The 112,195-nt window shown below is 61.6% G+C and carries 112 protein-coding genes and 4 tRNA genes; 45 read left to right on the top strand and 71 right to left on the bottom strand.

Features of this window, described 5'->3' with window-relative positions:
* Positions 1–219 precede the first annotated feature (219 nt).
* Positions 220–295, bottom strand: a tRNA-Trp gene (locus tag HB676_RS13255).
* Between the two features lie 175 nt (positions 296–470).
* Here HB676_RS13255 and HB676_RS13260 point away from each other — a divergent pair.
* Positions 471–1,694, top strand: a complete 1,224-nt coding sequence (locus HB676_RS13260) for a serine hydrolase domain-containing protein (RefSeq protein ID WP_213738271.1) — start codon at positions 471–473, stop codon at positions 1,692–1,694.
* 63 nt (positions 1,695–1,757) lie between these two features.
* On the opposite strand, the gene HB676_RS13265 is transcribed toward HB676_RS13260, so the two are convergent.
* Entirely contained in the window at positions 1,758–2,525 is a 768-nt protein-coding gene (locus HB676_RS13265) for a glucose 1-dehydrogenase (protein WP_213738272.1), read from the bottom strand.
* A 79-nt stretch (positions 2,526–2,604) separates the two neighbouring features.
* Positions 2,605–3,345, bottom strand: coding sequence for a histidine phosphatase family protein (locus HB676_RS13270; RefSeq protein WP_213738273.1), 741 nt, complete (start codon positions 3,343–3,345; stop codon positions 2,605–2,607).
* Positions 3,346–3,557: 212 nt separating this feature from the next.
* Here HB676_RS13270 and HB676_RS13275 point away from each other — a divergent pair, with 212 nt between their 5' ends.
* Both HB676_RS13275 and HB676_RS13280 read left to right on the top strand, forming a co-directional pair.
* Positions 3,558–4,343 carry an SDR family oxidoreductase gene (locus HB676_RS13275; RefSeq protein ID WP_213738274.1) on the top strand — a complete coding sequence of 262 codons (786 nt, stop codon included), beginning with the start codon at positions 3,558–3,560 and terminating at the stop codon, positions 4,341–4,343.
* A 936-nt stretch (positions 4,344–5,279) separates the two neighbouring features.
* The gene (locus HB676_RS13280) at positions 5,280–6,251 is read left to right on the top strand and encodes a tripartite tricarboxylate transporter substrate binding protein (protein ID WP_213738275.1); all 972 of its coding nucleotides are present in this window, start codon (positions 5,280–5,282) and stop codon (positions 6,249–6,251) included.
* A 236-nt stretch (positions 6,252–6,487) separates the two neighbouring features.
* On the opposite strand, the gene HB676_RS13285 is transcribed toward HB676_RS13280, so the two are convergent.
* Positions 6,488–7,078 (bottom strand): DUF308 domain-containing protein, encoded by a 591-nt coding sequence (locus HB676_RS13285; RefSeq protein WP_213738586.1) that lies wholly within the window; start codon positions 7,076–7,078, stop codon positions 6,488–6,490.
* 163 nt (positions 7,079–7,241) lie between these two features.
* Here HB676_RS13285 and HB676_RS13290 point away from each other — a divergent pair, with 163 nt between their 5' ends.
* Positions 7,242–8,141, top strand: coding sequence for an AraC family transcriptional regulator (locus HB676_RS13290; RefSeq protein ID WP_213738587.1), 900 nt, complete (start codon positions 7,242–7,244; stop codon positions 8,139–8,141).
* Between the two features lie 290 nt (positions 8,142–8,431).
* Positions 8,432–9,361 (top strand): hypothetical protein, encoded by a 930-nt coding sequence (locus HB676_RS13295; RefSeq protein WP_213738276.1) that lies wholly within the window; start codon positions 8,432–8,434, stop codon positions 9,359–9,361.
* 54 nt (positions 9,362–9,415) lie between these two features.
* Here HB676_RS13295 and HB676_RS13300 read toward each other — a convergent pair whose 3' ends face one another.
* The 7 genes from HB676_RS13300 to HB676_RS13330 all read right to left on the bottom strand — a co-directional run bounded on the left by HB676_RS13300 (position 9,416) and on the right by HB676_RS13330 (position 15,778).
* Positions 9,416–10,546 carry a hypothetical protein gene (locus HB676_RS13300; RefSeq protein WP_213738277.1) on the bottom strand — a complete coding sequence of 377 codons (1,131 nt, stop codon included), beginning with the start codon at positions 10,544–10,546 and terminating at the stop codon, positions 9,416–9,418.
* A 64-nt stretch (positions 10,547–10,610) separates the two neighbouring features.
* Entirely contained in the window at positions 10,611–11,750 is a 1,140-nt protein-coding gene (locus HB676_RS13305; protein WP_213738278.1) for a peptidyl-alpha-hydroxyglycine alpha-amidating lyase family protein, read from the bottom strand.
* 53 nt (positions 11,751–11,803) lie between these two features.
* On the bottom strand, positions 11,804–12,601 hold the full coding sequence (locus HB676_RS13310; protein WP_346347335.1) for a substrate-binding domain-containing protein: 798 nt from the start codon (positions 12,599–12,601) through the stop codon (positions 11,804–11,806).
* Positions 12,602–12,681: 80 nt separating this feature from the next.
* The gene (locus tag HB676_RS13315; RefSeq protein ID WP_346347336.1) at positions 12,682–13,479 is read right to left on the bottom strand and encodes an ABC transporter ATP-binding protein; all 798 of its coding nucleotides are present in this window, start codon (positions 13,477–13,479) and stop codon (positions 12,682–12,684) included.
* A 13-nt stretch (positions 13,480–13,492) separates the two neighbouring features.
* Entirely contained in the window at positions 13,493–14,329 is an 837-nt protein-coding gene (locus HB676_RS13320) for an ABC transporter permease (protein WP_213738279.1), read from the bottom strand.
* On the bottom strand, positions 14,329–14,727 hold the full coding sequence (locus tag HB676_RS13325) for a RidA family protein (RefSeq protein WP_213738280.1): 399 nt from the start codon (positions 14,725–14,727) through the stop codon (positions 14,329–14,331). The genes HB676_RS13320 and HB676_RS13325 overlap by 1 nt, the downstream gene beginning before the upstream one ends.
* A complete protein-coding gene (locus tag HB676_RS13330) occupies positions 14,720–15,778 on the bottom strand; it encodes an ABC transporter substrate-binding protein (protein WP_213738281.1) in 1,059 nt (352 codons plus the stop codon). Before HB676_RS13330 ends, HB676_RS13325 begins: the two co-directional genes overlap by 8 nt.
* A gap of 221 nt (positions 15,779–15,999) precedes the next feature.
* Here HB676_RS13330 and HB676_RS13335 point away from each other — a divergent pair, with 221 nt between their 5' ends.
* Positions 16,000–19,164: an EAL domain-containing protein gene (locus HB676_RS13335; protein WP_213738282.1), complete on the top strand. Its 3,165-nt coding sequence runs from the start codon at positions 16,000–16,002 to the stop codon at positions 19,162–19,164.
* Positions 19,165–19,186: 22 nt separating this feature from the next.
* Here HB676_RS13335 and HB676_RS13340 read toward each other — a convergent pair whose 3' ends face one another.
* The 4 genes from HB676_RS13340 to HB676_RS13355 all read right to left on the bottom strand — a co-directional run bounded on the left by HB676_RS13340 (position 19,187) and on the right by HB676_RS13355 (position 23,195).
* On the bottom strand, positions 19,187–20,230 hold the full coding sequence (locus HB676_RS13340) for a hypothetical protein (RefSeq protein WP_213738283.1): 1,044 nt from the start codon (positions 20,228–20,230) through the stop codon (positions 19,187–19,189).
* 102 nt (positions 20,231–20,332) lie between these two features.
* Positions 20,333–20,785: a cupin domain-containing protein gene (locus tag HB676_RS13345; RefSeq protein ID WP_213738284.1), complete on the bottom strand. Its 453-nt coding sequence runs from the start codon at positions 20,783–20,785 to the stop codon at positions 20,333–20,335.
* 36 nt (positions 20,786–20,821) lie between these two features.
* Positions 20,822–21,880 (bottom strand): phosphotransferase, encoded by a 1,059-nt coding sequence (locus tag HB676_RS13350; RefSeq protein ID WP_213738285.1) that lies wholly within the window; start codon positions 21,878–21,880, stop codon positions 20,822–20,824.
* Positions 21,881–21,956: 76 nt separating this feature from the next.
* The gene (locus HB676_RS13355) at positions 21,957–23,195 is read right to left on the bottom strand and encodes an acyl-CoA dehydrogenase family protein (RefSeq protein WP_213738286.1); all 1,239 of its coding nucleotides are present in this window, start codon (positions 23,193–23,195) and stop codon (positions 21,957–21,959) included.
* Positions 23,196–23,394: 199 nt separating this feature from the next.
* On the opposite strand from HB676_RS13355, the gene HB676_RS13360 reads away from it, so the two are divergent.
* A complete protein-coding gene (locus tag HB676_RS13360; protein WP_213738287.1) occupies positions 23,395–24,066 on the top strand; it encodes a TetR/AcrR family transcriptional regulator in 672 nt (223 codons plus the stop codon).
* 1 nt (position 24,067) lies between these two features.
* On the opposite strand, the gene HB676_RS13365 is transcribed toward HB676_RS13360, so the two are convergent.
* On the bottom strand, positions 24,068–24,613 hold the full coding sequence (locus HB676_RS13365) for a lipocalin-like domain-containing protein (RefSeq protein ID WP_213738288.1): 546 nt from the start codon (positions 24,611–24,613) through the stop codon (positions 24,068–24,070).
* Positions 24,614–24,751: 138 nt separating this feature from the next.
* Here HB676_RS13365 and HB676_RS13370 point away from each other — a divergent pair, with 138 nt between their 5' ends.
* On the top strand, positions 24,752–25,690 hold the full coding sequence (locus tag HB676_RS13370) for a LysR substrate-binding domain-containing protein (protein ID WP_213738289.1): 939 nt from the start codon (positions 24,752–24,754) through the stop codon (positions 25,688–25,690).
* A 79-nt stretch (positions 25,691–25,769) separates the two neighbouring features.
* On the top strand, positions 25,770–26,039 hold the full coding sequence (locus HB676_RS13375; RefSeq protein ID WP_213738290.1) for a hypothetical protein: 270 nt from the start codon (positions 25,770–25,772) through the stop codon (positions 26,037–26,039).
* 29 nt (positions 26,040–26,068) lie between these two features.
* Here HB676_RS13375 and HB676_RS13380 read toward each other — a convergent pair whose 3' ends face one another.
* From HB676_RS13380 to HB676_RS13440, 13 genes are all read right to left on the bottom strand, one after another.
* Positions 26,069–26,956 (bottom strand): 3-keto-5-aminohexanoate cleavage protein, encoded by an 888-nt coding sequence (locus tag HB676_RS13380; RefSeq protein ID WP_213738291.1) that lies wholly within the window; start codon positions 26,954–26,956, stop codon positions 26,069–26,071.
* A 123-nt stretch (positions 26,957–27,079) separates the two neighbouring features.
* Positions 27,080–27,490 carry a hypothetical protein gene (locus HB676_RS13385; protein WP_213738292.1) on the bottom strand — a complete coding sequence of 137 codons (411 nt, stop codon included), beginning with the start codon at positions 27,488–27,490 and terminating at the stop codon, positions 27,080–27,082.
* A 114-nt stretch (positions 27,491–27,604) separates the two neighbouring features.
* On the bottom strand, positions 27,605–28,603 hold the full coding sequence (locus tag HB676_RS13390; RefSeq protein ID WP_213738293.1) for a GTP-binding protein: 999 nt from the start codon (positions 28,601–28,603) through the stop codon (positions 27,605–27,607).
* Entirely contained in the window at positions 28,596–28,925 is a 330-nt protein-coding gene (locus HB676_RS13395) for a hypothetical protein (RefSeq protein WP_213738294.1), read from the bottom strand. Before HB676_RS13395 ends, HB676_RS13390 begins: the two co-directional genes overlap by 8 nt.
* Before the next feature lie 27 nt (positions 28,926–28,952).
* Positions 28,953–29,834 carry a polysaccharide deacetylase gene (locus tag HB676_RS13400; protein WP_213738295.1) on the bottom strand — a complete coding sequence of 294 codons (882 nt, stop codon included), beginning with the start codon at positions 29,832–29,834 and terminating at the stop codon, positions 28,953–28,955.
* 234 nt (positions 29,835–30,068) lie between these two features.
* Positions 30,069–31,643 (bottom strand): GMC family oxidoreductase, encoded by a 1,575-nt coding sequence (locus HB676_RS13405; RefSeq protein WP_213738296.1) that lies wholly within the window; start codon positions 31,641–31,643, stop codon positions 30,069–30,071.
* Positions 31,644–31,648: 5 nt separating this feature from the next.
* A complete protein-coding gene (locus tag HB676_RS13410; protein ID WP_213738297.1) occupies positions 31,649–32,182 on the bottom strand; it encodes a gluconate 2-dehydrogenase subunit 3 family protein in 534 nt (177 codons plus the stop codon).
* A gap of 155 nt (positions 32,183–32,337) precedes the next feature.
* Complete coding sequence (locus tag HB676_RS13415) at positions 32,338–33,672, bottom strand: MFS transporter (protein ID WP_213738298.1); 1,335 nt, start codon at positions 33,670–33,672, stop codon at positions 32,338–32,340.
* 35 nt (positions 33,673–33,707) lie between these two features.
* Positions 33,708–34,187 (bottom strand): (2Fe-2S)-binding protein, encoded by a 480-nt coding sequence (locus HB676_RS13420; protein WP_213738299.1) that lies wholly within the window; start codon positions 34,185–34,187, stop codon positions 33,708–33,710.
* 1 nt (position 34,188) lies between these two features.
* A complete protein-coding gene (locus HB676_RS13425; RefSeq protein WP_213738300.1) occupies positions 34,189–36,480 on the bottom strand; it encodes a xanthine dehydrogenase family protein molybdopterin-binding subunit in 2,292 nt (763 codons plus the stop codon).
* A complete protein-coding gene (locus HB676_RS13430) occupies positions 36,477–37,346 on the bottom strand; it encodes a xanthine dehydrogenase family protein subunit M (protein WP_213738301.1) in 870 nt (289 codons plus the stop codon). The genes HB676_RS13425 and HB676_RS13430 overlap by 4 nt, the downstream gene beginning before the upstream one ends.
* Positions 37,343–37,807: an SRPBCC domain-containing protein gene (locus HB676_RS13435; RefSeq protein WP_213738302.1), complete on the bottom strand. Its 465-nt coding sequence runs from the start codon at positions 37,805–37,807 to the stop codon at positions 37,343–37,345. The genes HB676_RS13430 and HB676_RS13435 overlap by 4 nt, the downstream gene beginning before the upstream one ends.
* Entirely contained in the window at positions 37,804–38,607 is an 804-nt protein-coding gene (locus tag HB676_RS13440; protein ID WP_213738303.1) for an alpha/beta hydrolase, read from the bottom strand. The genes HB676_RS13435 and HB676_RS13440 overlap by 4 nt, the downstream gene beginning before the upstream one ends.
* 157 nt (positions 38,608–38,764) lie before the next feature.
* Here HB676_RS13440 and gcvA point away from each other — a divergent pair, with 157 nt between their 5' ends.
* On the top strand, positions 38,765–39,694 hold the full coding sequence (gene gcvA / locus HB676_RS13445) for a transcriptional regulator GcvA (protein WP_213738304.1): 930 nt from the start codon (positions 38,765–38,767) through the stop codon (positions 39,692–39,694).
* Between the two features lie 49 nt (positions 39,695–39,743).
* Here the strand turns inward: gcvA and HB676_RS13450 are convergent, their stop codons facing one another.
* From HB676_RS13450 to HB676_RS13470, 5 genes are all read right to left on the bottom strand, one after another.
* Positions 39,744–40,394, bottom strand: a complete 651-nt coding sequence (locus HB676_RS13450; protein ID WP_213738305.1) for a hypothetical protein — start codon at positions 40,392–40,394, stop codon at positions 39,744–39,746.
* Positions 40,395–40,557: 163 nt separating this feature from the next.
* A tRNA-Gly gene (locus HB676_RS13455) sits at positions 40,558–40,631 on the bottom strand.
* A gap of 335 nt (positions 40,632–40,966) precedes the next feature.
* Positions 40,967–41,155: a hypothetical protein gene (locus tag HB676_RS13460; protein WP_249780234.1), complete on the bottom strand. Its 189-nt coding sequence runs from the start codon at positions 41,153–41,155 to the stop codon at positions 40,967–40,969.
* 175 nt (positions 41,156–41,330) lie between these two features.
* A complete protein-coding gene (locus HB676_RS13465) occupies positions 41,331–41,573 on the bottom strand; it encodes a GIY-YIG nuclease family protein (RefSeq protein WP_213738307.1) in 243 nt (80 codons plus the stop codon).
* 93 nt (positions 41,574–41,666) lie between these two features.
* Positions 41,667–41,752 (bottom strand) — tRNA-Tyr (locus HB676_RS13470).
* 238 nt (positions 41,753–41,990) lie between these two features.
* On the opposite strand from HB676_RS13470, the gene rlmB reads away from it, so the two are divergent.
* The gene (gene rlmB / locus HB676_RS13475) at positions 41,991–42,827 is read left to right on the top strand and encodes a 23S rRNA (guanosine(2251)-2'-O)-methyltransferase RlmB (RefSeq protein WP_213738308.1); all 837 of its coding nucleotides are present in this window, start codon (positions 41,991–41,993) and stop codon (positions 42,825–42,827) included.
* Positions 42,828–42,895: 68 nt separating this feature from the next.
* Here the strand turns inward: rlmB and HB676_RS13480 are convergent, their stop codons facing one another.
* From HB676_RS13480 to HB676_RS13490, 3 genes are all read right to left on the bottom strand, one after another.
* Positions 42,896–43,393, bottom strand: a complete 498-nt coding sequence (locus tag HB676_RS13480) for a hypothetical protein (RefSeq protein WP_213738309.1) — start codon at positions 43,391–43,393, stop codon at positions 42,896–42,898.
* Between the two features lie 52 nt (positions 43,394–43,445).
* Entirely contained in the window at positions 43,446–43,916 is a 471-nt protein-coding gene (locus HB676_RS13485; protein WP_213738310.1) for a hypothetical protein, read from the bottom strand.
* Between the two features lie 159 nt (positions 43,917–44,075).
* Complete coding sequence (locus HB676_RS13490; RefSeq protein WP_213738311.1) at positions 44,076–44,771, bottom strand: urease accessory protein; 696 nt, start codon at positions 44,769–44,771, stop codon at positions 44,076–44,078.
* A gap of 288 nt (positions 44,772–45,059) precedes the next feature.
* Here HB676_RS13490 and HB676_RS13495 point away from each other — a divergent pair, with 288 nt between their 5' ends.
* The 5 genes from HB676_RS13495 to HB676_RS13515 all read left to right on the top strand — a co-directional run bounded on the left by HB676_RS13495 (position 45,060) and on the right by HB676_RS13515 (position 50,481).
* Positions 45,060–45,320, top strand: a complete 261-nt coding sequence (locus HB676_RS13495) for a hypothetical protein (RefSeq protein WP_213738312.1) — start codon at positions 45,060–45,062, stop codon at positions 45,318–45,320.
* Between the two features lie 1,249 nt (positions 45,321–46,569).
* Positions 46,570–47,247, top strand: a complete 678-nt coding sequence (locus HB676_RS13500; RefSeq protein ID WP_213738313.1) for a response regulator transcription factor — start codon at positions 46,570–46,572, stop codon at positions 47,245–47,247.
* Positions 47,248–47,257: 10 nt separating this feature from the next.
* Entirely contained in the window at positions 47,258–48,703 is a 1,446-nt protein-coding gene (locus HB676_RS13505) for an ATP-binding protein (protein WP_213738590.1), read from the top strand.
* A gap of 285 nt (positions 48,704–48,988) precedes the next feature.
* Positions 48,989–49,255: a hypothetical protein gene (locus HB676_RS13510; protein WP_213738314.1), complete on the top strand. Its 267-nt coding sequence runs from the start codon at positions 48,989–48,991 to the stop codon at positions 49,253–49,255.
* Positions 49,256–50,406: 1,151 nt separating this feature from the next.
* Positions 50,407–50,481: transfer RNA gene (locus HB676_RS13515), tRNA-Thr, on the top strand.
* A gap of 733 nt (positions 50,482–51,214) precedes the next feature.
* On the opposite strand, the gene HB676_RS13520 is transcribed toward HB676_RS13515, so the two are convergent.
* Together HB676_RS13520 and HB676_RS13525 are read right to left on the bottom strand one after the other, a co-directional pair.
* Entirely contained in the window at positions 51,215–51,400 is a 186-nt protein-coding gene (locus HB676_RS13520) for a hypothetical protein (protein WP_213738315.1), read from the bottom strand.
* A gap of 382 nt (positions 51,401–51,782) precedes the next feature.
* Positions 51,783–52,004 carry a hypothetical protein gene (locus HB676_RS13525; protein ID WP_213738316.1) on the bottom strand — a complete coding sequence of 74 codons (222 nt, stop codon included), beginning with the start codon at positions 52,002–52,004 and terminating at the stop codon, positions 51,783–51,785.
* Positions 52,005–52,089: 85 nt separating this feature from the next.
* Between HB676_RS13525 and HB676_RS13530 the strand changes: the two genes are divergently transcribed.
* From HB676_RS13530 to HB676_RS13540, 3 genes are all read left to right on the top strand, one after another.
* Positions 52,090–52,281, top strand: a complete 192-nt coding sequence (locus tag HB676_RS13530; RefSeq protein WP_213738614.1) for a hypothetical protein — start codon at positions 52,090–52,092, stop codon at positions 52,279–52,281.
* Positions 52,282–52,501: 220 nt separating this feature from the next.
* Positions 52,502–52,675, top strand: coding sequence for a hypothetical protein (locus tag HB676_RS13535; RefSeq protein WP_213738317.1), 174 nt, complete (start codon positions 52,502–52,504; stop codon positions 52,673–52,675).
* A 181-nt stretch (positions 52,676–52,856) separates the two neighbouring features.
* Positions 52,857–53,030: a DUF3606 domain-containing protein gene (locus tag HB676_RS13540; RefSeq protein WP_213738318.1), complete on the top strand. Its 174-nt coding sequence runs from the start codon at positions 52,857–52,859 to the stop codon at positions 53,028–53,030.
* Positions 53,031–53,126: 96 nt separating this feature from the next.
* On the opposite strand, the gene HB676_RS13545 is transcribed toward HB676_RS13540, so the two are convergent.
* Genes HB676_RS13545 through HB676_RS13560 form a run of 4 tightly spaced genes read right to left on the bottom strand, consistent with a single transcriptional unit; the run spans position 53,127 to position 56,230 of the window.
* Entirely contained in the window at positions 53,127–54,017 is an 891-nt protein-coding gene (locus HB676_RS13545; RefSeq protein WP_213738319.1) for a VOC family protein, read from the bottom strand.
* The gene (locus tag HB676_RS13550; protein WP_213738320.1) at positions 54,014–54,898 is read right to left on the bottom strand and encodes an NAD(P)-dependent oxidoreductase; all 885 of its coding nucleotides are present in this window, start codon (positions 54,896–54,898) and stop codon (positions 54,014–54,016) included. Before HB676_RS13550 ends, HB676_RS13545 begins: the two co-directional genes overlap by 4 nt.
* A 17-nt stretch (positions 54,899–54,915) precedes the next feature.
* On the bottom strand, positions 54,916–55,281 hold the full coding sequence (locus HB676_RS13555; protein WP_213738321.1) for a YciI family protein: 366 nt from the start codon (positions 55,279–55,281) through the stop codon (positions 54,916–54,918).
* A gap of 22 nt (positions 55,282–55,303) precedes the next feature.
* Complete coding sequence (locus HB676_RS13560) at positions 55,304–56,230, bottom strand: fumarylacetoacetate hydrolase family protein (RefSeq protein ID WP_213738322.1); 927 nt, start codon at positions 56,228–56,230, stop codon at positions 55,304–55,306.
* A 134-nt stretch (positions 56,231–56,364) separates the two neighbouring features.
* On the opposite strand from HB676_RS13560, the gene HB676_RS13565 reads away from it, so the two are divergent.
* The 3 genes from HB676_RS13565 to HB676_RS34075 all read left to right on the top strand — a co-directional run bounded on the left by HB676_RS13565 (position 56,365) and on the right by HB676_RS34075 (position 57,653).
* The gene (locus HB676_RS13565; RefSeq protein ID WP_213738323.1) at positions 56,365–57,120 is read left to right on the top strand and encodes a TetR/AcrR family transcriptional regulator; all 756 of its coding nucleotides are present in this window, start codon (positions 56,365–56,367) and stop codon (positions 57,118–57,120) included.
* Between the two features lie 137 nt (positions 57,121–57,257).
* Positions 57,258–57,443 carry a hypothetical protein gene (locus tag HB676_RS13570; RefSeq protein ID WP_213738615.1) on the top strand — a complete coding sequence of 62 codons (186 nt, stop codon included), beginning with the start codon at positions 57,258–57,260 and terminating at the stop codon, positions 57,441–57,443.
* Positions 57,444–57,524: 81 nt separating this feature from the next.
* A complete protein-coding gene (locus HB676_RS34075) occupies positions 57,525–57,653 on the top strand; it encodes a hypothetical protein (RefSeq protein ID WP_275944940.1) in 129 nt (42 codons plus the stop codon).
* Positions 57,654–57,706: 53 nt separating this feature from the next.
* Here the strand turns inward: HB676_RS34075 and HB676_RS13575 are convergent, their stop codons facing one another.
* Complete coding sequence (locus tag HB676_RS13575) at positions 57,707–58,612, bottom strand: LysR family transcriptional regulator (protein ID WP_213738324.1); 906 nt, start codon at positions 58,610–58,612, stop codon at positions 57,707–57,709.
* Positions 58,613–58,706: 94 nt separating this feature from the next.
* Between HB676_RS13575 and HB676_RS13580 the strand changes: the two genes are divergently transcribed.
* Positions 58,707–59,585, top strand: a complete 879-nt coding sequence (locus HB676_RS13580) for an aldo/keto reductase family oxidoreductase (RefSeq protein WP_213738325.1) — start codon at positions 58,707–58,709, stop codon at positions 59,583–59,585.
* Between the two features lie 5 nt (positions 59,586–59,590).
* Here HB676_RS13580 and HB676_RS13585 read toward each other — a convergent pair whose 3' ends face one another.
* On the bottom strand, positions 59,591–60,499 hold the full coding sequence (locus HB676_RS13585) for a LysR family transcriptional regulator (protein ID WP_213738326.1): 909 nt from the start codon (positions 60,497–60,499) through the stop codon (positions 59,591–59,593).
* A 167-nt stretch (positions 60,500–60,666) separates the two neighbouring features.
* Between HB676_RS13585 and HB676_RS13590 the strand changes: the two genes are divergently transcribed.
* From HB676_RS13590 to HB676_RS13615, 6 genes are all read left to right on the top strand, one after another.
* A complete protein-coding gene (locus HB676_RS13590) occupies positions 60,667–61,713 on the top strand; it encodes an ABC transporter substrate-binding protein (RefSeq protein ID WP_213738327.1) in 1,047 nt (348 codons plus the stop codon).
* A gap of 50 nt (positions 61,714–61,763) precedes the next feature.
* On the top strand, positions 61,764–62,558 hold the full coding sequence (locus tag HB676_RS13595; RefSeq protein WP_213738328.1) for an SDR family NAD(P)-dependent oxidoreductase: 795 nt from the start codon (positions 61,764–61,766) through the stop codon (positions 62,556–62,558).
* 14 nt (positions 62,559–62,572) lie between these two features.
* On the top strand, positions 62,573–64,000 hold the full coding sequence (gene allB, locus HB676_RS13600; RefSeq protein WP_213738329.1) for an allantoinase AllB: 1,428 nt from the start codon (positions 62,573–62,575) through the stop codon (positions 63,998–64,000).
* 4 nt (positions 64,001–64,004) lie between these two features.
* Positions 64,005–64,844, top strand: coding sequence for an ABC transporter ATP-binding protein (locus tag HB676_RS13605; RefSeq protein WP_213738330.1), 840 nt, complete (start codon positions 64,005–64,007; stop codon positions 64,842–64,844).
* Complete coding sequence (locus HB676_RS13610; RefSeq protein ID WP_213738331.1) at positions 64,841–65,617, top strand: ABC transporter permease; 777 nt, start codon at positions 64,841–64,843, stop codon at positions 65,615–65,617. Before HB676_RS13605 ends, HB676_RS13610 begins: the two co-directional genes overlap by 4 nt.
* Before the next feature lie 336 nt (positions 65,618–65,953).
* Positions 65,954–66,208: a hypothetical protein gene (locus HB676_RS13615; RefSeq protein ID WP_213738332.1), complete on the top strand. Its 255-nt coding sequence runs from the start codon at positions 65,954–65,956 to the stop codon at positions 66,206–66,208.
* A 93-nt stretch (positions 66,209–66,301) separates the two neighbouring features.
* Here HB676_RS13615 and HB676_RS13620 read toward each other — a convergent pair whose 3' ends face one another.
* From HB676_RS13620 to HB676_RS13635, 4 genes are all read right to left on the bottom strand, one after another.
* Positions 66,302–66,490, bottom strand: coding sequence for a hypothetical protein (locus tag HB676_RS13620; RefSeq protein ID WP_213738333.1), 189 nt, complete (start codon positions 66,488–66,490; stop codon positions 66,302–66,304).
* A 268-nt stretch (positions 66,491–66,758) separates the two neighbouring features.
* Positions 66,759–67,475: an outer membrane beta-barrel protein gene (locus tag HB676_RS13625; protein WP_213738334.1), complete on the bottom strand. Its 717-nt coding sequence runs from the start codon at positions 67,473–67,475 to the stop codon at positions 66,759–66,761.
* A gap of 329 nt (positions 67,476–67,804) precedes the next feature.
* Complete coding sequence (locus tag HB676_RS13630) at positions 67,805–68,260, bottom strand: hypothetical protein (RefSeq protein ID WP_249780235.1); 456 nt, start codon at positions 68,258–68,260, stop codon at positions 67,805–67,807.
* 240 nt (positions 68,261–68,500) lie between these two features.
* Positions 68,501–68,767 (bottom strand): hypothetical protein, encoded by a 267-nt coding sequence (locus HB676_RS13635; RefSeq protein WP_249780236.1) that lies wholly within the window; start codon positions 68,765–68,767, stop codon positions 68,501–68,503.
* Positions 68,768–69,067: 300 nt separating this feature from the next.
* Here HB676_RS13635 and HB676_RS13640 point away from each other — a divergent pair, with 300 nt between their 5' ends.
* Positions 69,068–69,613: a tetratricopeptide repeat protein gene (locus tag HB676_RS13640; protein WP_213738335.1), complete on the top strand. Its 546-nt coding sequence runs from the start codon at positions 69,068–69,070 to the stop codon at positions 69,611–69,613.
* 132 nt (positions 69,614–69,745) lie between these two features.
* On the opposite strand, the gene HB676_RS13645 is transcribed toward HB676_RS13640, so the two are convergent.
* Positions 69,746–71,320, bottom strand: a complete 1,575-nt coding sequence (locus HB676_RS13645) for a peptidase S10 (RefSeq protein ID WP_213738336.1) — start codon at positions 71,318–71,320, stop codon at positions 69,746–69,748.
* Between the two features lie 212 nt (positions 71,321–71,532).
* Here HB676_RS13645 and HB676_RS13650 point away from each other — a divergent pair, with 212 nt between their 5' ends.
* The 3 genes from HB676_RS13650 to HB676_RS13660 all read left to right on the top strand — a co-directional run bounded on the left by HB676_RS13650 (position 71,533) and on the right by HB676_RS13660 (position 73,600).
* Positions 71,533–72,312, top strand: coding sequence for an NAD kinase (locus HB676_RS13650; RefSeq protein WP_213738337.1), 780 nt, complete (start codon positions 71,533–71,535; stop codon positions 72,310–72,312).
* Between the two features lie 139 nt (positions 72,313–72,451).
* Entirely contained in the window at positions 72,452–72,997 is a 546-nt protein-coding gene (locus HB676_RS13655; RefSeq protein WP_213738338.1) for a response regulator, read from the top strand.
* Positions 72,998–73,021: 24 nt separating this feature from the next.
* Positions 73,022–73,600 (top strand): Hpt domain-containing protein, encoded by a 579-nt coding sequence (locus HB676_RS13660; RefSeq protein WP_213738339.1) that lies wholly within the window; start codon positions 73,022–73,024, stop codon positions 73,598–73,600.
* Positions 73,601–73,731: 131 nt separating this feature from the next.
* Here the strand turns inward: HB676_RS13660 and HB676_RS13665 are convergent, their stop codons facing one another.
* The 4 genes from HB676_RS13665 to folE form a co-directional block, all read right to left on the bottom strand.
* Positions 73,732–74,907 (bottom strand): DUF2336 domain-containing protein, encoded by a 1,176-nt coding sequence (locus HB676_RS13665; RefSeq protein WP_213738340.1) that lies wholly within the window; start codon positions 74,905–74,907, stop codon positions 73,732–73,734.
* Between the two features lie 170 nt (positions 74,908–75,077).
* On the bottom strand, positions 75,078–76,160 hold the full coding sequence (locus HB676_RS13670) for a transglycosylase SLT domain-containing protein (protein WP_213738341.1): 1,083 nt from the start codon (positions 76,158–76,160) through the stop codon (positions 75,078–75,080).
* A 178-nt stretch (positions 76,161–76,338) separates the two neighbouring features.
* Positions 76,339–76,767, bottom strand: coding sequence for a phosphoribosyl-AMP cyclohydrolase (gene hisI, locus HB676_RS13675; protein ID WP_213738342.1), 429 nt, complete (start codon positions 76,765–76,767; stop codon positions 76,339–76,341).
* Positions 76,768–76,894: 127 nt separating this feature from the next.
* The gene (folE, locus tag HB676_RS13680; RefSeq protein ID WP_213738343.1) at positions 76,895–77,578 is read right to left on the bottom strand and encodes a GTP cyclohydrolase I FolE; all 684 of its coding nucleotides are present in this window, start codon (positions 77,576–77,578) and stop codon (positions 76,895–76,897) included.
* 222 nt (positions 77,579–77,800) lie between these two features.
* Here folE and HB676_RS13685 point away from each other — a divergent pair, with 222 nt between their 5' ends.
* Complete coding sequence (locus tag HB676_RS13685) at positions 77,801–78,256, top strand: iron-sulfur cluster assembly scaffold protein (RefSeq protein ID WP_213738344.1); 456 nt, start codon at positions 77,801–77,803, stop codon at positions 78,254–78,256.
* A 130-nt stretch (positions 78,257–78,386) separates the two neighbouring features.
* Here HB676_RS13685 and HB676_RS13690 read toward each other — a convergent pair whose 3' ends face one another.
* Positions 78,387–79,301 (bottom strand): hypothetical protein, encoded by a 915-nt coding sequence (locus tag HB676_RS13690; protein ID WP_213738345.1) that lies wholly within the window; start codon positions 79,299–79,301, stop codon positions 78,387–78,389.
* Between the two features lie 244 nt (positions 79,302–79,545).
* Here HB676_RS13690 and yidD point away from each other — a divergent pair, with 244 nt between their 5' ends.
* Together yidD and HB676_RS13700 are read left to right on the top strand one after the other, a co-directional pair.
* Positions 79,546–79,875: a membrane protein insertion efficiency factor YidD gene (yidD, locus tag HB676_RS13695; protein ID WP_213738592.1), complete on the top strand. Its 330-nt coding sequence runs from the start codon at positions 79,546–79,548 to the stop codon at positions 79,873–79,875.
* A gap of 106 nt (positions 79,876–79,981) precedes the next feature.
* A complete protein-coding gene (locus HB676_RS13700) occupies positions 79,982–80,152 on the top strand; it encodes a hypothetical protein (RefSeq protein ID WP_213738346.1) in 171 nt (56 codons plus the stop codon).
* A 29-nt stretch (positions 80,153–80,181) separates the two neighbouring features.
* Here HB676_RS13700 and HB676_RS13705 read toward each other — a convergent pair whose 3' ends face one another.
* Together HB676_RS13705 and HB676_RS13710 are read right to left on the bottom strand one after the other, a co-directional pair.
* Positions 80,182–81,414 (bottom strand): hypothetical protein, encoded by a 1,233-nt coding sequence (locus HB676_RS13705; RefSeq protein WP_213738347.1) that lies wholly within the window; start codon positions 81,412–81,414, stop codon positions 80,182–80,184.
* Between the two features lie 2 nt (positions 81,415–81,416).
* Positions 81,417–82,799: an APC family permease gene (locus HB676_RS13710; RefSeq protein ID WP_213738348.1), complete on the bottom strand. Its 1,383-nt coding sequence runs from the start codon at positions 82,797–82,799 to the stop codon at positions 81,417–81,419.
* A gap of 314 nt (positions 82,800–83,113) precedes the next feature.
* On the opposite strand from HB676_RS13710, the gene HB676_RS13715 reads away from it, so the two are divergent.
* Positions 83,114–84,436, top strand: coding sequence for an alpha/beta hydrolase (locus tag HB676_RS13715; protein ID WP_249780237.1), 1,323 nt, complete (start codon positions 83,114–83,116; stop codon positions 84,434–84,436).
* Between the two features lie 20 nt (positions 84,437–84,456).
* Here HB676_RS13715 and HB676_RS13720 read toward each other — a convergent pair whose 3' ends face one another.
* Positions 84,457–85,638: an MFS transporter gene (locus HB676_RS13720; RefSeq protein ID WP_213738349.1), complete on the bottom strand. Its 1,182-nt coding sequence runs from the start codon at positions 85,636–85,638 to the stop codon at positions 84,457–84,459.
* A 205-nt stretch (positions 85,639–85,843) separates the two neighbouring features.
* Here HB676_RS13720 and thrS point away from each other — a divergent pair, with 205 nt between their 5' ends.
* Positions 85,844–87,889 (top strand): threonine--tRNA ligase, encoded by a 2,046-nt coding sequence (thrS, locus tag HB676_RS13725; RefSeq protein ID WP_213738350.1) that lies wholly within the window; start codon positions 85,844–85,846, stop codon positions 87,887–87,889.
* Positions 87,890–87,981: 92 nt separating this feature from the next.
* Positions 87,982–88,545 (top strand): nitroreductase, encoded by a 564-nt coding sequence (locus HB676_RS13730; RefSeq protein ID WP_213738351.1) that lies wholly within the window; start codon positions 87,982–87,984, stop codon positions 88,543–88,545.
* Between the two features lie 324 nt (positions 88,546–88,869).
* On the opposite strand, the gene HB676_RS13735 is transcribed toward HB676_RS13730, so the two are convergent.
* The gene (locus HB676_RS13735) at positions 88,870–91,299 is read right to left on the bottom strand and encodes an EAL domain-containing protein (RefSeq protein WP_249780238.1); all 2,430 of its coding nucleotides are present in this window, start codon (positions 91,297–91,299) and stop codon (positions 88,870–88,872) included.
* A 529-nt stretch (positions 91,300–91,828) separates the two neighbouring features.
* Positions 91,829–92,905, bottom strand: a complete 1,077-nt coding sequence (locus HB676_RS13740) for a hypothetical protein (RefSeq protein WP_213738353.1) — start codon at positions 92,903–92,905, stop codon at positions 91,829–91,831.
* Between the two features lie 230 nt (positions 92,906–93,135).
* Here HB676_RS13740 and HB676_RS13745 point away from each other — a divergent pair, with 230 nt between their 5' ends.
* The gene (locus tag HB676_RS13745) at positions 93,136–94,170 is read left to right on the top strand and encodes a patatin-like phospholipase family protein (protein WP_213738354.1); all 1,035 of its coding nucleotides are present in this window, start codon (positions 93,136–93,138) and stop codon (positions 94,168–94,170) included.
* Between the two features lie 46 nt (positions 94,171–94,216).
* Here the strand turns inward: HB676_RS13745 and HB676_RS13750 are convergent, their stop codons facing one another.
* Both HB676_RS13750 and HB676_RS13755 read right to left on the bottom strand, forming a co-directional pair.
* Complete coding sequence (locus tag HB676_RS13750) at positions 94,217–94,645, bottom strand: CBS domain-containing protein (RefSeq protein ID WP_213738355.1); 429 nt, start codon at positions 94,643–94,645, stop codon at positions 94,217–94,219.
* A 217-nt stretch (positions 94,646–94,862) separates the two neighbouring features.
* Positions 94,863–95,672, bottom strand: coding sequence for a rhomboid family intramembrane serine protease (locus HB676_RS13755; protein ID WP_213738356.1), 810 nt, complete (start codon positions 95,670–95,672; stop codon positions 94,863–94,865).
* Positions 95,673–96,146: 474 nt separating this feature from the next.
* Between HB676_RS13755 and HB676_RS13760 the strand changes: the two genes are divergently transcribed.
* Positions 96,147–96,701, top strand: a complete 555-nt coding sequence (locus HB676_RS13760) for a PAS domain-containing protein (RefSeq protein ID WP_213738357.1) — start codon at positions 96,147–96,149, stop codon at positions 96,699–96,701.
* A gap of 13 nt (positions 96,702–96,714) precedes the next feature.
* Here HB676_RS13760 and HB676_RS13765 read toward each other — a convergent pair whose 3' ends face one another.
* The 4 genes from HB676_RS13765 to HB676_RS13780 form a co-directional block, all read right to left on the bottom strand.
* Complete coding sequence (locus HB676_RS13765) at positions 96,715–97,575, bottom strand: EamA family transporter (protein ID WP_213738594.1); 861 nt, start codon at positions 97,573–97,575, stop codon at positions 96,715–96,717.
* 71 nt (positions 97,576–97,646) lie between these two features.
* Positions 97,647–98,183, bottom strand: a complete 537-nt coding sequence (locus HB676_RS13770; RefSeq protein ID WP_213738358.1) for a TetR/AcrR family transcriptional regulator — start codon at positions 98,181–98,183, stop codon at positions 97,647–97,649.
* Positions 98,184–98,332: 149 nt separating this feature from the next.
* A complete protein-coding gene (locus tag HB676_RS13775) occupies positions 98,333–100,621 on the bottom strand; it encodes a fused MFS/spermidine synthase (protein ID WP_213738359.1) in 2,289 nt (762 codons plus the stop codon).
* A gap of 242 nt (positions 100,622–100,863) precedes the next feature.
* On the bottom strand, positions 100,864–101,964 hold the full coding sequence (locus tag HB676_RS13780) for an amidohydrolase family protein (RefSeq protein WP_213738360.1): 1,101 nt from the start codon (positions 101,962–101,964) through the stop codon (positions 100,864–100,866).
* A gap of 367 nt (positions 101,965–102,331) precedes the next feature.
* Here HB676_RS13780 and HB676_RS13785 point away from each other — a divergent pair, with 367 nt between their 5' ends.
* Positions 102,332–102,946: a PilZ domain-containing protein gene (locus HB676_RS13785; RefSeq protein ID WP_213738361.1), complete on the top strand. Its 615-nt coding sequence runs from the start codon at positions 102,332–102,334 to the stop codon at positions 102,944–102,946.
* A gap of 29 nt (positions 102,947–102,975) precedes the next feature.
* Here the strand turns inward: HB676_RS13785 and HB676_RS13790 are convergent, their stop codons facing one another.
* Positions 102,976–103,347 carry a hypothetical protein gene (locus HB676_RS13790; protein WP_213738362.1) on the bottom strand — a complete coding sequence of 124 codons (372 nt, stop codon included), beginning with the start codon at positions 103,345–103,347 and terminating at the stop codon, positions 102,976–102,978.
* Positions 103,348–103,386: 39 nt separating this feature from the next.
* On the bottom strand, positions 103,387–104,970 hold the full coding sequence (locus tag HB676_RS13795) for a tetratricopeptide repeat protein (RefSeq protein WP_213738363.1): 1,584 nt from the start codon (positions 104,968–104,970) through the stop codon (positions 103,387–103,389).
* A gap of 47 nt (positions 104,971–105,017) precedes the next feature.
* On the opposite strand from HB676_RS13795, the gene HB676_RS13800 reads away from it, so the two are divergent.
* A complete protein-coding gene (locus HB676_RS13800) occupies positions 105,018–106,295 on the top strand; it encodes a helix-turn-helix domain-containing protein (RefSeq protein ID WP_213738364.1) in 1,278 nt (425 codons plus the stop codon).
* Between the two features lie 17 nt (positions 106,296–106,312).
* Here the strand turns inward: HB676_RS13800 and HB676_RS13805 are convergent, their stop codons facing one another.
* Entirely contained in the window at positions 106,313–106,975 is a 663-nt protein-coding gene (locus tag HB676_RS13805; RefSeq protein WP_213738365.1) for a hypothetical protein, read from the bottom strand.
* A 423-nt stretch (positions 106,976–107,398) separates the two neighbouring features.
* Between HB676_RS13805 and HB676_RS13810 the strand changes: the two genes are divergently transcribed.
* Entirely contained in the window at positions 107,399–108,019 is a 621-nt protein-coding gene (locus HB676_RS13810; RefSeq protein WP_213738366.1) for a transglutaminase-like cysteine peptidase, read from the top strand.
* Positions 108,020–108,177: 158 nt separating this feature from the next.
* Here HB676_RS13810 and HB676_RS13815 read toward each other — a convergent pair whose 3' ends face one another.
* On the bottom strand, positions 108,178–109,104 hold the full coding sequence (locus HB676_RS13815; protein WP_213738367.1) for a hypothetical protein: 927 nt from the start codon (positions 109,102–109,104) through the stop codon (positions 108,178–108,180).
* 203 nt (positions 109,105–109,307) lie between these two features.
* Here HB676_RS13815 and HB676_RS13820 point away from each other — a divergent pair, with 203 nt between their 5' ends.
* The gene (locus HB676_RS13820; protein WP_249780239.1) at positions 109,308–111,041 is read left to right on the top strand and encodes a winged helix-turn-helix domain-containing protein; all 1,734 of its coding nucleotides are present in this window, start codon (positions 109,308–109,310) and stop codon (positions 111,039–111,041) included.
* A 72-nt stretch (positions 111,042–111,113) separates the two neighbouring features.
* Here the strand turns inward: HB676_RS13820 and HB676_RS13825 are convergent, their stop codons facing one another.
* Positions 111,114–112,079: an MBL fold metallo-hydrolase gene (locus HB676_RS13825; protein WP_213738368.1), complete on the bottom strand. Its 966-nt coding sequence runs from the start codon at positions 112,077–112,079 to the stop codon at positions 111,114–111,116.
* Positions 112,080–112,195: the final 116 nt, after the last annotated feature.

The raw sequence follows: 112,195 nt of genomic DNA on the forward strand, positions 1-112,195 counted from the left end.
GCTAAGCGGCCATCTGCTCGGACTTCCGCTTTCTCGGGCCCCGTTTGTAGACGCAAGGCTTTCGTGGCGATCGCAGCCCGCTGGGGGCTCGCCTTTCGGTTAGCACTGGCGGTCTTCTGGCAGGTTTGGCAGCCGGATTTTTGGGGAAGTAGACCGTCCAAGTTGGGTCCACGTTCCCAATGCGTTCGACTGAACTGATGGCTAAGTAATTGATTTGATTGGCAGGGGCGGCAGGGCTCGAACCTGCGACAACCGGTTTTGGAGACCGGTACTCTACCAACTGAGCTACACCCCTGTGGGAACCAAGCGTCGCCGCTGATCCGTGCCGTTTCAAGCATAGGCGATGGCCGGATTGCAAGCCGGATTACATGAGGCAACCGGTTAACGCCCTGTTCAATCCCGGTCTCCTCAGTCAAACTCGACGCCGTCCGGCCGACAACAAAATAATGCTCAAGAAAATGGGAGAGACCATGACCGCGCAAACTGCCGCGAAGCCCCTCGCCGCCCCGCGGACCCCGCCGCTGCCCCAGGCCAGGCCGGAATCGCTCGGGCTGTCGTCGAGCCGGTTGCAGCGCGTCTCGGACGCGTTCAAGCGCGACATCGACAAGGGAACCATTCCGGGCGTGACCATCCTGGTGGCGCGCCGCGGCCAGATCGGCTGGTTCGATGCGCTGGGCAAGCAAAATCCCGCAGCCACCGCGCCGATGGCGCGCGACACGCTGTTCCGGATCTTCTCGATGACCAAGCCGATCGTCTCGATCGGGGTCATGACGCTGCTCGAAGAAGGTCATCTGCTGCTGACCGACCCGATCGCCAAATACATTCCGGAGTTTTCCAACCAGAAGGTCGCCGTCGAACATAACGGCAAGCTCGATCTGGTGCCGCTGGCGCGGCCGATCACGATTCAGGATCTCCTGCGGCACACGTCGGGCATCACCTACGAGCACAGCGGCAACGGCCCGGTGCATCAGATGTACCAGCAGTCGAAAGTTCGCAGCCGCAAGATCAGCAATGCCGAACACGCCGCATTGGTCGCGAGCATGCCGCTGGTGTGCCAGCCGGGCAGCGAATGGAATTACAGCCGCTCCACCGACATTCTCGGCCGTCTTCTCGAGGTCGTCTCCGGCAAAACGCTCGGCGCGTTCCTGACCGAACGGATTCTCGCCCCGCTGCAAATGACGGAGACCGCGTTTCACACCGGCGAAGAAAATGCGCCGCGTCTGGCCGAGGCCTTTGCGGCCGATCCCTGGACCGGCGAAAAAATTCAGCTCTTCAACATGCTCGACAGACCGGTAATGGAATCCGGCGGCGGCGGACTTGTCTCCACCACCATGGATTATGCGCGGTTCTGCCAGTTGCTGCTCAACGGCGGAACGCTTGAGGGCACCAGAATTATCGGACGCAAGACGCTGGAATTGATGGCATCCAATCATCTCAGCTCCGCCGTCAAAGTCGACTCGCCGTTGATGCCCGCCGGCCACGGTTTCGGCCTCGGCTTTGCCGTCCGCACCGATCAGGGCATGGCGCCATTTCCTGGCACCGTTGGCCAGTTCTTCTGGAGCGGCATCGCCGGCACGTTCTTCTGGATCGATCCGAAGGAAGAGCTGTTCGCCGTGTTCATGTCGCAGGGTCCCGGCCAGCGCGAATATTTCCGCACGCTGGTGCGAAGCCTTGTCTACGCCGCGGTGGAGTGAGGAATTCCACGCACCGCATACAATACGTCGTCGTCCCGGCGCAGGCCGGGACGACGAGAAGTCTCAACTGATCGTCGCCCCACCGTCGATCACGATGGTTTGCCCGGTCATGAACGTGCCCGCCGGTGCAGCAAGAAACACGGCGGCGCCGGCGATTTCGTCGGGCTCGCCTATCCGCAGCAGCGGCGAGCGCGCGGTGGAGGCCTTCAAAGTCTCTGGATTGTCCCACAGCGCCTTGGCGAAATCGGTCTTGATCAGGCCCGGCGCGATACAGTTCACGCGGATATTGTGCCGGCCGTATTCGCAGGCGAGATTGCGCGCGAGCTGCATGTCGGCGGCTTTCGAAATCGCATAGGCACCGAGCACGGTCGAGCCTTTGATTCCGCCGATCGACGAGATGATGGTGATCGAACCATCCTTGCGCTCGATCATCTGCGGCACCACCAGCGAGATCAGCCAGTGATTGGCGACGATGTTGTTGTCGAGGATCTTGCGGAACTGGTCGTCGGAAATGCCGGCCTGCGGCCCGTAATAGGGATTTGAGGCGGCGTTGCAGACCAGCGTGTCGATCTTGCCGAACACGCGGTTGGTTTCCTCGACCAGATGCTTGAGATCGTCCTTGGTCGAGATGTTCGCGGCCACCGCGAGCGCGACCTGCTTGCCGGCTTTGTCATTGATCGCCTTGGCGACCTCGTCACAGACCTGCTGCTTGCGCGAGGAGATCACGACTTTCGCGCCGTGTTCGGCCATCCGCTCGGCGATGGCGCGGCCGATTCCGCGCGAGGAGCCGGTGATGACGGCGACTTTTCCCGACATATCGAACAACGTCATGTCTCTCTCCCCTTGATGAATCCGGCTGGTTGCCGGTTTTCGATTTTTTTAGCGCGTGGTCTTTTTCTAGTGAATGGTCCTAGGCAAGCTTGGTCCCGCTGGCGACTTCCGGCCCGGCCGGCTGATGCATTGCGTTGTGCGACGCATCCGCCATCCATGGCTGCTGGTTGACCATCGGAATCCGCCAGCCGCTATGGTGCGCGCTGGCGAGATGATCGAGCCGCGTCACCGAGCAATTGTCGATGGTGAAGGCCAATCCCTTCTCCGGCTGATTTCCGAGTGCGAGGCCGACCGCGGCCTTGATGGTGCCGCCATGCGCGACCGCGATCACATCCCTGCCGGCGTGTTCGATAGTGATCCGCTCGATCGCGCCGCGCACGCGATTGTAGATATCCATAAAACTCTCGCCGTTGGGCGCGCGTTCGTCGATCGGCGCAAACCAGTAGCTGCCGACCTCGATCGGGCGACTGGCGAAGAATTCAGCGCGATTCAATCCCTGCCAATCGCCGAGATCCTGTTCGGCAAACGCCTTCTCGTGAGGCATCGACAAAGGCTCGGGAAATCCCGCCGCCCAGATCGCCTCGGCCGTCTGATGCGTGCGCTTGAGGCTGCTCGCATACCACAGAGCACCCCGCGGCAAAATTTTTCCGACCGCCTCGAACACCTCGCGGTCGCTGGTATCGCAGCCGATGTCCTTCTGGCCGTAGATGCAGCCGCCGTCTTCGCGCACCGGCGCGTGACGCACCCACCACCATCTGGTCGCAACGACGCCCGTGGGAACGGAATGCTGCGCGACGAATGGAGCGGCTGGATTGGACATCGCGAGAACCCTTCAATAATGTTGCGTGTCCTACGTCAGAGCACACATGATCTCAAGCAACTTGGGCGACTTGACGATCTGCTTCGGTGTTTGAAATCTTGTTTGAAATTCCGCAGGGCGGCAAGCATCGTTTTTGTGCGCGATTTCCAGACGAAAACTGGTAACACGCAGAAAACGTAAAAGGTGAACATAAAATTACACGGGAGAGACTCATGGGCCGCCTCGAAGGCAAATCCGTCATCATCACTGGCGCAGGAAGCGGCATCGGACGCGCGGCCTCGTTGCTGTTCACCAGGGAAGGCGCGAAGTTGATCGCGGTCGACCGCAGCGACAGCGTCAGGGAAACCGCCAAACTCGTCAGCGATGCCGGCGGAACCGTCGAGGCTGTTACCGCCGATGCCGGTTCGGAGAATGACGTGAAGGCCTTCATCGCCAGGGCCGTATCGACATACGGCAAGCTCGATGTAATCTGGGCCAATGCCGGCATCGGCGGCGGGTTGGTTCCGCTCGCCGACCAGACCGTCGATCACTGGCAGGAAATCCTGCGCATCAATCTGATCGGTCCGTTCCTCGCGATCAAATATGCGATGCCGCACATGATCGCGCAGAAACATGGCGCGATTGTTTGTACGGCCTCGGTTGCGGGCCTCAAATCCGGCGCCAGCGGACATCCCTACGCGGCAAGCAAGGCCGGCGTCATCAGTCTCGTGCAGACCACTGCCTATTCGCTGTCCGGCACCGGCGTGCGGATCAATGCGGTATGTCCCGGCCTGATCGAAACCGGCATGACCAAGCCGATCTTCGACAATGCGCGCGAGCGCGGCACCGACGGCAAGATCGGCCAGCTCAATCCGCTCAAGCGCGCCGGCCAGCCGCACGAACTGGCGGCGATGGGATTGTTCCTGGCCAGCGATGAAGCGTCTTACGTCAATGGCCAGGCGTTTCCGGTCGATGGTGGTCTCACGGCGTCGATGCCATATGCGGGGAAACCGATTTAACGGACGCGATCCATCAGTGTCGGCCCTGCGAACGCAGGGACCCATACGCCGCGGCCCATCGTTGAAGAATATTGTTCGACGACTTTCGCGCAACACAACGTCCTGTGGTTATGGGTCCCGGCCCAAGGCCGGGACGACACCTGTTATGTGGCGCGACTGCCAATTCCGTCATCGCGAGCCAACGGATCGCGCGAATGCGCGCCCGATGACAGGGCTCCGCGAAACAATCCATAGGGCAACAAGGAAGTTGTGGATTGCTTCGCTTCGCTCGCAATGACGACAAACATATCTTCGCATTCCCGCGACGCGTTTCGCCCGAGTTGTGCCAGAAATCTTCGCCCCCTCTCCAAACAGAGGGCGCAGGGAATGCCGGGCGCCTGGTGCGCCCGCTGCTGCGTGTGCGAAGGTCGTAGGTAAAAAAGCACACGCGTTAGTCAGGTCACACCGAGAACACCCGGCATTCCCCGCGCAATGGTTTACGGCTTACTTCGCGCTCTCCCCGGTGATCGGGCTTTTTTGCCACCGTCGCCTCGCGCAGTCTCCTGCGCGGGACTTGACGCCAGCGTCGAGGCGTCAGGACCACACGACTTCGCCGTCCGCGGCCATGTCATTCGTCACGTGACATTGCCGCGTCCATCGCATCCCGCGCTCAACGTCCGTGACGACCGCGAAGCGCCCCTCTTGTGAGCGCGGGATGACCATGGATATAGACTGATTTGCAATTTCTGAAAATCAGAATATTTTTACGAGGGGGGACTGGACAAATGAGCCAGTGCCGGGCGCATTGATTTGCCCGTCGGGTAGATCGCTTGAAGATCAAATCAAAGCGGACACCGCTTCGAAAGTCCAGCATCCATTATCGTTCAATTGCCTATGGCATCGCGCATTTCGCAGTATGATGGGCTGCTGCCCTCGGGCATCACAGAGGAGACGATGATGAGGTCGCTGATGGCCGCGGTCGCGGCTGTTCTCTTGTCCGCGCACGCCGCAGCGGCGCAGAACTTCCCGAACCGGTCGCTTACACTAGTCGTCGCGGCAGCCGCTGGGGGCACGACAGACGTGCTGGCTCGGATCGTGGCAAGGCGCATGGGAGAAGACCTCGGCCAGTCAGTCGTCGTCGAGAACGTAGCCGGCGGCGGCGCCACGGTCGGAACCCGCCGCGTGGTTCGCTCGGATGCCGACGGCTACACGCTGATCTTCGGCAACATGGGCTCACTGGCCGCGAACGTCTGGCTTTTTCCCCAACTCGGCTTCGATCCGCGCCAGGATCTCGCGCCGGTCGGTCTTGTCGCGATCGTGCCCATGGTTCTCTCCGTGAGCAAGAAAAGCGGCATACGCGACCTCGCCGGCTTTCTCGCGACGCTTAGGGCGAGGCCGGGTGCTCTCAATTTCGGCCATGCGGGCCCGGGCACGACCGGGCACCTGGCCGCCATCACCTTCCTGTATGTGACCGGCACGCAGGCCCACGACATCCCCTATCGAGGGGCCGGTCCCGCGATCAACGATCTTGTCGCCGGCACGATCGACGCCGTGATCGACCAGACTGTCACCATGATTCCGATGCATACCGGCGGCAACGTCACCGCGATTGCGACCACAAGCTCCAGCCGCCTTGCCCAAATCCCGGACGTGCCGACCTTCGTCGAGGCCGGCGTACCCGCTTTCGACCTGACGGTCTGGAACGCGATCGCTGCACCCGCAGCTACCCCGCGGCCGGTCCTCGAACGCCTTGAATCCTCGCTCAAGACCGCACTCGCCGATCCTGACCTGCGGCGCCGCTTCGCGGAACTCGCGGCGGATATACCCCAACCCGACCAAATCGGAGCGGAGCCGCTGCGGCGGCTGATCGCGTCCGATATCGAACGCTTCGGCCCAATCATCCACGCCGTCGGAGTAAAGGTGGAGTAGCGGCTTGCCGCAGGGACGACACTCGTTGCGTGGTAAGTTCGCAGATTCAAATTTCAAACGGCAAGAACGCAGGAATCCTGACCGTCATTGCGAGCCAACGGGTCGCGCGAACGCGCGGGTGCTGACCGGCTCCACGAAGCAATCCATTTCTGCGATACAAATAAAGAATGGATTGCTTCGTCGCAGGGAATGCCGTGCGCCCGCAGCCGCGCGCTCGCAGCTTCCAAAGGGCGGGCTCACGCAGACAACAGGGACTTTTTGGCTCGGGCTTCGCTGACCGTCAGCCAGATGGCGGAGACGAGAAAGTAAAAAGCGCCAAATGCGGCATAAGGAGCGATATCGGTGATGCTGGGGACGGCTGGAGCGGTCGCCTGTTTGATGAACACGACGCCGACGATGGCGGACTGACCACCAGCCAGGATCATCGCCCATTGAGCGCCGTAGGTCCGCCAGCGGCGAACGCCAGTGATTAACTGGAACAAGCCTGCCAACACGGCCCACGCACCGAACACACCGAGGACCGCATTCATGCTTGTACCGATCGTCAGCGCGACAGCGACGCCGGCGATCACACTGATAACGACGTTAAGCGCCTGGCTGGAGTTGTTGATCAGGCCACCGTTGCGCTGGGCGTCGACAAAATTCGCGGCCGCGTCCAACAACGGATAGGCAACCAGGAGTGCGGTGGCGATCGGCGGGACTGCTTTGCCAACGGTAAAGGCGCCCGCGACCCACGCCAGGGCTACCCCGGCACGCACGAAATAATACGATTTCAGCCAATGCGAAGCGACCCGCTGGCTGGATTGCTGGATGATTGAATCACTCATGTTCATTTTCCTTGTTGGTGATTAAGTCCGGAAGATCGGCATATTCCGATCCAGGTCGGATTCGGGTCGAAGCAGCTTTCGCGTTTAATCAAAACCTGCGATTTTCACTGTTTATTCTCGCATCAACGCGCTAGAATGATGCGTTCTAATATGAGATTTGGCCATGACTGAATTACTTGAAAATTTGACCAATCGTCCGGCGCCGGGTGAAGGCGGCGACACCTCGACCGACCTCCTGTCTCATGTGCTGTCGCAAATTCAGCTCACGGGAGACCGGGTTTATTCAACCGCGCTCAAAAAGAAGGGCCGGCTGGGGCTGCAAAGCGATGCGGCGTATGTGTGCGTCGTCACCAAGGGCGTTCTTCGCCTGGAGCAAGACGGCCGCACGCCGGTCGTCATCGATACGGGCGACCTTGTCCTGCTGCCGCGCGGCGCAGGCGGCTTGCGCTTGACGGCCTCGGATACCTCAACGACCGTTATCCTTTGTCGTTTCAGGTTCGATCCTGACAGCCTTCGGGGCATGATTTTCGCCATGCCTCAATACATCCAGATTCGGAAGAATGAGAGCGCGAACTGGCTCGAAGGCATCGTACATTTCATGATGGTCGAGGCTGTCGACGTCCAGCCAGGGGCTGCCTTGATGATTTCCCGGCTCATCGACCTCGTCGTCATCCGGGCGTTGCGCACCTGGGTTCATCACGGAAATAGGTCGGGATGGCTTGGAGGACTTTCGGACCCGAGGATCGCGACGACGCTGAAAGCCATTCATGAGCGCCCGATGCAACGCTGGAGCATCGAGGCCCTTGCTGGCATCGCAGGAATGTCCCGTTCGAGCTTTTGTGAGCGTTTCACCGCCTTGGTCGGCCGTTCCCCGCTGCGCTACCACAATGAATGGCGCCTGGCGCTGGCGCGGGGCCTTCTGGCCAGACACGGCGCGCGGGTCGGCGAGGTCGGCCTGAGTATCGGTTACGAGTCGGAGGCGGCTTTCAGCCGGGCCTACAAGAGTCTATTCGGCCACTCACCGCGTGATGAATTCAAGCTGCGCAACGGTACAGCCGTTTAGGCGCAAATAGACGTCGCACATGATGCTGCTCTCCCAAGCTTGAAGTACGACGCAGCGGCATCGACCACGTCACACTCGCGCTCACCGCGCCTTCTCCCCACGCCAACAAAATTCAATTGTGACTTTAAATTGAGTCGTGACTCGCGACGATCTATGACAGAATTACTACAGCGAGATTTATGACAGATTTATTACAGCCGAATATCAGTTCGGTTACATGTGTGGAGCGGTCAATGAGTCTGGAATGGCGTGAGCAATCAGGTTCCTTGTCGAGGTCCTTGTCGCGATCAATGACGCGTTCAGTGTCGCGTTCCCTTGCCTGGTCGAATCCGCTGGCCTGGTGGTGGAGCATGCTGACGCTGGTCAGCGGCGTGAACATCGCGGTCTGGTTCCTGCTCTATCGCGAGCTGCGCGAACAGACGGCAGGCAGTCTCGTCAGCACATCCGGCATCGAGATCATGCTGCTGCTCTGCGCGGCCTATGTGTTCGGCTGCGCCTTCAGGTCGTTCCTGCCGCGCGCCGATGTGCAGCGGATTTGCCTGTTCGACACCTGGCTGTCGAGCGTGGTGGTCGGCCGCTCGGTCGCGACCGTGGCGGAAGTCGCGTTCGCGGTGCAGTGGGCGATGATGCTGCATCAATTGGGCACCGTCACGGGCGCCGACACCGTCGTGAATATCGCGTGGGTGATCGTGCCGTTGATCCTGATCGCCGAATGCTTCTCGTGGTACGCGGTGCTGACCACCCATTATCTCGGCAACGCGATCGAAAATTCGATCTGGGCGGTAGCGTTCTTCCTCGCGGGCATCGGGCTGTGCAGACTGCTGCCGGAATTCGACGGCGCGGTTCGCGCGATCCTTGTCGTCAACATTGTTGGGATCGCCGCCTATCTGGCGTTCCTGATGACCATCGACGTCCCGATGTACCTGAACCGATGGCGCACCGAAGTCGCTGATGGCGGCAAGTTGCTGCTGCGGCCGATCGAGGGTTTGCGTGACGTCAGCACACGCTGGGTCGTGACCCACGATATCGCGGAGTGGAAGGGCGAACTCACCTGGATGGCGCTGTATTTCAGCATGGCGGTGTGGGCCAGCCTCGCGCTGTGCGTGTTCTACGCCTCAGCGGATCAGCTTCCGCGCTATCGCACCCATGCGGTGGTGGTGAGCCAGTCACTTGATGTGCCGGCACAGCCTAACCTCTCTCATCCGTCGTCCCGGCCTTGAGCCGGGACGACGTGGAGAGAGTTGTGGCCGACACTATCAAAATGCTGACCCCACTCACTCCACGCGCCGAAACTTCTGCGCGCGATGTCCGTATCCGACTTCCGCGGTATAGAGGTTGCCCTTGGAGTCGATCGCGATGTTGTGGACCCATTTGAACTGGCCGGGCTGGCGGCCATGGCGGCCCCATTGGGTCAGCACCTTGCCGTCCTCACGGTTGATCGTGATGATCTGGCCGTTGGCGCCATCCGCAATGAAAATGTATTTTTGCGCCGGGTCTTCCGACAGCACGAGATCCCAGACCGAACCGTTTTGAAGCGTGTCAGGCTCGATCCGGAATTCCTTCACGAAAGTGCCGTCCTTGCGGAAAATCTGGATGCGATCGTTGGCGCGGTCGCACACATACACCAGGCCGTCATTGGCGATCCGCACGCAATGCACCGGATTTGAGAATTGCTCGGACAGCGGCGCATCGGGCTTGTAGGCCGCCATCTTCTCATCACTCGGCTTGTGTCCATACGCACCCCACAGACGCTTGAAGGCGCCGGTCTTGGCATCGAACACGATGATGCGGCGATTCCTGTAGCCGTCGGCGACGTATAATTCGCCTGCCGGCTCGTCGAGTATCATATGCGCGGGACGTCCGAGACTATCGGGGCTGTTGGAGTCGCCGGTGGTGCCGGCCTTGCCGATCTGATGCAGGAATTTTCCGTCACCCGTGAAGGTGAGGATCTGTGAATCCGCATTGTCATTGCCGGCGAGCCAGACATTGCCCTGGCTGACGACGTGAATCCCGTGCTCGTTCCTGGGCCAATCGTAACCCGGCCCGGGACCGCCCCAGGCCTTGAGCAGATTGCCTTCCTGATCGAACTCAAGCACCGGCGGCGCCGCGGTACAGCACTTGGTCTCCGGCGGATTCTTGGTCGCGCCTTTTTCATCGTCAAATACGGTGGCGGGGCGATGGATGATCCAGACGTGATCGTTGCGGTCGACCGCGATGCCCGAGACCTGCCCGAGCACCCAATTGCCGGGCAATGGTTTGGGCCAAAACGGCTCCGGCTGAAATTTCGGCACACCCGGCGCATTGGAGGGTTGGCCCATCGGCGGCGGGAATGTCTGCGCGAAAGCCGGACCTGCGAAACCGGCGATAATGACGGCCAACCGCAGCGCCTTGAACGATCCGATCATTATCATTTCCTCCCCTGCCCAATTATCGTTTGTTGTTGCCGTTCATCGTTCGCGCGGCTGGCGTCTACCTCACCTTGACATATTTCCGCAGCACGCGCGGCCGCGGTTCGCCCGCAAACACATTGCCGAATTTATCCACAGTGCCGAACTCCGCGCCGCTTCCGGTTGTCGTGGCCGGATTGCCGCCGGGATCGAGAATGAAATATTTCACCCAGCCGCTCTGCGCATCACCGATCCGGATGCCCTGTTCGAAACCAGGATTTTCGACATTGTCCGACTCGGAATCGTAGACATAGATCAGGTCTTCGTCGTTGTAGGAAAATGCGATCCCGCTCGGCATGCCGAACTGGTGCCATGAGGTGAGATATTTGCCGTCCTGATCGAAAATCTGGATCCGCGTATTGACGCGGTCGCACACGAACAGGCGGCCTCGTTTGTCCATCGCGATGCAATGCGGCGTGAGAAACTCGCCCGGCGCGTATCCCGTTTTGCCCCAGGCCTTGATGAACTTTCCGTCCTTTGAATATTTCACGATGCGGTTGTTCGAGCCGTGCCCGTCCGCCACGAAGATATCGCCATTGGGCGCGGTCACCACCGCAGCCGGCGACCTGAAATGATAGTCGTCATTCCCGGCCACACCGGGCTCGCCCAGCGTCATCAGCACCTGCCCATCGGGGCTGAACTTGCGCACGAAGTGCCCGGCCTTGACGCCGGCCTTGGCGGCGATGTTCACCGCCTCCTCGCTCGCCGCATCGGTCGCCCAGACATTGCCCTCGCGGTCGACATGCAGCCCATGCGGCCAGATGAACATGCCGGCGCCGAAACTTTTGACGACGTTACCCTTGGGATCGAACTTGTAGATCGTGTCGTGCGGCTTGAGCTTGCCGTCGGGCAACATGCAATCCACGCCAAAACGCCCGCCTTTGGCAAACACCAGCGGACTGGTCTCGTCGCATCGGATAAAGGCCCACACGCTTTCGCCGTCGGTGTCGATATACATCGACGCCGGCGGCCCCATCTCCCGGCCGCCGGGAAGCTTGGCCCATTCGCCACCGGGAACGCTGGGGCCGCCTCCGTCCGCCAATCCCCGGACCGGACGGTACGGATTATAGCTCGGCGCCTGGGCGAAGCCCGCTGCGTCCATCGCGAGCCATGCAGCAAGGCCCCACAGGGCTATCGATCCGGCTCGCAGGATTGTCGACATCAAAGGCCTCGCGTTCGGAATAAGGGATGTGAAAGCTGCCATGGCTGAAGCTGTCAGCGTGCCGCCGGTGGCGCCAGCCCGGCCTTCACGATAACCGGCACGGCCTCGGGCGATGTCAGAAACCGCAGCAGCGCCTGCGCCGCTTCGGGCTCGTGGACCGAATTGGTCAGCGCGCCCGCAAAGGAAAACATCGGCTGGACCTCGGCCGGAAGTGCACCGACGAAGCTGATGCCGGGCACCCGGATCAATTCGCTGACCTGCTGGAAGCCGATTTCCGCCTCGCCGCGCGCAACCAACGCGGCGACCGGTTCGCCGGACGGCGGTCCGCGGATCTTCCGGCTCTTGCCCGCGATCTCCTGGGCGACGCCGAGTTTGGCAAACAGGGTGGTCGACAAATACGTCCCGCTGCCGCTGTCGGAATAGGCGATCGACTTCGCCGCCAGCAGCGTCTTGCGCAGCGCTTCGACGCTGCCGATGTCGGGTTTTGGGGCGCCTTCGCGCACCACCATGCCGATCAGCGAACGCGCCAGTTCGGCCTTGCTGTCGGGCCGCGTCAATCCGCGCTTGCCGAGTTCGTCCGCCGCGCCGCCGTCGAGGATCACGACGTCGGCGGCCTCGCCGCGCAAAAGCCGCGCCGGAATGGCCTCCGGCGAATCGCCCATCGAGGGGCCGCGCATCGTCACCAGATGATGGCCGCTGGCGCGCTCGAATGCCGGACCCAATTGCTCATAGACGCTGTAAAAGCCGGACGAAATCAGCACATGCACGTCTGCCGCAGAGGCCGCCTGCCCCATCCAGAGCACGGCCGCACCGATCGCGAACAGCCATCTTGCCAGTGGCCTTGATTTCACAGCTTCCTCCCACACGGTTCTTGTTGGTTGTTGCCGGCATCGTACCCGGTCAACCGAACTTTGGAAGGGCTCTTGATGCGTTAGAGAACGCCGGCATCCCGGAACAGCGCGCGGATATCGTCGACGATCCCGTGAAAGCGCGGATCGCGCCGGATCGCCGGTTCACGCGGTTGCGGCAAGTCGACCCGGAAACGCCTGAGGATTCGGCCCGGGCGCGGACTCATGACCACGACCTCATCCGACAGCAGGACCGCTTCCTCGATATCGTGGGTGATCAAAAGCACGGTCTTGCGATGCTCGGCCCAGAGACGGTTGATATCGGCCTGCATCCGTTCGCGCGTCAGCGCATCCAGCGCGCCGAACGGCTCATCCATGAAAAGCACCGACGGCTCGCACAACAGCGCCCGGCAGATCGCCGCGCGCTGGCGCATGCCGCCGGACAGCTCACTCGGATAATTAGCCTCGAACCCGCCCAGGCCCACCTGCGCCAGCAAGGCGCGGCCCTGTTTGGTTGCGGCCTCGAGATCCAGGCGCTTGATCCGCGCGGGCATGACGACGTTATCCAGGATCGAAAGCCACGGCAGCAGGACGTCGGTCTGGAACACGATGCCTGCATCCGTGAAGCAATCCTCGAGCAGCTTGCCGTCAATGCGCAACTCGCCTGAACTTGGCCGGTAAAGCCCGGCCGCGAGCATCATCAGCGTGCTCTTGCCGCAGCCGCTCGGTCCGAGAATCGAAACGAAAGAGCCCGCCGCGATATCGAGGCTGACATCGGTCAATGCATCTACGCGCGCACCGCGGCGCTGATAGGTCATGCCGACATGCGAGATGGAGATCGACGCACCGCCGCCGGGCGGTCGCGCAGCAGCTTCGGTCACGACGCCGTATCCTTCACAACGTCGCTCCCGCCTCGTCCGCCCTGACGGTGCGCAGCGGCGTCGGCAGGACCATCCATTCCAGCAGCACCACCAGCCCGTAAAGCACGCCGCCCATCACCGACAACAACACCAGGATGCCGAACAGCAATGGAATCTGGAAATTGTTGTTCGCGATCAACTGCAGATAGCCGAGCCCGCTGCTCGCCGCGATGAACTCGCCGACGATGGCGCCGACCACGGCGAAGGTCGCCGAAATCTTGATGCCCGCGAAGATATAGGGCGCCGCGACCGGCAGGCGCACCCGCAGGAATATCTGCATCCTTGTGGCACCAAATGAACGCATCAGATGGATCATCTCCACCGGCGCACGCTTCATGCCGACCACGGTATTGACGACGATCGCAAAGAACGCGATCGAGAACGCGATCAGCACCTTCGGCAACAGTCCGAACCCGAACCACACCACGAAGATCGGCGCGAGCGCGACCTTCGGGATCGATTGGCTGGCGACCAGCAGCGGATACAATACGCGGTCCAGCCAGCGCGAATAGACGATCGCCACGCCCAGGGGGATGCCGACGACGATGCTCAGCACAAATCCGGCGGTGGCTTCCGCGAAGGTCACGGCGGCGTTGACGAGGAGCTGCCGCCATTCGTCGGAGATCGCGCCGGCGATCTGCGTCGGCGACGGCAGCACATAATCGGGAATGCCCGCCAGCCGCGTCACCGCTTGCCAGATCACGAGCAGCGCAATAAACGCGCCGGCCACGGGCAGCGCGTGGCGCAGTTGAATGATCAGGGATTTCAGGCGTGAGCGCGGCTCACGACCGCCGTCGTCCGCACCAGCCATCAGGACGCGGCCCGGCGCGCGGCAACGACCTCGACCTCGACGTCATCGTCCTGGTTCAAGCCCGCCACCTCAACGATAGTCCGCGTCGGCCACGCGCCGCCGAACGCGGCCACATAGGCATCGTTGATCAGCGGCCGGATCCGCGCCATGTCGGTGACGTAGACCCGCGTCACCAGGACGGTCGCAAAGGACGCGCCATGATGCTGCAGGGTCTTGTCGATGTGATCGAAGATCAGGCGAATGCGCGCCTCCAGCGTTTCGGCCGGGCGTCCGGTCGCGGGATCGAGACCGCGCACGCCCGACAGGAACACCATTCCATTCCATTCGACCGCGCGCGCCCACGGGCCGGTGGCGTCGGGCACGTCGGGGACTTTGAGGGTGCGAACGATCTCACTCATCGGCAGGAACGAACGCATTGGTATAGTAGTCGGAGACGGATCTGCCGGGAGCCGCACCGGCCACCGGCGGCGTAAGAATCTCGATCGTGCTGCGCCAGCCTTCGTCGCTACCGGCGAACAACCGCTTCGGCTCGCCGCGGCCGAGAAAATCCACCAGCTCCTTGACCTGGCCGAGCGTGGTATCGGCGAACAACACCTTCGGATAGGCGGCTGAGGCGATCTGCGCCGCTTCCTCCGGATGCTCGATGGTGAACTTGAAGGCTTTGGCGGCGGCGGCGTTGAAACGCTTCACCAGATCGGGCTTGTCGTCGATGGTCTTTTGGGGCGCCGCGAGCGTATAGCCGATCAGCCGAAAACCCCAATCGCCGACCACCAGGGTGTTCAACGGCTGCTGCCCGACCTGTTTTTGCAGAACCGGATACTCGTTGGTCATGAAAATATCGGCGAGCACATCGACCTTTTTGGTCAGCAGCAGATTGAACCGCGCGCCGGGCGCGACCCGCACCACCGTGACCTTGCTCTCATCGATGTTGTTCTTGCGCACGAAGGCCGACCATATCTGGCTGAAGGTCGCGGTGGCCGTGATCTCGACGGTGCGGCCCTCGATGTCCTTTGGGGTTTTCAGCGACACATCGGACAGCGAGACCATCCCCATCGAGTCGACCTTGCCGACGGTCGCAATCGCCTTCAACGGCATGCCGTGATTGACGGCTTCGATCAACTGGACCGACGGCACATAGGCGAAATCATCCTGACCGCCCGCCACGGCCTGCAACGCCTGGGTTCCGCTGCTGCCTTCCTGGACCTTCACGTCGAGGCCCTGGTCGCGGAAGAACCCTTTTTCAACGCCAACGATGAAGGGCGCGAACTCGCCTTTCATCTGCCAATTGAGGCGCAAGCTGACGGAATCTGCCGCGGATGCCGAAGTCATTCCGGCGAATACAGCCCCCGTAAACAGCAGGAAACCGGCGAACACCCGGCCTATTCCAGAATCGCGCGGCGGTGCGTCGATTGCAGGAAAAACAGCCTCAAACCATCGTTTGCACGTCATATCGACCCCGAGCGATTTAAATCAAATCATTTACCCAAACAGCAAGCAAGCGCCGCGCCAAATGGCGCGCCAATTTATTTTAACGACGGGCTTTTACCCGCAGATGACGCCTACTTTCGCGATGGATCAAGCTTTCGGCGCTGAATTAACAGTTAGGTAACCGACATTGCTAACGCGAACTCTACCCATGGGTTGTATTTATGCTTCGGGGAGACGCGAAAATGCAGGATCCGATTCCACAGACCAGCGCTGTGCATCGCGCAGCCGCGGCCGGAACATTTGATTTCAACGACGGCGGACACCCGAGCCGGCGCAATCCAGTCCGCTGGCTTGTCACCTGCGGTATCCTGCTGATCGCGGCCATCGCGCTCGGCACCGCGATGATGATCGACAACTTCCGCAAGCATGCGCTGGAAAGCAGCAAGCGCGAACTGGAAAATACCGTTCTGCTGCTGGCGCACCATTTCGACCAGCAACTGGACGATACCGCGATCCCGCTCGGCGACATCATCGCGCAGGTCCAACAGGCCGGAATAGCAACGCCGGAGGATTTCACGCGCCGGATGTCCGCGCCCCAAACGCACCTGATGTTGCAGGCCAAAGCGGGCGATTCTTCCAAGATCGCCGGTTTCAACATTTACGACGCCAGGGGCGTTCTGGTCAGTTCATCGGAAGTCCCGGACGTTCCGGTCGTCACCGTCGCCGACCGCGCCTATTTCAAGATTCTCAAATCAAGCCCGAAGCCGGCGCAGATCCAGATGGAACTGGTGCGCAGCCGTTTTACCGGAATTTGGAAAACCCTGATCGCCCGTAAGATAACCGGACCGAACGGCGAGTTTCTCGGCATCGTGTCGCGGGCCATCACCCCCGGCAAATTTGAGGAGTTCTTTTCCTCGCTGACGCTGGCAGCGGACGACACGATCTCGATTCACCATCATGATGGCCCGCTGATCGCGCGCTACCCTCATGCCGAAGAGATTATCGGCAAGAATTTCAAGACGCAGACGACGCCGCAGGCGACGGCCTTTCTGAACCTCGATCACGGCACCACGGAATTGACCAGTCCGGTCGATGGCCTGCAGCGCCTGGCCTCCATTCGCAGCCTGAGCCGGTATCCGCTGTCCATCATCGCGACCACGACGGTCGCCTCGGCGCTGGCCGAATGGCAGGCACAAACCCGATTCCTGATCACCGCAGCCGCGCTTTCGGCGCTCGTCGTCGCCATCATCCTGTTCCTGATCGTGGGGCGGCTGTCGTCGCAGCATCGATTGTCGCAACGCCAGTTGACGCTGGAAAAACTGCGCCTCGATACCGCCGTCGATAACATGTCGCAGGGTCTGACGCTGTTCGATCAGTCGAGGCGGCTGGTCATCTGCAACCAGCGCTATCTTGAGATGTACCGGTTGTCGCCCGACGCGGTCAAACCGGGTTGCAGTTTTGAGGAATTGATCCTGCTTCGAAAACAGGCGGGAACGTTCCCCGGCGATACCGAGGAATATTGCAAGCGAATTCAGGAAAATGTCGCGCGCGGGGAATCCTCCAACATCGAGGCGATGGATGGACGCTCGGTCCAGATCACGCGCCGGCTATTGCCCGATGGCGGCTGGGTCACCACCCATGAGGATATCACCGAGCGGATCCGCCGCGAGACCGATGTCTTCCAGCAAGCCAAGGAACTCGAAATCATCAACATGCAATTCGATGCCGCCTTGAGCAACATGACTCAGGGGCTGTGCATGTTCGATGGCCAGAAGCGGCTAGTGGTCTGGAACGACCGTTATGCCGAGCTGTATCAACTGCCGGCCGAATTGCTGAAAGTCGGCACGCCGCACGACGCGATCATCGCCGATCGCATCACGCGCGGCATCTTCAAGGGCGCGACCAACAAACAGGCCACCAGCGCCAAGATCGCGGCCCTCAGTCAGCTTCCAAAGCACTCGACCTCGAGCCGGATCGATGAATTTGCCGACGGCCGGTTCGTGCTCGTGACGCGGCAGCCGATGGCGGACGGCGGCTGGCTCGCGACCCATGAAGACATCACCGAACGGCGGCGGGCGGAAGCGGAGATCGTCCATCTGGCGCGGCACGATGCGCTGACCGGCCTCGCCAATCGCGCGGAATTCAATGCGCGGCTGGAAGAAGCCTGCAAGCGCGTGGCGCGCAACGGCGTCGCCCTCACCGTGATGATGATCGACCTCGACGATTTCAAGGCCGTCAACGATACGCTCGGACATCCCGCCGGGGACCAGTTGCTGATCGAGGTCGGCCGTCGCCTGCAGTCCACCATCCAGGACACCGATCTGCTGGCGCGGCTTGGCGGCGACGAGTTCGCCGTGATCCAGGAAGGCGCGCCGGATCAGCGCGAAGGCGCCAGTGCGCTGGCGCTGCAAATCATCGACGCCATCACCCGGCCGTTCGATCTCAACGGCGACCTCGCCGGCGTCGGCACCAGCATCGGCATCGTGATGGCCCCGGAACATGACGTCGAGCCCGAGGGCCTTCTCAAGCGCGCCGACCTTGCGCTCTACGACGCCAAGGCCAACGGCCGAAATGAATTCCGGCTGTTCCAGCCCGAAATGCTCGAGGCGGCCGATATGCAGAAGGCGGCGGAAAACGAACTGCGCCTCGCCATCGAGCGAAACGAATTCGAGCTCTACTACCAGCCGGTGGTCGACATCGAAACGCGGCTGTTGTGCGGCGTCGAGGCACTGGTGCGCTGGAAGCATCCGACCAAGGGCATGATTCCACCGGACCGTTTCATCCCGCTGGCGGAATCGACCGGCCTGATCGCGCCGCTCGGCGAATGGATTTTGCGGCGGGCCTGCCAGGACGCCGCGGCGTGGCCGGCGCACATCAAGATCGCCGTCAACATCTCGGCGGTCCAGTTCAAGAAGGGCAATCTGTTCGACCTCGTTCTGTGCACGCTGATGGAGACGGGTCTGGCAGCAGAACGGCTGGAACTCGAAGTCACCGAAACCGCGCTGCTCGAAAACCACGAAGCCCACCTGACCACGATCCGGCAGTTGAAAAATCTGGGAATATCTGTCGCGCTCGATGATTTCGGCACCGGATACTCCTCGGTCAGCTATCTGACGATTTTCCCGTTCGACAAGATCAAGATCGACAAGTCGTTCACCCAGGGCGTTCTTGCCCGCCGTGACTACAAGGCCGTGATCGCCTCAACGCTCGCGCTGGCGCAGGGTCTCGGCACCATGACGACCGCCGAGGGTGTCGAGACCGAAGAGCAGCTCGAATACATGCGCACGGCGGGTGTAAATCTCGTGCAGGGCTACCTGTTCGGCCGGCCCGTTCCGCTGCCGCAGCTCGATCTCAGCGACAGCCCGCGGGGAGTTTCGGCTCCCTCGCCCAAGGCCAGGGTGGCTTAAGGCAAGAGCAATCCGTCGCTGGCTACCGGGCCAGCGCTTCGAACGTATCGGCGAGCTGATCGATCCGCGATGAATCCCGCACCACGCGCAACCGCTTGGCAAGGTCGTTCAGCACGTCGCGCAGGTCGCAATGCTGCGTGACCAGCCATTTCAAATTAGGCAATTGAAATTCGAGATCAATCGCTTCGCCGAGACGGTTGCTGTAGGAAGGATCGATCTTTAACGCGCTTTCGCGCAGCGCCGCATTATAGGACGCACACAGGGCCGGCGTCGCCGCGATATCGAGTTGCCACATCTCGCGCAGTTTTATCAGTCCCTCTGGCTCCCCGAGCAGCGCCACCGCATCGGCCTGCCGGCTCCGGGCGTGGCGGGCGCCTTCCATCGCCAGCGGAACCCGGTCGTCGCTGCTGTTGACGTATTCCAGGTAGTCGCGCAGCGGGGAATCGGGATCAAGCGCCGCAAATCTGGCTTCGTCGCGCGCGCGATCTTCCGCGGCGATCTTTTCATCCCGGGCGAGCTGTTCCTTGTACGCCGCCTGCAACTTCTCCTGCCGCGCCGGTGCGGCAAGCTCATCGAGATACGACGCGAAGGCCGAGGCCCCGATCAGCGCGACGAGCGCGGCCCCGGCGAGTGCGCTGGCAACTTCTTCCGACAACAATGCGACGAGCGCGGGAATACGAATCCACAGCGCGTAGACCACGATGACCGGCGGCACGAGCACCGGGACGATCCAGGTCCAGTCATGGCTGGCAGCGTAAAGGTTCGCCGCGGTGAACGACGCATGGCCGGACAGCGGCAGCAGCACGAGTGCCGCGATCGCCGCCCACTCCGGCATCCTGCCGTTCTTGAATGCGACCAGCATCAGGCCGGCGAGCACGATCCATAGCGCGACGACAAAGGTCGCGATAAAGGCGGCGGCCCATGGATCTACGGCCCCTTCGCCAGAACTCGCGTCGCGAATGACCGCAAGTTCCAGGGCATAAAGCAGCCCCGCCAATATCGCGAGCATCACCGCGCCCACAGGCGGCGAACGCAATGGCCGTTGGACCGGACGCGGCTCGTTCATGAAGATTGCCCCCTCGGGTGCGGCGTTATTTGACCGTCCCCGCAAATGAGAGAGATGCAACGCCCTTTCATGCGTCGCGGCTCGATCCAATCTCGTTCGATTCTATTTCTGCCCGATCGACGTCAACCCGGAAGGCCCGTTGCTGCCGACCACCTGGATGACGACTTCGCCGTCCTTGGCCCAGACAAAATGCGGCTGCCTCGGCGGCTCGGTCCATACACTTCCGGCCGGCAAAGCTTTCATGGCGCTTTCGTCGAATTGCTCGCCGTAACCCATGTAGAGCGTGCCTGAAATCACGGTGGCGATCCGCTCGTCGGGATGGAAGTGCGGCTGAACTTTCAAATTGGCCGGGAAGCGCAGGCGGTACATGTACATGCCGGGCTTGTGGTCGTCGCCTACGAGATTCACCCGCTGGCCGCCGACCGGTGTCGGCACCCAGACGAACTCGTCAGGCGCCAACCGCGTGACCGAAATCGGCTCGGCTTGCGCGGATATATCGCAGACCAGCAGTGCAAGCGCGGCGCATCCTGCCATCATAAAGATGGTGGCTTTCATCGTCTCTCCCCCCGGTCAGAACTTGCAGCGAGGGCGTTAAACCGCCCCCGCCTTTTGCGCGTACTCCCATGACGCCTTCGACAGCGGCACCGTGCGCTTGGCCGATTCCATCGCCTTGGCGCTCGCCGCGGTGCCATCGCGAATGCGCCCGGCGATCCCCTGCGTGATGCCGGCGAGCCGGAACAGGTTGTAGGAGAAATACCAGTTGAGATCGGGAACGGCGCTGCCGGTAACGTTGCAGTAGATCTGCGCGGCCTCTTCCATGCTTGGAATGCCAAGCGTCTTGAGATCGATATTGGCCAGCCCCGGCATGGTCCATTGCATCAGGAGATATGTGAAATCCGCCATGGGATCGCCGAGCGTCGACAATTCCCAATCCAGTACCGCGATCACCCGCGGCTCGGTGGCATGAAAGATCATGTTGTCGAGGCGATAATCGCCATGCACGATCGAAACCCGCTCCTGCTGCGGCATGGTGCGTGGCAACCACTCGATCAGCTTTTCCATTTCGGGAATGTGTTGCGTCTCGGACGCGCGGTATTGCTTGGTCCAGCGATCGACCTGGCGCGCGAAATAATTGCCGGGCTTGCCGAAATCGCCGAGTCCGATCGCCTGCGGATCATAGGTATGCAACTTAGCAAGCGTCTCGATCTTGCTGGTGTAGATCGCGAGCCGCGCCTGCGGTGTCTCGCTCGGCAGCGCCGGATCCCAGAACACCCGGCCCTCTTCCATTGACATGATGTAGAACGCCGCGCCGATCACGGCGTCGTCGGTGCACAGCGCATAGGCCTTCGCGACCGGAAAGCCCTGCTTGCCGAGTGCGGCGATGACGCGGAACTCGCGATCGACCGCATGGGCCGACGGCAGCAATTTGCCGAACGGCTTGCGCCGCATCACATAGGAACGATTGGGCGTATCCAGCCGATAGGTCGGGTTCGACTGGCCGCCCTTGAACTGCAGGACGGTCAGCGGACCCTGATAACCTTCGACATGCTCGCGCATCCAGCCGTCGAGGCGCATCTCGTCGACGCGATGCCGCTCCTCGACCGGCCTGGTGCCGGAAAATTCCTCGTCGGTCCTGACGCCTTCGGCCACGATGACGCTCCCTTTGTTATCTGAGCATGACTTTTTCAGAGATCATGCCTTGGGGAGCGTCAGCGGGGAAGCTCCCTTAGTGCGAGGTAGGAGCGTTGGCATACTTCCGAAGTTCAAGTCTGGCAATGGCGCGGTTGTGGACCTCGTCCGGGCCGTCCGCGAGGCGCATGGTACGCATCGAGGCGTAGTCGCGCGCCAAACCTGCATCGTCGGAAACCCCGGCGGCGCCGAACGCCTGGATGGCATTGTCGATGATCTTCAGCGCCATGTTGGGCGCCGCTACCTTGATCATCGCGATCTCGAGCTGGGCGGTCTTGTTGCCGACCTTGTCCATCATGTCGGCGGCCTTGAGGCAGAGCAACCGGTTCATCTCGATATCGGTGCGGGCCTCGGCGATGCGCTGTTCCCAGATCGAAAATTCGATGATCTTCTTGCCGAACGCCGTGCGCGACGACAGCCGCTTCACCATCTTCTCCAGCGCTTCCTCGGCCTTGCCGATGGTGCGCATGCAGTGATGGATACGGCCGGGACCCAGACGCCCCTGCGCGATCTCGAAACCCCTGCCTTCACCGAGCAAAATGTTGCTGGCGGGAACCCGCACATTCTCCATCAGCACCTGCGCATGGCCGTGCGGTGCATCGTCGAATCCGAACACCGGCAGCAGCTTCTCGATCGTGATGCCCTTTGAGTCGAGCGGCACCAGGATCTGCGACTGTTGCTGGTGGCGCGGCGCCTTCGGATCGGTCTTGCCCATCACGATGGCGATCTTGCAGCGGGGATCGCCGACACCCGACGACCACCATTTGCGGCCGTTGATGACGTAATGATCGCCGTCGCGCTCGATGCGGGTCTCGATATTGGTGGCATCGGAAGAGGCTACCGCGGGTTCGGTCATCAGGAAGGCGGAGCGGATTTCGCCATTCATCAGCGGGCGCAGCCACTGGCGCTTGTGCTCCTTGGAGCCGTAGCGCATCAGCACTTCCATGTTGCCGGTATCCGGCGCCGAGCAGTTGAACACTTCCGAAGCCCAGCCGATGTGGCCCATTTCCTCGGCCAGCGGCGCGTATTCCAGATTGGTCAATCCCGCGCCGCGGAATTCGTCATCCTCATGCGCCGAGGGCGGCATGAACATGTTCCACAGACCTTCGGCATGCGCCTTCTTCTTCAGTTCCTCGACGATCGGGATCACCTTCCAGCGCTCGCCGGCCTCGTCCTGCTGCCGGTAGACCGGCACGGCGGGGCGGACATGCTTGTTCATGAACGACTGCACACGGTTGAGCCATTCGCGCTGACGGTCAGACATGTTGAAGTCCATTGGGCGTTCCTCGCATTTCCCAGAAGAAAATTATTGCACGAATTTATTGGCGGCACTGTCTCCCCGCCGCCTGTTCACCGCAAGACCATTTTCTCGCGCACTGGCGTGGCGATGCGTCATCCGCATTGACATTCCAGTCTTCAAACCATAGTTTCATACAAGCGTTTGAATTGCAATACTCCTCTTGCCCGGCCCCAAGATGCCGTCAGACCAGACCCGAACCTCCATTCTGGACGCGGCCGAGCGGCTCTATGCCGATCGCGGCTTCGCTGACGTCACGCTGCGTGACATCGTCGCCGCCGCCGGCGTCAATCTGGCTGCGGTGAATTATCATTTCGGCTCCAAGGACGAATTGATCGCCGAGTTGTTCGTCACCCGCAGCCTCGCCACCAACCGAGCGCGGCTCAACGAATTGAAGGCGGCCGAAGCTGAGGGCGGCGGACGCGCCGAGATCGATGCAATCCTGCGCGCGCTGGTGGGGCCGACGCTGCGCGGCTGTCTCGGCCCCGGCAATGAACGCTCGGCCGCGGCGCGCTTCATGATCCGCGCCTCGATCGAGGCAGTGCCGCCGATCCGCCGCATCAAGAACCGCGAGATCGATCATTTGCGGAAATTCGCCGCCGCGATGCAGCGCTCTTTGCCCGGCCGCAACCAGGTCGATCTCTATTGGGGCCTGCATTTCGCATTGGCGATGGCGCACCAGACCATCCGCGACAGCGAACGGCTGACCAAATTGTCGGAGGGATCGTGCGATCTGGATGACGTCCAGGGCATCATCGAGCGCATCGTCGCGGTGTCGGTGATGGCGCTGACCAGGCGCGAGGCGGACAGCAGAGCGTCCGAACCGGTCGCCGCCCGGCGGGGGCGCTAATTCACTGTGGCTGGTGTTGCCAGATCGAATAAGCAACCGTGCCGTTGCCGGACGCCGTCGCGGGTACCGAATAGATCAAGACGCCGTCTTTGAAAGTGTAATCGCGCACCTGTTGTACGCCCTCCCAATTGGGATAAGAGGCGGAGTCGATCTTGAACGTCAGTTGGCTCTTCACCGGATCGACCACAACACGTCCGGTATGGGTGCTCGAACCCAAAACAGCCTCGCGGTATTCCTGAGGTGTCCCGCGTGTCTTGTCGCCGGCGACAAACTTGGGTCTGTCGGGACGAAAAATCTGTAGCGAATAACGCCCGTTTTTATCGACCATCAGGAGACCGTTGGGATGCTCGCCATAGTTGGTGGTGCGCGTGCCGTCGGCAAGTATTTCATAGGCCGAAGTCATGACCCAAGTGCCTTCCAATGAAAGGGGTTGGGGATCGGCAGCCGCCGCAGATGCGCCGATCGGTATTTGGGACAAGGCGACAAGAGGCACACAGGCCAACCATGTCAGGGAAATCGTTTGAATCGCGGATTTCATCATTTTCATTGTCATCACTTTTTTTCAGAAGCCGGACGGTTGCCCGGATTAATCGTTCCGCTCGTCTATGAAAAACGATAAAAATGCCCACGTCCTGGTGAGCTGGGGTCACCATCAAACCCGATATCGAAGTCCCGGTGACCACCGATGGCCCTTCCCTCCCTTCGTAATCTCCAGGTGTTTGAAGTTGCCGCGCGTCATCCCACGCTGCGGGCCGCTGCGGATGCGCTGTTCCTCACTCACGGTGCCGTCAGCCGCCAGATACGCGCTCTGGAAGCCGAACTAGGCGTCGCGCTGTTTACCCGTACGCGGCAGGGCATGATGCTCACTCCGCAAGGTCGACGCTTGCAGGCAACCGTCGCCGAAGCGTTGAAATTGATGCATGACGCCACCGCGACCATTGGCCATCAGGCGCGGAATTCGTCGACACACCTTGTCCTCACTGCTCTGCCTTCGTTCGCTACCCGTTGGTTGTTGCCGCGCTTGCCGGATTTCCAGTCGCGTCATCCCGACATCACGGTGGAGTTGATCCCGGCGATGGCGCCGCTCGACCTCATAGAGAAGCAAATCGACCTTGGAATACGCAACGGCGAAGGAAGCTGGGCCGGGGTCACGTCGGAACGGCTGGCGCAGGAGAAACTATTTCCGGTTGCCGCGAAGGGCGGCGTCCTTGGTCACAACAAACTACCTCGTTCCGCGCAACAACTGCTCGAATATCCGCTGCTGAACCCCTATGACGACTGGCAACGCTGGTTCAACCGCGCAGGTGTGACCGCGCGCCTGCCCTTTGTGGGGAAGACATTCAATGACGCCAATCTGCTGCTTCAAGCCGCCGAGGCAGGCGAAGGAATTGCCTTGGGACGAAAGTGGCTGGTCGCCGATGCCTTGAACGAAGGAATCCTGGTTCGCCTGCCGGGGCCGATGATCCTCTCGCCACGATCCTACTATTTGATCTATCCGGAAAATCAGCCGCTATCGCCTCATGCGGAAGCCTTCGCCGTTTGGATACGAAAGCAGATGACGCTGACCGGGCGCGAAGCGGACAGCAGAACCTCCGAACCGGTCGCCAGCCGGCGGGCGCGGTAGTTACGATCCCCTGTCATCAAGCTTTTACGGCGACGCCTCAAACTGTTGCCCTGAAATGCGCGCGGCGCCGGGGGGCGACATGAGGACGATGCTGGTGATGGCGGTTATCGTGACGTCGGCTTTCGCTGTCGCGGCGCAAGCGCATCATCAGGCAAAACCGTCGCGAACAACTTTCATCTGCACCAAATCCGGCTCCAAAAGCGCCGGCCTGACCAAGATTTGCTACTACGACTGCGGTGGATCGGAAGCAGCGACCACCGTGGATGTGTACGAGGCCTGCGCGCGCTGGACGCCGCGCTGGCGGCTGAAGCGAAACATCCAGTACGGGCCGCGGGAATCCGCGCGGTAACGAAGCCGTTCGAACGACGCCAGCAAGACTTACGAAAAGCCCAGATGCGCCCGCGTTTCGGCCGCCGAGGCAATCACACCGCCCAGGCTTTTCACGATATTGGCGGCGTGGGTCACCAATTCGGCGTTGCTCTTGGCCAGCACGCCTTTCGACATATAGAGATTGTCCTCCATGCCGACCCGGACATGGCCGCCATACAGATAGGCCTGCGCGACCATCGGAAATTCGGCGCGGCCGATGCCGAAGCCGGTCCAGATCGCGCCCGGCGGCAGCAGGTTGCGGCCGTACAGCATGGTTTCGGACGAGGCGTCGAAACCGTATTTGACGCCGAGCACGAGCGAGAACAGCCCCGGCCCCTGCAGCACGCCCTCGGCGATCAGGTCGCGCGCCAGATGGCAATCGCCGGAATCGAACAGTTCCAGTTCCGGCATCACGCCGACGGCGCGAATGCGGTTGGCCATCTTGCGGACATTGGTCGGCGTGTTGATCACGACCTGGCCGCCCGAATTCATGGTGTTGAGATCGAGCGTGCAGATTTCGGGGCGCAGCAGTTCGATATGTTCGACGCGTTTTTCAGGCACGACCAGGGTCGTGCCCGGGCCGGCCACCTTGGGGTCTTCCTCCGACGGGACGAAGCGCCCGCCGGGCCCGGTGGTGAGATTGATGATCAGCTTCGGGTTGCGGGCGCGAATGCGATCCATCACGTCGCGATAGAGATCGACCGACATCGAGGGACGGCCGGTTTCGGGATCGCGCACATGGATATGGGCGATCGCGGCCCCCGCCTCGGCCGCCTCAAGCGCACTGTCGGCGATCTGTTGCGGCGTAATGGGCAAATACGGCGATTGATCGGGCCGCGTCAGATTGCCCGTGATCGCGCAGGTGATGATGACCTTGTTAAAAGCCTGGTTCGCCATCGCTGATGCCTCCCGCCGCCGTCTTGAATGTTTTGACGCTTCTTGGATGATCTGACGCCATAGCGCAACGCGGAGACGCAGGCGAGAGCCGTCTGCGTCAGGTCCGGTATGTCACGCCCGGGATCAGGCCTTGCTCTTTTTGCTAGCCTTCTTGTTGGTGGCCTTTTTGGCCGAAGCAGCCTTCTTCGCCGATTTCTTGGCCGGCGGTTTTGCGGCCTTCTTGGCCGCCTTCTCGGCGAGCTTGGCCTGCTCGGCTTCCGCGGCCTGCTTCAAGTCTTCAGCGGCTTTCTTGACAGCGCGCGCGTAACTGTCGGCGGCGTTCTCGGCCGCGATCTGCATCCGCCGCGCCGCGGCGCCTGCCAATAGCAGCGTATCCTTGGCGGTCTGCTTAAGTTGCGCCTTCGCTGATTTATCCTTGGCCTTGGCGGCCATCTCCATCAACCGTCCCTGACGTTTCCTGGCGGCATCCATCAGCACCTTGTGCTGCGTTTTCGCGATGGACTTGATGACGCCATCGAGATCGGCTTCGGCCATTTTTGATTTCCCGGGATTTGACGAAACAGGATGGAGCGAGCATTTGGAGCGTTTCGCTATAAACAATAACAGCCGCAAAAACAAACCGTTAATGCAGCGGATGATCCGCGTCGATCACGCTGCGATGCCAGCGTTGAGACGGTTGAAGACCGCGAACGAGCGCCGGATCAGATCAGGCTCGATCCCTTCCACGATGAAGACCAGCCGGGACCTGTGGTCGTCACTCGGCCAATGGCCGAGATGGGTCGGGGCATGCACCAGATGCTGCACCCCGTGCACGACGATAGGCCGCTCCTCGCCCGCGAGCGCCAGGATGCCTTTGACTCGCAGGATTCGCTCGCCGTGCCGGTTGAGCAGCATGGTCAGCCAGATGCCGAACGCGGTCCAGTCCAGCGGCTCGTCGACGACGATCGAGAAGGCGCTGACGCCGCGATGCGGTGCCGCCCCCGCGGCAGGCTCCTCGATCGCCTTGAACCCGCCGCCGCTGCCTGATTGCAGGAGAACGGCCGCATCGAGTGTCTCCGCCGCGGAGAGCAGCGGCGCGGTCGGGTTCATGGCGCCAAGCCGGGCCATCAGCCGCGCTGTCACCGGCGCTTCGGCAAGGTCGGTCTTGGTCAGGACAACCACGTCGGCGATCGCGACCTGGCGCACCGATTCAATGTGGCGCTCGAGTTGAAGCATCCCGTTGACCGCGTCCACCGTGGTGACGACCCCGGCGGCGCGAAAATGGTGGCGCAGGACTGGATCGGCCTTGAGCGTCGAGAGCACCGGAAACGGATCGGCGAGCCCGGTGCTTTCGATCACCAGCCGCCGGAACGGCGGTATCGTCCCCCGCTCGCGACGGGAATGCAGGTCGCGGATCGCGCTCGCCAGTTCTCCCCGGACGGTGCAGCATACGCAGCCGGATTTGAGCAGCACCATCTGATCGTCCAGGCGCTCGACCAGAAGGTGGTCGATGCCGATTTCGCCGAGTTCGTTGATGATGACCGCGGTGTCCCCGAGCGCGGGATCGGCCAGCAGGCGGCGCAGCAGCGTCGTCTTGCCCGAGCCGAGAAACCCGGTGAGCAGCGTCACCGGCGTGAAGGCCGGCAAAGCCGATGCGCCCTCACCCATGACCGGCGTCCAATCGCGTGAGAACTTCCAGCGCGAGCGGATCGCAGGGCCGGCCGCACAGTTTTTCCGCCGCCGGCCAGAGATGACCGAGATCCTCGACGATTTCGCTCTTGCCTGTGAAGGTCGACAGCAGAAAGGACGCGCCCTGCCAGTCGGAAAGCCGCATCCCGTAGAGCGCCAGCACCCGGTTGGCGAGACGGACGCGATCGGCACGCTCCCGCCGGCGCGCTACCGGATCGGCATTGCGGGTATAGACGCCGTCGCGCGCCGCCGCATCTGCCCAATGTTCATTGGCGCCGAGAATGCCGCACAGCGAACACATCGTTGCTTCTCCGGCTGTTGGACGAAATTACTTCTTGCGCGGATGTCGCTTGGCGAAATCGTCCGCCATTTCGTTCATGGTGACAAATCGCACGCCGGCATGCGAGGCGATGTGCTTGTAAAATCGCTCCAGCATCATCAGCACCTGAGGCCGGCCTGACACGTCGGGGTGAATGGTGATCGGGAACACGGCATAATCGTTCTCCCGATAGACCCAGTCGAATTGATCACGCCACATCTCCTCGAGATGCCGCGGATTGACGAAGCCATGGCTGTTCGGGCTTTTCTTGATGAACATCATCGGCGGCAAATCATCGAGGTACCAGTTCGCCGGGATCTCGATCAGATCGGTCTCGCCGCCGCGCTTGAGCGGCGTCATCCAGGCCGAGGGATCTTTCGAATAGTCGATCTTGGTCCAGCTATCGCCGACGCGGACGTAATAGGGATGGAAATCATTATGCATCAGCGAGTGATCGTATTTGATGCCGCGTTCGAGCAGAAGTTCGTTGGTCACGGTCGAGAACTCCCACCACGGCGCGACATAGCCGGTCGGCCGCTTGCCGGAGAGTTTCGTCACCAGATCGATACATTTGTCGAGGATGACGATTTCCTGTTCGCGCGTCATCGCGATCGGGTTTTCATGGCTGTAACCGTGGATGCCGATTTCATGGCCGGCGTCGGCGACGGCCTGCATTTCCTTCGGGAAGGTTTCGATGGAATGGCCCGGAATAAACCAAGTCGTCTTGATCCCGAAGCGCTCGAATAATTTGAGCAGTCGCGGGCTGCCGACCTCGCCGGCGAACAATCCGCGCGAAATATCGTCAGGCGAATCCTCGCCGCCATAAGAACCGAGCCACCCGGCCACCGCGTCGACATCGACGCCAAATCCGACAAGAATTTCCTTAGCCATTGATTTTCCTTTTCATTGACCAGCGACTGCGAAGTTTGCCCTGCCCTCGGCAACTGTCGCGCGATCGACGGCGACAGCGTGCGAGTTTGCAAATTTCATTCCAAACAAGCAGCCGGCCACGACCAGCGCCTTCAACCACCCGTGAGCGTGATTGAAGGCGACGATCGAGGATTTATTGGATGTTTTTTGAGCGCCGGATGAGCCGCTATAAGCACCGGCAGCGCTGGCGGCTGGCTACGCCGGCCAGTGCGCGAGCACGTGTTCGACGGCGCGCAGCGTGATGGCGTGCGTCGTGAAGGTCGGGTTGACGCCGGCCGAGGTCGGGAACAGCGTATTGCCCGCGATCATGACGTTCGGGACCTCGTGCGTGATGCCGTAGCTATCGGCCACCGACGTCGTGGGATCCTTGCCCATGATCGTTCCGCCCATGAAGTGCTGGTTGACCAGCGGGCTCGCCCACACTTCGGTGGCGGATGCGGCCGAGACGATCGACTTTCCGACCGTCGAGGCGTGGGTGTAGAGCGCGCGCTCATTATCGGTGAACGCCATCGTCAATTTCGAGAGCGGCAGACCGAACTCGTCCTTGTCGCCGGAAAGCTCGATCCGGTTCTCCGGCCGCGCGATCATTTCGCCGACCATCTGGATGTGCGTGAAGTGCTTCGCCGCGCGCTTCATCCAGGGATCGAGCGCCGCACCGTAGATGTCGGGTCGCGATCCCGCAAAGCCGTTCAGCCCGTTGGGCTTCGCCGCCGGGGCGAGCAGCCATTGATAGCTCGCGAGATAACCCTTCTTGGGATCTTTCTCGTAGTCGTCCTGCGAAACCATCAGGCCGATGCTGGTGCCCTGATAGGCGTCGGTTTCCTCCGCGAACAGGCCGTAAACGTTGAGCGTCGGGTGGACGAGGATGTATTTGCCGACCATGCCGTTGCGGTTCGACAACCCCTGCGGATGCGCTGATGTCACCGAGTTGAACATGATGCGCGGCGTCTGCGTCAGCGCTGCCAGCACGACGAGGTCGGCGTTCTGGACGTGCTGGACGCCTTTGGCATCGACATATTCGACGCCGGTCGCGCGCTTGCCATTCGGCGTGGTCAGCACGCGCGTCACCCGCGCGTTGTTCAGGAGCGCCGCACCATGCGCGAACGCTTCGCGCAGATAGACTGTCTGCGGGTTTGCGAGCGCCCCGGTCGGGCAGCCCGCATCGCACCAGCCGTCGTACAGGCAGGCCGGGCGGCCCTTCTTGTCCTGCGTGTTGATCGCAACCGGCAGCGGGGCCGTGCGCAGGCCCATCTTGTCGAAGCCGCGCTTGAGCATCTGCGCCGCCGGAAACATCGGGAGCCCCGGCATGGTGTAGGGCGTGCCGGCCGGGCGCCAGACTTCGGCCTTCTCGTCGCCCGCGATCCCGACTTCCTCCTGGATGCGATCGTAGTACGGACGCAAATCGGCGTAGCTGATCGGCCAGTCGTTGCCCTGGCCGAAGGAGGACTTCATGTGGAAGTCCTCTTCGTGCAAGCGAAACCAGGCCGCGTAGTGATGCGCCGCAGTCCCGCCGGTCTGCGCGCCGGTCGAGAAATTCGTCCGGATCGCTGGAGAAGTAAGCTGGAGTTCCGCATCGGCCCCGCCCCAATGCAGCGAGCGCGCATGGATATCGGAACTGATCATATCTGGCGGCAGCACCGAGCGTCCGCTCTCGAGGATGACGACCTTCTTGCCTTTAAGGGCCAGTTTCGCCGCGACGAGCGCGCCTGCGGCGCCGGAGCCGACGATAACAGCGTCGACATGCGTGTTGGTTTTCTTTGCCGTGGCCATCATCGTCACCACGTCGCTTGCGGCATGATGTGCGGCATGTAGGGGATGTCGAGGTTTTTGAACCCCTCGGCGGAGCCGTAGACGACGTCGACGCCATCGTTGCGCATCATCCCGTAGAACAGCGGCGCAGCAACCGCGCCCGTGTCCCATGGCTTGATTGTTCCGGTCCGCAGCGCCTCGATGACGCCGTGCTGCGCATCCGGCGAGAGCGAGGCGAACGCGCCGTTGCCCTGCGCGGTCAGCGACGCCGCGAACGCGGCGATCGCGTTGTGGTAATACGGCGCCATCGGTCCGCGAAGCTGGGCGAAGCGCAGCAATAGCCGCGGCGCCGGGCTTGCAAGTTCATGATCGATGTAGTGCGCGACGCCCGCTTCGCGCGCGCCCGGAACGAGGGCGTCGCAGAGGGCCTCGATGATCTTGACCTCGTCGGAAGAGAGAGCCTTGAACGGCAGGTCCAGTGCCCGCGCCTCGCGCGGATTGAAAAGCGAGAGCGGTGCCGCGGCGGTCAATGCGAACGACACACCGCCGGCTTGCAACAAATGCCTGCGATCCATGATGGCTTTTCTCCCCCCAGTGTCCGGGACCGGCCGTCGTTGCGGCCGTCCCGGTAAGCCTGTCTCCGTTCGAACAGCGGAGCTTGGCACGTATCACGTAGCTTATAGGCGCGTGCTTTTTTCGCAAGCGCGACGACGCGTCAGGCCGGCAGCGGATTTCCCTTGGTCTCGGGCAGGAACAGCGTCGCGATGATGCCAACCACATAGATCGACGCCAGCACCATCGCGGCGCGGCCGAAGCCGCCGAACTCCGTGATCATGGTGCCGGCGAGCAACGGCCCCAGGAAGGCAATGAAGCGCGGGGCGTTGAAAGCAAAGGCCAGCGCGGTCGCCCGCATCCGGGTCGGATACAATTCCGGCAGCCAGACCGGCATCCAAGTATATTGCCCGTTGCTGAAGAACGCATTGACCGTCGCCAGCAGCAACAGCAGCTTGAGATCGGTCGTCACGAAGAACAGCACCGGCGTCATCAACAGCGCTATGACCATGAATGTAATGGTCACAACCTTGCGGCCGAACGCATCCATCAAGAAGCCCATGCTGAGATAGCCGAGCACCGAACCGACCGTATAGGCCATGCCGGCGTAGCTTGCCCACTGGGCGGCATTAAAGCCTTCCTTGACGGCCAGCGAGCCGATGAACGGCGGCACCCAGGTCGAGATGCCCCAGAAGCCCACCGTGGTCGTCAACGACATCAGAAAAACGACAATGGTGCGCTTGCGCAGTGTGGCATCGGTAAAGAGATCGAACAGCGTGAACCGCGTCAGCTTTTCGGCGCCTTCGCCGAGCGCAGCACCCGAGCGCTTTTGTTCAATCGCCGCGCGCCGCTTCTGGTTGGTCGCTTCCCAGATTTTCGATTCCGGGATAGCGCGGCGAATCCACAGCGTCAGCAGTGCCGGAAGCACCCCGAGCGCGTACATATAGCGCCAGGCGTCGGGTCCGGCCTGGCTGAGAAACAGCCAGGTGAACGACGCCAGGAAAAAGCCGAGGCCGAGGCCGCATTGCATGATGCCGGCGCCCTTGCCGCGGGCGCGGTCAGGCCACAATTCGGCGAGCATCGAGCTGCCGGTCGCCCATTCCGATCCGATCGCGACGCCGACCGTAAAACGCAGCGCGACGAACGAGATCCAGTCGAAGGAGAAAGCAGAGGCCCCGGTCGCGATCGAATAGGCGATGATCGCGATCACCATGGTGCGCTTGCGGCCGATATAGTCGGCCAGAATGCCACCCAGCAGGCCGCCGATGCCCCAGCCGAGCAGCGTGATCGCAATCACGAAGCCGATATAGGACGGGATCTGCGGATATTGCGCCGGCGCCAGCAACTGGCGCAGCGCCACGCCCGCGGTGAGGATCAGCGCGTAGGTCTCGAACCCGTCGAACAACCAGCCGAGGTTCGAGGCAATCAACGCATTCCATTGCGAACGTGACAGCGCTTTGTACCACGGTCCGTCTGCGGCTATTGCGGTAGTCGTCATCCCTGTTTCCCCAAAATCTTTTAGATTCAAAATCGTTACGCGCGCGCCATCTTGTTTGCAGCGCTTTTCACAGCTTTGATGATCTCGGGATAGGCGGCACATCGACACAGATTGCCTGCCAGATAGTCCCTGATCTCTTCATCCGTGGGCTTCGGCTTCTCCTCCAGCAACTGATGCGTCATCAGGATGAACCCGGACGTACAGAAGCCGCATTGGAACGCCCCCTCTTCGATGAACGCCTCCTGCACCGGGCTGAGGTGAACATTGTTATCGAGATGCTCGACCGTGGTGACGGTTTTGCCGTCGACAAACGCTGCCGGATACAGGCAACCCGACACCGCGGAGCCATCGACGATCACGGTGCAGCAACCGCACAGGCCCTGGCCGCAGCTTTCCCGGGCGCCGTTCAAATTCATCCGGATCAACAGCTCGACGAGATTTTCATGGGTCTCGACCAGCATCTCGGTCTTGCTGCCGTTCAGTTCGAAACTGATCGATTTGGCGTGTTCACTCATCTCACTCTCCGATCGGATTTCCGGCCTTGAGGCGGATGCCTCTCAGCACGCTCTCCGCCGTCAACGGCAGATCGGTCAGGCGAACGCCGACCGCATCGTGGATTGCATTGGCGATCGCCGGCGAAACGCCGAAGGTCGCACTTTCTCCGACGCCCTTGGCGCCGAAAGGTCCGCCGCCCTGTTCCGCCAGCACGATATGGTTCTCGATATCGGGTGGAATGTCGTGGATGCCGGGGATCTTGTAGTCGGCGAACGAGGCGTTCGTGACCTGGCCCGCATCGTATTCCATGTTTTCGAACATCGTGAAGCCAAGCTGCATGATCGCCGCACCCGACAATTGCGTTTCGACGATGTTGGGATTGAGCGGCCGGCCCATATCGGCGACGTTGATGAGCTTGGTCAGCTTCACATGCCCGGTCTCGGTATCCACCTCGATCTCGACGCCGGTGCCGCCAACCATCCAGAACGGCGTGATGTTGTCGGACATGCCGGTCACGCTGTCGGGCGATTTGTAGGTCGGAATGAAGCTGCCGACGCCCATCACGTTGCCGGCCTGCATGCCGTATTTCTTCTTGAATATCTCGCGGGTCTCGATGTTGGCGTTTTCGGGAACGCCGACGCTGCGCGCCATCGCTTCCAGCTTCTGCTTGGCGTCTTCGGCGGCCAGCTTTACCGCATTGCCCATGTGAAAGGTCGAGCGCGAGCCGAGCGTCGCCATGTCGTAAGGCGTAACGTCGGTGTCGGGATGAATCACCCTGACATTCTCCGTCTGCACATTCAGCACTTCGGCGACGATCTGGGCCATCGCGGTGTCGGAGCCCTGCCCCATATCCACCGTGCTCATATAGAGCGCGCAACTGCCGTCGGCGTAGATATTGACGAAGGCAACCGATGTCGTCGGCGAGATCGAAGCCTTGAATCCAACACCTACACCGCGACCACGAAGCACCGTTCCGGTGCCGCGATCGAACGGCGCGGACCAGTTCATCCGCTCGGCGATCTTTTCCAGCACGAGATCGATGGCGGCGTCCTTCATCGCGGTGCCGGTGGCCTGCGGGCGGCCTTCGCGCAGGATGTTCTTGCGGCGAAATTCGACCGGGTCGATGTTGAGCCCGCGCGCGATCAGGTCGGTGTGGCTTTCATAGGCCCAGACCAACTGCGGAATGCCGAAGCCGCGCAACGCGCCGGCCGGCGGCCGGTTGGTATAGAGGGCGTAAGATTCGATCGCGACGTTGTCGATATCGTAGGGGCCGGGCGCGGTGAAGCCGGATTTCTGGGTGACGCGCGGCCCGATATCGGCATAGGCGCCGCCGTTCCAGTAGACCGCGCAACTGCGGCCGGTGACCTTGCCGTCGGCATCGACCGCGCTCTTGATCCGGAACGTGGTGGCATGTTTGCTGATGGTGTAGAATTGCTCTTCCATTGTCAGCGACCATTTGACCGGCCGCTTGGTCATCAGCGCGAGCGCCGCGACCAGCGCTTCGAGCTTGATGTAGAGCTTGGCGCCGAACCCGCCGCCGAGATGCGGCACCTTCACCTGCACTTTGTTCTCGGGCCACCCCAACAGCCGCGATATCTCGATCCGGACGAATGACGGGCTCTGCGACGCCGTATGGATCGTCAGGCCTTCACGCGTCGGCTCCGCCGCCGAAACCATCGGCTCGAGCGGGGTATGCATCACCTGCTGGGTGTGAAATTCATGCTCGAACACGTGCGCCGCGCTGGCGAATGCGCCTTCGACATCGCCGCGCTTGAGATGGAAATCCAGCGCGATATTGGTGTCCTTCTTGCCGTGCAGATGCTTGAGATCGGGAAAGGTGCCGGCCGGCTTGAGAACGTCGTGAACGACGGCCTTCGAATCCATCGCTTCGACTTCGTCGAACACGGCGGGCATTTCCTCGTACTCGACTTCGATCAATTGCGCCGCGCGCTCGGCGATATGCGCGTCTTCGGCCAAGCAAACGGCGACGGGCTCGCCGACATGCCGCACCTTGTCGAGCGCCAGGATCGGTTGGTCGTGGAACGCAGGGCCGTAATACGGCTGCGGAATGTGCTTGCGGATATCCTCGCCGGTATACACCGCGAACACACCCTTGAGCGCCCTCGCCGCTGACGTGTCGATGCTGACGATGCGGCCATGCGCCACGGTGGCGCGCGCCACTTTCGCGATCAGCATGCCCGGCAACCGCAGATTATGGACGTAGTCGGCGCGGCCGGTGACCTTGGCACGGGCTTCGAGCCGGGGAAGCGAACGCCCGACCTGTCCGGCGGGCATCAGGCTGTGAATGGTCATGACTGGGTCGCTCCAACGCTAGCCTGCCGCAAGGCGCGCTTCACATAGACTCGCACCAGTTCGGATTTATACGAAGCCGAACCGCGGGAATCGTCGATGACTTCGGCCTCGGCCATGGCGGATTCGCCGGCACGTTCGAACAGCGCCTCGCTCGCCTGCTGGCCGCGAAGTACTTTCTCGGTCGCAACGAGCCGCGTCAGCTTTTCAGTGGCGGCGCTGATCATCAGCCTGACATCGCCGATGCTGCCGTTCTCGACGCGCAGCGAGCAGGCAATGCCGAGCGCCGGCCAGTCGTCAGCCGATCGCGTCGTGCATTTGAAATAGACCGACGACCACCCCGCCTGGGACGGAACGTCGACAAAGGTGATGAGTTCGTTGCGATCAAGCACGGTCTCATAATAACCGCTGAAAAGTTCTTCGATCATGATCTCGCGCTGACCTGACGGCCCGGCCACGATGGCCTTGGCGCCCAGCGACGACAGCACCGGTGGCAGATCCATATGCGGATCGCCATGCGCCAGATTGCCGCCGAGCCGCGCGACATTGCGCACCCGCACATTCGACAGGTGACGCATGGTCTTTTCGATGACGGGCGCGACCTGACGGACCTCGCCGGAGTGCTCGATCTGCGACAGGCTGGCCAGCGCGCCGATCCGCAAAGTCCCATCGCCGCCGCGTTGGATTCGTGAGTAATCCGCTTCGACCCTTTGCAGGCTGACGAGACGGTTTGGACGGAAAACGCCCGACTTCATCATCAGCATCAGCGCCGTGCCGCCGGAAATCGGCCGAACGTCCGGGTCTTCGGCATCGAGCAGCGCGATCGCCTCGTTGAGCGTCTTCGGCTCCGCCAGTTCAAACGGTGTCATGTTTCGCTCCCGGTATTCGCGGCCTGGAATTTGGCCTGGATGCGCGAGGCGAACTGGCGCTCCATTTCCTTGCCCTTTGATTTCAAAACCGGCTGGCCGAGACTACCGAGCTTGCCGGTCAAAGCAACGTCGAGTTCGTAATTGACGGCGGTGCCGCCGTCCTGCTCGGTCAGATCAGCGGCCGAAGTTGCCGTCAGGCGCCCGACCATGCCGATCGGCGTGCCCTCTACCTTGGCGACAACACGATTGGGTTCGTCGAGTTCGACGATCTCGACGGTGACCGCGAATTTGAACTTGATGTAGGCGACCCGGCTTTCCAGCGTCGCGGTGTAGTGACGGTCGTCGATTTCAACGAGATCCGCCACGCCGTCGACACAGGACGCGAAGAAATGCGCATCGCGCAGCTTTTCGAATACGGCCTGGCGCGGAGCAGGAACGTCGATCTTGCCGGTGAATTTCATGCGCTTGCCTCGATCAGCTTTTCGATTTCGCCGGCAATTTGCACCGGGCACTCCAGCGGCGTCAGGTGCCGGCCACCGGCGATCACGTTCAAGGTCGAGCCGGGGATCCCTTCCTGCAACGCTTTCGACATCGCAATCGGCGTTGCGTAATCCTCCTCGCCGACCGCGATCCGTGTCGGCATCCGCAGCGTGGCGAGCTTGTCACGCAGATCGAAGGCGCCCATCATCCGGCAGGTTTCAGCGTAGGCTTTCGGATCGGTCTTGACGAAGGTCGCGACCGTGCGATCGACCAGATCGGTCTGTTGCGCGCGGAAGGCGTCACCGAACCAGCGGGTATTCTGGAACCCGACAAGGCTCGCCATGCCTTCAGAGACGCCGCGCTGGGCGCGCTCTTCCCACGCCTTCGGGGCGTCGGCGCCATACCACGCTGTCGTGTCGAACAGGCCGAGGCCCGTTGCCCGCGACGGATATTGCGCCGCAAAGGAGAGCGCGACACAGCCGCCCATCGAGGCGCCGGCGACGACCGCCGAGGGCCAGCCGATGGCGTCCATCACGTCGGCCAGATCGTCGGCGAACTGCGTGAGAGAATAAGGCCCGGGCGGTTTCCCCGAGGCGCCGTGGCCGCGGCAGTCGATCGTCAGCACCGCGGCCTTCTTCGAGACGATGTCGGCGACCGGCCGCCAGAATTCACCATCGAGCGCCAGCGAGTGGATCAGGGCGACCTTGCGAGGCTGGCTCGCGCCGGTCACGGCGTATGAAATCGATGTTCCGTCGCGGACGGCGAGAGAGACCTTGTTCATGGGTTGAGAATTCACCTGTCGAAGTGATCCACGCAGCCGTGCACATCACGGGCTGCGGCCACGTCATGCGGTTCTGACGGATCAGGCCGGACGTCTCAATCGACAAATTCTAAGGGAGGCATTAGAAACCCTAATAGCCACCCAGGATATTGAAATCATGCGGAAAAATTTGCCAAGCCTGTCAGCCCTTTATGCTTTTGAGGCTACAGCGCGCCACCTCAGTTTCAGCCGGGCCGCGATCGAACTGAACCTGACGCAGGGCGCGATCAGCCAGCGCATCCGGGCGCTGGAGGAGTTTTTGGGCGACAAGGTGTTCATCCGCGAAAACAACGCCATCCGGCTGACCGAGACCGGCTACGAATATCTGCGCTCGACCCGCAACGTGATCACCGAGATCATGGTCGCGACCGATCGCGCCATCGGCCGCCACCGCGGGGACGAATTGACCATCGGTTGCCTCGGCACCTTCGCGATCAAATGCCTGATTCCGCTGTTGCCGAGTTATCGCGCGAGCCATCCGGATATTGCTGTGCGGCTGCGCACGCTGGTGCCGTTCGGCGATGCGCTGCACGACGACTACGATGTCTCGATTCACTATGGCCTCGACGACTGGCCGGGCATGGCGACATGGAAGATCAATGACGAGGAAGTGTTTCCGGTCTGCAGCCCCAAACTGTTGCATGGGGCTCATCCGCTGCGCGTTCCGACCGACCTGCGCCATCACACGCGCATCCATACCTCGTCGCCCCTGATCCTGCGCGACGATTGGCCGTTGTGGCTGGAAGAAGCCGGCATCCCGCAAATCTCCGCGGCCAGCGAAATCTCCTGCGATCTGCTGTATCCGTCGTTTCAGATGGCGATCGAAGGCATGGGCGTGGTGATGGGGCGCAGCGCGGTGGTCAAATCCGACATCGCGATGGGTAGGTTAGTCGAACCGTTCAAGATCCGGCTGCCCTCGCCCCTCGCCTACCACATCGTCACCGAGGAACACCGCGCCAAGCTGCCGAAGGTGAAATCCTTTGTCGACTGGCTGCTGCAGGAATTTCGGCAGACGATGAGCGAGAAGCCGCGGGGCAGGAATCGGTGAAGCCCCGCGCGTGCCTCGTGGCCTATGCCTTCATCGCTGTCCGTTCCGGTTATTCAACCGGTTTGAACGACGTCGAGATGTCGCGCGCCCGCATCTCCATCACGGGCCCATCGCCATCTTCGTTGCGGGTATAAAGCGGTGTCTTCAGATCGCGCGAATACCACGTCTCTATTCGATTGCTCCCGGCCTTGCCACGGACGGAGCCATGACTCACCTCGATGATCTTCGTCAGCGCGTAAGAGCATCCGCCGACGTCGACATTAACCGCGCCGTCGAACGAGACCGCCGTGTCCATGTCGGCAACAACAGCGCCGTCCTCGCCTTTCACGATCTCCTTGAAATCGAAGGGCTTGCCCAGCGCAAAATAATCCTTGGTCACGTCGATGGAATACGTGCTGACCCGCGCCGCCGTTGCGGCTTCTCCCGAACTGCGGACCTGCATACGGAAGCCGTTCGGATTTGATGCCCGACGCGTAAATTTTGCCGGCGAAAAAAATTCATACACGACGGTCTCGTCGGCCTTGCGGATGACTTGCCGGTGCATCTGGACCGCAAGCGGCTCCTTGTCCTTCCGCGTCGCAGTCCAATCGAAGGTGATCTCGAACGGACGCGTCGTCGATTTGATCACCGCGCAGTCGAGCGGCTCCGCGAACGCGGGCGTGACGAAGAACAAGGCGAGCAAGGGTGCGAGGCGGCGCATCGGGATTCTCCGGAATTCGAGCGTCATGGCGAGCGCGATGGCGTCGCATGCGGTGTTCGTCGCACCATCTGGCCGCAGCGTTCGACCGCTCGCAGCCGTTCGGGCACGAAGCCCATGGCTGCCGTGCACATAAATCGAAGAAATCTGGGCTCTCGGAAACGTTTGGAGCGGGTGAAGGGAATCGAACCCTCGTATTCAGCTTGGAAGGCTGCTGCTCTACCATTGAGCTACACCCGCGTGCGGCCGATCAACTATCACGCCATGCCTGCCGCCTCAACCACCCCCTGACCGTCTTTGGCCATCCTCGGGCCGGACCGGGCCTTAACAGGCGGCGATTTCCTGCCTATATTGGGGTCACCACTAACAACGAAAGGAGGTGATCCAGTGTCTTATACCAAGCGCTGTCACCTCGCTGGGATCGCCCGCTAAGCCCGTTTGGCTTGGCAACAGGGCGCTCTCAGCGCCTGGACCAGCGAGTGAAAAAAATCGGGGCGCGACGGGAGCCATCCCGCCGCGCCCTTTTTATCGTCTGCGCCATGCTGCGCTGAAATCAATTTCGAAATCCCTGAAAATCAGAAGCCGCCAATGCTGAGGTTGTGCGGACGCGAGCCGCGCCGGGTTTCGGTGATTCGCTCGCCGCCATTGCAGGCCGAACTGCCGTAATAGCGGTGATGGCCCTCGGTATCGCGCCAGTCGCCGGCCTGGGCCGATGTGGGAGCCCGCGCGCTGTCGCAGATGATCGTGGCTGGCTTGTGGTACATGACCCTCTCCATCGCTCGCATTATTGTTGTTGCGTAGTGCCCATCAGTCGCAACGTTTGCGAGGCGCGTTCACGGCGGATCTTAACTATCGCGTTTCCGGAATGTTTCGTTGGGGGTGCTGTGCGGGCGAGACGGTGAAACGAGGCGGTGGCGGTGGGTGCGGTAAGTTTGGGGACTACCAGAGCCGTTTCTTGGCGAAGGCATGACCTGAACCGGATTTCAGATAGCGTTCAAAAGCTTCGGCTTTTTGCCTATCTGAGAACGCCACATACGTCACCAATTTCCTAGGGGCATACTTCGATGTATGCGGCGACTTTCCGGCATTGTGTTCCACAAGTCGCTTCTTGAGGTCAGATGTTACGCCAATATAGCGCTGGCCCAAGGTCGACACGCTTTCCAGCAGATAAACATAATGCATTGGGCGGCCCTCCTTCGCCAAGGCTTCGGAGGGCATCCTGCTTCGCTATCTGGCAGGCGACAATCCTGCGAAGCGCGTTTGCGCGAAGCAGGATGGTGGGGGAAGAAGGACTCGAACCTTCGAAGTCATAAGACGGCTGATTTACAGTCAGCTCCCTTTGCCACTCGGGACACTCCCCCGCTCAACAGCATCGAAACCCACCCGCTAAAATGGCGGCAGATAGGCTACCGATGACGTTAATACCGGGGGCCGATGGCGGGCTCCCGGTCGGCGCGTTTATGGCGGAAGGGCAGTGGCAAAGTCAACCAACGCGGCCAGTTAATCCGAGGCCATTCCGGGGGTTATCAGGCCCTTTGGGACCCCAAATTGCCATTATTCGGAACCCATGACACAAGCTTGGCCCATGAAAGCCTTCCCATGAGCGATCGCGATCGAAAGTCCAAAAAGCCCAACTTCCGGCGCGGCGGCGGCAAAGGCCCCGAAAGGTCAGGTGATTTCGGCCGCCGGCCGGCCCGCCAGAGCCGTGACGCCAGCCCGGACGGCCCGGTCATTCTCTATGGCTGGCACACGGTGGCGGCGGCGCTGGCCAACCCGGAGCGCCAGATCCGCAAGCTGTGGCTGACTGAAAATGCCGCCCGGCGGCTGGCCGACGACAACATCCAGTTGCAGGTCGCCCCGGAGATCGTGCGGCCCGAGGTGATCGACCGCCGGCTCGGGCCGGATGCCGTCCATCAGGGCCTTTTGGCCGAAGCCGAGCCCCTGCCCTCGCCCGATATCGATACGCTGGCACAAGAGGGAATCGTGCTGGTGCTCGACCAGATCACCGATCCGCACAATGTCGGCGCGATCATGCGCTCGGCCGCAGCCTTTGCGGTCAAGGCCATCGTGACCACAGCGCGTCACAGCCCGGAGGCGACCGGCGTGCTGGCGAAATCAGCCTCGGGCGCGCTGGAACTGGTTCCGATGGTCACCGTGTCAAATCTGGCGCGCGCGCTCAACGAGATGAACGACCAGGGCTTCATGACGGTCGGGCTGGACAGCGCCGGCAGCGAAAATCTTGGCACCATCGCCTTGCAGCAGCCGCTGGCGCTGGTGCTCGGCGCCGAGGGCAAGGGCCTGCGGCAATTGACGCGCGAGACCTGCAGCGTAGTGGCGCGGCTCGACATGCCCGGCGAGATCAAAAGTCTCAACGTGTCGAATGCGGCGGTACTGGCGCTCTATATCGGCGCCAGCAAGCTTGGCCTGATGGGCTGAACCTTCTCAAAAAGAAAACGCCCGCTCGCAAGGGCGAACGGGCGTCGATATCTCTCGGTCATACGCGATCAGTAATAGCGACGCAGCACGTGCTCGCGATGGCCATAGTGATGGTAGCCGTAACGCGGGCCGTAAGCGCGCGGGGCGTAGCCGTGATGGTAGCCGTAGCGATAGCCATGCGCATGCCAGGAGCGATAGTGGTGGTGGCCATAGCCGTAGTAGGAGCGATGGTGATAGCCGCCTTCGCGATAGACCGGATAGGGCGCGTAATTGCCGGGGCCGGAATAGGTCGGGCCCTGATCGACATAGTAGTACTGCTGCTGCACCGGCGCCGGGGCCTCTTCATACTGCTGGACCGGATCGGGCAGACGCTCGCGATAACCACCGCAGGGGTTGCAGCCTGAATAGACCGGCTGCGGAGCCACATAGACCTGGGGCTGCGCGCACGGGCTGACATAGGCCTGTCCACACGGCGAGCATCCGCCCAGACCGCATGCCGCCGCGGGCACGGCGCTCGCGGCCACCACGGCCAACGCCGCGACCAATCCTGAAATCATCTGACGCATTTACTCTCTCCTGTGGGTTGTTTCTTGTTGGCAAAGTCTTGGTTGGACAAGTTTACTGCGGAAGCCCTTGCGGGATTTTTGGAAGAGTCCGGGGGTTCCGATACTGAAAGTCCTGCGGCGGCGCTTCGATCACCGCCGGCGGATAGAAAGGAACGGCAGGCTGCACCGGCTGCGGGGTCGATTGCGCCGACCATGATTGATGATAACTCTCGCCCTGCTGCGGCCGGCCATTCGATGGCGGCTCGATTTCCAGGCGGCCATAGCCCGGCACGCGGCCGGAACTCGGATAATAGTGACCGACATGCGGTTCGGGGTCGGCGTAGTGCCCACCGTAGATGGTCGGCTGCACATGGATGCCCTTGCCGAGGCCCCAATCGCCCTCGACGACGGCATAGGAGGCGTCGATGCCGTTAATAAAGACGGGCACGCCGGCACGGCCGGGAATGACGATCACGGGGCCGCTGTCGGCGAACGCCGCCGCGGTGGTCGCGATCAAAAAAGCTCCTGCAAATGCCGCACGCATGACGCCGTGTCCCGATTACAGGCGGCACCCTAATCGAACGCTTGAGAGCAAGAGTTAAGGCCGCCAGCCAAACTGCCGGTAAGCCTAACGCCTAAGCCTTCACGCTCCGTCAATTGCGAGCGATCACGGTATCGGAATCTTAATATCGGTTAACCGGCGTTACACGAACGCCGTCTCGACGATGGTCCGCATGCCGATCGCGATGGTGACGAGGCCGACCGCGCCCTGCAGCCCGCTATTGGCAAATGTCAGCCAGCGCGCGGAGACCGCGAGCGGCACCGCAATGACCGTCGACAGTGCGCCCATTCCGATCATCGAGCCCACGCCAAACAGCGCGACATAACCGAGCCCGACCGCAACACTGGGGGCCTGCGACACGGTGAGCACCAGAAGCGCCGCCGAACCCGCCATGCCGTGCATCAGTCCGACCAGCAGCGTGCGCCAGCGAAAGCCGTGCGCATGCATGTGGGGCGCGCGGGCGTGCGGGACGGCCTCGCCGGCATGGCTGTGCGCGTGGACATGCACGATGCCGTCGCCGTGGCTGTGCTTGTGAAAATGCACGCGGTCGCGCCACAGCCGCCACAATACATGGGCGCCGAGACCGACCAGCATGATGCCGACCGCGGTCTCGATCGGTTGCGACAGATGCTCGGGAATGGCGTGGCCGAGCACCAGCGCAGCACCAGCGAACGCGAACAATGTCAGGGTGTGGCCGAGCCCCCAGGTCAGGCCATGCTTGATGATATCGCCGACATGGGTGCGGCGCGCGGCGATGCTGGAGACCGCCGCGATATGGTCGGCCTCCATCGCGTGCTGCATGCCCAACAGAAACCCAAGCCCCAGAATTCCAAACATGTCTTGCCTGCCCCGCCCCGCCGGAAAATCGGCGGCCCTGCGACTAATTGAACCGGTTCAGGCGATGAATGGAAAGCGTTATTGCAGTTTGTGCCAAGCGCGGCTGGTTTGGCGCAAGATGCGACAAAACGCGCAACGATAAAGCACGTGGCCACCAACCCTCAGAAGAGCTTTGTGGCGCCGGGTTCACGTGCCTCTCACATCCATTTGACCCTGCGGGGGACTTCGGAACCGGCTTGCCTGTCCATACTTGTTTGGGTGCGTTGTCCGAACGAGGAGGAGAAATCCATGACAAAAATGAAGATGATTGGCGCGGCCATCATCCTTTCTTCCGCGATTGCAGGACCCGCGATGGCGCAGCCCGTGGCGTCCCAATACGGTTATGGACAGAGCGCCTATTGCGCGACCCGCGAGCCGGGAAATCCATTTAGCGAGCAAGACGATTACCAGGCGTGGAGCGCCTGGCGAAGCAGAGGTGGCTGGGATAGCCGCGGCGATAACGCTTGCCTTCGCGATCCCCAGATTCACTATCGGCAGGCCGGCTTCTAGTCCGGCCGCGCGATCTCACGGGCGTAAAAAAGGCGGCCTCGCGGCCGCCCCGTTCCACGAGGAGTTTTTGTGCGCGTGGCGCCGCGCGCTTGAGTCTTCGGCCTAAATTATCTGCCAATGCAACTTTTCAAATAGCGTGTTCGCGTATCCCTTTCGGCATCGGCATCGCCTGCGGAAACACCGAGACACCATTCGTAATGAACCGCAAAATCGGTCGACCAGCGCGTGCCCTGAAAATGGCTCGCGCAGGCGGGCTCGATCAATCTGCCGCGCACCTGATTGAGTGCGGCCTTCGCATAGGGTTTGCAAAAAGCGGGATCCGCTGCATGCGCCACGGTCAGCGTTGAGAGAAATACCGACAAGACAAATGCAATAGCGGACGCCGGTCTGTTCGCCATGTTGCCTTTCCAGGATGTCGATTTTCCAAGATACCGATTTTGCTTTGGCGGTCTTGAGACCGCAGCGGGGATCACTGGCAGAGGGAAACTAATCGCGCGTTAAACATCGGTAACCTGCCCCCGCCGCCACGACCGGCGTGTGTCCGAATCACGCGTTGTCATTGTATGCTGAGGCCGCCGCACGCAGCCGGATTGGCAGAGGTAGAGCCAAATTGATCGGCCGCGGAATCTCGCCGGAGGCTGCAAGTGCGCTCAGCCCTTGCTCTATTGATCACGTTGTCGTGCGCCGGATGCGCGGACTTCCAGAAGCTGGTGGCGCAGACGCCCCCGCCGGCCGCTGTGCCGGTTGCGTCTTCCACAACCTCTTCTCCGGCAACCACGTCTGCAACAACCTCCACTGTGCCCCCCAAGCCGCTTCCAGTGGCGGAAACTGTGCCGGCACCCCGGTTCGAATGCAGCGATGGCACGATTTCCAGTTCGCAGGACGCCTGCCAGATCGCGATGGCCCGTGCCCGCCTGCCAGCGTCCAACAGCATTTCCCCAAGCCCTGTTTCCTCAAGTCCGGCGCGGTAATCGGGAACTCTAACACGTAATTTAATGGCAGGGCTGGTGGGCCCTACCTACCTTCCCAGAGGTAGCTAGGTCACGCTTGTTTGAATGCGTGTCAGGCGGGCGCATAGCGCATGCCATCCGGTATTCCCTTGAGTGGCGCTGCCGCGTAATTAACTTCGAAACATTCGGCATTGCAGGGCGTTTGACATATGGTGGCATCAGTCTCGGGCAAACGTACCGCTCCGGCTAGTGAGCGCCCGGGCACCGCGGCTAAATTCGCAGGTGTTGAGGTCCGCTCGATGACAAAATTGCTTCTGATCGAGGACGACGCCGAAACGGCCGAGGAAATCACCGCCGAACTCGCCGATTGCGGCTTTGTCGTCGAATGGGCCTCCAACGGTATCGACGGTCTCGACAAGGCGCGCGCGTTGCGGCCCGATGCGATGATCGTCGATCGGCTGCTGCCGGGCATGGATGGCCTCACGGTGATCGAGGCGCTGCGGAAAGATCAGGTGCGCACGCCCGTGCTGGTGCTGAGTGCGCTCGGTGCGGTCGACGACCGCGTGCGCGGATTGCGGATGGGCGGCGACGACTACCTCACCAAGCCGTTCGCCTTCGTGGAACTGATTGCGCGGATCGAAGCGCTGCTGCGGCGCCCGGCCGAATCGCGCGACCGCACGCTGCGGGCCGGCCCGCTTGAACTCGATCTGATCGAGCGCACCGTCAAGCGCGGAGATCGCGTGATCGATCTGTTGCCGCGCGAATTTCGTCTGCTCGAATACATGATGCAGCGATGCGACCAGTTGCTGACGCGGGCAATGCTGCTCGAGGAAGTCTGGAATTACAAATTCGTCCCGGCGACCAATCTGGTCGATGTGCATATGGGCCGGCTGCGGCACAAGGTCGATGGCCCCGGCGACATCCCGATGATTCACAATGTCCGAGGCACCGGATTCATCCTTCGCACCGGGGTATAAAGTGCCCCGGATGCGGTCGCCGCAGTTCATCCAGTCGACCACCTTCCGCTGGGCACTGACCGTGGCCGGCATATTGGCGATCTTCGTCACCCTGCTGTTCGGCTTTATCTACTGGAAGACCGACAAATATCTGGTGGCGCGATCCGACAGCATGATCGCCGGCAATTTGAATATCATTGCGGCGGTGCCCGAAGAGGATCGCCGATTGCATGCGATCGATCAGCATTTGAAGGAAGATCCTCGCAGCGTTCAGTATGCCGGACTGTTCGATGCGAACGGCGCCAGGCTTGGCGGCAATCTGGAGCGGCTCCCCCCCGATCTCAAGCTGGATGATTCAGTTCAGCGCGTCGCGGTCGAGAAGGTGCTTCCGGACGGCAATGAGGAAAATCGCGTCATCCGCGCCATCGCCAGACTGATGCCAAACGGCAACGTGCTGGTGATCGGACGCGAAGTCGATGAAGCCAATAAAATTTCCCATGTCGTGGGTCTCGCCGTCACGCTCGGTCTGTTGCCGGGCTTCTGCCTGTGCCTGCTTGCCGGAGCGTGGCTGAGCGTGCGCGCCCAGAACCGCGTCGAGGAAATCAACCAGCGGGTCCAGCGCATCATCGCCGGCGATCTGCGCGAGCGGCTTCCCTATCGCTCCGTCGATGAGCCGCTGTCGAAACTGGCGATCATCGTCAACGGCATGCTCGACAAGATGGAGACGATGATCCATGCGCTGGCCGGCGTCGGCAACGATATCGCCCATGACGTGCGAACGCCGCTGACGCGCGCCCGGCTCACGCTGGAGCGCGGACGCACCAACGCCACCTCGCTGGATCAGCTTCAGGACGTCGTCGACCGGTCGATTGCGGGCATCGATCAGGCCCTGACGATCGTGACCGCACTGCTGCGGCTCGCGGAAATCGAAAACAGCCGGCGCTCGGCCGGCTTCGGCGAAGTCGCCCTCGACGACATGCTGGAAGAGATCGGCGATATCTACGAACCGATCGCGGAGAACAAGAATATCGCGCTGCGCATTGAAGCGTCGCGGCACATGACCGTGCGCGGCGACCGCGACCTGCTGGTCGAGGCGGTCGCCAATCTGGTCGACAACGCCATCAAGTTCACGCCGGAAGGCGGCAAGGTCGGTATCGAATTGACGCGCGGCGAAGGCGCTGTCGTCGTGCGCGTCACCGACACCGGTTGCGGCATCAGCGCATCGGAGCGCGATGCCGTGCAGCGGCGTTTCTATCGCTCCGACAAGATCAGAAACACACCGGGCGTCGGCCTTGGCCTCAACCTCGTGACCGCGATCGTGAAATTGCACGGCTTCCGTCTGAAAATCTTCTCCGGCCCGGGTTGCCGCGTGGAGATTATTTGCCCGGATGGACCGACCTGGACGCAATCGGGACTGGCAAGCACACCGATCGAAAACGTGATGCCGTCACCGGCAGCCGTCCCGTCCGGCACGTAACAAGGCCGTCAGCCCCACCGCCAATTCTTCAGCAGATTTAATCTGCGCTGTTCCGCGTGACGTTTCGTTGCCGCAGACACATCTAGAAACTAACAGACAATTTAGCGTTCTAACGCCCAATTTAATGGCGGCGCGAAGGCTGCGGATTAGTGTCGCAATACGCTTCCGATAACGCACAGACAGCATTGAGCGGAAGTTCGGACGGAATTTCATCCCGTCATGATGCAGGACGAAGACAACGAGGCGCATGTGTCTCGACTTCATGTCCGATTAACGGAGAAAAAAATGCAAAAGACCGCTTTGACAATTTTCGGCGCGTTGCTGGTTGCCGGCTCATTGGTTCAAATGGCTTCGGCGACTGAACATCACGTGCGCAAGCACCGGGTGCACGCTGTCGCCAGCGAGCAGTTCCTCAACGCCAATAACGCGGTGCACGCCAACGCCGTCTGCACGGGCCGGGAAGTCGGCAACAGCCACGACAGGGACAGCGACTATCAGGCGTGGAGCAACTGGGAAGCCGGCGGCTCCTGGGATGTCCGCGGCGGCTGCTGATCGATGCAGCGTTTGATGCGCTGACACTCGCAGCCCATCATTCACGACAAAAACAAGAAATGACACCAAGCAAAATGGGCGGCCTCTGGCCGCCCCTTTTTTGTGTCCATCTTCAACGGAAATCGCGAAGCGTGACGCCGCACAGCATCGGCAGCAGCAGGAAAGCTGACGCGACCCATAGCGTTTTCGAGCGAAGTGGGTACCGGTTCGCGTAAAGAAAACGCGTCAAAACAAAAGACTAGACCCGGTTCTGATTCAATCAGAACCGATAAGGCTCTAGTTTGCGGGCAACCCGTGGGCTCTCAAACAGGCCCGCGCCCTCTGTGCCGGACCGTCAGGCACTCGGTACGCATGCCAATCCTCTTGAGTGTAGCCGACAGCACGAAGGCAGGCAGTCATGCCCAGGTCTCTTCGGCGCGCGTCCTCAACGCTTCTGCCGTCACGCTTGGCCTGACAGACCGGGTCATGGTGGCAGTCGAGGCGTGCTTCGGCCGTGCTCATAAGCGCAAACACTGAAACAACGGAAAGAATGACGGTTAGAGATTTCATTGATTGGCCCCCTGGTTGAATCAGAAACTTCTTCCGTCGCGGCGATGGACGGTGATGGGTTGGCCGTGTCGTGCCATGCAGTCCTGGACGGCGTGCCCCTGATGTGACGATGCCTGACGGTTGCGCCACATCTCTGGAGTAACCCCGGATTCCGTGAGGCATTGCCCGAGAGCGTTTCCGCGGGCCGCTGCAACGGATGCCAAAGAACAGATGGCGAGTGCGACAAGAACTATGGTTTTCATAAAATCCCCTGTGAAAAAGTGACGCAACCTAGCCGAGTGCCGGGATGTCGACCATCCCTGTCACCGTAAGGAGATGCTTAGGAAAGGCGGATCACGTAAAACGGCCAGGAGAACGGCTGTCCGATGCTTGGATATCTGCCGTCGGCTTGCTTGGCGGCCGGCACCGGCAGACCACCTCGTGGTCGCGCTTGCTCGGCTGGCCCGGTCAAGTGCGGGGCACAGTTATGACGCTGGGGTGAGTCTGCATCTGGCCCCGAGGGGCGACCCGTGGTAAAGGCCGCGCGCGACACTCACCCTCATGTACCCTTCAGAAAGGCGGAAGGGGCATTCGGTCGGTAAGTGTCTGTATTTGCTTCGTTCGCCGGTTTAGCTCAGCGGTAGAGCAGCGGTTTTGTAAACCGAAGGTCGGGAGTTCAATCCTCTCAACCGGCACCACTGGTTTAGCCGACATGGCTTTACTGACCCCCGCAACCCCGCCGGGTTCCCCAGTCAGGTTGGCCAACCTTCCCTTAGTTTCGAGCCGATAAGGCTCCCCGGTGGGTGAACGGCCGACGCTGGGCCGACATTTCGGCAGGATGATGTGGAGCCCCACCATGCCGCACCGGCCTCACTGAGTGGCCACCCGTTGACAAGCCACATTGACCCAATCGAGACAACAAGGATTCAGGCGAGCGCGATATCCCCCGCGATTGTTGGCAGGGATTGCCGCTTCCTTCGCGCCAGCGTGCAGAGCCACGCTATCTGCAGTTTGAATTTGCTCTTTTCATCTCGCAGTACCTATCGCACTTGGAGATGTGGTTCTTTTTACACGCCTCAATGCATTTTTCCATCGAGCATGCATTTGTTTGGGGCTGTGCTGCAGAGACGATCGCAGTCGTTCCTATCAGCGCCAGTGCGGCAATCGTTGCTGAAATACGAAGCATAAGGAAACCTCCTGTAATAGCGGAAGTATCAATGCGACTGATGCTACTTACTACTGCGCGGCTATTTCTTCTTTGCTGCAATGTGAAACGGGACAGCCCGGCGAATGTAGTTTGACGATGGCGGCTGGATTGATCTACCCAACTGCCATCATCGGCGTTTGGCACTCACGGCAAGCACGTGATGATTCAAAGCAAAGAGACCACTTCAACGCAAAGAGGCCACCAACTGAGGCGGCCTCTTTGTTCTAAATGTTTGTTCGTTTTGGATGGTTCATCCGCTGAAATTTCTCGGCCCACAGCTGCGCTTTTCTGACTTTCTCACGCAGTTCGTTCAATTCGGCTAACTGTGTGATGAGGTCGTCTGTCACGCCGGTGACGATTGGCAGTCTCTTTTCGGTGGACGCTGCAATGCGGTTGCGAAGAGAACTCATTATAAAACCCCCGTTTTACTGAAAATGAACTCCACTGTTCAGGACGAAAAATGCCCTGGAAGTGTGTAACTGAGGCGAACGGGAGGTTCAAATTAGACCGTCGCGAAAATCAAATTTTCGCGGCCCACGGTTAAAAAAAGCGTGATCAAAGGCGGCCTCTCACCCAAATGGGTGAGAGAAAGTGGCCAATGCCCGGAGGCTGCCAACTGAGACGGCCTTACTTTGTCGCTGGACTTAAGCACCACAAGGCGCACGCCGCTCCAAAGTTCGGTGCCGTGGGGTTTGCGAGATCGATCGCCGCAGCATCATCTCGAATCCGTTGCAATGCCCGTGGGGATAGACATCCAAAGATGCGCGTTGCCGGTCGGGTAGCCGACTTAGTTCAAATCACGCCACTGCAGTTTTCAAAACCGGCCACAAGGATCGTGCGGTCAAGTATCGCCCGGTGGATAGAAACGGACGAAGAGCAGAACTTTCGTCCCGGCGTCATGGCATTTCGTTTCAGACCATCTTCCAAAGCCCATAATCTTAGCATGTTCTTGCTGGCTGCCCTGAGGGCAGCAATCAACCGGCGCCAGCCCGGTTTGGCCGGCACGGCTTCCACAGCCCCACCTGCCCGGCCGGATCAGCGCTCTTGACGAAGCCGCTTTCGGGGTCAGAATGGAAGACCAACTGAATCGGAGCCGCCCATGAAGTTTTTCATTACCGCGCTCGATACGTCTGGAATCATTACTTTACGCCGGGATTCCGTACCTGCCGCCATGAAAAAGGCGACGGAACTGTTGTCAGACGGCTGCCTGAACGTCGAAATCCACACGCCCGACGGCGCTGCCTACAGCCCCGGTCAGTTCGAGCAGTTGCGGGAACAGGTTCAGGCCTAGTCCCACTTCAACCAGCCCGCCAGCTTAGGCGGCTTTGCCCGGCCTTCAGGAAACGCAATCGGCTGGCCGCTTCAGCGCGCAGTGATGCGCTTAAAACCTACAATTATTTCAATATTTTATATCCGGTTCCAAATTTCCGGGGTTTCGGTTCCCCGGGTTCCAGCATGGCCCCATGCGCGAAAGTTCCGACCTTCGGGCGTTGTTCCCCGAAGGGAACGCCATGGCAGATTACCGCGCCTATCTGATCGATCAAAATAACCGCGTGATTTCGCGCAAGGACATCGTCGCGCCAAACGACGAAGCCGCGCTGGAGGCCGCCGGCCTTTATGCCGATGGCTTCGACGTTGAGGTCTGGGATCACGCGCGCAAAGTGGGACGGCTCGATAAAAAATAGCGTCGCGCAACAAGACCGATGCGGCTCCAACTTTCACGGGCCTCGCAAAAACGATTCAACAAGCGCCCGCGATCATGATCTGTGTATGAAAGGGTACACAGGAACGAAATCCCGCAGATCTCGTTGGCCTGGCATGCGCAATCCTTATGATTTTCCATTTTGATCTGAAGAGGAGGACGCCATGCAGGGCCTGAAAATCAAGGGCCAGCAGGATCGCTCGAAGATCAACATGCACGAACCCGTCGAGGTTCAATATTGGACCAAGCATCTGAAAGTATCGAAGGAAGAACTTCAGAAGGCGGTCGACAAGGTCGGCAACAGCGCCGCCGCGGTACGAAAAGAGCTCGCGGCATAGGTTTTAAGAAGCGCGATGCATCGGCGAGAGGCCCCGCCCATCGGGGCCTCTTCGCTGCGTGATGACGGTGCCCACTTCCAGAGTGCGGACGCGCCGTTAAAGTTTCATCATCTCGTCGGGCGGCGGCGGTCCCCACAAATTCGCGCTCTCGGGTCCCTTGGGCCAGACCTTGGACATCTGGGGATTGTCGCGATGCCACGGTCGCGGCTCGAACAGACCGAGGCTTTCGTCCGCGATCAGGTCGATCTCGCAGAACAGCTCGTTGATCAGGCCATTCGGCCCACGATGATACGTAAACAGGTTGTGGCCGATGCCATGGCGGCCCGGTCCCCAAATGATCTTGTAACCGTTCCGGCTGAGCAGGTCGGCCGCCGTCTGCATGTGGCTCCAGTCACGCAACTCGAAAGCCGTATGGAAATGGGCGTTCTGCCCCGTCCCGACCAGATTGATGGTGTGATGGTCGCGATCGCAGCGCAGGAAGGAGAAGAAGTCCGCCATCCAGTCGCTGACCCTCATGCCGAGAACTTTGCAGTACCAGTCCGTGCAGGCCTTGACGTCGGCGACGTGGAAAGCGATGTGGCCGAGCTTGTGCGGCTGGATGCCTTTGCCGGAAAACGCGTGATCGCTGGGTTTGTCCTGGACGAAGACGGTAATGCCCGTTCCCTTGAAATCGTCAAAACTGATCGCCTTGGCGATGCCAGGTTCCGGGTCCGACGCTGTGTTCACCTTGATGCCGTGCGCGGCGACCTGTTTGGCAAACGCGTCGAGGTCTTCGCCGTGCGCGAGCTGAAAGCCGATCGTGGTGCACTGCGCCTGCGCGCCCTTCTTCAGGACGACCGAATGGGGATCGACCTTGCTTCCGAGGTAGACGGCGCCGTCGCCTTTTTCGATCCGGGTGAGACCGAGCACATCGGTGTAGTATTCAGTCTGCCGCACCAGGTCCGGCGTTTCGTAGATGACATGAGAGATTTTCTTCACGCCGATCATGCATGTTCTCCTTTGAAAAGATCATTCCGGTTTTCGAAGTATTCGAGCATGGCCGCCACGTCGCGCTCCCCGATCAACGGGATTGCGCGATCGAAGATACCGCTCAGGCAATCGATGATGTCGGTCTTGATTCCGCTTCCGTCGGCGATCTCGCGAGCCTGCTTCAGATAGTATTTCAGCGCGGGAGCCGGCCCCTGCAACGGCAGGAATTTGCGCGCGATCATCCAGGGCCCGCGGATGCCGAGCTGCGTCGAGCTGCCGCTGCCGGTGGTCAGCGCATTGAGCAGCAGCTCGGGCTCGACGCCCAGTTTAAGCCCGAACGCAATCGCCTGCGCCGCGCCGGCGATATCCAGCGCGACCAGAATATTGTTCGCGAGCTTGACCTTGGTCGCGCAGCCGAACGCACCGAGATAAAGACTGACGTCGCTGATGCCCTTGACCGCGGGCGCGACCCGATCGACCGCGTCGCGCGGACCGGCGAGGAATATGTTGGCCTTGCGCGCCGCGATCATGCCCGGCGTTCCCGCAACCTCTCCATCGAGGAAAATCGCACCCTTCGCGGCCAGCGGCGCGACAAAGGCTTCCTTTGCTGGCACCGGGTGCGAGCCCAGTTCGACAATGATTTGACCCTCGCGCGCGCTCTCCAGCAGCCCGCCCTCGCCTTCGATGATGCTGGCAAGCGCATCGATATCCGGCATGCACGAGAAAACGATATCGCAGACGGCACCGACCGCCGCCGGCGAGGTGGCAGCCTTGCCGCCGATCGCGGTGAAATCCGTCATCTGGGAACGACGATATCCAAACACGTCGTGACCGCTCGCGATCAGGTTTTTCGCGACGGGAAGTCCGATCTTGCCAAGCCCGACGATACCGATTTTCATGGGGCGCTCTCCAGACATCAGGCGAGGCTGACTGCCATTTGCGAAAACGACACCGTCAGGGTCATTTGTCCCTCATTCACGGTCCATGGATGCAGCGTGAAAGTCCGGCCGAGCTTGCTGACGAGAGGATCGGCATTCGCGATTGCGCGAGCCTCCTCCTCCGTCTCCACTCTCAGGATCGTCATACCGTCGCCCGAGCCCGGCACATTCATCGGGCCGGATGCGAAGACCTTTCCTTCGGCCTCAAGCGCGATCAGGTAGTCGAGATGCTCGGCGAGATAGGGAACCAGGTCCCGGCCGTTGCCCTTGGACATCACGACCCAAAACTTTTTGCTCCACATGCGTGAAACAAGTTCTTTGGTGCGGGCGTCGAATTCCGGCATTGCCATCTCCCTGCCTCCCCGCTCACACGCGATCTTCGATCATCCGGTTTTTCAGCCGGCCGAGACCCTCGATCTCGACCACCACCTCGTCGCCCACTTTCAGAAATTCGCCCCTTGGCATGCCGACGCCGGCCGGCGTGCCGGTCGCGATCACATCGCCCGGCTGCAACTCCACATGACGGCTCAGATAAGCGATCTGCTCACTGATCGAGTGCACCATCTGTCCGGTATTGGATTGCTGCTTGATCACGCCGTTGACACTCAGCCGAATGACCAGATCTTCAGGCGTTGGCACGGCCGCCGCCGGCGTCAGCCAGGGACCCATCGGGGCCGCGTCCGCAAAACACTTTTGTCCGATCCAGTCATAGACAAATGGACTGCCCTCGCGCTTCATCAGGTCGCGCGCCGAAAGATCGTTGACGATGACATAGCCGGCCACGGCATCCAGTGCGTCGGCCTCCGCGACGTTGCGGGTCGGACGGCCGATCACGACGCCGAGTTCAGCTTCCCAGTCGACGGACTTCGAAAACGCGGGAAGACGCACATCGGCCTCGGGTCCCACGATCGAACCCGCGGAGGTCTTGATGAAGAACCAGGGTTCGGCGGCCTTCTCGACAGCGGGCAATTTGCCCGTCATCTGCCGGATGAATTCGGACATCTCATGCAGATGGTCCCAGTAATTCGCACCTGCGCAAAAGAATGTGCCGGGATAGAGCAGCGGCGCCGCCAGCGTGACGCTGTCGAGCGCGACGGAGTCGCGGCTGCCATCGAATTCTTCGAGCCGCTGGCTCGCCTGCTCCCAGTCGCGAAGGATATCGAGAACATTGCGGGCTTCGGGCCCCAGCACTGTGCGGGCATCGGTGACGGAGTCGCGGAAAAGTATTCCGGCCCGCGTCACGGTGTCCTGACGGGTCGCATAGCTGACGAGCCTGTAGTCCGCTGCCGGCATCGGTTTCCTCCCGCACGATCCCGAAGGTTTTTCCCTTCTTGTACCGTACCGTACGTTACGGTAGATCGACTATGCCGGAGAGTCAAAGGTTTCCATACGGGCTTCGGCATGCAAACCTTGTGATATGTTACGGCATGGACTCATTGAAGCGATCAGCCGCCCCCACCGATGCCCCGATTTCCGGTGAACCGCGCCGCGGGGCGCGCGGCAGCAAGCGGGACAAGATCGTCCGCTCCGCCTCCAAGCTCTTCCTCGAGCGAGGCTATGACAGCGTTTCGATGAACGACATCATCGATCTCGTCGGCGGCTCCAAAGGCACGATCTATTCGAACTTCGGAAGCAAGGAAAAGCTGTTCGAGGCCGTCGTCGAACAACTGTGCTCCGACGTTACGATACATATCGATGCCCGGCCGCTCGGCACCATCGAAGAGCAACTTACCCGCATGGCGAAGTCATTTGTCGCCAGGGTGCTCTCGCCGCAAATCATGTCGTTCCACCGGTTGGTGACCTCGATCGGCCGGACTTTTCCGGATGCCGGGCGGCTGTTTTACAATACAGGCCCTCGTACCGCCTACCAGATCATCGCGGGCTGGATCGCCCTCCAGCAACGCAGCGGCAAGATCCGCAGCGACCTCGATCCGCATCGCCTCGCGGTCCTGTTCCACGACATGTTGATCGGTGAGCAACAGTTGAGCTGGCTGACGTCGGCATCGAGCGACAAGGATCGTGACAAGCGCATCGATCAGACGATCCGCATCGCCGTGGCGGTCTTCCTTCAAGGCTCCGCTTCCAATCAAGGCTCCGCCCCTGATGCGCCTGTCGGCAAAAGGCGGAACGGCGCCCGCACCAGCCTGCCCACGAAGAAACGACCGGTCTCAAGGAAGAGCTGACCGAGACGTTCGCCCTCGCCTCACGGCCGGGCCAATCGATTCACTTTCGTTAAAATTGACGGGACCAGTAACCTTCATCGGCAAGGTTAAAACTCGAGTCAGATTGCGCGTGGCCGTGCAAGTTGTATGGCTTTTACATGTCCGCTTCATTCCACACCGCCGACAAGAGTACGCACCGCCGGGTCATGCTGGTCGGGCTGACCTTCTGCGCGCTGTTTGTGGCCTTCAGCTTCTTTGCGCGCGAGCAACCCGAAAACACCTACGTTCTGCAGAAGGCGGACCGGCTCGTTCGCACGGCGGGCACGCCGCAGCCGGCTCATTAAATTAATTGGTTTCCCGGAGGGAACCGGCAGGCCACCTCCGCGGTTAGCCCCAACGCGATTATTCCCTGTAGGGAGGCGATCATGTCTGATTGGCGCGACACCATGGTGGACCGGCCGCAGGACGATGATAGGGCCTATATGACAGGCTGGACGATTTCCGGCCTCGCCGTGCTGGGCGCCATCGTCACAGTCTGGGTCTTCGGAATTTAAGGGGCTTGGAATTCCTGGACGTCTCGTTGCGGCGCACGCGCGAACGCGCGGCACTATTCCGGCTGCGCCTTGATGAAGTCGACGAACGCCCGAAGCGGTGCAGGTACGAGACGCCGTCCGGGATAATAGAGAAACGGTCCCGAGAAGCGCGGCCACCACGACTTCAGCACAGGCTCGAGCGCGCCGCGCTCCATGTGCGGTCGCAGCCAATCCTCAAACAGATAGACGATGCCGGTCCCGGCGATCGCGATATCGACCGCAAGCTCGGTCGCGCCGCCGGCCTGCACGATCAATGGCCCGCTCGGATCGACCCGCACCACCTCGCCTTCCTGCTCGAACTCCCACGGCGCGATCATCGTGCCGCTGGGGAAACGGCCACGAAGGCAGGCATGGCCTAGCAACTCGCGCGGATGTTCCGGCCTGCCATGGCGATCGAGATAGGCAGGCGCAGCCGCGGTCGCAAAACTCTGCACGCGCGGTCCGATCGGCACCGCGATCATGTCCTGTTCCAGCCGTTCTTCGTAGCGAATGCCGGCGTCGCAACCGCTCGCCAGGATGTCGACAAAACTTTCCTCGGTGATCACCTCCAGCCGAACCTCAGGGTAGGCGGCGAGAAATCGCGGAACGATGCCAGGCAGCACCAGCCGCGCGGCGCTGACCGGCACATTGAGGCGCAGCAATCCCGCCGGGCTGTCGCGAAAACCGTTGACCCCGTCGATGGCGGCTTCGACCTCGGTCAAGGCCGGGCCCAGCCGCTGCAGCAGGTGAGCGCCTGCCTCGGTAGGGACAACGCTGCGCGTCGTGCGGTTGAGCAGCCTGATACCGAGTTGCGTTTCGAGACGACGCACCGCCTCGCTGAGCCCGGATGCGCTGCTGCCATGGACGCGCGCGCCATCGCGAAAACCCTTGGCCCGGGCCACCGCCACAAAGGCATTCAGATCGCTCAGGTCGACTTTCATTGTTCGTTTCTCCGCACAGCCCGTGCGGATTGTACCCGATTATCGCAAGCAAAGGCGACGGCTATCTCTGGGTTCTCTTGAAGGGAGATCCATCATGGCCAGCATCGAACAATCCGGCACATTCAAACTCGGCGACCGCTCCGTGAAGCGGCTCGGCTACGGCGCCATGCAACTCGCCGGGCCTGGCGTGTTCGGACCACCCAAAGATCACGACGCCGCACTGGCCGTGCTGCGCGAAGCCGTCGCGTCAGGTGTGGACCATGTCGACACCAGCGATTTCTACGGTCCGCACGTCACCAACCAGCTCATCCGCGAAGCGCTGCACCCCTATTCCGGTGTTCTCGTCATCGTCACCAAGGTCGGCGCCCGGCGCGGCGCGGACAAATCGTGGATTCCGGCCTTCTCGCCCGAGGAGCTTACCCAAGCGGTCCACGACAATTTGCGCAATCTGGGCCTCGATGCACTCGACGTGGTCAACCTGCGCTGCATGTTCAATCCACATCACCCCGCAGAGGGATCGATCGAGGCCCAGCTAAGCGTGCTGGCCGATCTGCAGCGCAAGGGCCTGGTGCGCCACATCGGGCTCAGCCACGTCACATCAACGCAGATCACGGAAGGGCGCAAGATTTGCGAAATCGTATGCGTGCAGAACCACTACAATCTGGCGCATCGGGCCGACGATGACCTGATCGATCAACTTGCCCGCGACGGCATCGCCTATGTGCCGTATTTTCCGCTCGGCGGCTTCACCCCGCTGCAGTCGTCGACGCTGTCGGATGTCGCTCAGCGCCTCGGCGCCACGCCGATGCAGGTCGCGCTGGCCTGGCTGCTACGCCGCGCGCCCAACATCCTGTTGATCCCCGGCACGTCATCAGTCGCGCATTTGCGGGAAAATCTCGCCGCGGCGTCTTTGGTGTTACCGGACGACGCGATGAAAGCATTGAACGTCATCGCGAGCGTCCGCGCTGCCTGATCGCTTCAAACCCCGGCCTTCGCGCTCTGCATGCTCTTGAGCATCAGCTCGGCGAAGGTCGCGGCCGCGACGGGAAGACTGCGGCCGCGTAATTGACACAGCACGAGGTCGGCGGTCGGCAAATCCCGCACATCGACCGGCCGGCCGGTCAGGCCCATGCCGAGATCGCCGGAGGGCGCACCGATCTCGATCTGGAACGAGATCATGTTGCAGCGGAACACCAGCCCGCGCAGCATTTCGAACGAGTTCGATTCCGCCAGCAGGTTGAAGCGCAGGTCGCGCCGCGTGGTGACCTCGTCGAGGATCTGCCGGCCGCTCAGCGTGCGATCCGGCAAGGCGGCGGGATACTCCGCGCATTCCGAAAGCCGCACCACTTTCTTCGCCGCCAGCGGATGATCGGATCGCGTGATCACGACCAGCCGCTGCGGAATACTCGCGATCACGCGCAGCGACGGCCACATCGTCGGGCGGTAGACCAGCGCCAGATCGACCTCGTAGGCCGCCAAGGCGTTCAGCGCCCTATCGTGGTCCATTACTTTAAGATCGAACAGCACCTTGGGATGCTGTTTCTGGAACGCCGCGATGTGGGACGGCAGGAAATCCAGCGCCAGCGCCTGGCTGCAGGCGATCTGGACCGGGCCTCTTCTTAAGCCGCGCAAATCCTCGACCTGCGACAGCATCCGGTCGGCTTCGGCAATCTGGCTACGGGCATAGCGCACGAACATTTCGCCCGCGGTGGTCAGCCGCACGCCGCGCGGACGGCGCTCGAACAGCGGCGTGCCGACTTCAGCCTCAAGGTCCTGGATACGGCGGTTCATCGCCGACGGCGTCAGATTGAGGCGCTCGGCGGCCTTGCGGATCGAGCCCATGCGCGCGACCTCGACCACATTGGCCAGCAGCTTCAGGTGTCGCATGGCGTCTCCAGTGAGGCCTTTTCTGCACCGCCCATAACGAAAACTAGCAGCAGATTAGGTCACTTGAAAGCACTAGCTTGATCCAACAGCCGGTGAGCCTGGCCGCACCCAGGCGCGAACCGGGGATTGGTCCCAGACTTAACAGGAAAAACCGCAGGAAAAACCAGATGATCGGACACCACGTTTCTCGTGGAGTGAAGGCGCTTGCGCTGGCAGCGGCCTTCTCCATCGGCACTGCCGCCGCCCAGGCTGACACCAAGATCAAGCTGATTCTGAACTGGAAGTATGAGGGGCCGCAGGGCATGTTTTTCCTGGCCCAGGATCGCGGCTACTTCAAGCAGGAAGGCCTCGACGTCACCTTCGATCAGGGCAACGGCTCCGGCGCGGCGGTCCCTCAGGTGGCCAATGGCGCCTACGACATGGGCTTCGGCGATATCAACGCGCTGATCGAACTCGCCGCCAAGAAACCCGACGAAGCGCCGGTCGGCGTCTTCATGCTCTATAACCGCCCGCCCTTTACGGTCGCGGTCAAATCCGACAGCCCGATCAAGACGCCGGCGGATTTTGTCGGGCGCAAGCTTGGCGGCCCCGCCAATGACGGCGCGCTGAAATTGTTTCCGGCGCTGTGCGCCACCGCCCAGATCGACTGCGGCAAGGTCGAGATCGTCAACATGCAGCCCAATCTGCGCGAGCAGATGCTGATGCAGGGCCAGGTCGACGGCGTGTTCGGCTACGTCACGACGATCCGTTTCAGTGCGAAACTGACCGGCATCGATCCCGATAAGCAGTTCCGTTTCATCAAATTCGGCGATTACGGCATGGATCTCTATTCCAACGCGATCATCGTCTCACGCAAATTCGTCAAGGAGCATCCGGAAGCCGTCAAGGGTTTCCTGAAAGCCCTGAATCACAGCATCAAGGATGCAATCGCCGATCCGCAGGCCGCGATCGACGCGGTTGCGACCCGCGAACCCCTGATCAAGCCGGCGATCGAGCGGGCGAAACTCGACGCCACCCTGGCCGACGAGATGAGCCATCCCGAAATTGCAAAAATCGGCCTCGGCGATGTCAGCGACGAGCGGATGACCAAGGCGATCGAGATCCTGGTCAAGGCCAAGGAATTGCCGCGCACGCCCGCGGCTTCGGAAATATTCGACCGCAGCTTCCTGCCGCCGTTAAGCGAGCGGCCGACTGCGATCCGCCCGGCGACCTAACCCGGGCGGCGACGCGACAACACTCTTCACCACAACACGGATGACTATTCATGAAGCTTTCGCTTGACGGTCGCGTTGCGCTCATCACCGGCCCGGCCAAGGGCATGGGCGCTTCCATCACCCATGCTTTCGCCGCCGAAGGCTGCAAGCTCGCGCTGATCGGCCGAGATACCGCGGCGATCGAGCCGGTCGCGGCCGAAGTCAAAGCCAATGGCGGCATGGCGATCGTGATCCCCTGCGATCTCACCGATCCCAAACAGTGTGAAGACGCCGTCGAAGAGACCAAAAGCCAGTTCGGCGGCCGCCTCGATATTCTCGTCAATGTCGCCGGCGGCTCGGGGCCGATCGGCAAGACCGGCGTGCAAACCACGCCGGAGGAATTCGACGAGATCGTCACCCTCAACGTCAATGGCTGCTTCCACACCATGCGCGCGGCATTGCCGACCATGATCGCGCAGCGCTACGGCAAGGTCGTCAATGTCGGCGGCACCTTCGGGATGCGCGGCCGCGCCGGCCGCGTCGCCTACTCCGCCTCGAAATGGGGCCTGCGCGGCGTCACCAAGAGCTTCGCGCTCGAGGTCGGCCAATTCAACATCAACGTCAATTGCGTCGCGCCGGGCATGGTCGATGGACCACGATTCCGCGACAAGGTCTGCCGCGACATGGCGCAGAAGCTCGGCATCACCGAAGCCGAAGCCGCCGAACGCCACGCTGCGGACTACGCGATGAAGCGCGTGACGGTGGACGCCGATGTCGCCAATGCCTGTCTCTTTTTGGCCAGTGACGTATCGCGCCAGATCACCGGCGTCGATCTGCCGGTCGATGGCGGCTGGGCGATGCTGTAACGGGAGGCTGGATCATGTCCGACACGGTAGATCTCGTTATCAACGGCGGCACGATCGTCTCGCCGGATTCAAGGTATAGCGCCAGCATCGCGATCAAGGACGGGCTGATCCATGCGATCGGCGCACCAGAAGCGATGCCGCCGGCCAGGCAGACGCTGGATGCAAGCGGGCTTTATATCCTGCCGGGCGCCATTGACGTTCACGTCCATTTTCGCGATCCCGGCTATCCGCAGAAGGAAGATTTCGCCAGCGGCACCGCTGCGGCGGCGTTCGGCGGCGTCACCACTGTGTTCGACATGCCCAACACGCTGCCGACCATCGACACCCCGGAGGCGCTCGCCGACAAGCACACAATCGCTTCCTCGAAGGCCTATGTCGATTACGGCCTCTATGCGGTGCTGGGCGAAGACAGCATCGAGCATGTTCCCGGCCTGATCGAGGGCGGCATCATCGGCTTCAAGCTCTACATGGGCAACACCTTCGGCCGCATCCCCTCGCCCACCACGGGCGCGATGCTGGAAGCGTTCGAGGTGGTCGCGCCGACCGGCAAGCGGATTTCGCTGCATGCCGAGACCAACTCGATCATGGAGCGGCGGGAGTCTCGCCTGCGCGCGTCCGGCCGCACCGAAGCGATCGCGCATCTGGACGCGCGGCCTGCGGTGGTCGCCGTCGAAGCCGTGGCGCGCGCGGCGATCCTCGCTGAATGGACCGGCGCACGCATCCACGTGCTGCATATCTCGTCGGCTGCTGAATTGCGCCCGCTCGCCGAGGCAAAAGCGCGTGGCGTCGACATAACCGGCGAAACCTGTCCCCACTATCTACTGCTGTCCGAGCACGATTACGAAACATTCGGCGGCGTGATCCGGGTCAATCCGCCGGTGCGCGAGGCGACCAATCGCCAGCCGCTGTGGGACGCGCTGATGGACGGCACGGTCGACGTCATCGCCACCGACCATGCGCCGCATGCGCCCGAGGAAAAAACCCGCCCCGACATCTGGACGGTGGATTGCGGATTTCCGGGGGTCGAAACCCAGATGCCGCTGATGCTGACCGAGGTCAATCGCGGCCGCGCCACCCTTGAGGATTATGTGCGCTGGAGCGCGGAGAACCCCGCCAAGATCTGGGGGCTTTATCCGCGCAAGGGCACGCTCACGGTCGGCTCGGATGCCGACATCGCGATCGTCGACATCAACCGCGAATGGACAATCGACGACGCCAAGATTCAGTCGCGCTCGAAGATTTCTCCCTGGCAGGGCCGCAAGGCCACCGCGCTGCCGATCCACACGCTGGTGCGCGGACGTTTCGTAATGAAGGACCGCGTCCTGCAAGAGGATGCACGCGGCAGTGGCCGCTCGGTCCACGCCATCCAGCAGATGCCGCCGGCCACGCCGCGCAACACCGACACGACAATGGCCGCCATCACCTCGCGAAGCGAAAGATAGGCCAATGAACGCTTTGCCAGCCGAGCCCGTGCTGCCCGCCGGCAATGTGATCGACCTGGAAAAGGTGCGCGTAACGTTCGGCAGCGACAAGAATCAAGTCACGGCGCTGGCGGAAACTTCGCTCCGCATTACCCATGGCGAGTTCGTGGCACTTGTCGGGCCTTCCGGCTGCGGCAAGTCGACCATCCTCAAGCTGGTGGCAGGAACGCTGACCGCCACGCAGGGCCATGTGTTCGTCGCCGGCCGCGAAGTCGGCGCCGACCATGTCCGGATCGGCATGGCGTTCCAGAACCCGACGCTGCTGCCATGGCTCAATATCCGCGACAACGTCATGCTGCCGCTCAAGATCGTGCCACCATTCAAGCTGGAATTCGCAGCCAAGCGCAAAACCGAATACCGCGACCGCGTCGAGGCCTCGCTGGCGCGGGTTGGTCTCGCCGGCTTTGGCGACAAATTCCCCTGGCAATTGTCCGGCGGCATGCAGCAGCGCGCCTCGCTGTGCCGGGCGCTGATCCACGATCCGACATTGCTGCTGCTCGATGAGCCCTTCGGCGCGCTCGATCAGTTCACCCGCGAGGAATTGTGGGAGATCATGCAGAACCTGTGGATCGAAAAGCGGCCGACGGTACTGCTCGTCACCCACGACCTCAAGGAAGCCGCCTATCTGGCGTCCCGGATCTGCGTGATGCAGGCGCGTCCCGGGCGCATCGTGGACGACAGCGTGGTGCCGTTCGTGCGGCCCCGCACCATTGACGTGTCGTTCCAGCCCGACTTCGTATCGCTCACCCAACGGCTGCGCGAACGCATCGTCGCCGCCCGCGCCGTCCAGGAGACCGCGTCATGAACGAGCAGCTTCGACGCCGGATCCTGTCGACCACCTGCATCATCGGCTTCTTCGTCGCCTGGGAGCTGTTGTGCCTGGCGTTCCACGTCTCCGATATCGTGCTGCCACGCCCGAGCGAAATTCTGGTGACGCTGTGGACGCGCTTTCCCGCGATCTGGCCGCACGCGCTGCAGACGCTCTATACGACGCTGGTCGGATTTGCGCTGGGCATCGTGATCGGCATCCTCCTGGGCATGCTGATCGGCTCGTCGCGGCTCGCCTATGATGTCGCCTATCCGATGCTGGTCGGATTCTCCTCAATTCCCAAGGTGGCCGTGGTGCCGATCTTCGTGCTGTGGTTCGGCGCCGGCACCGTGCCGGCGGTGCTCACGGCGATGATCATGTGCATCTTTCCGATCGTCGTGAACGTCGCGACCGGCCTGGCCGCAACCGAACCCGAACTGCAGGATGTGATGAAAACCCTGCGCGCCACCAAACTGGAGATTCTCTGGAATGTCGGCCTGCCGAGGACGATGCCCTATTTTTTCGCGTCACTGAAAGTGGCGGCGACCCTGGCTTTCGTCGGCACGGTGATTTCGGAGACCGTGGCCTCCAACCGCGGCATCGGCAATTTGATGATGATCGCCAGTTCGAGCTTCGACGTGCCGCTGGTATTTGCCGGGCTGTTCATCCTGGCCGCGCTCGGCGTCGCGCTTTATGTGGTTTTCTCGTTGATCGAGAGCCGCGTCACCGGCTGGGCGGTACGCAGCGACAACTTCGCGGCCGGCGGCTGAGCCGCCTTGTCCGCTCGCTACAGCCAAGCGTAGACCAGTGCCACATTGGCCACGCAAGCGGCCAATAGGGCCACCGACAGCGTGAGGTGCACGCGCTCGCAGGAGGTTTGCAGGATCGTTCCCATGACGTCGGGAACATCAGGCGATTCTAGCCGGGGAGTCTCGGGGTTTATTTCTGTGGTGATTCAGGACTCGTTTACGACTCAGGGACTCGCGTAAAAACACCCCCTCAATCGGCCCGATTCTCGCCGAAATGGCCCCCTAACCCCTCCGACCTCCCGGCTGAAACTCGGGATCACCTGAAGCGTTAATGAGATGTTTTAGCGGAGCCAAATGATGCCCTATGCGCTGTTTTGCCACGAAGCCAAGCTGAGCAAGACCTATCCGACCGAGGCGGATGTCTGGAAGCTGGCCCGGCAAAGCGGACTGGTGGTCGATACGACGACCGAATCGGACCGGCCGGCGCCGCGGCCGTTACTGGACAATGATTATGAGATCAGGTCCTGCCGGCCCGATCCGCAGGAAGACCCGGCCAAGAATCAGGCCGACGCCGAGCGCGACGCCGAACAGGAATTACGGCTGGGGTCATAAGACGCTGAATTCGTGAAAAGCCGAATTCGGGAGAATCAGGTTCCTGCCCCGGCAGCCCCATGGGACGCGGGCGAACCCGGTACTCAATCAGTTCTACGGCGTCGCCTCAACCAGCGACGCCTGCTCGGCGGCGAGTGCCACGCAGGCTTTCTTGCGATGCAGGCCCCGAATCGCGCCCGTGATCTTGAGCACTTTCCCGGCGGGACACGAGGCGTCCTGCACGAAGGCGACCTCATAGGGCGCCAGCCAAAGCGGTTCGGATTTGAGGATGGTCTGGGCCAAGACTGTTTGAGTCGAGACGGTTTGAGCCGAGGCAGTTTGAGCCAGGCAAGCCACGCTGGTTGCGGCAAAAACCAACGCTAACGTCAAAACACGCATGTTTGTTGTCCACTGACCGGCGGAACCACAATAACCGATCATGCGCAAAAGTTTCATGACCGGCGAAAATTATTTTCGTCCGCCCACTCTCCCGCCCGGCTTTCGCAACAAAATGCTACAACAAAAAAAGGCCGGCTTGAAGCCGGCCTTTTCCGCAAAATTTGTGTTCTTATCAGTAACGGGCGGCGACCGGGCCACCCCAGCCGAAGCGATAGTTCACGCCCAGCTTGAAGGTATGCTCGTCTTCCCGGAACCTGGCGCCGATCACGTCAGCCGGCCCTCCGGTAAAGGTGGTGCTGCCGAAGTTGAAATACTGATATTCGGCCTTGGCGGACCAGTTCGGCGCGAACATGTATTCCAGACCGCCACCGACGGTGTAACCGTCGCGGTGCCTGCCGTCGGTCGTAAAGGCGACCGGGCCGAGAGCGTTGCTGGCGCCGACACCGACACCGTCACGCCAGGCATAACCGCCCTTGGCGTAGAGCAACGCCGGACCCCAGGTGTAGCCGAGCCGGCCGGTCACCGAGCCGAGTTCATTGGTGTTGCCGCTCACCGTGGTTCCCGAGATCGGGAACGTGGCGCCGCCGCCATTATTGCCGTTGAGCCAGCTATACTGGGCTTCAGCACCGATCACCCAGTTCGGCGCGAACTGGTAGTCGGCACCACCCTGAATACCGCCAAGGAACTGGCCGTTGCTTCCCTCAAGGCTGTTGTTGCCCCCGAACGCACCGCCAATATGGCCGCCGATGTAGAAGCCGGTCCAGTTATAGATCGCTTCCGGTGCCTTATAGACAGGAGCTTTCGTATAGGTTCGCGCCGGAAGATCGGCCGCGAATGCAGGAGCAGCGAATACGATACACGCGGCTGCGCCGAGCAGAAGTTTTTTCATGAGTAGTCCCCGTTGTTGACGTTCGTGACATCAATCAAACATCGTGGCGGCAATTTGGTTGCTTCATGACCCGCGGCTTCACATTTGTTTCTCGACTGTTACAGCGCAGCAACAACGTCATTTTGTTCCGCCGGAACTTTCATTTTTTTGCCGGAAAAACGGCTACTTGCGGCAATGTTGACGCTGACATCACGATCTCGCCCCAACATGGGACATAAAGCTCGCCGAAACGTGATCAGGATTCCCGGTGTGTTTTTTGCGGCACGAGGCGGAAATCACCGGTTGAAAAATGCGGATTGCGGCGTGTGATTGGCCGGCGCGGTGAGCCGCTATCGCGACATCTTTTCCATGTCGGGAAACGGCAAATAGACCGCGCCGTCGCAGAGTTCACCGACCTTCTCGGCCATGCGGTCGAGCCGGCCGTCGACGAACAATATCGCGCGTTCGCGCGGCTCGCGGTAACTGCCGTCGGATTCCCGCGGCGAAAAACGCACGCACGCGACATAACGGACGTGCCCGCTGATGCTCCGCTGCACCGGCTCGGCCAACATGGCCTCGTGCACCCCAACGGGATTGTTGAGATAGGTTTTCATGAACGCCAGCAATTCGGTGCGATAGTTGTTCGGGAATGGCTGGTTGGCGCCGGCGCGATCGGCGGTATAGGTCATGGTTCTGGATTCGTCGGAGGAGCTCGGCCAAAGACCGGCACAGGCCGAAAGCGCGATCGGCAGCATCAGGATCGCCACGCACTTGATCGATGCCGCAAAATTTATCGAACGTCTCAAGTGCAATCCGCTTTCCAGAGTCTTCCCGGCTTCCAGGTCTTGCCGGCGGCTGGTTCTAGACCGTCCGCCAACGAAAGGGAATCTGCATTTCCAGACAAGTTTTGTGCCGGCAGGCCCGATAACACGGCATTTCCCGACCAAACAGCTTCGGCCCGCGCCATGGGGGAAGCCATGACACGGGCCGGGCCGGATACACGGGAGATAGCCGGAATGGCGTATCAAGCCACGCCGGTAACGGCGTCAGCCGCGCTTGGCGGTGTGGTTGACGTGCTTGATCGCGACCTTGGCGTGGGTCTTGATCGCGCCCATCTTCTTGTGGAAGCGATGATGGCGATGATGACGATGCGTGACGTGATGGCGGCCCATCTTGGCATTGGCGTTCAACACGCTCGGCTTAACCTGCTCGGTCTTGATCACGGGCGCCGGATTCTTGGCGGGCGTGGCAGCGAGCACCGGGGCGGCGAGAACGGAAACTGCGAGCAAGGCCGCGGAAATGGTCTTCAACATGGTCGTCTCCTCTTGCGAAAGGGATCATGGAGTGGCCGGTCGGATGGCCGGGCTCGTGGATCATGGTGCGACCTTAGAAGTCTCGCGCTGAACCCATCCTGAAGCGCGGCGATGGACTTCGTTCATCTGCATGACAACTTGGTTATGTTGGAGCGGTAGCCAAACCTGGTTTGCAAAAGGCAGGGTTTGCAAAAAATTCCCGAAAATTGAAAAAATTGTCCCGGGAATGTTGCGTTGCGGCGGGTGTTCAAATGAACGGGCTTGGGTATAGGATTGAACCACCGACATCAGGAGAGACGCATGAACAAATTTGCGATCCGGCTTTCGACCCTGGCAATGTACACGATGGCGCTGGCCGCAGCGCCGCTGGTGACACCGGCCTTCGCCGCCGGCAGCGACAATCCCTCGCCGCCCGCCAGCAGCACCACCAAGGACAAGAAGAAGAACGACAAGAGCTCTGCCATCGACGATCCGAAATTCCTCGAGGGTTATCGCACCGCTTATACCACGATCTATGATCGTCATGACTACGCCGGCGCGATCGAGCAGTTGAAGGCGCTCGGCCATGCAGACGTCGCCGATGTCGCCAATCTGATCGGCTACTCCTACCGCAAGCTCGGCGACTACAAGGTTTCGCAGATCTATTACGAGCGCGCGCTGCAGGCCGACCCGAACCATGTGCGGACCTGGCAGTATTACGGCCTGTGGCAGCTCGAACAGGGCAACCGCGACCAGGCGCAGTATCACCTCAACAAGATCGGCCAGATCTGCGGCACCGATTGCGCGGAATACCGCTCGCTCGCTTTGGCGCTGGAAAAGCCGACCGGGACCGGTCTGGTTTACTGAGTCAGAGCGTTTTCAAGCGAAGTGGATACCGGTTCGCGTAAAGAAAACGCGTCAAACAAAAGAGCACAACGAAAAACTAGATCTACGAAGCCGGCGCAAACTTCACAGTTTGTGCCGGTTTTGTTTTGATCGCTATTTCATCAGCGCCTCGGCCTCGGCTCGAAATGCCTGGCGGGCGGCGTCGCGGAAATAGAACATGTGCCCGCCCGGATACACGATGAGCTTCACCCGCTCCGGCGACGCATAGGCCGGCAATTGGTCGAGCAGCATTTTTGAACCGAAATAGGGTGTGGCGAGATCGAACAGTCCGTGTCCGATCAGCAGTTTCAATTTCGGATCGAGCGCGAGGACCTGACGCAGATCGGAGATCGATTCGGCGGGGCTGAGGCCCCGGCCAAAATCCCAGGCGCGTTCAACCGAGCCATTAAGCAATCGATACGATCCGTCCGGCCGCCAATTGAGTTTGCGCATGGTGAGGTCAACCACCGCACTCGTCAGCGGCGCGACCAGGGGATCGCCCGAGGGATCGCCGAAGTGAGAGACGCTTGAATCCGGATTGGGATCGAAGCCCAATACCGAGGCGTCGTAGCGCCCGGTCACCTTGCCGTCTCGGCGATCGAACTCGCGGCGAAACTCAGAGACGTCGAAACGCCCGGCCAGCCTGCGGCTCACGGCCTGATCAATCCCCGTCAATGCCGCGACCTGGTCGGCAAGGCGCGTGGTGGCCGCGGCATCGGCCTCGCCCTTGACCAGATCGCTGAGGAAATCGCCGCGCGCATAGGTTTCGACATCGGCCATATCGGCGCGGGTCACCGGGCCCTTGGCGACGCGGGCGACGGCGGCCATGCTGGGAAGGCTCGCGGCATATTTCAACGGGCTGGAGCCGCTGAAATCGCGAAAATCAAGCGCGGGAGAAATCAGGATCAGTCCCTTTATCCCGACGCCCTGCTCGGTCTGCAACTCGCGAACCATTTTCGGCACGCGAATGCCGCCATAGCTTTCACCGACGATGAACTTCGGCGACAGCAATCGGTCAGACTTTTCCAGCCAGCGGCGAACCACGACCGAGAGCGCATTGACGTCGCCGTCGATCGAGTAAAAGCGCTTGCGCACATCATCATCTGTCGAGACGAAGCGGCTGTAGCCGGTGCCAACGGGATCGATGAAGACCAGATCGGTGAAATCGAGCCAGGTCTCGGCATTGGGCTGCAGGTCCGGCGCTGCCGACAAGATCGCCGCATCGGGATTGACCGGCAGCCGCCATGGCCCGGCCGCGCCGAGCTGCAAATAGGCCGAAGCCGCGCCCGGTCCGCCATTGAGGAAAAAGGTCACGGGACGGCTGTTCGCCTCGGCGCCATCGAGCTGGTAGGCAGTATAGGCAATGTCGGCCTGCGGATCGCCACGCTCGTTAAAGAGATGGATCGATCCGGCGGTCGCGGTGAAAGCGAGCGTGCGGCCGGGAAGCGCGATGGTCTGCTTGGTGATCGAATCCGGCGGCAACCGGCGCGCATCGGCCGCGGATGGCGGCGAATCCTTGATTAAACCACGCACGGCTGGCGTGCCGGATTTCTGACCCGACGGCGCAGCCGCTGACGGCGCCTGAGACGGCGGCGGCGCATCCTGGGCGCGCGCGCCGGCAACGGCCGAGAATGCCAAAACTGCCAGAACCAGCCGCAGATGGCGCGGCGTGACGAAATCGACGGCCATGCCGTTGTTCTCCCTGCTGACCCCGACCAAACCGTAGCATCTGTAAACCTGCGAAAGCGGCATTTTCCGGCGCAAACCGGCGTTCCGGATCAAAACTGCGGCAGATCGGGATACATCAAGGGCGCCGGACAGCGATCTCGACAAGGACGGCCAAGGTCGTATACGACCTCAGCGCAGACCCGCGACATCAGTGCCCATGAGCCCGCGATCCCATGACCAGCCTTCAGCGACATGACCGTATCGCCTTCGTCGCGAGTGCGAGTACGGAGGCCCAGCAGGCGCTGGCGCAACTGGTTGCGCTCTATGGCAATCACGATCCCGCCGATGCCGATATCGTGGTGGCGCTCGGCGGCGACGGACTGATGCTGCAAACGCTGCACGAACACATGCATTCAGGCAAGCCGATCTACGGCATGCATCGCGGCACCGTCGGCTTTCTGATGAACGAGTTCGGTTCGCACGACCTGCACGCCCGTCTGGCGGCGGCCAAGGAATCGGTGATTCATCCGCTTTTGATGCGCGCCACCGACGTGCATGGCGTGGTGCATCTTCATCACGCCATCAATGAAGTCGCGCTGTTTCGCCAGACCTATCAGGCCGCGCGGTTGCGGATCCTGATCGATGAGCGCGAACGGATGGCGGAGCTGATTGCGGACGGCATCATGGTGGCCACGCCGGCGGGATCGACCGCCTATAATCTGTCGGCGCAGGGGCCGATCCTGCCGATCAATGCCGCCTTGTTGGCGCTGACGCCGATCAGTGCGTTCCGGCCGCGGCGCTGGCGCGGCGCCCTGCTCCCCAACACCGCCTTTGTCGTGCTTGAAGTGCTCGAGGGCGACAAGCGCCCGGTGGCGGCCGTGGCCGACCATGACGAGGTGCGCGATGTGCGCCGTGTCGAGGTGCTGTCGGACCGGACCATCTCGATGCGGATGCTGTTCGACCCCGGCCACAGCCTGGAAGAGCGGATTCTGAGCGAGCAATTCGGGCACTGAGATTTCGGCCTGCCCGGCCTTCGCCTCACCTCGCGGAAAGCCTCCGTCTCCAGCCCTTCGCAACCATTCGTTAACCGGCCGCGGCATATGGTTAACGTCGGGTATACCGTCCGTGCCGGCATGCCCTTAGGGCCTGGCCATGTTTCGCATCGACTTCAACAAGCTGCGATTTCTTGTCTGCGACGACAATCCGCACATGCGCCGCATTCTGCGCACGCTGCTGCATTCGTTCGGCGCACGCGAGGTCTATGAATCCGAAGACGGCGCGACCGCGCTCGAAATGTACAGCCATTACGTTCCCGACATCGTCATCACCGACTGGTCGATGCCGATTTTCGACGGGCTCGAACTGGCGCAGATGATCCGGCAGCCGGAATCGAAGGGCAATCCCTTCGCGCCCATCATCATGTTGACGGGCCACTCCGAGAAGCGGCGCGTGACGGTGGCGCGCGACGCCGGCGTGACCGAATTTCTGGCCAAGCCGATTTCAGCCAAGGGGCTTTATCAGCGCATTCTCAACGTCGTCGCCAATCCCCGCCCCTTCATCAAGACCAAGACCTATTTCGGCCCGGACCGCCGGCGCAATACCACCACTGCCTATATCGGCCCCGAACGCCGCGTCGGCGGCGAGGTGGAAGTGCTGCAGCAGCCATCGCTGCTCGACAAGGCGCGGACCCCGGTCTAGCGCACCGCGCCAAAGGAAACTGTCATGGCGAAACAAAAGTCTTCATCGCTGCAGGTCAGGGCTTACGCCGACCATCACGTCATCACGCAACCCAATCCGCTGCGGAGCGTGCTGCGACGCGTTGCCGAAAAGGACCTCGACGACCCCGTCGCGCGTGCCGAAAAAGCTCTCGCCGGCCTGTCGGGCGAATTCAAGAACTGGATGGAAACCGAAACCGGCCGGCTCGCGGCCGCCCATGCCGCCATTCTCAAGGACGGCTTCACCAAGGCCTCGCGCGAAGAACTGTTTCGCGCCGCCCATGACATCAAGGGCGACGCCGCCACCTTCGGTTTTCCGTCGGCCGCCGCCACCGCCGAGAGCCTGTGCCGCATCATCGAGCACGCGCCAGATTTGGCCAAGGTGCCGTCCAACCTGATCGCGCACCACATCAACGCCATCCAGGCCATCGTGCATGAACGCACCAAGCTCGATACCGCCAGCACGGCAAGCGAGTTGAGCCGGCGGCTGCGCGGGGTCGCCGACGAATATCTGGCACACGCCAATCGCGACCGGCCCGATCACCTCGAAGCGATCCTCTCGCCGAGCATTGCGCCGGCGGATTGATCCTGCGAACAACGGCAACGTAGGGGGGCAAAGGCGCTCTTGCGCCGTGCCCACCATTTTAAACCGATGTTGGTCTGACGATGGTGGGCACGCTTCGCTTTGCCCACCCTACGACGGTTGATGGAGCGTACTTAAGCCGCGATCAAGCCGTGCTCGATCGGCGCGATCGCCTCATCGGCCATCAGCTCGTCGCAGAACATGCGGGCTTCTTCGCGGGCCGACTCGGTTGCAAAGCGCCGCAGCAGGATCAACAGCGGTTCGGCGGCCTGCCGGTCGGTTTCGCAATAGGTCAGCACGCGTTCGACCATCCGGCGGCGCAGCCGTGTCGCGCCTGCGTCGGTATCGACAAAGCCGGTTTCGTGGCTGACTTCGAGCGCCATCTGGAACGCCGCGAAGGTCGATTCCGGCAACCCGGCGCGCCGCAGCAGCGCGTGCAGGCTGGCGGTGCCGCGATCATGCAGCAGCGCGGAGACCCGCGCCCGCGGCAGACCGGACAGCTCCGCCAGGGAAGCATCGAACAATTCGAGATTGCCCGACAACAGCGCACGCAGGATCAATCCAGCCGTGAGCTGGCCGGTGGCGCGCAGGTGCCGAACCAGGCCACCCATGTCGTCGCCGCGCGAGGCCGCCGCGATATTCACCGTGGAACGATCGCGCGCCTCTATCGTCACCCGCTCCGCACGGTCGGCGCTGAGCCAGTTGCGGGCGACCACGAACTGCGCCAGCGTATCGGATAATTTCGCGACCAGCGCGGCCCGCGTTGCGGCCGGCAGGCCGTCGAGCACCAGCATCGATTCCCGGATCGCGGCGAGATGGCCGTGACGCTCGACGATGCGATCCCAGGAGAATGGCGCCAGCTCCGCATAGGCGTTTTCAATCAGCTCGAGTGCCGCGGCCGGCGTGCCGACTTCGGCGATCGCGGCGGATACGGAAGCCGGCAAATGGATGCGGCGGGCGATCGCGCATTGGGTTTCACCATTGCCGGTCGCGACGAGGTCGACGAGATCGGTGTCGATCAGAAGCGGCGAGTGTTCGAGGACCGGAAGCGCCACGGATGGCTGATCGACCGACAGCGCCTGCACGATCGCGGCGGGCGCCTGCGAGCTTCGCGCAAACACTTCGGCCATGGCCTGGCGCACCAGCGGCGAGGCATCGTCGAGCAGCATCAACAGCGCGCCTTCGGCGGCGCCACGGTCTTCCGGGGTGAGATCCGAAACCAGCCAGGCTCGCGCCAATGACCGCGTCGCCTCTGCCCGTTCGCCCGCCGGAGCGGTACGAATCCAACTAATGAACTGCCGAACGATCATGGTCCTGCCGGCCTACGCAACTTGAAACGACACCGTGACGCGGTGCCACTGTCATAGAAAATAAACCACGACGCTTAACAAAGCGTTCACTATAAACGACTGGTTTTATTGACGTTTTGTTAAGGGCTGCAGCGCGGCGGCAGATTGCGAAATTCAGCGGAGGCGGATTATCAGCCGCTGAACGTGCCGTTGCGATCGCTGAAGAGATCGAGCCCTTGCGAGGTTCTCGCCGCTGAATACGGCACCGATGATGCGGTCGCGGTAGCGACCGGGCTTGTCGCCGCAACCGGAATTGCAGAAGCAACCTGAGTTGTTGCAGCGACCGGAGTTGAAGGCGTTGGCATGTCCGACGTCAGCGAACCGGAATTGCCCCACAATTTCCGAACCGTCGAAGAGACCGGCTGAAACAGCGATCGGAAAGTCGGATCGGCTGGCGCAGTGTCCGAAGTGGACGCAGAAGCGACCGTGATCGGCGCTGCTGCGCGGGTATCCGGAAAACTCTGCAGGAAACTTGCATTCTCGTACGGCGCGGTCTGCGCCGCGCTGGCGACGGCCGTGGTCGTAGGCGCGCCGCCCACCGCCGCCATCGCGCTGCGCGACGCCTGAGAGTTGGCCGCGGCGGTGTAACGCGATGTCAGCACCGAATAGACTTCAGAGACACTGCGCGCGCCCCCGCTGCTATCGTAGAAGATCGAACGGTTGGCCGCGGCGGCGTTGGGAAACAACTGCGCGCCGGAGGCTTTTGGGTTGTCCTCGGCATTGCTGATCAGCCTGGCCGCGCCACCTACTCCCATGAAGTGCGCCATATAGAGTTCGGCATCGGTCGGGCGGCGGCCGATCTTGCCGGTGAGATTGAAACTGTTGGATTGGGTCAGGATGCCAGCCATCGCCGAAGCCACAACAGGATCGTCGCGCAGCTTCATGATCGCCGAGCGCGCGGTGGGATCGCTGACCGAATAGCTGCCGGCGGAGGATTTGGAGATCGCATCGGCATATTGGCCGTAGCCGAGCGCGGCGCCGGCTTCCTTCACGGTGCCGAGCCAGGTCTGGTCGATGAATTGATAAAGCCCGTGCGCCGACGAGGTCGAGGCGCCCGCGGCCGGATTGAAGTCCGATTCCATCTTCGCGGTGGCAACCAGATATTCGAAGCTGGCGCCGGTGGTGCCTGCGGCCTGCTTGATTGCGCCGGCAACCCGCAGGCGCGATGGGTCGACACCTGCCGTGGCGGTGGCGTTTGATGTGTCGGCCGACATGCTTTGGTCTCCGCTCCCCGCGAAACGACCCACTCGGCCTGATCGAAAGCTCCCACTGACGCCCAGGCCACGATCACAGTGGCGCGATTATGGTTAATGCGGGGTTAAGGGAGCTCGACCCTCCCCACTGTCGTCATTCCGGGGCGCGCGTCTTCGCGCGAACCCGGAATGACGGAAATCACTCCCGATAAACCGCCTTGGGATCGAACACCTTGTCCGCATCCACAAACGACAGCTTCGCCCCGCCTTCGCCGGTTTCGACCTTGCGATAAAAACAAGAACGGCGTCCGGTGTGACACGCGGCGCCTGACTGTTCGACCCGAATCCAGACCGCATCCTGATCGCAATCCATCCGCAACTCGATCACGCGCTGGGTATGGCCTGACGTCTCGCCCTTTCGCCACAGCGCCTTTCGCGAGCGGCTGTAGTACCAGGCTTCGCCGCTGGCAATGGTCTTGCGCAGCGCCTCGTCGTTCATATGCGCGACCATCAGCACATCGCCGCTCGCGGCATCGGTCGCGACGCAGGTCACCAGACCCGACGCGTCGAATTTGGGCTGGAACGCCAGCCCTTCTTCGAGGTCGTGATTATGTGCGGATGCAGACACGGCAGTCCTCGCAAATTCGAAAACGAGGACTAGAGCCCGGTTCTGATTGAATCAGAACCGGGCTCTAATCTCATGTTTTGACGCGTTTTCTTCACGCGAACCGGTATCCACTTCGCTCGAAAACGCTTTAGCGCTGCGGCCCTCGCAACATGGACAGGAAACGCGACTGTTCCGCCGGATTGTCGCGGAACATGCCGGTGAAGCGGCTGGTGAACGTCGACGCACCGTGCTTGGCGACGCCGCGAACCGACATGCAGGTATGCTCCGCCTCGATCATCACGGCAACGCCGCGGGGCTTGAGAACCTCATCGATCGCGGCTGCGATCTGCGCGGTCAGATGCTCCTGGGTCTGCAGGCGGCGCGCGAAGATATCGGTGAGGCGCGCCAGCTTGGACAATCCTACCACCCGCTCGACCGGCGTATAGGCGATATGCGCCTTGCCGTAGAACGGCATCATGTGATGCTCGCATTGCGAGGTGAATTCGATGTCTCGAATGAGCACGAAATCGTCGTAGCCCGCGGTCTCGCCGAAAGTACGATTCAGCACTTCCGCCGGGCATTGATGGTAGCCCTGGTACAATTCGTCGAACGCTTCGACCACCCGGCGCGGCGTATCCACCAGACCCTCGCGGGCCGGGTTCTCGCCGATATAGCCGAGCAGGACCAGAACGGCCTGTTCGGCTTCGGCGCGCGACGGACGCGGCTGGTCGGCGCGAACCGCGGCGGCCATGAATTCGGCAGGATCGAGTTCGGCCGGCCGGGTTTCCAGCGGCTTCGCATCAGGGCGGATGGCTTTGATCAAGGCGTCCATGTCAACTCCGTTCGACCGGTCAATATGTGAGACCGGAGTGTCACCGGCAGACGGGGCGGCACGCCGCCAGACGCCTGAGTCCGAATATTCCAAATCGTGACGGCTGAACTGCCCGGCCCGCAAATCGGCCGGGCTGTATTTCCGCCGTCGCCGACCATATATAGGACCGACGGCCACGGTCGCCAAGGGCGTTCGGACCGGCAAGCCCGAGACCCCAATCCCATGCTGAACGACATTTACAACAAGCGGATCATCGAACTGGCCGGCAATATCCCCCGGCTTGGGCGACTGCCCGCGCCCGACGCCAGCGCCACGGCGCATTCCAAGCTGTGCGGCTCGACCGTCAAGATCGACCTCAAAATGGACGGGCCCGTCGTCACCGACTTCGCCCATGACGTGAAGGCCTGCGCGCTGGGCCAGGCCTCGTCCTCCATCATGGCCAGCCATGTCGTCGGCTCGACGGCGGACGAGTTGCGCGAACTGCGTGAGACCGTACGCAAGATGCTGAAGGAAAACGGCAGCCCGCCGCAGGGCAAATGGGCCGATATCGCCCTGCTCGAACCGGTACGCGACTACAAGGCGCGACACGCCTCGACCCTGCTGACCTTCGATGCCGTGGTCGATGCGATTGGCCAGATCGAAGCGAAGAGCACGCAGCCGGCTTCGGCGCAGGGGTGAAGAACTTCCGTCATTCCGGGGCGTGCGCAGCACGAACCCGGAATCTCGAGCGAACAACCTCTAGATTCCGGGTTCGCTCGCTTTGCTCGCGCCCCGGAATGACAACAAAACGAATTGGATCTACCGCCGCCTACTTCGCCGGAACCGCCGCGACGCCGCCGGTCGGTACCAATGCCTCAGCGGTCTTGGTCGATTTCACGACCGGCGCGATCGGCTCGTCGTCCGTCGTGCTGCTGACAAAACGATCCTGCACCGACTTTGGCGGCAACGCGGCGACCGGCGTCGAAGCAACGCTGTCATTGCGCGGCAGCAGCTCGGCGACGGCATCGGTGGTAATGAGATTGGTCAGCCGCAATTCGGCAGCCGAGAGTTCGTGCAGGTCTTCCCACGGCGGCACGTTGAGCGACAGCAGCAGCAAATCGCCTGCACCGCCCATGTCGAAGGTATATTTGGTCAGCCGGCCGATATCGCGCTCCACGATCATCAGATCCTGCGCGGTGTAGCTTGCGGCCCGCGGATCGTCGGCGCGATCACCCATCCAGATCTGATGCACCCGGACATGCGCCGCCTCGGGCACGTAACGCGTCTTGCCTGACAAGAGCAGGAACACGCACATCGACTCGCAATAGGCCTCCGGCATGACGCGGGCGCGCTCGCCCTGCGGGGTATGCACCGAAACGCTGATGCCGACAGTGGTCATCATGCCCAGGCCACGCCAGCGCCGTCCGAGCGCGATGGAATCATTGACCGAGCCACCGCTGGAATCCAGCACGACGGTGGCGCCATGCAATTCACGCCCGCGCGCGAATTCCTCGAACTCATGCGGGCTATCCGACGTCACGATGCCGACCGCGCTGACCCAGCCACGGCAATCCGGCTGGCACGCGACCCAGTTGAAGTGCATCGGCAGTTTGCGTTCTTCGAGAGTGGCAGCGGCGTGCGCCGAACCGCCGAGCATGGCGAGCGCGCCGGGCAAAGCGATGCAAAGGGCGGCGGCGCCTGATAGCGCCCAGCCGCGAAGATCAAGCGATCTCACGAGCCTCAATTTGGTTCCTTCCCCAAGCCCCGAACCCGGACAGTGGCAACGGCCAAACTTCAACGCCACATGATTCTGTCATACCGGCGTAATGAAAAAGGTAACGCCGGTTGACCCATGCGTCTATCAACAATTGCTGCACTGCCCTCACAACAAAGCGATATTTTGGCGATGTGACTCCCAAATGCATCGCTGCTCTGGTTCCCTGCTTGGGAACCGTGCAAATGATCGTCGAACAATGAGCAACGCGCCTATGAAATATTCGTACTGCCAAAGCTGCGCCGGCGCGGTGCAACGGCTGCCGCGCAATGCCGGGCGCGGAATGATCTGGGTGTACCGGCACACGCTGTCGCCGCTGGTCGGTTACAACTGCCGTCATCTGCCGACCTGCTCGGTCTATGGCGACGAGGCGATCGAGCGGTTTGGTTTGTGGGCTGGCGGCTGGATGACGCTGGCGCGACTGCTGCGGTGCCAGCCCTGGGGAACTTCCGGGATCGATAATGTACCGCTGACGCGGCCGCCCGGCGCGCGATGGTATCTGCCGTGGCGGTTCGGGCGCTGGCGCGGCGTCAACGCGCCCTGAGATGTTTCGCAGCAGCACTTCCAAGCAAAGCGTGCATTGCTGCCGCGCCGGGAACTGAAGCTTCATCAGCGTATTGGTTCGATGTCTTCAAGGGAGGACGTCAACGATGCGCTGGAAAATCAGCCACCACGGGAGCCACGATCCCCGCCAGATCGATCTATTGGCGGTTGTTGCCCTCTTGATTTTGATTATCGCGGCCTTTCGGTATTTCGGTGAAAGCCCGGCGACGCCCGTCACCACAAGCTTCATTGTGCCGAGCCAAAGCGTTCGGTGGTGAGACCGGCTCCTTAATTCGAAACGCGAGAGCTATCTGGAAAAGAACAGCGTGCGCCCTGAATCTGCCGGAGGCGGTGGCGGGCGGGGCCGCTTGGGCCGCGCCGGTGCCGGCGCTGCAGGCTCGGCCGGTGGCGTTGCATCCACGCTTCCCGTGGCATCGGGAGGCAGCTTGACCGACAGCAGCAGGTTGGATTCATACGACCGCCAGCGATAGCCGATGCCGAAATCCATCGGCTGGGCGCGCTGGAACAATTCTGCATAAGACTGCTGATACCGCCCGGGGAATTCGGCGATCGGACCGGCGTAGCGCCCGAACGGGAAAAACCGCCATTGTTTGGGGCTGTAATTGTTGAGCGGAATACCTGAATCGTCCTGGATGATGGTCGCGCTGTTGGCGAGAATGAAATCGCGCACCGTGGTGAAGTTTCCCGCGTACAGCAAATATGACGCGCTCTTGAGCAGGCTATTGCCGGGCGCCAGCCCTTCGCAGAATTTCAGGAAGCCCGAACTCTTGACGCCGCTGTTGGAAAGATCGGTCGAGAAATAATACAGCGTCTTGGCTTCGCCATCGCTGCCGGCGAATACGATCCGCACGCCGCGCGTCGCGTTGGGGCCGACATTTTCGTTGGCGAAAAACGCGGTGCCCTTGTTGTCGAGCGCGACCGGACTGACGTCGCGAATGGTCTTGCCCGAACGCGCCAGGAACACATAGAGGATCGGCAAGGTGCCGTTGAGCTGCCCTTCCCGCAGATCGACCTTCATCAGTTTGGTGATGAAGAAGCTGAAATTCAGGATCGCCGCCATCGAATGTTCGACATTGTTGAGCGCCGGACCGAGGCTGCCGCGCGGCAGTTTGGTCAGATCGGGCACCGACCCCGGCGGCTCCAGCGCGCTCAGCACATAGGTTGTCGCCTTGGGATAAAACGCGTTGGCGTAGAGAAAATCGGGACCGCTGAACATGTAGAACATGGTCGGCCGCGGCGCCGCCAGATTTGTCTCAGACCATGTCCGGATTTTCGAAAGCTGGCGCTGCTCGAGTTGCGCGAACGAATTATCCAGAAACCGCGCATGGCGCTGCCACGCCGGGTCTTTGGTGAGCGGCGTCAGCGGCGATTCCGCCGACGGCGCCATGCCCGCCAGGAAAAGCGCGGTGTCGTTCGCGGTCACGGTGTCGGCGGCGCGCCCGGGCAAAACCGCCGCAAGCAGCATGGCCGCGGCAAGCGCCGAAACTCTGAGCGTTGCAATTTTCATGGGTCGAAACATCTCTATTCGCGACGTGGCGGTTGGTCCGACAACGCAGTTACGGGATCGGCGCCGTTCCGTTTGCGGAAAACAGCGTAGATCAACAGGCCTGAAATCATAATTAAAACACCGAGAAACGACTGCAGCGGCCGGCCGGTCACAAGATAATACATCATGAACAGTGTCACGAGCAGGAAAACCAACGGCGTGATCGGGTATCCCCAGGCGCGATAGGGCCTCGGCAAGTCCGGGTGGGTAATCCGCAACTTGATGACGCCGAGCACGGTGAAGAACGAACAGAACAACAGCGCGAACTGGATGAAATCCAGCACCGCCTCGAAACTGCGCGTGAACAGCATCAGGCTCGCGACCACGAGCTGAAACAGGATGGCGTAAACCGGGGCGCCCTGGGCGGATTTGCGGGAGAAGATCGCAAAGACCGGAATGTCCTCGCCCATCGTCATCATCACGCGCGGACCGATCCACATCATCGCGCTGATCGACGACACCAGCCCGATGCAGATCATCGCGCCGACGATGCGACCGCCGATATCACCGAAAATATACGTGCCGGCGATGCGCGCGACATCGAGTTGCCCGGCCAGCTTGTCGATCGGCGCGGTATGCAGAAACACCGCGTTGAGCGCGACATACAGCACCAGCACGATCGCGGTCCCCGCCAGCATCGCGCGCGGCAGGTTTCGCTGCGGCATGTCCATCTCGCCGATGATGTAGGTCGCGGCATTCCAGCCCGAAAACGAATACATCACGAACACCAGGCTGATCGCGAATGGCGCGCTGGCGATGTAGCCGAATTCGGAAACATGGGGCGCGAACGAAACCGGTTGCGGCGTGCTCACGGCAAACCCCGCGATCAGAAAACCCACGATCAGCAAGACCTTCAAGATCGTCGCGACCAGTTGAAAGTTGCTGGAGTGCCGCACGCCGGTGAGTTGCACTATCGACACCAGCCAGACCGCGCCGACCGCCAGTGCCAGCGGCGGCGCTCCCGGCAGCACCGATTTGCCGTATTCGCCAAAGGCCATCGCGGCCAGCGCGACCGGCGCGGCGAAGCCGACCGTCGCCGACACCCAGCCGGCCAGAAAGCCGAACGCCGGATGAAAGGCGCGGCTGAGGAAATTGTATTCGCCGCTGGAGCGCGGAAACATCGCGCCGAGTTCGCTGTAGGAGAACACGCCGCACAGCGCGACGATGCCGCCGACGGTCCACAGCAGCAGGATCGCAAAGCCCGAGGGGATGTCCTTGACCTGAAAACCAAGACTGGTGAAGACCCCGACGCCGACCATGTCCGCGACGACGATCGCGGCCGCCACCACCACCGATACCGTAGAGCCGCCGGGCAGCCGGCCGGGCCGTGCCGCGCCTCCCGTTTCCAGTGCCGTCATGCCAGCCCACACTTGGGGGTGCCCGCGCGCCCCATTTTTTGATCGTGCAGGTTGGCCCCCGCCAATTCAAGCAATGTTAACAATGATTTAAATCCTGCTGTGATTTTGGTATCTTGATACCTTTTGAGGGAAAGGAAGCCGTCCTGGGCCACCGTATCGTTGCGAAAGAAGGGCCGCGGCCCACAATCACGACACGATTTTGTGTTCTTTGGGCCGTTCCGGGAGTGGGGAGTATTCCCGGAGGGTTAACGTCCTCGCAACACTAGCGAGCTGAGATACGCCGGAACGACGGCGGATATTGGGGCAGTGGGTGGATGGTCGGAGTTACTCCGAAATCTGGGACATTTGATCGCGAGGGCTTGGCGGCGTCGCCGGGCGCATCGCGTCATGTTCCGCCTCGCGCAGCCTGGCGCTGGGCCGCCATTCTCTCGGTGTTTGTGCCGCTCTCTTTCATCCTGGTTCAATGCGGACAGGCGCCGAGCGCCGGCACGCTGGCCGCCAATGTGCAGGGATCCTCGGGTGGATCGTCGGGCGACAATTTCGACGAACGTTTCCCCAAGCCGCAATTCAAGGATCGCTTCCCGACCGCGAGCGAAAGCCTGGAGCAGCGCCAGGCGAACGTACAGCAGGCAAGCGTAAACGACGACCCGCCCGCCCGGCGCAGCGTGCAGACCGTGCCCTACCGCGTCGCCTCCCTGGCGCCGACCGTCCCCTATCAGCGGCCGCCGCATGAAGACACGACGACGCTGGTCAGCCTCAAAACTTCGGCCTTCCCCTATTACGGCAACAATCCCCGCACCGACGCGCCGTTCCTGAATGTTTCAGACGGCGAGCGTCGCGGCCACCGCAGCTACAGCGGCCGCGTGCTCTGGCAGGACACGACCTTCAACGACAATCGCACGCTGATGCACGTCCCGGAGAATTTCGACATCCACAAGCCGGGCGTGATTGTCGTGTTTTTCCACGGCAACGGCGCCACGCTGGAGCGCGACGTGCGCGACCGGCAGTTGGTGCCGCGACAGATCACGGAATCCGGCGTCAACGCGGTGCTGCTGGCGCCGCAGCTTGCGGTCGATGCCGCCGATTCCAGCGCCGGCAAATTCTGGCAGCCGGGCGGCCTCAAGCGCTTCGTCGCCGAGTCAGCCGATCATCTCGCCGAGATGTACGGCGATCCCTCTTCCGCCAAGACCTTCGCCAATATGCCCGTGATCATCGTCGGCTACAGCGGCGGCTTCGTGCCGACGGCCTGGAGCCTCGAGGTCGGCGGCCTCGGCAATCGCGTGCGTGGCGTGATCCTGCTCGATGCGCTGTATGGCGAACTCGACAAGTTCGCATCCTGGGTCGAGAAAAACCGAACCGGCTTTTTCGTCAGCTCCTATACCCATTACACCGCACCGCGCGATCACGAGCTGATGCGCATGCTGCGGGAAAAAGGCATCGCCGTGTCGGACGACATGGATGGGCCGTTGCGGCCGGGCAGCGTGCTGTTCGTGCAAACCCCGGAAGGCGTGCGGCATCGCGATTACGTCACCCGTGCCTGGACCCACAACCCGATCAAGGAAGTGCTGGTCAAGATGGCGTCGACGCCGTCCTTGACGCGGGTCGCCGCCAGCGGCGACGCTCTCCCGAGCCGATAGCGACAATTCCTTCGCGGCTGTCAGCTTTGCGTTTTTGAAAAATTGCGCGTGGCGATCAATGTCGTCAGCGCCAGCGCGACGAAGGCCACGCCGACATATCCCACACCAAACAGAAGATCGCGCGCATACAGCACGCCGCCGATCGCCGAGCCCAGGGCCTGCCCGATATAAAGCACGGACGTATTGAGCGACACCGAGGCCGACGCCAGCGACGGCGCCGCCGCGACCAAGCGAACCTGCTGCATCGAATTGGTGGAGGCGAAACCCAGCCCCCAGATCACAACCCCGCACGCCATCGCCGCATAGATGCCGGCGCTGAGCGCCCAGACCGTGATGCCGGTCAGCACCAGGAGCGTGAACAGCAGCGAGGTCTTATAGGCGCCCCAGGAATCCACGATGCGGGTGGCGATAATGACTCCGATCATGCCCGACACGCCGTAAAGCATGAACACCAGTCCCACCGCGTCCGGACCGACATGCGTCAATTTCGCGATCAACGGACCCATGAAGGTGAAAACAGCGAACTGCCCCGACATCTGCAATGTCGTGATCAACAGCAGCACTGGAATCATCCGGTTCCGTCCGACCTCAGCCCAGGTCTTGAGATCCACGCGTGCACCGAGCAATCCCTTGGGCAGCCGCCACGCCAGAAAAAGCATCTCCAGCATCGCGACCGCGCCGATGCCGCCATAGACCGCACGCCAGCCATACCGGCTGGCGATGAACGTAATCAGCGGCAGGCCGATCGCCGCGGCCAAAGACCATCCCAGAAACACATAGGCGATGGTGCTGCCGCGTTTTTCCGGTGAAACGATCAGCGCCGCGGTGCCGGCCGCCTGCGGCGTATAGAGCGAGCCGACCGCCAGCATGATCAGTCGAATGATCAAAAGTGTGGTGTAGTCCGGCGCCAGCGCCGAGGCAGTATTGGTAAAGGCGAGCACGGCGAGGGCCGTCGTCAGCAAGGTGCGGCGCTCGACCCGGCTGGTCAGCCACGCCGTCAGCGGCGAGCCGATGCACAATACCGCCGCGCCGAACGTAATCAGCAATCCAGCGGTAGTGACGCTGACGCCGAGGTCGGACGACAATTCGATCAGCATGCCCGCCGGCGCCAGCACGGAACAGCCGGTGATGAGATTCCCCAACATCAGCGCGGTCGGAGCAAAACGGCGGCCGGCGTGGGAACCCTCGGGCAGGTTTTTCATGCAATCGCATTTAGAGCACGCAGAGCGCGAATGAAAGAGCCGGGCGGGGCGATTACAAAAGACTGTTGCGAAAAGAGCGCCGCAGGCCTGTCTTACAGGCATAATTTTCTCGAAAGAGCTGGATTGCACCGCGCGAATCCCCTGCTATACCGCTGCTTCCCGCTTACCTGCGCTCGTTCGCAGGAGTGAGCCACAGGAGACTGCCATGAGCGACGACAAGAACAAGCCCGCGTCCGGATTCCAGTACAGCCTCAGCAACCTGAAGCCGGTCGAATCCAGCAAGATCGCCCTCACCTTCCCCGACGGCGCCAAGCGCGAATTTGCACGAAACATTACCGGCCTCGACATCGCCAAGGGCATTTCGCCGTCGCTGGCCAAGCGCACGGTGGCGATGGCGCTCGACGGTGTGGTCACGGATCTGGCCGACCCGATCGAGCATGACGCCAAAATCGAATTCATCTCCCGCGACGACGCGCGCGCGCTGGAACTGATCCGCCACGACGCCGCGCATGTGCTGGCCGAAGCGGTGCAGGCGCTGTGGCCGGGCACCCAGGTCACCATCGGCCCGGTGATCGAAAACGGCTTCTATTACGATTTCTTCCGCAACGAGCCGTTCACCCCGGAAGATTTCGCCGCGATCGAAAAGAAGATGCGCGAAATCATCGCGCGCGACAAACCCTTCACCAAGGACGTCTGGGATCGCGAAAAGACCAAGCAGGTATTCCGCGACAAGGGCGAGAGCTTCAAGGTCGAACTGGTTGACGCCATTCCCGGCAACGAGCCGATCAAGATCTATTATCAAGGCGACTGGTTCGACCTGTGCCGCGGGCCGCACATGACCTCGACCGGCAAGATCGGCAACGCCTTTAAGCTCATGAAGGTGGCCGGCGCTTACTGGCGCGGCGACAGCAACAATCCGATGCTGACGCGCATCTACGGCACCGCCTTCGCCAAACAGGAAGAGCTCGACGCGTATCTCAAGCAGATCGAGGAAGCCGAGAAGCGCGACCATCGCAAGCTCGGCCGCGAGCTCGATTTGTTTCACTTCCAGGAAGAAGGCCCCGGCGTGGTGTTCTGGCACGCCAAGGGCTGGACCATCTTCCAGGCGCTGGTCGCCTATATGCGCCGGCGGCTGACTGGCGATTATAGCGAGGTCAACGCGCCGCAGATCCTCGACAAGGTGTTGTGGGAAACTTCCGGCCATTGGGACTGGTACCGCGAGAACATGTTCGCCGCGCAATCCGCCGGCGACGAGGCCGAGGACAAGCGCTGGTTTGCGCTGAAGCCGATGAACTGTCCCGGCCATGTGCAGATCTTCAAGCATGGCCTCAAAAGCTACCGCGACCTGCCGTTACGCTTGGCCGAATTCGGCGTGGTGCATCGCTATGAACCGTCAGGCGCGATGCACGGGCTGATGCGGGTGCGCGGCTTCACCCAGGACGACGCGCATGTGTTCTGCACGGAGACGCAACTCGCCGACGAATGCCTGAAGATCAACGACCTGATCCTGTCGACCTATGCGGATTTCGGCTTCGAGGGCGATCTTACCGTGAAACTCTCGACCCGGCCCGAAAAGCGCGTCGGCACCGACGAGATGTGGGACCACGCCGAGCGCGTGATGGCGACGGTGCTGCAGGAGATCCAGGCCAAGAGCCATAATCAGCGCATCAAGACCGAGATCAATCCCGGCGAAGGCGCATTCTACGGACCGAAATTCGAATATGTGCTGCGCGACGCCATCGGCCGCGACTGGCAATGCGGCACCACGCAGGTCGACTTCAACCTGCCGGAACGGTTTGGGGCGTTCTACATCGACGCTGATGGGTCGAAGAAAACCCCGGTCATGGTGCATCGCGCGATCTGCGGCTCGATGGAGCGTTTCATCGGCATCCTGATCGAACACTTCGCCGGCAATTTTCCGCTCTGGCTGGCGCCGGTGCAGGTGGTCGTTACCACCATCACCTCGGAAGGCGATGAATACGCCAAGGTGGTCGCGGCGGCGGCGCGGCGCGCGGGCCTGCGCGTCGAGATCGACCTGCGCAACGAAAAGATCAACTACAAGGTCCGCGAACATTCGCTGGCGAAGATCCCGGCGCTGCTGGTGGTCGGCAAGAAGGAAGCCGAAACCCATTCGGTCTCGATCCGGCGGCTGGGCAGCGACGGGCAAAAAGTGCTGCCGACCGACGAGGCGATCGCAGCACTGGTCGAGGAAGCCACGCCGCCGGACGTGAAGCGGGCGAATGCGGCGTAAATTAGAGACCTACTAAATGGTGACGCTTGCCAACCGGTCCGGCTCGCACGATATGCCGGACATCTGCCAAGCGACCACCTGAAAGACCCCGCATGCCCGATGCTATCGACCTCCTGAAAATCCGCCGCTCGGTAAAACCGCGCGAGATGAGCGGTCCCGGCCCCTCGCCGGCCGAGTTGGAAACCATCCTGACGATCGGCGCGCGGGTGCCCGATCATGGCAAGCTGACGCCGTGGCGCTTTATCGTATTCGAGGGCGATGCACGGGCGCGCGCCGGCGAGGTGATCGCGCAGGTCTTCGCGAAGAAAAATCCGGCAGCATCGGCGGACGAGATCGAGATCGAAAAGCGCCGGATGATGGATGCGCCGCTGGTGATCGCGGTGGTAAGTTTCACCAAACCGCACCCCAAAGTGCCGCCGTGGGAACAGGAATTGTCCGCGGGCGCCAGCGCGATGAATCTCGTCACTGCCGCGACCGCGCTCGGGTACGGCGCCAACTGGCTGACCGGCTGGTTCGCCTTCGATCGCGACGTGCTGACGGGCCTCGGCTTGAAGCCCGAGGAAAAGCTCGCCGGTTTCATCCATATCGGCACGATCTCGAAGCCGAACGAGGACCGCCCGCGCCCGGTGTTATCGGATATCGTGACGCGGTTTTAACCTCCCCCGTCCTCATCCTGAGAGCCTGACTGATAATTCGCAGGAGCCACCGTGTGTGGCTTTAAGTACCGGTTCCCGCGTAACTTTAGAATCGATTAGCGTGTGGTTCTGAAATTTTAGAATCAAGAGAAGCGAAGCCAAATCGACTGCCGCAGGACAAAAATGCCAAAGTGCGGCCGTCCTGCGAATTATGAGTCAGACTCTGAGGAGCGGCCCGTTGGCCGCGTCTCGAAGGATGTGCAGCAGTGGGGCCTCATGGTTCGAGACGGCGCAAGAGCGCCTCCTCACCATGAGGGATTATGCAGCCGCGCCGACCTCACGGCCTCACGCCGCCTGCGACGCACGCCGGCCGAACTTCGCGAGCAGCGCCTGAACTTCGGCTGCAGGTTTCGCCGCGCTGAACAGGAAACCCTGCACCTCATTGCAGCCTTCGGCGCGCAGCCAGTCGAGCTGGCCCATGGTTTCCACGCCCTCCGCCGTGGTCGTGATGTTCAGGCTGCGGCCCAAACCTGAGATCGCCCGCACGATCGCGACGCAATCGGATCGCTCCGCGATGTCCTTGATGAAGGAGCGATCGATCTTGATCTTGTCGAACGGGAAACTTCTGAGATAGCTGAGGCTCGAGTAGCCCGTCCCGAAATCGTCCATCGAGATCGAGACGCCGAGTTCGCGCAACTGATGCAGGATCGCCAGATTGGCTTCGGTCTCCGCCAGGAACAGCGATTCGGTGATTTCAAGTTCGAGCCGCAACGGTGACAGGCCGGAATGCGCCAGCGCCGAGATCACGACCTGGACCAGATTGCGGCTGCGGAACTGCACCGGTGAGAGATTGACCGCAACCTTGACGTCGTCAGGCCATTTCGCGGCTTCGGTGCAAGCCTCACGCAACACCCATTCGCCCAGCGCCACGATCAAGCCGATATCCTCGGCGACCGGAATGAAATCCGCCGGCGAGATCATGCCCTTTTCGGGATGCCGCCAGCGCAGCAGCGATTCAAAGCCGCTGATCCGGTCCGCCGCGATGTCCACCAGCGGCTGGTAATGAAGCTCGAACTCGCCATTGCTGAAGGCGCGGCGCAGGTCCAGTTCCATGTCGCGGCGCTTTTGCGCCAGCCGGTCCATCTCGCGTTCGAAGAAACGATGCACACCACCGCCGTCCGACTTTGCCCGGTACAGCGCCATGTCGGCGTTGCGCATCAATTCCTCCGACGTCGTGCCGTCGCCGGGCGACAGTGCGATGCCGATGCTGGCGCCGATCACCACCTCGATGCCGTCGATATCGTAATTGGCGCTTAAGGCCTGGATCAGCCGGTTCGCCTGATCGCTCACCTCGTTCGGCGAAACTTCCGATGTCAGGATGATCGCGAACTCGTCACCGCCGAGCCGGGCAGCGAGGTTGTTGCCGCGAATCTCGGAGCGCAAACGATCGGCCACCGCCTTGAGCAGGCGATCTCCCATCGGATGACCGAAGGAATCGTTGACGTTCTTGAACAGATCGAGATCGACGCACAAGACCGCAACACGCTTGTTGCCGGACTGGCTCTGATCGAGCGCCTGCTTGAGGCGTTGCTGATAGAGTTCACGGTTCGGCAGGTTGGTCAGGCCGTCATGATGCGCCATGTGGGCGATCCGGGCCTCGGCCTTGTGCCGCTCGGTGATATCGACCACCGCGACCAGATAACCGTCGCGTCCGTCGAACATGACGCGCCGCCCGAAGGTCAACACATGGATCTCGCTGCCGTCGGCCTTGATGTGCCGCCAGTTGCGGCTGGAATGATAGGCATCGCCGATCTGCTGCAGCGCCTCGGAATGGGTGACCCATTCGTCCTGCGGCCAGATTTCCTGCAGCTTCATGCGCAGGAAGGTCGCGCGGCTATAGCCGTAATGCTGCACGGCCGCGTCGTTGACGCTGAGAAATCCGGTGGTCTCGGCGTCGAACACCCACATCGGCATCGGGTTGTTGTCGAACAATAACCGGAACGACGACTCGCGCCGCTTGAGCGAGGTGACGTCGGACACCGTCAGCGACAGAATGTCGCCAAACGCATTCGCGCCCAGTTTCAGGTTGCGATCGTCGCTGTCGATCTCGAACTGATCGCGGTTGCCGGTCCTGATCACCTCGAACAGCCGTGCGAGGACCTCCGGCGCGCATAACAGATTGTCGCCCGCACTGAGCCGGCGCCACAACAGACCGGTTGACGGTACTTTAAGCAACCGCGACGCGCCCTGATTGTGATGAACGATCTGGAAATCGAACGGCTGGCCGTCGGAATCGCGGATCGCCGCCAGCGACAGCACGCCTTCATCGGTGGTGGCAAAAATCGCATCCAGCAGATTATATTGCGCGGCTCGCTCGTTGATATAGATGCCGATCAGCGTGCCGCCCCAGCGCGACGACGTCGGCAACGCCAGCACGTCGTAGGTCTGCACCAGACCGTCACGCACGGAATGGGCCACCGCAAGATGCGGACGGCCGCTCGAAAGCGCATTGGCTGCGGCTTCGCCCAGCGCAGTGGCGCAATCGGGCGACAGCGCGCTCAGCGGAATGTCCCAGCGGTCGTCGTCCAGCCATTTCTGGACGTAGCGACCGGTGCGCGAGATTTCGAACGCCTGATTATTTTCCTTGATCAGGGCGATATGATCGGCGAGCCGGCCAAGGCTTCCCAGCATCACATCTTCATAGCGGGGCAGTGTGTCGCCGGGCCGCAATGCCGCCTGCCATTTACGCTGCAGGATCGGGACATCATCGAACATGTCAGAGTGAAGTTTTCCCGAAGATCTCTTCACAGCATCCTTGGCACCACTCTCGGCAGTGCTCCTGGCAACAACAACCATGACATTCCCCGCAACGCAGCATCCCACTGCATCCAACGCAGCCGGACTTTAATGCGGTGTAAAAATTTTTCGGATGGTGCGATGATCCGGCCAATATAAAACTTTAAAGTCGCGCGATGGTTAGTGCGCATTAGCGACTATGACAGTTGTGTGTAGGATTTATTTTCCGGCCTTACACACCGCCCTCATGAGCGGCCTCTTGGCCGCGTCTCGAAAGATGGCCGCGAGTCCCGATGCCGCCCATCCTTCGAGACGCATCGCTTGAGCGATGCTCCTCAGGATGAGGTCGGCGCCAGCTTCGCGGCCTCTCAGGACGGAGTTTTGTTAGACCCTCATGCTGAGGAGCGCGGCGAAAGCCGTGCGTCTCGAAGCACGAAGCCACAGACCTTGAAGCCGTCCTTCTTCGAGAGTGTCCAAGAGCGCCTCCTCACCATGAGGACCGTCCGAATCAGCGCGCGACAACCTCGACTTCGCCGTCGACGCCGTTGACGACGTTGAACGGCCGCTCGTAGACCTTGCCCTCGTTCTTGGCGATGGCGCGGTATTCGCCCTCCGACAGCACGACGCGGGGGAATGCGCCGATCGATTCCTTGATGACGTCGCCGCCCGGCGTGATCACCGACCATGCGGTGTTGGCCAGGGCTTCGCCTCCCCTGTCGCTGACCAGCTTCAGGGTAATGACCGCCGCGCGGTGGGTGATGATCACATCGGTCAGCTTGCCGGCCTGAACGCGGATATCCGAGCGCACCACGGAATTGGCGTCGCCATAGTTGGAGATGATGTAATAGGTCCCCTCCGGCAGCAGCGCGACATCGCCGGCGGCGACGTTAGGCACCAGCGAGGCGCGCTCAGCGGTTTCAAACTGGCTGCCCTTGTAGATCGCGAACGAAATCTGGTTTTGCGGAATCCGCGAGGTGCCGACCCGGCCTTCGATCCGCAGGCCGCCGGCCGGCAGCAGGAAGGATTCGCGATCGGTCTCGGCCTTCAACGTCACCGGCCGCACCGCGCTGACCAGTCCGAGCGCGACATGCACCACGTAATTGCCGGGCGGCAGCACGATGTTGGGCGTAGCACCCCGGTCCTCGCGGATCAGCTTGAAGGTGCCGCTTTCGTCCGGCCGGTCCGAGAACACCCGCCACACCAGCCCGTTGTTGATGACCGGCAGGTCCTTGCCGTAACGCGCCGTCAGCGCCAGCACGGCCTGGCCGGGCGCGGCAGTGCCGAGAGGTGCAAGGGCGGCGGGCGGCACGGCCGCGATCGAGGGTGGCGGCGGAGGTTGCGTCACCGGCGCGGGCAGACTGGGTATCGATGCCGGGCCGGATGGCGGGGCGAGATTCATCGCCGGGCCAGCCGGGGCTTCCGGGACCGAAGCCGGCGGCACCGGTGGCGGCCGGTCGGTGAACATCTGCGCCGAGACGGAAACCGGCAGAACCAGCGTCACGACGAGCGCGGCAGCGATCACAATCGCTGCAAGCGGGCGTCCGATCCCCGGGGAGCCGTTGGTGCCGTCACGTCCGATCATCATGACGCATGCTTTTCACTGAAAACGCGGCAAATTCAAGCCTCCATGACACCCTGGAAGCCTCCGGGGAACCGGTGACCCGCCCGGGCGTTGCTCCCGGGAAGCGACCTCCCGTCACAATCTCTCCCCCACAGCGGCATAAACCATGCTCGCGGCAGATTCTGGCGGCTTCGGGCCGTTGCGGATAGGCTTGAATTTGGGGTTGGGTTTCGGCCTCCCGGGAGATTGCTTCGGTGCTGGATAGTTTGATGGGGCGAGGCCAGAACGGCTCCAATGGCAGCAACAGAGTGGGGCTCGGCAGTGTCCGGCGGCCGGTGATCGGGCTGGCGCTCGGTGGCGGGGCCGCCCGTGGATTCGCCCATATCGGTATCATCAGGGCTCTCATTGCGCATGGCATCGTCCCCAACGTCGTGGTCGGTACCTCGATCGGCGCCGTGGTCGGGGGAGCTTATGCCGCAGGCCAGCTCGATACGCTGGAGGACTGGGCGCGCAGCCTGCAGCCGCGCAATATCCTGGGCTATCTGGATATCCGCCTCAACGGCTCTGGCCTGATCGGTGGCGACAAGCTCGCCACCCAGCTCGAGGCCGCCCTCGGCCAGACCATGATCGAAGACCTGCCGCTGAAATTTGCGACCGTGGCCACTGAAGTCCGCACCGGCCACGAGATCTGGCTGACCCATGGCCGCATCGTCAATGCGATGCGCGCCTCCTATGCGCTGCCCGGGATATTCGCGCCGGTGCTGGCGGGCGACCGCTGGCTGGTCGACGGCGCGCTGGTCAATCCGGTGCCGGTGTCGGCTGCGCGCGCGATGGGCGCGGAGATCGTCATCGCCGCCAATCTCTCAAGCGACGTGTTCACCCACAGCACCACGATCTATTCCCACGGCGCATCAACCGCCGTGCCGGAGATCCCGATCGAACCTTTGCCGCCGAAACGCGGCTTGGGCCGCCTGTTCTCTGCGGAGCGCACCGTGAAGCGCGAATTCTTCGGCGGCGGCGGACGGCCGGGCATCTCGACCGTGATGGTCGATGCCTTCAACATCATGCAGGACCGCATCACCCGCGCACGCCTCGCCGGCGATCCGCCCGACATGTTGATCTCGCCCCGGGTCGGTCAGATCGGCTGGTTTGATTTTCACCGCGCCGACGATCTGATCGCGCACGGCCGGCGCGCCGCCGAGCGCGCCATCGTCTCGATCCAGGAAGCGATCCATATCCTGGCGCCGGGCGCGGCCGAGCCGGACCCCACCATCGACAAGACGCCCTGATCCCGAGACGCCTGATCCCGAAAGGAATCCTTGATTTCGAGAGAAATCAGGCGGTCTTGATATATTCGCGCAGCGCTTCCTGCTCGTGCTCGTATTCGCGCACGCGCCATTTGACGATGTCGCCGATCGAAATCAGGCCGACCACCCGCTCGCCATCGAGCACCGGCAGATGCCTGAACTTTCCATCCGTCATCATTTCCATGATCGCGCCGACCGTGTCGTTCTGCTTGCAACTGATGACCTTGCGGGTCATCACGGCGCTGACCGGCTCGTCGAGCACCGCGGCGCCGCGTTCGCCAAGCACACGCACGATGTCGCGCTCCGACAGGATGCCTTCGATGCGGCCCTTGCTCATCGCCAGCACGGCGCCGATCTTGCGTTCCGCCAAAACCTTGATGGCGACGGAAAGTTTGGCGTCCGGCTCGACGCTCTGGATCTGATGACCTTTGGAATCGAGGATGGCTCGTACCGTCATTGTCGTCTCCCTGAAGCCAATCACGCCCTTGAGCGAGCGCGTTCTTGTTTCACTTTAGAGTCTTCAATCAACAGTTCAGCGTCAGCTTGGTTGCAGACGCATTCGTCGCAGGCGCATTCACTTGAGCACGGCTTGCCGCGGCGCATAGGCGGCTCACACCGTGCCGCATCATGAGGGGATGATGAATGAAATCGCCCTGCGCCGCAAGCTGAGGGATTCAACCGTTGTTCGATACATCCCGCGACGACGCATCTGCAGCATAGGGCGCTGCGCGCGGAACCGGATCGAACAATGCAAACAGCAACAGACCGGCGAGAAAACCGCCGATATGCGCCTGCCAGGCAACGCTGGCGCCGTCGGCGCCGATCGCAATCGATCCGACGCCGAAGATGATATTGACCGCAAACCAGACGCCGAGAAAGCCCAGCACGCGGCCGTTGCGCAATGCCCGCATCAGCGACAGCGCCGGCACCTTGGCCGCCGCATCGGCGTCGCCGCGATTGAACGACAGGAAGCTGCCTCGTACAAAGGCAAACCGCATCGCGGCCGCCATGGCGCCCGAGACCGACGCCGACGCGCCGATCATCGGCGCCAGCGCATGCTCATGGGTGACGAGATGCGCCAGCGCACCCGCCGCGGCCGTCACCGCCATGAACAGGAAAAACCGGACCGCGCCAAAACGCCGCGCCAGCGCGCTGCCGAACGGCAGCAGCCACAGCACATTGAACCCGATATGGCTGAGATTGACGTGCAGCAGCGAGTAAGTCACGAAGGTCCAGACCTTGGCGCCCTCGCCGCCGGGAAAGTCGATCGCCAGCAGCGTCGAATCGTAGCGCTTCGGAATGAAGCCGAAGACGTCGATGGTCCAGTTTTCCAGATCCACCGGCAGCAGCACCCGCAGGTGAAAAAACGCCAACAGCAGGACATAGGCGGTCAGGGCGCCGGGCAGCGTCAGGATCGGCTCACGCGGCGGCGCCGGCTGCAGTTCCGGCGGGGCTTCTGGGGCGGATTCCGGTGGAAATTCCAAGGGTTCGAAGACCTTAATCGGCGGTTCACGCGAGCGATGGCGCCCAATTAGGCGGCTTGGCGCTGCAGCGCAAGGACGGCATGGTCACAGATAGCCAAATGCCAAAGAAAAAGGGAGGCCGCTGAGAACGGCCTCCCTCGTCTTGCTGACCTTTCGCGCAGAGCCCCGGGTGACATCCCCACCCCTCCCCGCGCGACGACCAAATCTGTTTGACGCCGCCTGTGTAACCATCCGGCCGGGCCTGGAGAAACCCGGCGAGAGATCGAATGCGCAGACCATAACAGGCGTTCCACGAACGGAAACCCCATAGTTAATTTAACGTTAACAGCGTAAAGGCGTGCGCTTCGGCCCGAAAACGCGCCGGCGGCATGGACGCTGCAAAGCTGGTCTTGCACAACAATCCAGGGAATGCGCGTGCGTGAAATCAGGACAGATGTGTCCTTTCACGCCGGGGCACTGGGGCAAGGCTGAACGATGAAACATCCGTCAAGTCGGGAATTTTTCGCCTATTGGGACGAGCAGCGCGGCACCGCGCGCGCGCCGGACCGCAGCGAAATCGAACCGGGTGCGGTGCGAGAACTGCTCGGCGATATCTTCGTGCTGTCGTACGACGCCGACGCCGGCTATCCGTTTCGCGTCGCCGGCACACGGGTTTGCGCCCTGCTCGGCTGCGATCTGAAGGACCGCAGCTTTTCGGCACTGTTCACGCCGGATTGCCGCCACGAAATCGAAGGGGTCGTGAGCGCGGTCGCCGAGGAAATGCTGGCCGCGATCGCTGGCATCACCGCGACAGCGCAGGATGGCTCGGCGGCGCATCTGGAATTGCTGCTGCTGCCGTTCAACACCCGCGCACATGCACCGATCAGCCTGACGGGATCGCTCGCGCCGTTCGAAAGCGAACCCAGCCTGTTGCGGGACTTCCGCCTGACATCGTGGCGCTATCTGCACCGGCCCGAGGGCCTGGTTCCGCGCGCGTTGCGCAAACTCGCGATCGCGCGCGGCTTCATGGTCTATGAGGGCTTCCGCTAGGGTCTGCCCGGGTTCAAATGGGTCGAGCGCTCGGTCTTAACTGTGTGATGGCGACGCCGGAAATCGCGAGCAGCCCGCCGACAATCAACTTTGGGGTCATGCGATCGCCAAGGAACAACACGCTCGAAATCAAGGCGAACACCGGAAGCAGCAGGCCGAAGGGTGCGACGCGGCTCATGGAGCAACGCCCGATCAGCCAGAACCAGAGGCCAAAGCCGACAATGCCTCCTATGAAAATCGTGTAGGCGAGCGCCAGCCAACCACGCTTATCCGCCGTGACAAGGCTCGCCAACTGTCCATATTCCAGAAACAGCGACATCAACATGACCTGTGGCACCGTCAGTGCCGACGACCACCCCATCAACATCAGGGGATCAAACGGGCCGTAGCGCTTCGTCAAGACGTTGGACACTGCGAACGCGAAGGCTGCCCCGATCACAAGCAGCAGCGGAAGTACGTTGGTCGACAGGTCAGGCCCCGCTGCCAACACAACGACACCGGTGAATGCCAGCAACACGCCGGCGGACGTCGTCAGAGACGGCCTCTCCGCGAGCAGCGGCCACGCTAACAGGACGGTGAAGGGCGTCGCGAGTTGATAGGCGATCGCCGACATGCTTCCCGAGCCGAGCCCAAGGCCTACATAAAACAGCCCGAAGTTCAGTCCCCCAAGAAAGAGCGAAATAGCTGCGACAGGACCCAACTGCTGACGCGTGGGTCTTTTGACGAACGGCACAAGCAATAGCGCGATGGCCATGAAGCGCAGCGCGAGGAAGAAGAGAGGCGGAAACTCCATAACGCCCACTTTGATGGCCACGAACTGATAACCCCACAGCAAGGGAACGGCCACCGCGCAGACGATCTGGATGGGAGACATGACATCCTTCCTTTCAAGACCGATCGGTCTATATATCAACGCGCCAGCAGCGAAGGCGTCCAACGGTCGTTTTACTTGATGAAGCGGTCGAGAAGAGCGTCAGCGGTGGCCTGCGATGTAATACGTGTCGGTGCCGTCTTGCCGACCACGCGCAGACCCTCAACGAAACAGACGAGAATTCGGGCGGCCATTGAAGGATCGACACCGTCGGCCAGCTTGCCTGCCGCCTTCGCACGGGAAAGCGCAGCAGCCACCCTCGCCTCCATGGCTTTGAAAAAGCTCCCGATGCGACGATCGACTTCAGCATCGCGGCCAGCCAGTTCCATGGCCGTCGCCACCAGCAGGCAGCCGCGCTTACCATGGGCCCCGCTCGTGCGGTCGACGTAGCCGGCAAGATAGGTCCGCAGGCCATCGACCGGCTCCCTGGAGGGGGCAAGTTCGTTATCCATCCTTGTCAGGGCGTCGGCGATGTAGCGATCAAGCGCCCGCAAGAAGAGCGAGTGCTTGTCACCGAAGGCAGCATATAGGCTGCCACGCGAGAGCTTCGTCGCACGAAGCAGGTCCGGGAGCGCCGTGGCGTGATAGCCGCGCGACCAGAACACGCCCATCGCACGTTCGACAGCGGCTTCCGCGTCGAAACTTCGGGGACGGCCCCGAGGCAACTGTACTGGGGTTTGGTGGCTCACAACCGATATATAGACCAATCGGTCTATAAATTGCAAGTTAAACGGTCAGTGTGGATTGCAATGTTTCCGCCCTAGTCGCCTTCCTCGAATTTGGCGATCAGCGGCCCCAACAAATTGGAGAAATCGTCGCTCCAGGGATATTCCCCCGGCTCCGGCTTTTGCAATTCCCAGTCCTTCAACAGACCGAAATCGTCGTTGTTGCGCGCCAGTACCATGACGGTCGAAAACTTGATCATGGGATCGCCGCCCGGGACTTCGTCTTCGTCATAGAGTCTTGCAATCAGCTTTTCACTGGCCGCCGTCTCGGTCACCACGCCGGTCAAATCGAGGTGATTGTTGGAGATGTGGGTGACGATGATGCCGCCGGGACTGAGCCGCGACAGATAAATTCGCAGCGCTTCGCGCGTCAGCAAGTGAACCGGGATCGAATCCGATGAAAAGGCATCGACCACGATCACATCATAGCGGGCATCCCGGGCATCGGCGATCGTCAGACGCGCATCGCCAAGAACGATCTTTGCGTCCGGCTTGCAGTCACGTAAAAAAGTAAAGCGATTGGGATCCCGGGCGATACGGATCACGTCGGCGTCGATCTCATAATAATCGAGACTGTCTTGCGGCTTCATGAGGCAGGCAATCGAGCCGGCGCCAAGACCGATCACCGCGGCGCGAATGGGCCCACCCTTCTTGTCCTGCACAGCGTCGATCGCCTCCGCGATCGGCGAGTCCGGATGGTAGTACGTGGACAGTTGCGGCCGGCCGGTGACCGGCTTGCCGTCGTCGGTGGTCAAGCGCTGCGCGCCGTGCAATTCCATGCCATGGCGCAGCACGCGAAAGCGGCCGTCCTCCGTCACCTCGATCTTGTGGACCCCGAAAAAACTGCGCACGGTTTCCAGGTGCCGCACATTCGGCGGATAGACCCGGGTGATCGTGAATACGGCGGCGAACAACACGGCCAGCCGCAACGGCCGCTGGCGGAATGCGACGGCGCAGGCGACCAATATCGCCACAGCACCCCAGACCATCCAGCTATAGGGCGGAATAACCGAGATGTTTTCGAGCAAACCGGGCAGCGTGACGACGACAACAACGGCAACAAGGCCGAGAATAAGTCTGGTTTCCTTTCCAGTCGGCCAGACCAGCCCCGGCCGCGCCAACGCCGCTGCAACGATCAGCAACGGGTATTCCGCGATCCATGAAAAGATCCGGGGAGCGATCAGGCCTGAAAAAATGCCACCCAGCACACCGCCCAGCGACATGCAGAAATAGAACCGCGTGAGATAGGCCGCTTGCGGACGCGTGGCGGCCATCAGCCCATGGCATATCATTGCCGTCACGAAGAACGTCAGCAGATGAAGTGCCACATCGACGGTCAGCCAGGTGCGGATATCGAGCGCCAGCGTCAGCACGATCAGCGCCAGCAAAAACGGCTGAAGATTGATCCAGGTCTCGCGCCGGACCAACTGGCGCTGGCTGAACACCAGAATGAAACTGATCAGATAGAGCGACAGCGGAAGCACCCACAGAAACGGTGCGGCTGCAACATCGGTCGTGATGTGCGTTGTCGCCGCGATCATCAGTGCCGACGGCACGAAGGCGAGCGCCACCCAATAGATCATGCGGACCAACGCAGGTGCAGTTTCCGTCGACTGCGCGACCGGCAGGACAGCCTCGCCGTCGCGGCGAAAGAACACCAGACCTCCGCATGCGGCGATCAACGCGATCAGCAGATAATAGCCGGAGCGCCAGACGCCGCCCTGGAAACTCAGCGTCAAAAACGGCTCGATGGCGAACGGATAGGCGAACAGTGCCAACAGGCTTCCGGTATTGCTCGCCGCATAAAGGAAATAGGGATTTTCGGCCTGTCCCAAACCAGAACGAGCGAACCACGCCTGCAGCAACGGTCCGTTGGCCGCCAGCGCAAAGAAAGGAAAGCCGATGGAAACACCGAACAGACCGAGCAAAAATATCTGCTCATGTTCGGCTGGCGGCAGTCCCCATCCCTGCGCAATGGCAAGCGGCAGAAAAACCGCGCCCCCCAACATCACAGCGAGATGGATCAGCAACGCAAGCGGACCACGCACAAAGCGGGTCAAGAGATCGGCATAGGCGTAACCCAATAGCAGAATGCCCTGAAAGAACACCATGGCGACGGACCACACGGATGCCGATCCGCCAAATCGCGGCAGCACCATTTTCGTGAACATGGGCTGGACTGCAAACAGCAACGCGGCGCTGAGAAAAACCGCCGCCGTATAGATTGTAATGAGGAACGCCGAGGAGCTGCCTGTCCTGGTATTTATATTTGTCGTGGTATTCGTCTCGGCGGGTACCGCTTCAACCCGATTGCTCGCAGACATTCATGCCACTCTATTAAGCCGTTCTCATCTTCGCTTACGTGACTGCAAGCCGATCATCGATAGAACCATAGAGAGCTATTGCGGCACAATCCTTGAGTTCAACCGTTGCTCGAATTCGGAAGAGGATCGATTTTTGATCGATGAATTGGGGGATGCGTTTCCGGCATCCCCCAAAAGTTGTTTCAGGTCATTTCAGCGATAGCGAGCGCATCGCCGACGCGCCGGCGAGCAGCGCTGTCACCTCACGCCTGGAAATTGAACAGCTTCGCTGCGGTGCGGCCGATAATATCGGCCTTCTCATCGTCGCTGAGCGAAGTCGATGCGAAAATATGGTCCACCGGGTGGAGCTGCCAGGGATAGGGATAGTCGCTACCCAGCAACACCTGACTGGCGCCGACCTGGGCCACCAGATGGCGGATCGCCTCCGGCGTGAAGATCAGGGAATCGAAGTAGATCTGCTTGAGATATTCCGTCGGCTGCTTCTTGAGCGTGATCGCGGGATTGCAGCCCTTGGGACCGACCAGGCAGGGATGATCGGAGCGATCGGCGTACGACCCGAGGTAGCCGCCGCCATGCGCAGCGATCACCTTCAATCCGGGAAAGCGGTCGAACGTCCCCTCGAAAATGAGATGCGAGAGCGCGATCGTCGTCTCCAGCGGATTGCCGATCGTGTTGGTGAGCCAGCCATTGCCGGACAATCGCTTCTTGAGTTCGGGTATCGCTGCCGGATGGATGAACAGGGGCACGCCGAGTTCTTCGGCCTTGGCCCACACCGGATGAAATTTCGGATCGGAGAATTCCACGCCGTCGACGATGCCGCCGATCGCGGCCCCCTTCAGCCCCTGCTTCTTCACCGCGGTCTCGAGTTCGCGCACCGCCAGATCGGGCGCCTGCAGGGTCAGCGACGCGAAGGCTGCGAACCGGTCCGGCTTTGAAGCGCAGAGTTCCGCGAGCTTTTCGTTCTGGATCTTGACGATCGCACCGGCCAGTTCGCGGTCGCGGTTGTACCAGAAAGGATTGATCGACAGGATCTCCATGTCGACGGCCTGCGAGTCCATCACCGCGAGCCGCCTGGTCATGTCGATGAAGGCTTCGTCCGCGCCATTGACCGGCACCTGCATGACGCTGTCGGCTTCGGGGCCGAGCAACGCGCCGGCTTCATGGAAATGACAATGGGCATGCACGTCGATCGACTTGACCCGTTTGCCTGCGACCATCACGGGCAAGGTCTGGCGTGTCGGCTGCTGGCCGTGCGCGCTCTGCAGCATGCCGCAGCCGCAGAAGACGGCGCCCATGGCGGCGGCCGCGGTGCCGGCCTTTAGAAATTGACGGCGTGTCGTCATGAGATTTCCCCGGTGGCTGTTGTTCGCTGGCGTGGTTTGCCACCACCACGTCATGCTGGTTCTGATTGGATACCGCCGCGATGATGAATGCCCGGACGGTCAGGCTGGAGGAAAGATCGTAGGACATGCCGCCGGCCGCTAGCAAGACGGCCCCTTCGATTCCGCGTGAGGCAGCCTGAATTCGCGATGCCATTTCGCGGTGCCATGACGTGCCGGCGAAGCCTTTGAGCCGGCTTCGACCGCCGCCCGTCCCAGCCCCCCCTAAAACGCGAATGCACAACCTTCGTGCAACCATTGCTAACCACTCATTAACCCTGACGGCCGTAGGGTCGAGCGGCACCGAAAAGCCGGTTGCCGGGTGGCGAAGATGGCGTTAGCGCACAAAAAATCGATCCTGCCGGCCGCCGAAGAGCGGCGGCGTTTTCAACGGGTCAAGGTTCACCTGCTCGGCCGCTACATGCTTCCGGACCGGCGCGAGTTTCCGTGCCAGATCATTAATATGTCGCCGGGCGGACTGGCCCTGCTGGCACCCGGCATCGGCAATGTCGGCGACCGCGTGATCGCCTATCTCGACCATATTGGCCGGGTTGAGGGCAAGATCACCCGCATTATCGACAATGGCTTTGCGATGAGCGTCGGCGCGACCGCGCGCAAACGCGACAAGCTTGCGGCCCAACTGACCTGGCTCGCCAACCGCGACATTCTCAATCTGCCGGAAGATCGCCGCCACGACCGTATCATCCCGCGCAACCCGATTGCGCTGTTGACGCTCGAGGACGGCACCAAGATGACCTGCCGCATCATCGACATGTCGCTGTCCGGCGCCGCCATCGCCGCGGAAAACCGCCCGCCGCTGAAATCCCTGGTCCTGCTCGGCAAGGTCCAGGCCCGGGTGGTGCGTAAACTCGAGGAAGGCTTTGCGCTCGAATTCGTTCACGAGCAGTCGGCCGACACGCTCGAAGACGCGGTTACCGCGCGGTAAATTGCGCGGCGTCCCGGAGGGGACAGAAATTATTTCGATTCCTTGATCCAAAGTTTCAATGGAACACGCTCGCGGCCGGAGCAATCCATGGTGCCCGTATAAAAACCGGACAAGACTCCGCGATAGCGGCATTCGATACCGTCCACCCATAGCGTGGCCTCAATGCGCGATTCGGAGGGCATCATCTGAATTCGTATCCGGCCGCTTTTTTCCTCCGGACCGTCCTGCGTACAGAGGCCGACGTGCTTTATCGACAACGGCCCCGAATATCCTTTTGGCGTGGCCGAGCCGTCCTCTGTGACGGTGGCCGTCAATTCCCATTCGCCGAGATACCCGGAATAGCCGACTAGCTGCATTGGGTCGGCTGCGGCGGGTACGGCCGGCAGCATCAGCGCAAACAACAACACCGCGCGCGCAGGAGCCTTACCCGCCTTCACGGTTCAATGCCCTGCAAGGTACTTGCGTGCATCGGCGACCTCGATGCGGGTATTCCCCCCGCTCCCGACTTGCTCAAGAAGCTTGCCAAAATAACCGCGTGCCCTGGAAGCGTCGCCGAGTTGGGCAGCGGCTCTCGCCGCCCCGGCAAGAGCACCAAGTCGGTTCGGTTCCTTTTTCAAGGTCGTCTCGAAAGCCGTCAGCGCGTCCTGCGCGTTGCCGCTGTCGAACAGCATCTCACCATAGAGTTCCCGCGCCGGTTTTGGAACGCTTGGCGTCACCGGATGCTTCTCGGTGCGGTCCTCCGCGTCGGCGGCGTCGCTCATGGCCTTCAACGCCTCATTCTTCTTGCCTTCGGCGTAGAGCAGCCAGGCGGATGCGATCTTGGCCTGGATGTCGACCTGTTCCGACCAATATGCATCCTTTACTTCGCGAAGTTTGTCGCGAAGCTCACCTAGTCTGGCGATATCGGGCTTGGCTGCTTCCGGATCGCCGGCCCGGGCGGCTCCAAGCGCGCGCGCGAAATAAGTGATCGCTTGCACGTTGGCAAGCGGGCTCGGCCGCACCGTCAGCGCTTGCGCGCCTTTCCAGTCGGCGCGCTCCAGGGCATAGCGTGCGGGTGAGGCCGCCTCGGCGTAAGGCCCCGGAATGAAGGTTTCGCTGAAGCCGGTGACCGTCCCCATCTCGTCGACCACGGCCTTGGCTTTGTCGTCTTGTCCGAGCTGCAAATAGGCATAGACCAGATAGTCCATTGCATGCAGTTGGTCGGAGAGGTCTCTCGATTCCTTTGCGGACCGTGCCGACGCGACATTGGACGAGACCGAGTCGCGCCAATAGCCGACCCGGGTGAAGATGTGCGAGGGCATATGCAGAGCATGTGGTGCGTCTGGCGCGATCTTGGCGTATCGCCGCGCTGCTTCGATGCCTTTATCTGCGATCGACGGATAATCGTAGAGATGGATTAGATAGTGTGCCACGCCCGGATGCAGCGGCTGGCGCAAGGCGATCGACTCCAGGATAGCTGCACCCTTGAGTTGGTTGGAGTAGGTTTTGTCGGCCGGAGATGCCGATGTGTTGAGCGCAAGCGCATAGTGGATTTGCGCTTCGTCGTCATCAGGATATTTCTGCGCCAGAGCTGCCATCGCCTTCGCATAGGCGACGACGCGGGTATGGTGATCCACCCTGTCGTAATCCGCATACATCACCGCCAGCGCGTCGACATAGCCTTTCTCGCGCTCGGTCGTGAACCCGACCGTTCTCGCTTTCTCGATCGCCGCCGCCCCCTCCGCGAGATTTTTTGTCGGCGGCGCGATGTGGGGATTCCACAGCAGACTTAAGGCGATACCCCAATAGGCGATGCTGCAGGCAGGATCGGCCTTTAACGTATCCTCGAACATGTTCTGCGAGGCGCGATACCAAAACGAGTGTTGATACAACATGCCCCGGTCGAACAGCTTTTGCGCATCAGCGTTGCATGACGTCTCAAAATGGACCTTGCCAAGCTTGTCATCGTCCGATTGGGCAAAGGCTGGATGCGCGAGTGACACGCCAGCCAACACCGCGACCAGCGAAAGTGATGCCTTCAGCATGATCCGTCTCCCGTTCTCGTAAATCGCCAAGGTGTCTTTGGAATTTTGTGGCGGCCGGAAAGCGCCAGCTATACTTTTTCCGTCGCACTATGCAGATCTCGCCACGAAATCGGGAACGTGCTAAACTCGCTGGGCTGCAACCGGTTCAGGGGTGTGTCGATATGCCGACGCCCGACCTAGGAACGAAAATCGGCCAGACCCCGGATCCCTCGGTATTGCCGGCGGACTTGATACGCGCGCTTGACTGGCTTCGCGGCCACCTGTCAGAGCCGGTGCAGCTCGATCGCCTTGCTGAGGTCGGCTGCGTAACCCCACGGACCCTCGAAAGACATTTCAGGGAGTTTCTTGGCACCACGCCGCTCGGCTGGACACGCCGGATGCGACTTGCGCGGGCGCGCCAGGCGCTCCTGCACGCCGGCCCCAATGACACCGTCACCGACATCGCATTGTCGAATGGCTTTGCTCAGCTCGGCCGGTTCGCTGCGGAATATCGACGGGCGTTCGGTGAACTGCCATCGAGAACCATGCGAGTGAGCGAACACGCGCCGCGCGATGGCGGTTTCGATGAAGCCATGCGCCTGACTCTGCTCGCTTTGCCTTCTGCATTTGCGGTTGCCCCGAAGCAATGCAACGCGGCCCTCGAAGAACTCGGCCGCCCTCAGGAACTGGCGCCGAGCTACGGCTTGCCAAAGGCCGTGGCCGGATGGTGCTGGGGACAACGGGCCTCGCACCGCTTCAGTTCCAGTCCCGATCGCGACAGGGCCTTGTCGTTGCAATTGGCCGACGAAGCCTATCAGCTTGCGCCAAACGACGCCCTGACGCTGACCCTCAGCAGCGGTGCATTGGTGCTGGCGCGTCGTCTCGACGAAGCCGACCGACGCCTTGAGCGCGCTTTGGCGCTCGACCCATGGCTCGCCTATGCCTGGGTCCGCCGAGGCTGGATGTCGGCCTATCTGGGCGACAGCGAGGCGGCGATCCGCGAGCTTTCCACCGCGCTTCATCTGATGCCTTTCGAGCCGTTACGTCATTTGAGTTTCATCGGCATGGGTTGTGCGCATTTTGCCGCCGGCCGCTACGTTCACGCGGTTCGCTGGGTGGAAAGCGGTGTCAAAGCGAGCCGCGGCTCCTTCTGGGCGCAGCGTGTGGCGGTCGCCGCTGCAGCGATGACGGGGGCTCGTAGCGAGGCGAGGAGAATGGGACGGCAACTCATGCGCAAGGACCCCGACCTTACGGTTGCCGAAGCGCGGCAAGCTTGGCCATTCAGGCCGGAGTTTATGACCCGTCTCGGCGAGGGTCTTGATCTCGCAGAGCTGCCGCGGGCCTGAAAGCCTCATCCTGTCTATCAATCGCCCCGCTTGGCCGGCTTCGACAAATACTCCTTCGACTGCGCCCCGCTTTTGAGCGGCGTCACTTTATCGGGGTCGATCCGCACCATCAGATAGTCGATGTGATCCTCGATCCGGGTAAACCAGTGACCGGTGCCGGCGGGGATCACGACCACATCGCCGGCCTTGATCTCATAGGCGATGCCGTCGCGGATATCCGAGCCGTTATTTCCGGGACCGTTGAACTCGACCACCGTGCGCATGGTGGCCGGCCGCCGCTGCCGGTTGACGATATCGGGGCCCAGCACCAGCGTCGCTGACCCCGAGATCACATGATAGACCTCGCTGATCTCATCATGCTCGGCGACGGAATCCGGGGCCGGCTTGTCGAGCTTGCCGCGATGGACCCGGCCGATGCCGATATGGGCCTTGCCGATGTCGATATCCCGCACCTGCTGGTCCAGCAGTTTCTCCGCCAGCGCCTTGTCGGCATAGGCGTCGATCTCGCTCAAGGGAATATAGGTCCCCGGGCACATGGTGCAGGTCGGCTGCGGATCGGTCGGATTGATACGGGCCTGATCGGCGGCCTGCGCCGGGACGCCGGTCATCAGGCACAGAATTGTCGGAACACTCCAGATAACAGATCGCCAGATAACAGGTCGCCAGATAATGGATCGCATGATCACCTCGCTGTCGGGCCGGCATGGATGCACGGGACGTCCCGCTCTGCCAAGTTTTACGGGGCTCCGGCGGACAGCGTTAGCGCGCCGTAAAGCGTTGGCGTTAGCGAATCCTGATTTTCCCGCGGCTTGAAGACGTAGCCCGCGGCGCGAACAGCGGTTTCAGGCTGTTTGCGCCGGTATCCGTTGCGTTAATGCGGGCCGCTTTGGCGGCCGCAACCGCTGCAATGATGGGCTGCGGCGCGTTAATGCGTAAAATTTGAATCAATTGCAGATGACTAAAATTCTAATCGAATTTTATTCAAGTATAGATCGAATTCGCGTCATCTTTTACTTTCATTCGCGTCAAATGTACTTGGCTTACTTAGCGGCGGCGCAAAACCTTTGTGCGAAACGTGGTCCCAACAAGAAACGGGGGCCACAATGTTTGGGATCACTGGACGGGGGAAGGGATTGGCGGTCATCGCCATCCTGATTGGATTGACGGCATCGGCGAAAGCCGCTGATGAACGCACACTTTACGCAAGCCTGGGTGACAGCACCCGCGCACCGATTGGATGGGTTGAGTTTTGTGCCGAAAACCCCGGCGAATGCCGCAACGGTCCTTCAGAGCCGCGCGACATTGTCATGACGCAAGCCGCCTGGCGCGACCTGCTGCGGGTCAACCGCTGGGTCAACGAAACCGTCAAGCCGCTGACCGACATGGATCATTGGGGCGTCGTTGAAAAATGGTCGTTGCCGACCGACGGCTACGGCGACTGCGAGGACTACGTGTTGTTCAAGCGCAAGCTGTTGATCGACGCCGGATGGCCCCGCGAGGCTCTCCTCATCACAGTGGTGCGCGACCGGCAGGGTGAAGGCCACGCGGTGCTGACCGTCAAGACCGACAAGGGCGAGTTCATTCTCGACAACCAGAACGAAAGCGTCGTGGCCTGGACCGAGACCGGATACCGCTTCGTCAAGCGCCAGTCGCAGAAAGATCAGAACGTGTGGGTTTCGCTCGGCGACAACCGGCCTGCCCTCGCCACCGCCAGCGCTCGCTGACGCACAAGAGATAACGGAGACACGCGACCCGGTCACATCCCCACCCCTCCCCGTCCCAGACCGGATCGCGCGCGGCCAGCCCTCCCCCAAGGGCTGGCCGCACCTTTTTTGAACGGCGCTGTGCAGGAAGGCCCTTGGATCAAAAGGGGCTTTAGAAGTTACGCCCGTTTAAGAGCAGCGACGGAAAGTACCGGCTGGGAAACGCGAGCCTGGAAATTTCGGTTGACCCTGTTGTCTTCGAAAGTGGCAGCAACAGCGGCGTCGATGATGGAGAGCTTCTCCGCCTGTGCGGCATGATACGCGCGCCAGAATTCCGCTGACACCCACAACTCGGATTTGCCCCTGGCCCCCGACCATCCGAGACTCCCCGTCGCCTCGGCGACCGCAAATTTGCGACTGAGTTGGCTTCGCGACAGATTGAGCCACCGTGCCAGACCAGAAACCGACATCACGTCGGTTGGAATGCGCTCCAGGCCGGCAGGATTCTGCGGACAACCGGTGATCAAGCGATCCATGACGATGCCACCGTCATGGATCCATGTAACCAGAGAGGATTTTCCGATCGACCGGCCAACGGCACGGGACGCCAGCAACCCATCCGCGATCAGGGGTTGGATCGCGCCGAACCTGGCCGGTTGCCCGCGCAGGGCCATCGACCGTCCGCCGCCGTCGAGCCCGTCCAGCGTCGCCAGGTGAACGGCGAGCCATTGCAGCGACATCGCCAGGGTATTCGGTGACGGTTCAAGCCGCCGGCAGCGTTTGCCCTCGCAGGCTGCAATGTCACTCACGATACCGTATTTCCGCATTTCATTGATGAAGGCTGCTGCGGTATTCCGGCTGGCAAGATTTTGGTTCACCGCCATATTGACGAAATGCTGCGAAAGCAGCCCGGAGCCGGCTTGCCGAGCCTCATTGCGAAAATAGGCGGCAAGTATCGTTTGTGCCATCAACCAGCGCTGCGGCCTCGCAAAAGACGCTGCCGTTCGCGGATTGGCGCGGTGCATCAAGACCAGCGCCTCTGCCTGGGTTCGGACACAGGCTGCGAGGGCGGGATGAACCACGATATCGTTCGCGGTCATCGCCATCGGAACGGTTCACTTTCTTGGTTTGCAAAACCGGCTCGGCTCTGCGCCGGTAGCTGGACACTGCGTTTAGCGTCGCTGTCAGCATAGTGATTCACCGTCCCGGTAGTCCTGATGATGGGCCGTTACTTTCTGAAGTTTTTCTGATATTTGGGTTTTCAGCGGCTTTTTACGGAACAAATGCCGGCATTTTGCCGCGAAATCGAATGGCCCGGGGTTGTGTCGCGATGGTGCTTCGGTTTGCCGGTTTTGAGCTCGATCGGCAGCGGGCCGAGCTACGCCGCCCCGACGGCACACCCACCAAGGTGCGGCCGAAAACACTCGCCGTCATCGAAGAGTTGGCCAACAACGCCGGTCGGGTGTTGAGCAAGCAGGAGTTGATGCAGGCCGTCTGGCCCAACATTTATGTGGGCGAAGACAGTCTGTTTCAATGCATCAAGGAAGCCCGGACCATCCTGGGCGACGATCAACGCCAGCTTATCAGGCTCGTTTCCCGTCGAGGCTACCTGTTCACGGCCGAGGTTTCGATCGATCCAGCGCCGGCGACCGCGCAAACGCCTTTGACCGTTACCGCCCCCTCGATCGATCCCTTGACCGATCATCCCTTGGCCGAGACACGTCCCATCCCCGAAGGCGTGCCGCCAAAAGCTCATAGCTGGCGCCGTCCCGTCGCGTTGATCCTGGCTGCTTTCTGCACACTCGCCGTCATCGCGGCGATAATTATGCCTCGCGACCTGTTCGGCCGCAGGCTGCCGACGATCGCGGTCATGCCCATTATGACGACCGACGGCGACAGCGAAGCCGCGGCGATGGCGACGGGCGTGACAACACGATTGGCCGACGGTCTGGCGAAGATCGAGACCATTCGCGTGTCGGCGCCCTCGACAGTGCAACAAGCCAACGGCACGGAACGCTCGGATTTCGTGGTGCAGGGCGAGCTGAAGAAAAGCGAGGGCGCATGGGACGTGCGGGCGCGCATGACCCGGGTGTCGACGGGCGAAATCGTTTGGACCGAGCCGGTATCGGTCATGTCAGCCGATACTGACCTGCCGCTGCAGCAATCCAGGCTTGTTGCTGGCATCGGTCATCCGCTTGCGGTCCGACTTTCAGAGCTGATGGCCAACGACGCGCCGCCAATTGCGGGAAGCGGCTCGCCGCGAAGCATGAGCAACGTCGCGGTCGAGCAGGCCACCGCGTCGATCATGAAGATAACCCGCGAGCGCTTTGTGGAAGCGCAAACGATGTTGGTGAAGGCAGTTGCCGACGATCCCGAGAATATCGCGCTCGCCGTCTCGCTCGCGGCACTTCAACTGCGCGGCATTCAGATGGTCTGGTACAATCCGGCGGACCGCGCAACGGCGCAGGCAAGCGCGAAGTCGGTCCTCGAGCGCGCGCTACGGCTCGAGCCGGGTTCTATTCCAGTCCTGGAAGCCTATTGCCGCTTTCTCAACGCGACCAACGAGTTCGTCGAGAGTCTCGTGGCCTGTGCGAGGGCCTTGAACGTAGATCCCTGGAATGGCATGGCGCTTTACCACATCGGTCTTGCCCAGCTTCAACTGGGACGCTTCGACGATGCGCTGGCGACGTTTCAGCAAGCCGACCGTTTCGACACGCCGCGGGTGTCGCGCTGGACCTGGATGGTCGGTGCGGGCTGGGTCAGTCTGCTGATGGACCGCAACGAAGACGCAGCAAAATGGCTGCAACAATCCATCGCCGTGACGAAGGCATCGGGACGCCCGCAAATGCTTCTGGCCGTGGCCTACCAGCGTCTGGGACGCCTCGACGAGGCACGGGCCACTATGGCGGAAGCAATGGCGTTGCGACCGGGTTCGACATTGGCCAACGTCGAAGTGCCCAAGCTGAATGCCAGCGAGGTCTACCTCGCCAGCAGCCGAAGGATTTTGCAACAGATGGCGGAACTCGGATTACCCGACAGATAATGGTCCAGCTCCCGCAAAGGCTCGCCGTAACTTTTGGGCGACCCGTAAATCCCGGCTTTGCAGCCGATACGATCAGCCCGGCGCCCAGAACAACGGCTCGTAAGCATAGGCCGCGCCGGCCTTGGCGACATGGCCGATCCCGGGGAACGGCAGGTGCGCGCCGGCAACGGTCAGCCTGTCGGTCGACGTCATGTCGAACACTTTCTGACGCGTGGAAATTGCTGTCGCCGGATCGACGTCATAGGCGATCGCCCATTCGGGATGCGCGAACTGAAGCGCATAGGAGTGAATGATATCGCCCCAGATCAGAAGCGTATCGCCGCCCGACGTGACCCGGTACATCGTGTGGCCCGGCGTATGTCCCGGCGCCGCATGCGCCGTGATACCGGGCACGACCTCCTGACCATCGGCAATGAACTTGGTGTTTCCGGCCGCGATATAGGGCGACACGCTGGCGCGCGCCATGTCGAAGAACGGCTTGGCGTCGGCCGGCGCCTTCGCCGCAACTTCCTCGCTCAGCCAGAACTTGGTGTCCGCTTCGCTGATGACGAACTGGGCCTTGGGGAATGCGATCTTGCTCTGCGCGGTCAATAGCCCGCCGAAATGATCGGGGTGGGTATGGGTCATCGCCACGACATCGACGCTGGCCGGATCGACGCCGAAGGCGGTGAGATTGGCTGCGAAGCGTCCCATCGTCGGGCCCATCAGACTGCCGGTGCCGCTGTCGATCAAGACGAGCTTGTCGCCGGTGTTGACGAGGAATGCGTTGACCGCGGTCGGCGACTTGTCCGCCGGCAATGACCGGCCGGACAGCAACTTCCCGGCCTCGGCCGGATCGGCTTTCAGAAACATCCCGACCGGAATTTCGAGCATGCCGTCATTGAGGGCGATGACCTCGAAACTGCCGACGGCGTGACGATAGGCGCCGGTGACTTGATGACCTGATAAGGCCGCCTTGGCCCAGACTGAACCCTGTGTGGCGGACAATGCCGCCGACCCGACCAGACCACCGACGACGAAACGACGAGTGAGCATCATTGGGAAACCTCCGACTGCGATTTTCATGTTGCAAGGAGGACGATGACAGCCGGCGTCCCCTGACCGCGATAACCGCATTTTGGAGCGCCGCGTTATCCGAGCGCACCTCACCAGGT

The organism is Bradyrhizobium sp. dw_411, assembly GCF_018449695.1.
GTDB lineage: Bacteria > Pseudomonadota > Alphaproteobacteria > Rhizobiales > Xanthobacteraceae > Bradyrhizobium.

Bases quoted from the DNA above. Each gene is read 5' to 3' on its own strand.
- HB676_RS13260 (WP_213738271.1), top strand. From the start codon at position 471: ATGACCGCGCAAACTGCCGCGAAGCCCCTCGCCGCCCCGCGGACCCCG.
- HB676_RS13265 (WP_213738272.1), bottom strand. From the start codon at position 2,525: ATGACGTTGTTCGATATGTCGGGAAAAGTCGCCGTCATCACCGGCTCC.
- HB676_RS13270 (WP_213738273.1), bottom strand. From the start codon at position 3,345: ATGTCCAATCCAGCCGCTCCATTCGTCGCGCAGCATTCCGTTCCCACG.
- HB676_RS13275 (WP_213738274.1), top strand. From the start codon at position 3,558: ATGGGCCGCCTCGAAGGCAAATCCGTCATCATCACTGGCGCAGGAAGC.
- HB676_RS13280 (WP_213738275.1), top strand. From the start codon at position 5,280: ATGAGGTCGCTGATGGCCGCGGTCGCGGCTGTTCTCTTGTCCGCGCAC.
- HB676_RS13285 (WP_213738586.1), bottom strand. From the start codon at position 7,078: ATGAGTGATTCAATCATCCAGCAATCCAGCCAGCGGGTCGCTTCGCAT.
- HB676_RS13290 (WP_213738587.1), top strand. From the start codon at position 7,242: ATGACTGAATTACTTGAAAATTTGACCAATCGTCCGGCGCCGGGTGAA.
- HB676_RS13295 (WP_213738276.1), top strand. From the start codon at position 8,432: ATGACGCGTTCAGTGTCGCGTTCCCTTGCCTGGTCGAATCCGCTGGCC.
- HB676_RS13300 (WP_213738277.1), bottom strand. From the start codon at position 10,546: ATGATCGGATCGTTCAAGGCGCTGCGGTTGGCCGTCATTATCGCCGGT.
- HB676_RS13305 (WP_213738278.1), bottom strand. From the start codon at position 11,750: ATGTCGACAATCCTGCGAGCCGGATCGATAGCCCTGTGGGGCCTTGCT.
- HB676_RS13320 (WP_213738279.1), bottom strand. From the start codon at position 14,329: ATGGCTGGTGCGGACGACGGCGGTCGTGAGCCGCGCTCACGCCTGAAA.
- HB676_RS13325 (WP_213738280.1), bottom strand. From the start codon at position 14,727: ATGAGTGAGATCGTTCGCACCCTCAAAGTCCCCGACGTGCCCGACGCC.
- HB676_RS13330 (WP_213738281.1), bottom strand. From the start codon at position 15,778: ATGACGTGCAAACGATGGTTTGAGGCTGTTTTTCCTGCAATCGACGCA.
- HB676_RS13335 (WP_213738282.1), top strand. From the start codon at position 16,000: ATGCAGGATCCGATTCCACAGACCAGCGCTGTGCATCGCGCAGCCGCG.
- HB676_RS13340 (WP_213738283.1), bottom strand. From the start codon at position 20,230: ATGAACGAGCCGCGTCCGGTCCAACGGCCATTGCGTTCGCCGCCTGTG.
- HB676_RS13345 (WP_213738284.1), bottom strand. From the start codon at position 20,785: ATGAAAGCCACCATCTTTATGATGGCAGGATGCGCCGCGCTTGCACTG.
- HB676_RS13355 (WP_213738286.1), bottom strand. From the start codon at position 23,195: ATGGACTTCAACATGTCTGACCGTCAGCGCGAATGGCTCAACCGTGTG.
- HB676_RS13360 (WP_213738287.1), top strand. From the start codon at position 23,395: ATGCCGTCAGACCAGACCCGAACCTCCATTCTGGACGCGGCCGAGCGG.
- HB676_RS13365 (WP_213738288.1), bottom strand. From the start codon at position 24,613: ATGAAAATGATGAAATCCGCGATTCAAACGATTTCCCTGACATGGTTG.
- HB676_RS13370 (WP_213738289.1), top strand. From the start codon at position 24,752: ATGGCCCTTCCCTCCCTTCGTAATCTCCAGGTGTTTGAAGTTGCCGCG.
- HB676_RS13375 (WP_213738290.1), top strand. From the start codon at position 25,770: ATGAGGACGATGCTGGTGATGGCGGTTATCGTGACGTCGGCTTTCGCT.
- HB676_RS13380 (WP_213738291.1), bottom strand. From the start codon at position 26,956: ATGGCGAACCAGGCTTTTAACAAGGTCATCATCACCTGCGCGATCACG.
- HB676_RS13385 (WP_213738292.1), bottom strand. From the start codon at position 27,490: ATGGCCGAAGCCGATCTCGATGGCGTCATCAAGTCCATCGCGAAAACG.
- HB676_RS13390 (WP_213738293.1), bottom strand. From the start codon at position 28,603: ATGGGTGAGGGCGCATCGGCTTTGCCGGCCTTCACGCCGGTGACGCTG.
- HB676_RS13395 (WP_213738294.1), bottom strand. From the start codon at position 28,925: ATGTGTTCGCTGTGCGGCATTCTCGGCGCCAATGAACATTGGGCAGAT.
- HB676_RS13400 (WP_213738295.1), bottom strand. From the start codon at position 29,834: ATGGCTAAGGAAATTCTTGTCGGATTTGGCGTCGATGTCGACGCGGTG.
- HB676_RS13405 (WP_213738296.1), bottom strand. From the start codon at position 31,643: ATGGCCACGGCAAAGAAAACCAACACGCATGTCGACGCTGTTATCGTC.
- HB676_RS13415 (WP_213738298.1), bottom strand. From the start codon at position 33,672: ATGACGACTACCGCAATAGCCGCAGACGGACCGTGGTACAAAGCGCTG.
- HB676_RS13420 (WP_213738299.1), bottom strand. From the start codon at position 34,187: ATGAGTGAACACGCCAAATCGATCAGTTTCGAACTGAACGGCAGCAAG.
- HB676_RS13425 (WP_213738300.1), bottom strand. From the start codon at position 36,480: ATGACCATTCACAGCCTGATGCCCGCCGGACAGGTCGGGCGTTCGCTT.
- HB676_RS13430 (WP_213738301.1), bottom strand. From the start codon at position 37,346: ATGACACCGTTTGAACTGGCGGAGCCGAAGACGCTCAACGAGGCGATC.
- HB676_RS13435 (WP_213738302.1), bottom strand. From the start codon at position 37,807: ATGAAATTCACCGGCAAGATCGACGTTCCTGCTCCGCGCCAGGCCGTA.
- HB676_RS13440 (WP_213738303.1), bottom strand. From the start codon at position 38,607: ATGAACAAGGTCTCTCTCGCCGTCCGCGACGGAACATCGATTTCATAC.
- gcvA (WP_213738304.1), top strand. From the start codon at position 38,765: ATGCGGAAAAATTTGCCAAGCCTGTCAGCCCTTTATGCTTTTGAGGCT.
- HB676_RS13450 (WP_213738305.1), bottom strand. From the start codon at position 40,394: ATGCGCCGCCTCGCACCCTTGCTCGCCTTGTTCTTCGTCACGCCCGCG.
- HB676_RS13460 (WP_249780234.1), bottom strand. From the start codon at position 41,155: ATGTACCACAAGCCAGCCACGATCATCTGCGACAGCGCGCGGGCTCCC.
- HB676_RS13465 (WP_213738307.1), bottom strand. From the start codon at position 41,573: ATGCATTATGTTTATCTGCTGGAAAGCGTGTCGACCTTGGGCCAGCGC.
- rlmB (WP_213738308.1), top strand. From the start codon at position 41,991: ATGAGCGATCGCGATCGAAAGTCCAAAAAGCCCAACTTCCGGCGCGGC.
- HB676_RS13480 (WP_213738309.1), bottom strand. From the start codon at position 43,393: ATGCGTCAGATGATTTCAGGATTGGTCGCGGCGTTGGCCGTGGTGGCC.
- HB676_RS13485 (WP_213738310.1), bottom strand. From the start codon at position 43,916: ATGCGTGCGGCATTTGCAGGAGCTTTTTTGATCGCGACCACCGCGGCG.
- HB676_RS13490 (WP_213738311.1), bottom strand. From the start codon at position 44,771: ATGTTTGGAATTCTGGGGCTTGGGTTTCTGTTGGGCATGCAGCACGCG.
- HB676_RS13495 (WP_213738312.1), top strand. From the start codon at position 45,060: ATGACAAAAATGAAGATGATTGGCGCGGCCATCATCCTTTCTTCCGCG.
- HB676_RS13500 (WP_213738313.1), top strand. From the start codon at position 46,570: ATGACAAAATTGCTTCTGATCGAGGACGACGCCGAAACGGCCGAGGAA.
- HB676_RS13505 (WP_213738590.1), top strand. From the start codon at position 47,258: ATGCGGTCGCCGCAGTTCATCCAGTCGACCACCTTCCGCTGGGCACTG.
- HB676_RS13510 (WP_213738314.1), top strand. From the start codon at position 48,989: ATGCAAAAGACCGCTTTGACAATTTTCGGCGCGTTGCTGGTTGCCGGC.
- HB676_RS13520 (WP_213738315.1), bottom strand. From the start codon at position 51,400: ATGAGTTCTCTTCGCAACCGCATTGCAGCGTCCACCGAAAAGAGACTG.
- HB676_RS13530 (WP_213738614.1), top strand. From the start codon at position 52,090: ATGAAGTTTTTCATTACCGCGCTCGATACGTCTGGAATCATTACTTTA.
- HB676_RS13535 (WP_213738317.1), top strand. From the start codon at position 52,502: ATGGCAGATTACCGCGCCTATCTGATCGATCAAAATAACCGCGTGATT.
- HB676_RS13540 (WP_213738318.1), top strand. From the start codon at position 52,857: ATGCAGGGCCTGAAAATCAAGGGCCAGCAGGATCGCTCGAAGATCAAC.
- HB676_RS13545 (WP_213738319.1), bottom strand. From the start codon at position 54,017: ATGATCGGCGTGAAGAAAATCTCTCATGTCATCTACGAAACGCCGGAC.
- HB676_RS13550 (WP_213738320.1), bottom strand. From the start codon at position 54,898: ATGAAAATCGGTATCGTCGGGCTTGGCAAGATCGGACTTCCCGTCGCG.
- HB676_RS13555 (WP_213738321.1), bottom strand. From the start codon at position 55,281: ATGCCGGAATTCGACGCCCGCACCAAAGAACTTGTTTCACGCATGTGG.
- HB676_RS13560 (WP_213738322.1), bottom strand. From the start codon at position 56,230: ATGCCGGCAGCGGACTACAGGCTCGTCAGCTATGCGACCCGTCAGGAC.
- HB676_RS13565 (WP_213738323.1), top strand. From the start codon at position 56,365: ATGGACTCATTGAAGCGATCAGCCGCCCCCACCGATGCCCCGATTTCC.
- HB676_RS13570 (WP_213738615.1), top strand. From the start codon at position 57,258: ATGTCCGCTTCATTCCACACCGCCGACAAGAGTACGCACCGCCGGGTC.
- HB676_RS34075 (WP_275944940.1), top strand. From the start codon at position 57,525: ATGTCTGATTGGCGCGACACCATGGTGGACCGGCCGCAGGACGATGAT.
- HB676_RS13575 (WP_213738324.1), bottom strand. From the start codon at position 58,612: ATGAAAGTCGACCTGAGCGATCTGAATGCCTTTGTGGCGGTGGCCCGG.
- HB676_RS13580 (WP_213738325.1), top strand. From the start codon at position 58,707: ATGGCCAGCATCGAACAATCCGGCACATTCAAACTCGGCGACCGCTCC.
- HB676_RS13585 (WP_213738326.1), bottom strand. From the start codon at position 60,499: ATGCGACACCTGAAGCTGCTGGCCAATGTGGTCGAGGTCGCGCGCATG.
- HB676_RS13590 (WP_213738327.1), top strand. From the start codon at position 60,667: ATGATCGGACACCACGTTTCTCGTGGAGTGAAGGCGCTTGCGCTGGCA.
- HB676_RS13595 (WP_213738328.1), top strand. From the start codon at position 61,764: ATGAAGCTTTCGCTTGACGGTCGCGTTGCGCTCATCACCGGCCCGGCC.
- allB (WP_213738329.1), top strand. From the start codon at position 62,573: ATGTCCGACACGGTAGATCTCGTTATCAACGGCGGCACGATCGTCTCG.
- HB676_RS13605 (WP_213738330.1), top strand. From the start codon at position 64,005: ATGAACGCTTTGCCAGCCGAGCCCGTGCTGCCCGCCGGCAATGTGATC.
- HB676_RS13610 (WP_213738331.1), top strand. From the start codon at position 64,841: ATGAACGAGCAGCTTCGACGCCGGATCCTGTCGACCACCTGCATCATC.
- HB676_RS13615 (WP_213738332.1), top strand. From the start codon at position 65,954: ATGCCCTATGCGCTGTTTTGCCACGAAGCCAAGCTGAGCAAGACCTAT.
- HB676_RS13625 (WP_213738334.1), bottom strand. From the start codon at position 67,475: ATGAAAAAACTTCTGCTCGGCGCAGCCGCGTGTATCGTATTCGCTGCT.
- HB676_RS13635 (WP_249780236.1), bottom strand. From the start codon at position 68,767: ATGTTGAAGACCATTTCCGCGGCCTTGCTCGCAGTTTCCGTTCTCGCC.
- HB676_RS13640 (WP_213738335.1), top strand. From the start codon at position 69,068: ATGAACAAATTTGCGATCCGGCTTTCGACCCTGGCAATGTACACGATG.
- HB676_RS13645 (WP_213738336.1), bottom strand. From the start codon at position 71,320: ATGGCCGTCGATTTCGTCACGCCGCGCCATCTGCGGCTGGTTCTGGCA.
- HB676_RS13650 (WP_213738337.1), top strand. From the start codon at position 71,533: ATGACCAGCCTTCAGCGACATGACCGTATCGCCTTCGTCGCGAGTGCG.
- HB676_RS13655 (WP_213738338.1), top strand. From the start codon at position 72,452: ATGTTTCGCATCGACTTCAACAAGCTGCGATTTCTTGTCTGCGACGAC.
- HB676_RS13660 (WP_213738339.1), top strand. From the start codon at position 73,022: ATGGCGAAACAAAAGTCTTCATCGCTGCAGGTCAGGGCTTACGCCGAC.
- HB676_RS13665 (WP_213738340.1), bottom strand. From the start codon at position 74,907: ATGATCGTTCGGCAGTTCATTAGTTGGATTCGTACCGCTCCGGCGGGC.
- HB676_RS13670 (WP_213738341.1), bottom strand. From the start codon at position 76,160: ATGTCGGCCGACACATCAAACGCCACCGCCACGGCAGGTGTCGACCCA.
- folE (WP_213738343.1), bottom strand. From the start codon at position 77,578: ATGGACGCCTTGATCAAAGCCATCCGCCCTGATGCGAAGCCGCTGGAA.
- HB676_RS13685 (WP_213738344.1), top strand. From the start codon at position 77,801: ATGCTGAACGACATTTACAACAAGCGGATCATCGAACTGGCCGGCAAT.
- yidD (WP_213738592.1), top strand. From the start codon at position 79,546: ATGAAATATTCGTACTGCCAAAGCTGCGCCGGCGCGGTGCAACGGCTG.
- HB676_RS13700 (WP_213738346.1), top strand. From the start codon at position 79,982: ATGCGCTGGAAAATCAGCCACCACGGGAGCCACGATCCCCGCCAGATC.
- HB676_RS13705 (WP_213738347.1), bottom strand. From the start codon at position 81,414: ATGTTTCGACCCATGAAAATTGCAACGCTCAGAGTTTCGGCGCTTGCC.
- HB676_RS13710 (WP_213738348.1), bottom strand. From the start codon at position 82,799: ATGACGGCACTGGAAACGGGAGGCGCGGCACGGCCCGGCCGGCTGCCC.
- HB676_RS13715 (WP_249780237.1), top strand. From the start codon at position 83,114: ATGGTCGGAGTTACTCCGAAATCTGGGACATTTGATCGCGAGGGCTTG.
- HB676_RS13720 (WP_213738349.1), bottom strand. From the start codon at position 85,638: ATGAAAAACCTGCCCGAGGGTTCCCACGCCGGCCGCCGTTTTGCTCCG.
- thrS (WP_213738350.1), top strand. From the start codon at position 85,844: ATGAGCGACGACAAGAACAAGCCCGCGTCCGGATTCCAGTACAGCCTC.
- HB676_RS13730 (WP_213738351.1), top strand. From the start codon at position 87,982: ATGCCCGATGCTATCGACCTCCTGAAAATCCGCCGCTCGGTAAAACCG.
- HB676_RS13735 (WP_249780238.1), bottom strand. From the start codon at position 91,299: ATGTTCGATGATGTCCCGATCCTGCAGCGTAAATGGCAGGCGGCATTG.
- HB676_RS13740 (WP_213738353.1), bottom strand. From the start codon at position 92,905: ATGATGATCGGACGTGACGGCACCAACGGCTCCCCGGGGATCGGACGC.
- HB676_RS13750 (WP_213738355.1), bottom strand. From the start codon at position 94,645: ATGACGGTACGAGCCATCCTCGATTCCAAAGGTCATCAGATCCAGAGC.
- HB676_RS13760 (WP_213738357.1), top strand. From the start codon at position 96,147: ATGAAACATCCGTCAAGTCGGGAATTTTTCGCCTATTGGGACGAGCAG.
- HB676_RS13765 (WP_213738594.1), bottom strand. From the start codon at position 97,575: ATGTCTCCCATCCAGATCGTCTGCGCGGTGGCCGTTCCCTTGCTGTGG.
- HB676_RS13770 (WP_213738358.1), bottom strand. From the start codon at position 98,183: ATGGGCGTGTTCTGGTCGCGCGGCTATCACGCCACGGCGCTCCCGGAC.
- HB676_RS13775 (WP_213738359.1), bottom strand. From the start codon at position 100,621: ATGTCTGCGAGCAATCGGGTTGAAGCGGTACCCGCCGAGACGAATACC.
- HB676_RS13780 (WP_213738360.1), bottom strand. From the start codon at position 101,964: ATGACGACACGCCGTCAATTTCTAAAGGCCGGCACCGCGGCCGCCGCC.
- HB676_RS13785 (WP_213738361.1), top strand. From the start codon at position 102,332: ATGGCGTTAGCGCACAAAAAATCGATCCTGCCGGCCGCCGAAGAGCGG.
- HB676_RS13795 (WP_213738363.1), bottom strand. From the start codon at position 104,970: ATGCTGAAGGCATCACTTTCGCTGGTCGCGGTGTTGGCTGGCGTGTCA.
- HB676_RS13805 (WP_213738365.1), bottom strand. From the start codon at position 106,975: ATGCGATCCATTATCTGGCGACCTGTTATCTGGCGATCTGTTATCTGG.
- HB676_RS13810 (WP_213738366.1), top strand. From the start codon at position 107,399: ATGTTTGGGATCACTGGACGGGGGAAGGGATTGGCGGTCATCGCCATC.
- HB676_RS13815 (WP_213738367.1), bottom strand. From the start codon at position 109,104: ATGGCGATGACCGCGAACGATATCGTGGTTCATCCCGCCCTCGCAGCC.
- HB676_RS13820 (WP_249780239.1), top strand. From the start codon at position 109,308: ATGGCCCGGGGTTGTGTCGCGATGGTGCTTCGGTTTGCCGGTTTTGAG.
- HB676_RS13825 (WP_213738368.1), bottom strand. From the start codon at position 112,079: ATGATGCTCACTCGTCGTTTCGTCGTCGGTGGTCTGGTCGGGTCGGCG.